Here is a 113,721-nt window from a genome sequence, read left to right as displayed (position 1 = left end):
GAACGAGGCCGCCTGGCGCCCGGAAGCGCAAACCCGCGCCGGGCTGCTGCGCATCTGGCAGGTAATGCAGGATTGCGTCGAAGCCGGTTGCCGGCATGAAGGCATTCTGCCGGGCGGGCTCAAGGTCAAGCGCCGGGCGCCGGCGTTGTACCGTCAGCTGAGCCGCCACCCGGAGGCCAGCCTGCGCGATGCCCTGTCGGTGCTCGACTGGGTCAACCTCTACGCCCTGGCGGTAAACGAGGAAAACGCCTATGGCGGACGTGTGGTCACCGCACCTACCAACGGCGCAGCGGGCATCGTCCCGGCAGTGCTGCACTACTACATGCGCTTCGTACCGGGTGCCAACGAGGACGGGGTGGTGAGGTTCCTGCTCACCGCCGCGGCCATCGGAATCCTGTACAAGGAAAACGCCTCCATCTCCGGCGCCGAAGTGGGCTGCCAGGGCGAGGTCGGCGTGGCCTGCTCGATGGCCGCCGGGGCGCTGTGCGAGGTGATGGGCGGCAGCGTGCAACAGGTGGAAAACGCTGCCGAAATCGGCATGGAACACAACCTGGGCCTGACCTGCGACCCGATCGGCGGGCTGGTCCAGGTGCCTTGCATCGAGCGCAACGCCATGGGCTCGGTAAAGGCGATCAACGCGGTGCGCATGGCCTTGCGCGGCGACGGGCAGCACTACGTGTCGCTCGACAAGGTGATCCGCACCATGCGCCAGACCGGCGCCGACATGAAAAGCAAATACAAAGAGACCGCCCGTGGCGGCCTGGCCGTCAACATCATCGAATGTTGACCCGACAACAACAGCAAGGAGTCACCGATGTCCGAAACACTGCTCAAGACCCCACTGCACGCCCTGCACCTGGAACTGGGTGCGCGCATGGTGCCGTTCGCCGGCTATGACATGCCCGTGCAGTACCCGCTGGGCGTGCTCAAGGAACACCTGCACACCCGCGAGCAGGCCGGCCTGTTCGATGTCTCGCACATGGGCCAGATCACCTTGCGCGGCAGCGATGCCGCCAAAGCCCTGGAAAGCCTGGTGCCGGTGGATATCATCGACCTGCCGGTGGGCATGCAGCGCTATGCCATGTTCACCAATGAGCAAGGTGGCATCCTCGACGACCTGATGGTCGCCAACCTGGGCGACGACACGCTGTTCCTGGTGGTCAACGCCGCCTGCAAGGACCAGGACCTGGCCCACCTGCAAGCGCACATCGGCAACCTTTGCGAGATTCAGCCACTGTTCGAGCAACGTGCCCTGCTCGCCCTGCAAGGCCCGGCAGCGGTCAAGGTACTGGAGCGCCTGGCCCCGGAAGTGGCCCACATGACCTTCATGCAGTTCCGCCGGGTGAAACTGCTGGGTGAAGACTGCTTCGTCAGCCGCTCGGGCTACACCGGCGAAGACGGCTACGAAATTTCGGTACCGGCACAGGCTGCCGAAGCGCTCGCCCGCCGCCTGCTGGCCGAGCCCGAAGTACAGCCGATCGGCCTGGGTGCGCGCGACTCGCTGCGCCTGGAAGCCGGCCTGTGCCTGTATGGCCATGACATGAACACCGAGACCACGCCGGTCGAAGCCAGCCTGCTGTGGGCCATTTCCAAGGTGCGCCGTGCCGATGGCACACGTGCCGCCGGTTTCCCGGGCGCCGAAGCCATCTTTGCCCAGCAGCGCAATGGCGTGGGGCGCAAACGTGTGGGCCTGTTGCCGCAGGAGCGTACGCCAGTGCGTGAAGGCGCGGATATTGTCGATGCAAACGATAAACCCGTAGGCAAAGTGTGCAGCGGCGGTTTTGGCCCGACACTCGGTGCACCTGTAGCAATGGGTTATATCGATAGTGAACATGCTGCAATCGACACCCCACTGTTCGCCGTGGTGCGAGGCAAGAAGGTTGCCTTGAAAGTCAGCAAAATGCCTTTCGTGGCACAACGTTACTACCGGGGCTGAAGCCGCTTTGTGAAGGTTGCGGGCAGGTTCGACATATTCGATTTCGAACCTGCCCAATAACTTTTGAACATGGCGCCAGGCCAGGCGCCATGCCGTTTCCGACAATTTTGTCGGTTACCGGCAAACGGCTGGTTTTCCATACGACCAAGGGCTTGTTTTTCGCTCGGGAGTTGGCGTAGAGTCACTGCACTGTGTTTGCATGGGTCGCAACAGTTCGTGACCTGGGCCAGTAGCCGCAATCTGCTACAACCCGTTTGACGTCTCTTACTTTCCTGCAACCCAGCCCAGTAATCTTTTGCATGTTTATTGCAAAAGAAACTGTCATCAAAATTCAAGCTTCATAGGAAATAAGACAATGGCTGAGCGTCAGAACGGTACCGTCAAGTGGTTCAATGACGAAAAAGGTTACGGCTTCATCACTCCAGAAAGCGGTCCGGATCTGTTCGTGCACTTCCGCGCTATCGAAGGTAACGGCTTCAAGAGCCTGAAAGAAGGCCAGAAGGTCACCTTCGAAGCAGTCCAGGGCCAGAAAGGCATGCAGGCTGACAAAGTTCAGGTCGCCGGCTGAGCCGAACCCGACTTCGAGAAAAGCCCCTGCCAAGTGCAGGGGCTTTTTTTTGCCCGTAGAATAGCGGCTTCGTCTTCTGGAGCCGTTCTGCATGTCCAAGCCTCTGCTCACACCCCAGGGTGATTTTCCGCCGGTCGGCCTGGGCCGGCGCCTGGCGGCGATGTTCTACGATTTCCTGCTGTGCACGGCGCTGCTTATCGTGACCGCCGGTGCCTACAAGATGATCCAGATGGCGATCATCGGCGAAGCTCGCATGCGTGAGCTGACCGAAGCTGGCGCGCTGGACGGCGACCCGCTGCTGTCGACGGTGCTTCTGTTCGCCTTGTTCGGCTTCTTTGCCAAGTTCTGGACCCACGGCGGGCAGACCCTGGGCATGCAGGTGTGGGGCGTGCGGGTACAGAACGCAGACGGCACGGCTATCAGCCTGTGGCAGGCACTGTTGCGCTTTGTGGTGTCGATCGCGTCGTGGCTGTGCCTGGGGCTGGGGTTCCTCTGGGTGCTGATCGACAAGCGCAAACGCGGCTGGCATGACATTTATTCGGAAAGCCAACTGGTGCGGGTGCCGAAGCAGAAGAAATGAGCTGAGACCTGTATTGCCTGCTCCCCCCTCTTCGCGGGCTCGCCCGCTCCCACAGGAACCTCACAAGCCTGGGGACCTGTGATGAACCTGTGGGAGCGGGCAAGCCCGCGAAGAAGCCAACACAGATGCCAGCAAAAAGCCGACCCTGAGGTCGGCTTTTTTTGCAGCTCAGGCCATCAACCGGCCCGGCGCAACAACCACACACCGGCCAGCGCACAGATGCCTGCCGGAATCACCACCGCCAACAGCGGCGGGAAGCCGAACACCTGGCTCGACGGCCCCAGCAGGTCCTGGGCGATGCGGAACACGAAGCCCACCAGCACACCGGTGAATACGCGCTGGCCCAGGGTCACCGAACGCAGCGGGCCGAAGATGAAGGAAATCGCCATCAGCACCAGCGCCGCGGTCACCATCGGCTGCAACACCTTGGTCCAGAACGCCAGCCAGTAACGGGCATTGTTCAGCCCCTGGTCTGACAGGTAGTGGATGTAGTCCCACAGCCCGGTGATGGACAGCGACTCCGGCGCCAGGATCACGGTATTGAGCAGTTGCGGCGTGAGCGAAACATCCCAGCGCTCTTGCGGCGTGTTCACCACTTCGGTGTGGTCGCCACGGAAGAAGGTGGTGCGCACGTCGGCGAGCAGCCAATGGTCATCCTGGTACTGCGCCCGGCGGGCAAAGCTCGAGGTGACGATCTTGCGCTCGCTGTCGAAGCGGTAGCGGGTCACCCCCAGCAGCAGGCCGTTGGGCTGCACGGCGTTGATGTGCACGAACTCCTCGCCCTGGCGGTGCCACATGCCACGCTTGGAGCTTTGCGCATCACCACCTCCCTGTGCCAGGGAACGGTCGGCCTGGGCCTTGTTCTCGGTCACCGGTGCCACGTATTCACCGATCAGCAGGCCGACCAGCATCAGCACCAGCATCGGCTTCATCACCGCCCAGACGATGCGGCCGATGGACACCCCGGCGGCGCGCATGATGGTCAGTTCGCTGCTGCTGGCCAGGCTGCCCAGGCCGATCAGGCAACCGATCAGGGCGGCCATCGGCAGCATTTCGTACAGGCGCCGTGGGGCGGTGAGCAAAACGAAGTTGCCCGCCTCCATCACCGTGTAGGTATCGCTGAGGTCGCTCATTTCATCAATGAAGGCGAACAGCGAGGCCAGGCCAAGGATGATCCCCAGTACGGCGAGAATGGCCAGCAGCACGCTCTGGCCGATGTAACGGTCGAGCTTACCCATGGGCCACCTCCGCACGACGGGCGGCGCGCTTGAGGCGCAGCGGTTCCCAGTACATCAGGCCCAGGCCGATCAGCAGGAACAGGCCGTGGACCCACCACATGCCCAGGGCGATCGGCAGTTTGCCCTTCTCGAGGGCGCCACGTACGGAAATCAGCATTGTCAGGTAGGCCATGTACAGAAGAATTGCCGGCAGCAGCTTGAGGAAGCGGCCCTGGCGCGGGTTGACCCGCGACAGCGGCACCGCCAGCAGGGTGACGACGAACACCAGGATCGGCAGCGACAGCCGCCATTGCAGCTCGGCGCGCTCACGCAGGCCCTTCTTGCCGATCAGCTCGGAGGTGGGGACGGCCTCGCGTTCGGTCACTTCCTCGCTGACCTCCGGCTTGGGCAGCAGCACGCCGTAAGTGTCGTACTTGATGGCGCGGTAGTCGGCCTGGCCCGGGTTGCCGTCGTAACGGTAGCCGTTTTCCAGTACCAGGTAGCGGTTGCCGTCGGCCTGAATTTCCTGGTGGCCTTTTTCAGCAACCAGCACCGACGGCGCACGGTCCTTGGTCTTGTCCTGGTTGAAGCGTTTCTCGGAGATGAACACGCCGGCCAGGTTGATGCGGTCGTCCGACAGCTCTTCGGTGTACGTCACCCGCGAACCGTCGCGCAGGGTCTGGAAGCGGCCTGGCACCAGGGTGTCGAACTCGGTCAGGGCATCCTGCTGGCTGATGATCTGCTGCACCTGGGCCACGCCCAGCGGCGCCAGGCTGAGGCTCAGCCAGGCCACCAGCAGGGCGACCAGCGCAGCCGGGGCCATGGTCAGGCCCAGCAGGCGTTGCTGGCTCATGCCGGTGGCCGACAGCACGGTCATCTCGCTTTCCAGGTACAGGCGCCCGTACGCCAGCAGAATGCCGAGGAACAGCCCCAGAGGCAGAATCAGCTGCAGGAAGCCCGGCAGGCGGAAGCCCATGATCAGGAACAGCACGCTCGGGTCGAGCACGCCCTGGGCAGCCTGGGCCAGGTACTTGATGAAGCGCCCACTCATGATGATCACCAGCAGCACGGCGCTGACGGCGCTCAAGGTCACCAGGACCTCGCGGGACAGATAACGAAAGACGATCAAACCAGACACTCCTGGGTTGTCAGGGCGGACTGCCAATCAGTGGCGCCAGACAATGACTTAGTACAGCCAAGACCAATGCCGGTTCGCCAAAGGCGAACCTCCATGTAAAGTGCGCGCATTATCCTGTGATTGACCGCCCCTGTCACTTCGCCGCGCATGAAGGCGCATAACGGGGTTGTCAGCACGCTTGCCGCAGGCTCAAACTGGCAGCTTTTCCGCCGGCGCGCGACGACGCGGCCAGGCCCGCCCAGAGCGCTGGAAGACACAGCGCCGACTGTATCGATCATTCGGGGATCCTGACATGGAACTGGTTGTAAAAAGCGTAGCTGCTGCATCCGTAAAAACCGCCACCCTGGTCCTCCCGGTAGGTGAAAACCGCAAGCTCGGCGCCGTGGCCAAGGCCGTGGACCAGGCCAGCGAAGGCGCCATCAGTGCCGTGCTCAAGCGTGGCGACCTGGCCGGCAAGCCGGGCCAGACCCTGCTGCTGCAGAGCCTCCCGGGCCTGAAGGCCGAGCGCGTATTGCTGGTGGGCAGCGGCAAGGACGAAGCCCTTGGCGACCGCGCCTGGCGCAAACTGGTTGCCAGCGTCGCCGGTGTGCTCAAGGGCCTGAACGGCGCTGATGCCGTGCTGGCACTGGACGACATCGCAGTCAGCAACCGCGACGCCCACTACGGCAAGTACCGCCTGCTGGCCGAAACCCTGCTCGATGGCGATTACGTGTTCGACCGCTTCAAGAGCCAGAAGGCCGAACCACGTACCCTGAAAAAGGTCACCCTGCTGGCCGACAAGGCCGGCCAGGCCGAGGTCGAACGTGCGCTCAAACACGCCAGCGCCATCGCCACCGGCATGGCCTTCACCCGCGACCTCGGCAACCTGCCGCCCAACCTGTGCCACCCAAGCTTCCTGGCCGAACAGGCCAAGGACCTGGGCAAGGCGCACAAGGCGCTGAAGGTCGAAGTACTGGACGAGAAGAAGATCAAGGACCTGGGCATGGGCGCGTTCTACGCCGTCGGCCAAGGCAGCGACCAGCCACCACGCCTGATCGTGCTCAACTACCAGGGCGGCAAGAAGACCGAGAAGCCGTTCGTGCTGGTGGGCAAGGGCATTACCTTCGACACCGGCGGCATCAGCCTCAAGCCTGGTGCCGGCATGGACGAAATGAAATACGACATGTGCGGTGCCGCCAGCGTGCTCGGCACCCTGCGTGCGGTGCTCGAACTGCAGTTGCCGGTCAACCTCGTGTGCCTGCTGGCCTGCGCCGAGAACATGCCAAGTGGCGGCGCCACCCGCCCGGGTGACATCGTCACCACCATGAGCGGGCAGACCGTGGAAATCCTCAACACCGACGCCGAAGGCCGCCTGGTGCTGTGCGACACCCTGACCTACGCCGAGCGTTTCAAGCCGCAGGCAGTCATCGACATCGCCACCCTGACCGGTGCCTGCATCGTCGCCCTGGGCAGCCACACCACCGGCCTGATGGGCAACAACGACGACCTGGTCGGCCAGTTGCTCGACGCTGGCAAGCGCGCCGACGACCGTGCCTGGCAGCTGCCGCTGTTCGATGAGTACCAGGAACAACTGGACAGCCCGTTCGCCGACATGGGCAACATTGGTGGGCCGAAGGCCGGCACCATCACCGCCGGCTGCTTCCTGTCGCGCTTTGCCAAGGCCTACGACTGGGCGCACATGGACATCGCCGGCACCGCCTGGGTCAGTGGTGGCAAGGACAAGGGCGCCACTGGCCGCCCTGTGCCCCTGCTGACCCAGTACCTGCTGGACCGCGCTGGCGCCTGACGCCGTGAAGCCGGTGGCGCCCCGCACGCCACCGGCCGGCGATACCACCATGAGCAAAGTCGATTTCTACATCCTGCCCACCGACTCGCTGTCGGCGCGGCTCGATTTCGCCTGCAAGCTGTGCGAAAAGGCCTGGCGCCTCGGCCACCGGGTCTACCTGCATTGCCAGGACGCCGAGCAGCGCGATGAGCTGGACCAACGCCTGTGGCGCTTCAAGGGCGAGGCCTTCGTGCCCCACGACCTCGCGGAGGTGCATGCCGACGCCAGCGTGGCACTGGGCCTGGCGGCCGACAGTGCAGGCAATCACCACGACCTGCTGATCAACCTGGGCGCCGGCGTACCGGGCTTTGTCGGCCAGTTCGAGCGGGTGGCCGAAATCGTCGTTGAGGAGCCTGGCATCCGCCAATCGGCCCGTGACCGATTCCGTTTCTACCGTGAACAGGGCTATGCTCTGCAAGACCACCGCTTACAGCGACTTTGACGACGATGGACAAGCCCTCCCCCCTGCCCGACTCCACCCATCTGCTCGATGACCTCGAGTCGATCCGCCAGCTGCTTGGCGACGCCGACCTGCAACCACCGCTGCTGACCGAGACGGTGGAGCAGATCCCGTTGCTGCTGGAAGAAGCGCCCGGCAACCCTGTGCCTGTGGCCGAACCGGTTGAGCCCGAGCCCGAAGACGACCCGCAGACCCGCCGCCAGGACACCCTGCTGCACCTGGAAAGCGAGCTGCGCGCGGCAGCGCAGATGATCATGCAGGACGTTATCAACGACTTTACCCCGCACATCGAGAACGAGATCAAGCGCCGGCTGGATGCGCGGATCGAGCGGTTGATCAAGCGTTCCGAGTAATACCGGGTATCAGCGGCGCCTGCTTCGCGGCACGCCCGCTCCCACAGGTTCGGTGCAAGCTTCGAGACTTGCACCGTACCTGTGGGAGCGGGCGTGCCCGCGAAGCAGGCGCCACGGCTCCGTCAGTTGTCAGCAGCTTGTCGCCTGCGGCCCCCAGCTTGGTTATACTTCCCGGCTTTCCCGAATAAATGCACAGGGTCCCGCCGCGCATGGATAAGACCTACCAGCCGCACGCCATCGAAACTTCCTGGTACAACACCTGGGAGTCCGAGAACTATTTCGCCCCACAAGGTGCAGGCGAGTCCTACACCATCATGATCCCGCCGCCTAACGTGACCGGCAGCCTGCACATGGGTCACGGGTTCAACAACGCGATCATGGACGCCCTGATCCGTTTCCGCCGCATGCAAGGCCGCGACACCCTGTGGCAGCCAGGTACCGACCACGCCGGCATCGCCACCCAGATGCTGGTCGAGCGCCAGCTCGAGGCCAAAGGCCAGAATCGCCACGACCTGGGCCGCGAAAAGTTTCTGGAAAAGGTCTGGGAATGGAAGGACCAGTCCGGCGGCAACATCAGCCGTCAGATCCGTCGCCTGGGCTCGTCGGTCGACTGGAGCCGCGAGCGCTTCACCATGGACGACGGCCTGTCCGAAGCGGTCAAGGAAGCCTTCGTGCGCCTGCACGAAGACGGCCTGATCTACCGCGGCAAGCGCCTGGTCAACTGGGACACCAAGCTGCACACGGCCATCTCCGACCTCGAAGTGGAAAACCACGACGAGAAGGGCCACCTGTGGAACCTGCGCTACCCGCTGGCCGACGGCGCGAAAACCGCCGAAGGCAAGGACTACCTGGTAGTCGCCACCACCCGTCCGGAAACCCTGCTGGGCGACGCTGCCGTGGCGGTCAACCCGAATGACGAGCGCTACCAGGCACTGATCGGCAAGTTCGTCGTATTGCCGCTGGTCGGCCGTCGCATCCCGATCATCGCCGACGACTACTGCGACCCCGAGTTCGGTACCGGCTGCGTGAAGATCACCCCGGCCCACGACTTCAACGACTACGAAGTCGGCAAGCGCCACAACCTGCCGCTGCTGAACATCTTCGACAAGAACGCCTTCGTGCTGGCCAGCGCCCAGGCTTTCAACCTCGACGGCAGCGTCAACGAGCAGGTCGACACCCGGTTGCCGGCCCAGTACGCCAACCTCGACCGCTTCGTCGCGCGCAAGCAGATCGTCGCCGACCTGGACGCCCAGGGCCTGCTGGTGAGCATCGACGACCACGCCCTGAAAGTGCCGAAAGGCGACCGTTCGGGTACCGTCATCGAGCCGTGGCTGACCGACCAGTGGTACGTTTCCACCAAGCCGCTGGCAGAACCTGCCATCGCCGCCGTGGAAGATGGCCGCATCCAGTTCGTGCCCAAACAGTACGAGAACATGTACTTCTCGTGGATGCGTGACATCCAGGACTGGTGCATCAGCCGCCAGCTGTGGTGGGGCCACCGCATCCCGGCTTGGTACGACGAGGCCGGCCAGGTCTATGTCGGCCGCAACGAGGAAGAGGTGCGCGCCAAGCATAACCTGGGCGCCGACGTGGTCCTGCGCCAGGACGACGACGTCCTCGACACCTGGTTCAGTTCGGGCCTGTGGACCTTCTCCACCCTGGGCTGGCCGGAGCAGACCGAGTTCCTCAAGAAGTTCCACTCCACTGACGTGCTGGTGACCGGCTTCGACATCATCTTCTTCTGGGTTGCGCGCATGATCATGCTGACCATGCACCTGATCAAGAACGAGGATGGCACCCCGCAGGTACCGTTCAAGACTGTGTACGTGCACGGCCTGGTCCGTGACGGCCAGGGCCAGAAGATGTCCAAGTCCAAGGGCAACGTACTGGACCCGCTGGACATCGTAGACGGCATCACCCTCGACGCCCTGCTGGAAAAACGCACCAGCGGCATGATGCAGCCCAAGCTGGCCGAAAAAATCGCCAAGCAGACCAAGGCCGAGTTCCCCGAAGGTATCGCCAGCTACGGCACCGACGCCCTGCGCTTCACCTTCTGCTCGCTGGCCTCCACCGGCCGTGACATCAAGTTCGACATGGGTCGCGTAGAAGGCTACCGCAACTTCTGCAACAAGATCTGGAACGCCGCCCGCTACGTGCTGGACAAGGGCGAGGACTGCGGCCAGAACGGCGAAGCCGTCGAGCTGTCGCTGGCCGACCGCTGGATCATCTCGCAGTTGCAGCGCACCGAAGCCGAAGTGACCCGCCAGCTGGAGCAGTTCCGCTTCGACCTGGCCAGCCAGGCACTGTACGAGTTCATCTGGAACCAGTACTGCGACTGGTACCTGGAGCTGTCCAAGCCGGTGCTGTGGGACGAGAACGCCCCTGTCGAGCGCGCCCGTGGCACCCGCCGCACCCTGGTGCGCGTGCTGGAAGTGGCGCTGCGCCTGGCGCACCCGTTCATGCCGTTCATCACCGAAGAAATCTGGCAGCGCATCGCGCCGCTGGCCGGCATCCACGGCAAGACCATCATGCTGCAGCCGTGGCCGGTTGCAAATGAAAGCCGCATCGACGCCGCCGCCGAAGGTGACATCGAGTGGCTCAAGGAGCTGATGGTCGGCCTGCGCAACATTCGCGCCGAGATGAACATCGGCCCGGGCAAGCCGCTGCCGCTGTTCCTGAAGAACGCCAACGCCGACGACCAGCGTCGCCTGCAGGAAAACGAAGCCCTGCTGAAGAAGCTGGCCAAGGTCGAATCGTTCACCGTACTGGGCGATGCCGACGAAGCGCCGCTGTCGGCCACCGCCCTGGTCGGTGACCTGCAAGTGCTGGTGCCGATGGCCGGCCTGATCGACAAGGATGCCGAGCTGGCGCGCCTGAACAAGGAAATCCAGCGCCTGCAAGGTGAAGTGGCGCGCGTGGGCGGCAAGCTGTCCAACGCCGCCTTCGTCGACAAGGCACCGCCTGCAGTGATCGAGAAGGAACGCGCCAAGCTGGCCGAGTCCGAACAGGCCCTGGCCAACTTCACCGAGCAGCATGCGCGGATTGCAGCGCTGTAACCAAAAGTGAAGCCATAGCGGGCTGCTTCGCAGCCCATCGCCGGCAAGCCAGCTCCCACAGGAAAGCGCTGTACCTGTGGGAGCTGGCTTGCCGGCGATGCTTTTCAGGACCCCATCATGACCGACAAACCCACCCTGCACCCGCGCAACCGCCACCAGGGCCGCTACGACTTCCCCAGCCTGATCAAGGCCCACCCTGACCTGGCGCGCTTCACCATCACCAACCCCCACGGCAAACCCAGCATCGACTTTGCCAACCCTGAGGCCGTGCGGGTGTTCAACCGTGCCCTGCTCAAGGCCCAGTACGGCATCCAGCACTGGGATATCCCCGCCGACTACCTATGCCCGCCGATTCCCGGCCGCGCCGACTACATCCACGTCGCCGCCGACCTGCTGGCCGACGACAATGCCGGCGAGGTTCCCAAGGGCGCCCAGGTGCGCGCACTGGACATCGGCGTGGGCGCCAACTGCATCTACCCGTTGCTGGGGTACACCGACTACCGCTGGCGCTTCCTCGGTTCGGACATCGACCCCGTGGCCCTGGCATCGGCCAAGGCCATCGTCCAGGCCAATGGCCTGGGCAAGGCCATCAGCCTGCGCCAGCAGGCCAACCGTGCGCACATCCTCAGCGGCCTGCTGCAGGAAGACGAACGCTTCGACCTGACCTTGTGCAACCCGCCCTTCCATGCCTCACGCGACGAAGCCACCCGTGGCAGCCAGCGCAAGTGGAAGAACCTGGGCAAGCAGGACCCCAAGCGCAAGCTGCCGGTGCTCAACTTCGGCGGTCAGAACAATGAACTGTGGTGCGAAGGCGGCGAGATCCGCTTTGTCACCCAACTGGTCAGCGAAAGCGTGCAGTACGCCGAGCAGGTCCTGTGGTTCACCAGCCTGGTGTCCAAGGCCAGCAACCTGCCGGGGATCGAGGCCGCGCTAAAGAAAGCGGGCGCCAAGGCCGTGCGCACCCGTGAAATGGGCCAGGGGCAGAAGCAAAGCCGCATGGTCGCCTGGAGCTACCACGACGACGCCGCGCGCCAGGCCTGGCACGCCGGGCGTAAAACCCAGGCATGAAAAAACCGCGCCCGGGCAAGCCGGGCGCGGTTTCGTCAAAGCTTCAACAATTACTTGTTGATGGCGTCGGTCAGCACTTTGGCTGGCACGAACTTGACGACTTTCTTGGCAGCGATTTCGATGGCAGCGCCAGTCGAAGGGTTGCGGCCGGTACGGGCAGGACGCTCGGTGACTTTCAGCTTGCCGATGCCTGGCAGAGTGATTTCAGCGCCGTTTTCCAGCTGGTCGGCGACGATCTGGGCCAGTTGCTCCAGAGCGTTCTTGGCGGTGGCTTTTGGCGCGGCGATCGATTCGGCGATGTCGGCAATCAGTTGGTCTTTGGTCAATGCCATGGTGGTGTTCCTTCCCTATCAAATTCGATGGTTATGCAGCGGACTACGACGTTATCGGGCCAGCCCCTGAAAGTGGAGGGCCGCGCCAATCGCGTATGTAGATACGCAAATCGACGTTTGGTTCGACACGACGACAGCACGCTGCCAGCAATGCGCCACACAAGGGGCGCAAGACCGCGCAAAGCTACCACAGGAGCGGATAAATATCCGCTGCGCACTTCGATTTAATGCAGGTTTTTCGGGGGTTTTAGCCGAAAACGCACAAATCTGAACAAAAAACGAACAACCGGCATTTCTGCCAACATCCGGCCACTGCATCACCTGGTGTCTAAGGTAAACTGCACGACTTTTGCAGCTCGCCGAGAATTCCATGCCAATCCGTCATTGCATCGTTCACCTGATCGACAAAAAGCCCGATGGCAGCCCCGCCGTGCTGCATGCCCGCGATTCCGAACTGGCCGCCTCCGACGCCATCGAAAACCTGCTGGCCGACCTCAATGACAGCTACAACGCCAAGCAAGGCAAGGCTTGGGGATTTTTCCACGGTGAGTCTGGCGCCTACCCGCTCAGTGGCTGGCTGAAGCAGTACCTGGACGAAGAAAAGGACTTTACCGCCTTCAGCCGCGTGGCCGTGGAGCACCTGCAGAAGCTGATGGAAGAATCCAACCTGTCGACCGGTGGCCACATCCTGTTTGCCCACTACCAGCAAGGCATGACCGAATACCTGGCGATCGCCCTGCTGCACCACAGCGAAGGCGTGGCGGTGAACGCCGAACTCGACGTGATGCCTTCGCGCCACCTCGACCTTGGGCAGCTGCACCTGGCGGCGCGCATCAACCTGTCGGAGTGGAAGAACAACCAGAACTCCAAACAGTACATTTCGTTCATCAAGGGCAAGAACGGCAAGAAAGTCTCGGACTACTTCCGTGACTTCATCGGCTGCCAGGAAGGCGTCGACGGCCCGGGCGAAACCCGCACCCTGCTCAAGGCCTTCAGCGACTTCGTCGAGAGCGAAGACCTGCCTGAAGAGTCCGCCCGCGAAAAAACCCAGACCCTGGTCGAGTACGCCACTACCCAGACCAAGCTGGGCGAGCCGGTCACACTTGAGGAGCTGTCCAGCCTGATCGACGAGGACCGGCCCAAGGCGTTCTACGACCACATTCGCAACAAGGACTACGGCCTGTCGCCGGAAATCCCCGCGGACAAGCGCACCCTCAACCAGTTCCGCCGTTTCACCGGGCGTGCCGAGGGGCTGTCGATCAGCTTCGAAGCGCACCTGCTGGGGGACAAGGTCGAATATGACGAAGAAGCAGGGACCTTGATCATCAAGGGCCTTCCGACCACCTTGGTGGATCAGCTGAAGCGGCGCAAGGACTGATGGCCCCGAGGCCTGCTGCGCCATAGGAAGCCACCAACGCCTCCTTCGCCGACTTGCGCAGCCGCTTCACCAGCCGCTCCTGGCGCAACGCCTCGCCCTTGTCCGGCCATTGCTCCACATACACCAGCGCCTTGGCCGGGCTGGTCTTGAAGTAGCGCGCGCCCTGCCCTTTCTGGTGCGCCAGGAAGCGCCGCTGCGGGTCATCGCTGATGCCGCAGTACAACGAACCATTGGCCGCCCGCACCAGGTAGACATACCAGGGCTTGCTGACAGCGCCTTCGTCGATTTCACTCACCCCGGGCCTGCTGGAACGCGCGCAACCCTTTGAATGCCTGCTGGCGTACCTTGTTCTGCACCAGCGGCGACCAGCCCAGCAGCACGCCTGGCATACCCAGCGCCTGCCGCGCCCAGCACCACATGTCGAAGTGGTCATCGTGCTGGCAGATCAGCCCGTCACGGATCACGAAACGCGCCTGGATATCGTTGACCACGGTGCGGCCGGTCTGGCTGAACAGGTAGGTCGCAACCCAGTGCGCTCCACCACTACGCTCGTCAGCGCGGACGCTGTCGAAGGTCAGGGTGAAGTCCTTGGCGCGAGTGGTGAGCATCCGCCACATGTCGCCTGCATCCTTGCCGCGCAGGGTGCCGAAGACCGGGTCGCTGAAGACGATATCGTCGCTGTAGCAGGCGACCATGGCCTCGGCGTCCAGGCGCTGGAATGCCTGGTAGAAGCGGGTGATCAGGTCGCGGTTGGCGTCGCTCATGGGGGCTGGTCCGTCCTGGGGGATGAAAGCAGCACGATAAGCTGCCACGACGCCTTACGCCAGTGCCGGCCTCTTCGCGGGCTCGCCCGCTCCCACAGGTACAGCGCAGCATTCAAGGTGTGCGCGATCCCTGTGGGAGCGGGCATGCCCGCGAAGAGGCCGCTACTGCCAACAGTCCTTCAGACCCTCTCGCTGCTCACCTGCACATGCAAAGCCCGCCCGGCCCCCAGGCCGAACACGATGGCACCTACACCCAACACGGCAAAAATCCACCCCACTGCCGCCCAGCCCCCGGTCAGGTCATGCACCAGCCCCACTGCAAATGGCCCCATCGACGCCAGCGTGTACCCCACCCCCTGCGCCATGCTCGACAGGTTCGCCGCCACATGGGCATCCTTCGAGCGCAGCACGATCAAGGTCAGCGCCAGGGCAAAGGTACCGCCCTGCCCCAGGCCCAGCACCACCGCCCAGCCCCACAGCCCGGAAAGCGGCGCATAAAGGCAACCGAACAGACCAGCCAGGGTAATCAGCATGACCAGCACGATCGCCAGCCGCTGGTCCTTGCCGCGAGTGGCCAGCCAGGGCGCACTGAGCGAACTGGCCAGCTGCACGATTACCGAACCCGACAGCACCAGCCCCGCTTCGGTCGGGCTCAGGCCGCGACCGATCAGGATCGATGGCAACCAGCCGAAGACAATGTAGGCCAGCGAAGACTGCAAGCCCATGTACAGGGTCACTTGCCAGGCCAGCGGATCACGCCAAAGCCCACGCACGCGGTAGGCCACCTTGTGCAGACCATGGCCCTGGCGGGCTTGCGGCAGCCATACCAACATGGCCAGCAGAGCCGGCAACACCCAGAAACCCAGCCCCAGCGCCCAGCTGTCGTCGAAATGCCGGGCCAGGGGTACCGTGGCACCCGCCGCCATGGCCGCGCCCAGGCACAACGCCATGGTGTACACGCCGGTGAGAGTGCCAGCGTGCTGCGGGAAGTCGCGCTTGACTATCCCCGGCAGCAATACACCAACAATACCGATACTGGCCCCCGCCATCAGGCTGCCGAGGAACACCCCGATAGCGCCAAAGGTACTGCGTAGCACAATGCCCAACGCCAGGGTGAGAAGAATACCGAGGATCACCCGCTCGCTGCCAAAGCGCCGCGCCAGCACCGGCGCCAAGGGGGCGAACAGGCCCAGGCACAGCACCGGCAGGGTGGTCAGCAAACCGGCCTGCGAGGCATTCAGCCCCAACCCGTCGGCTACCTGGCCCAGCACCGGCGCCATGCTCGACAGCGCCGGGCGCAGGTTCAGGGCCACCAGCACCAGGCCCAGCAGCAATAGCCAGGGCCGCCGCACGATCACGGGCTGCTGCTGGACCTGCTCGTCGTCAGCCTCGGCGTCGATCAGCAATTCATCGAGGTCCCGCTCGTTCGATGGAGTGTTACGGGTGATGGATTCAGGCATGGCCTTCTCGGAGTCAGGATTCGATAAGGGTACGGCTCAGGCGCTTGGCCCGCTCCGCATCTCGTTGCTCGATGGCGGCGAGGATCTGCCCATGCAGGTCGAACGTGGCCTGGCAGCGCGGTACGGTCGCCATGTTGCGCTGCAGCGCGGCAGCCACTACCCCGGAAAAGTACCGGTACAGTTCACTCAAGGCCGGGTTATGGGCGGCATCGACCAAGCGCTGGTGAAACACCAGGTCACAGGCCACATAAGCATCGATATCACCGTGAAAATGCCCGGCACTGTTGGCCAGGGCATCACGCAGCGCTTGCAGGTCGGCGTCGGTACGGCGCAGCGCTGCAAGGCCGATAGCCTCCGCTTCGAGGATGTGGCGGGTTTCACGGGCCTGCTCGGGCGTGCAACGGGACATCGCCTGCACCGCCTGCAGCGGGTCCTGGGCAGTGCGCAGGTAGCTGCCGTCGCCCTGGCGTATCTCTACCAGGCCACTGAACGCCAGCACGCGCATGGCCTCGCGTACGGTGTTGCGGCTGATGCCCAACTGCAGGGCCAGTTCCGGTTCGGTCGGCAGGCGCTGACCGACTTGCCAGTCGCCCAACTCGATGCGTTCGCGCATGCGCTCGACGGCCAGTTCGACCAGGGAGCGCTTGGTCAATTCGGTACTCATGCAACTCAACCAATCATCCGATGAATCTGGTCAGCATAATGTATACCGGCAATACAGCAAACACTTATGGTTTCTGGCGATGGTGCAATCCTTGTGGGAGCGGGCATGCCCGCGAAGCATCCAACGCGATGGATGGCACCGGCATTGCCGGTGTTCGCGGGCACGCCCGCTCCCACAAGGGCTACGTCACGGCAGCTTGCAATACCGTCAGTTCAACGCATCGAGCAGCGCCTGGTTCATCTCTGGCGTACCGATGGTGATGCGCAGGAACTGGGCAATGCGTGGCTGCTTGAAGTGGCGCACGATCACGCCCTGCTCACGCAGGCGTGCAGCCAGCTCACCGGCATCTTGTTGCGGATGGCGGGCGAAGATGAAGTTGGCCGCCGACGGCAGCACTTCGAAGCCCTTGGCCTGCAGCTGCTCGACCAACACCTCGCGGCTGTCGATCACCTTGCGGCAGGTTTCCTCGAAGTACTCGCGGTCCTCGAACGCCACCGCCGCGCCGATGATCGCGGCACGATCCAGCGGGTAGGAGTTGAAGCTGTTCTTGATCCGCTCCAGCGCCTCGATCAGGTCCGGGTGGCCCACCGCCAGGCCAACCCGCAGCCCGGCTAGCGAGCGCGACTTCGACAGGGTCTGGGTGACCAGCAGGTTGTCGTAGCGGTCCACCAGGCTGATCGCCGTTTCACCACCGAAATCGATGTAGGCCTCATCGACCACCACCACCGAATCACGGTTGGCCTGCAGCAGCTGCTCCACCGCCTGCAATGGCATCAGGCAGCCGGTCGGCGCGTTGGGGTTGGGGAAGATGATGCCGGCATTGGGCTTGTGGTAGTCCTCGATGCGGATCTGGAACTGCTCGTCCAGCGCCACCTGTTCGAAGGCGATCCCGTAGAGCCCACAGTACACCGGGTAGAAGCTGTAGCTGATGTCCGGGAACAGCAGCGGTGCGTCGTGCTGGAACAGGCCATGGAAGATGTGCGCCAGTACCTCGTCCGAACCGTTGCCGACGAACACTTGCGCCGGGGTCACGCCGTAGTACTCGGCCACCGCCTGCTTCAGCCGGTCACTGTTCGGGTCCGGGTACAGGCGCAGGTTGTCGTTCAGCTCGCCGCGCATGGCCTCCAGCGCCTTGGGCGACGGGCCGTAGGGGTTTTCGTTGGTGTTCAGCTTGACCAGGCGGGCCAGCTTGGGCTGCTCGCCCGGCACGTAAGGCACCAGGTCCTTGACGAAGGGGCTCCAGAATCGACTCATGCTCAGTTCCCCTTCTCTTGGGTCAGGATGCGGTATTCAGCGCTGCGGGCGTGGGCGGTCAGCGATTCGCCACGGGCCAGGACCGAGGCGGTGTGGCCCAGCTCGGACGCTCCCTGCTCGGAGCAGAAAATGATCGACGAACGCTTCTGGAAGTCATACACCCCCAGTGGCGACGAGAATCGCGCAGTGCCGGAAGTCGGCAACACGTGGTTGGGCCCTGCGCAGTAGTCGCCCAGCGCCTCGCTGGTGTGGCGGCCCATGAAGATCGCGCCAGCGTGGCGGATGTGCGGCAACCAGGCCTGCGGGTCGGCCACCGACAGTTCCAGGTGCTCCGGCGCGATGCGGTTGGCCACTTCCATGGCCTGCTGCATGTCACGCACCTGGATCAGCGCACCACGGCCATTGATCGACTTCTCGATGATCTCGGCGCGCTCCATGGTCGGCAGCAGCTTGTCGATGCTGGCGGCAACCCGGTCGAGGAAGGCGGCATCGGGGCTGACCAGGATGGCCTGGGCATCTTCGTCGTGCTCTGCCTGGGAGAACAGGTCCATGGCGATCCAGTCCGGGTCGGTCTGGCCGTCGCACACCACGAGGATTTCCGACGGCCCGGCAATCATGTCGATACCCACCTGGCCGAACACATGGCGCTTGGCGGTGGCGACGTAGATGTTGCCCGGGCCGACAATCTTGTCCACCTGCGGCACGCTTTCGGTACCGTAGGCCAGCGCGGCCACAGCCTGGGCGCCACCAACGGTGAACACACGGTCGACACCGGCGATGCAGGCAGCCGCCAGCACCAGCTCGTTGACCTCGCCACGCGGGGTCGGCACCACCATCACCACCTCGGCAACGCCGGCGACCTTGGCCGGGATGGCGTTCATCAGTACCGACGACGGGTACGACGCCTTGCCGCCCGGCACATACAGGCCGGCGCGGTCCAGCGGGGTGACCTTCTGGCCAAGCACGGTGCCGTCGGCTTCGGTGTACTGCCAGGAATCCTGCTTCTGCCGCTCGTGGTACATGCGCACACGGTTGGCGGCCTTTTCCAGGGCTTCGCGCTGGGCCGGGGTAATGCGGGTCAGGGCCAGCTCCAGGCGCTCGCGACCGAGGATCAGGTCACCAATCGACTTGGCATCGACGCCATCGAAACGCTGGGTGAATTCCACCAGTGCCGCATCGCCGCGCTCGCGCACGGCCTTGATGATGTCGAGCACCCGCTGGTTGACCGCGTCATCGGACACACTTTCCCAGCTCAGCAGATGATCCAGATGTCGGGCGAAATCCGGGTCAGCAGCGTTGAGACGGGCAATTGCAGTGGACACGGTCATGGCGAGGGCCTCGATTATTGGCGAATGCTCAGGCGCCCTAGGCTACCAGTCCATCCGCGCGGGCACCCGAGAAAAATGGCTATGACGCGGATAGACGGGCGCGACAGCGAAGGTCGCGCACAGAAGGTAGTAAGTCAGCCGCGGTGTCGCGATTCGACCGCTCCGCGCAGCGTGTCGATCAGGCTCTGGATACGGGCGTGCTGCATTTTCATGGAGGCCTTGTTGACCACCAGGCGCGAGCTGATCGTGGCGATCAGTTCCTGGGGTTCCAGGCCGTTGGCACGCAGGGTATTGCCGGTGTCGACCACGTCGATGATCTTGTCGGCGAGGTTGATCAGCGGTGCCAGTTCCATCGAGCCGTACAGCTTGATGATGTCGACCTGGCGGCCCTGTTCGGCGTAGTAGCGTTTGGCTACGTTGACGAACTTGGTCGCCACGCGCAGACGGCCCTTGGGCTCGGGTGCACCAACCACGCCAGCGGTCATCAGCTTGCAACGGGCAATCTGCAGGTCCAGGGGCTCGTACAGGCCCTGGCCGCCATACTCCATCAGCACATCCTTGCCGGCCACACCCAGGTCGGCGGCACCATGCTCGACATAGGTCGGCACATCGGTGGCACGCACGATCAGCAGGCGCACATCGTCCTGCGTGGTGGGGATGATCAGTTTGCGGCTCTTGTCCGGGTTCTCGGTCGGCACGATACCGGCCTCGGCCAGCAACGGCAGGGTATCGTCGAGAATACGGCCTTTGGAAAGCGCGATGGTCAACATTGGAACGTCGGTCCTTAAGCGGCTACTGCCGGCCGGGCGCAGAGCCCGACCGCATTCAATTCGTTAGGCCCATCCTGTGGGAGCGGGCCAGCCCGCGAACACCGGCAGAGCCGGTGCCATGAACCGCGGAGGCTTCTTCGCGGGCATGCCCGCTCCCACAGGATGTGCCAGGCAGATAACTAGCCCGGTACGCGACGGATCTTCGCGCCCAGCATCTGCAGTTTTTCTTCGATGCACTCGTAACCACGGTCGATGTGGTAGATGCGATCGATCAGGGTATCGCCTTCGGCTACCAGCGCCGACAGCACCAGGCTGGCGGAAGCTCGCAGGTCGGTGGCCATTACCGGGGCACCCTTCAGCGCCTTGACGCCAGTGACGATGGCAGTGTTGCCTTCGACCTGGATCTGCGCGCCCATGCGGTGCATTTCGTAGACGTGCATGAAACGGTTTTCGAAGATCGTCTCGATCACCGCGCCAGTACCTTCGGCAATGGCGTTGAGCGAGATGAACTGCGCCTGCATGTCAGTCGGGAACGCCGGGTAGGGAGCGGTACGCAGGTTGACGGCTTTCGGCCGCTTGCCGTGCATGTCCAGCTCGATCCAGTCTTCACCGGTGGTGATGTCGGCGCCGGCTTCCTTGAGTTTTTCCAGGACGGCTTCAAGGATGGTCGGGTCGGTGTCCTTGACCTTGACGCGGCCACCGGTCACGGCAGCGGCCACCAGGTAGGTCCCCGTCTCGATACGGTCCGGCATCACGCGGTAATGGGCCGAATGCAGGCGCTCGACGCCATCGATGGTGATGGTGTCGGTACCAGCGCCCTGGACCTTGCCGCCCATGGCATTGATGAAGTTGGCCAGATCGACCACTTCCGGCTCGCGCGCGGCGTTCTGCAGCACGCTGCGGCCCTTGGCCAGGGCAGCGGCCATCATGATGTTCTCGGTACCGGTCACGCTGACGGTGTCGAAGAAGAAGTGCGCACCGCGCAGGCCACCCTCAGGCGCCTTGGCCTTGATGTAGCCGGCTTCGACTTCGATCTTCGCGCCCATGGCCTCGAGGCCACGGATGTGCAGGTCGACCGGGCGCGAACCAATGGCGCAACCGCCAGGCAGGGCCACTTCGGCCTCACCGAAACGGGCAACCATCGGGCCCAGCACCAGGATCGAGGCGCGCATGGTCTTGACCAGCTCGTAAGGCGCGACCAGGGTCTTGATGGTGCGTGGATCGATCTCCACCGCCAGCTTTTCGTCGATCACAGGCTCGATGCCCATGCGCCCGAACAGCTCGATCATGGTGGTAATGTCGTGCAGGTGTGGCAGGTTGCCCACGGTGACCGGGCCGTCGGCCAGCAGGGTCGCCGCCAGAATCGGCAGGGCTGCGTTCTTCGCGCCCGAAATGCGGATTTCGCCATCAAGGCGAGCGCCGCCAGTAATAATCAGTTTGTCCATTGGAATCTCGCCGCCACGTTGGCTCAGGTGCGCTCAGCCCAGGCTGCGCTGCTGAAAAATTTCATGGTTACCGCATGGATGCTGCCATTGGCGATCCACGGATTCAGGTGAGCATAGATCGCCTGCTGGCGTTTGACCGGGCTCAGGCCAGCCAACTCGTCGCTGATCACGTTCAACTGGAAGTTGCAGCCTTCGCCTTCAACTTCGACCCGGGAACCCGGCAATTTCTCTTCAAGGAAGCTTTTAACTTCTACGGCCTGCATGCTCAACCTCAATCGGCGCCCGATGCGCACGGGTCGGCCATCATACAAAAAAGCCCCTCGCCTGCGAAGCCCAACGAGGGCTTCGCTGACCGAGGGGCCATCACAAGTGCGTAGCCATCATGTTGCCAGCACTTCATTGAGGTCATAAACCTCGGCAATTTCCCGCATGTCGTCGGGCATGCTGCGCACCAGGCACGCCTTGCCGGCGGCCTGGGCATCGCGCATGAAGGCCAGCAGCAACGACAGGCCGACACTGGTGGAGCGCTGCACTGCCGAGCAATCGAGTACCAACTGCGCCTCGCGACAGGCCGCGATCAGCGCCTTGCCCTGTTTGCGCAGGACCGGCCCGCTGCGGTAGTCCAGCTCGCCTGCCAGGCACAGCACGCCCGGCTCGGCCATGCTTACCCCGGCCTCACTCATTTGACGGTCTTCTCTGGCGAGTTGTCGGCGGCCTGCTTGGCCTTGGCCACTTCGCCGGCCCAGCCGTCAATGGTCTTGTCCAGGTCGTTGCCATTGCGCTGCATGGCGTCGGCGAACTGGTCGCGGAACAGCTTGCCGATGTTGATGCCGTTGACGATCACGTTACGTACTTTCCATTCACCACCCAGATTTTCCAGGGTGTACTGCACCGGGTACACGGCGCCATTGTTGCCGGTGACCTTCATGCCCACGGAGGCGCGCTTGCCGTCATCGGCCTTGGCCGGGTCTACGACGATACCCTGGTTGTTGTACTCCAGCAGCGCGTTGCCGTAGAACTGGAACAGGCTGCGCTTGAAGTTTTCCTGGAACCGCTGCATCTGCTCGGGCGTGGCCTTGCGCGAGTACTTGACGGTCATGATGCTCTTGGAAATACCGTCAGCGTCGACCACCGGCGCGAGGATCCGGTCGAGGGTGTCGTAGAACGCTTGCGGGTTGGACTTGTATTGTTCCTTGTTGGCCTTGAGCTCACCCAGCAGCTCGGTGGTAGTGCTCTGCACCACGTCGTGCGGCGACTGCGCGGCCAGTGCCATCAGGGGGAAGGCCGCCAACAGGACCAGCAGGCCACGTCGCAGGATGGAAATCATGGAAACTCCTTAATTAGCCGGTTGCGCTTCTTTAGGTTCCTTGCCAACGGAGTTGAGCAGGAACTTGCCAATCAGATCTTCCAGCACCAGCGCCGACTGGGTGTCGTGGATGGTCCCGCCGTCCTTGAGCACCTGGTCCTCACCGCCCACGCTGATGCCGATGTACTTCTCGCCAAGCAGCCCGGCGGTCAGGATCGAGGCAGTGGAGTCGGTCGGCAGGTTGTCCACCGACTTGTCCAGTAGCAGCGTCACCCGACCGGTGTAGGAATCACGGTCCAGATCGATGGCGGTAACCTTGCCGATAGTGACACCGGCCATGGTCACTTTAGCTCTGACCGTCAAACCGGCGATATTGTCGAAGTAGGCATAAACTTTATAGGAATCGCTGCTCGGGCTGGCCGACAGCCCGCTGACACGCAGGGCCAGCAGCAGCAGCGCCAGGATCCCGGCCAGGAGGAACAGGCCGACACCGATTTCCAGGGTGCGGTTTTGCATCAGAAATCTCCAAACATCAAGGCGGTCAGAATAAAGTCCAGACCCAGCACTGCCAATGAGGCATAGACCACGGTCTTGGTGGTGGCACGGCTGATCCCCTCTGAGGTGGGCTCACAGTCGTACCCCTGGAATACGGCGATCCAGGTCGTGACGAAGGCGAATACCAGGCTCTTGATGAGCCCGTTGAGCACGTCGTCGGTGAACGAAACACTGTTCTGCATGTTGGCCCAGAATGAGCCTTCGTAGACGCCCAGCCAGTCCACCGCCACCCACGAGCCGCCCCAGATGCCGACCACGCTGAAAATCAGCGCCAGCAACGGCAGCGAGATGAAACCGGCCCACAGCCGCGGTGCGACAATGTACTTGAGCGGGTCGACACCGATCATTTCCAGGCTCGACAACTGCTCGGTGGACTTCATGTTGCCAATTTCGGCGGTCAGCGCCGAACCGGCACGGCCGGCGAACAGCAACGCGGTCACCACCGGGCCGAGCTCTCGCAACAGGGTCAGGGCGACCATCTGCCCCACCGCCTGTTCCGAGCCGTACTTGGTCAGGATGCTGAAGCCCTGCAGCGCCAGCACCATGCCGATGAACACGCCGGAGACGACGATGATCGCCAGCGACAGCACGCCCACCGAGTACAGCTGCCTGGTCAGCAGCTGGAAGCCGCCACCGATGCCGCCGCGGCCGATCAACGCATGGAACAGGAACAGGCAGGATCGCCCCAGCACCGCCAGCACGTCGATTGCCGAGCGGCCCAGCAGGCGGACACGTTCGAGTAAGGATCTTCTGCGCATCAACGCGCTCCCAGCAGGTCGGCGCGGTAGTCAGGCGCAGGGAAGTGGAAAGGTACCGGGCCGTCCGGATCGCCCTTCATGAACTGGCGAATGCGCGGGTTGTCCGAGCCCATCAGTTCGTCAGGCGTCCCCTGGCCCAGCACCTGGCCGTCACCGACCACATAGATGTAGTCGGCAATGCTGGCGGTTTCCGCCAGATCATGGGAAACCACGATGCTGGTGATACCCAGGGCATCGTTGAGCAGGCGGATCAGGCGCACCAATACGCCCATGGCGATCGGGTCCTGGCCGACGAACGGTTCGTCGTACATGAGGATCTGCGGGTCCAGGGCAATCGCCCGGGCCAGCGCCACACGGCGTTTCATGCCACCGGACAGTTCGTCGGGCATCAGGTCGATGGCACCGCGCAGGCCAACGGCCTGCAGTTTCATCAGCACGATATCGCGGATCATTTCGTCCGACAGCTGGGTGTGCACACGCAGCGGGAACGCAACGTTCTCGAAAACATCGAGATCGGTGAACAGCGCGCCGCTCTGGAACAGCACCCCCATTTGCTTGCGGGCGTCGAACAGGTCACTGCGCGACAACGTCGGCAGGTTCTGCCCGGCAACCCAGACCTCACCGCTGGCAGGGCGCAGCTGCGCGCCCATCAGGCGAAGCAACGTGGTCTTGCCGCAACCCGATGGCCCCATGATACCGGTGACCTTGCCGCGCGGGATGCGAATGTCGACGTTGCTGAAAATGCTGCGCGAACCGCGTTTGAAGGTAACCCCCTTCAACTCGACCGCGTAGGCGCTATCCACACTCATCTAGACTCCTTGCTGGTGCAGCCTCGTCCTAATGGACGTCGGCCTTCTTCTGGAAGGCACAAGCGCCCCTGGCAGGCCGAATAGCGGCGAACTATAGCACCGCTGACAGCGCCGCCCCAAGGTCGGCTAACGAGTCGTTCAGCCCTGCGACAGGCTGGCGAGACATTCGCCACGGCAATCGAAAGCGTGAGGGTTTCTTTCATTGCAGCTATAATCGCCGCCTTTTCATCAGGCATTGCTTTTTCGACATGAGCCAATCCAGCGAGCTGATCCAATCCGCCCAACGCACCCTGCGCCTGGAACTCGAGGCCGTAGAGGCCCTGCTGGCGCGCATCGACGACAATTTCGTCAAGGCCTGCGAGCTGATCCTGGCCAGCAAGGGCCGGGTCGTCGTGGTCGGCATGGGCAAGTCCGGGCACATCGGCAACAAGATCGCCGCCACCCTGGCCAGCACCGGCACACCGGCGTTTTTCGTGCACCCGGCCGAAGCCAGCCATGGCGACATGGGCATGATCACCCGTGATGATGTCATCCTTGCCCTGTCGAACTCCGGCAGCACCGCCGAAATCGTCACCCTGCTGCCGCTGATCAAGCGCCTGGGCATCAAGCTGATCAGCCTGACCGGCAATCCGGACTCGCCGCTGGCCCAGGCTGCCGAGGTCAACCTCGACGCCCGCGTCGAGCAAGAGGCCTGCCCGCTGAACCTGGCCCCCACCTCCTCCACCACCGCATCGCTGGTGCTGGGCGACGCGCTGGCCATTGCCCTGCTCGAAGCCCGCGGTTTCACCGCCGAGGACTTTGCCTTCTCGCACCCGGGCGGTGCGCTGGGCCGCCGCCTGCTGCTCAAGGTGGAGAACGTGATGCATGCCGGCGACGAACTGCCTCAGGTACCCCGCGGCACCCTGCTCAAGGACGCACTCCTTGAAATGTCCCGCAAAGGCCTGGGCATGACGGTGATCGTCGAAGCCGACGGCAAGCTGGCCGGGATCTTCACCGACGGCGACCTGCGTCGCAGCCTGGACCGCAACATCGACGTCCACACCACCCTGATCGACCAGGTCATGACCGTGCATGGCAAGACGGCCCGCGCCGAAATGCTCGCGGCCGAGGCCCTGAAGATCATGGAAGACCACAAGATCGGCGCCCTGGTGGTGGTGGACCGCGAGGACCGCCCCACCGGCGCCCTGAACATGCACGACCTGCTGCGCGCCGGCGTAATGTAAAGGAGCGATGGAATGAACCAGGACCTCATGCAACGCGGCAAGCACATCAAGCTGGCAGTGTTCGACGTGGACGGCGTGCTCACCGACGGGCGCCTGTACTTCCTCGAGGACGGCAGCGAATTCAAGACCTTCAACACCCTCGACGGCCAGGGCATCAAGATGCTCATGGCCTCGGGCGTGACCACCGCAATCATCAGCGGGCGCAAGACCCCGGTGGTCGAGCGCCGGGCAAAGAACCTCGGCATTCCGCACCTTTACCAGGGCCGCGAGGACAAACTGGTGGTGCTCGACGGCCTGCTCGCCGAACTGGGCCTGAGCTATGCTCAAGTGGCCTACCTGGGCGACGACCTGCCCGACCTGCCGGTGATTCGCCGGGTCGCCTTGGGCATGGCGGTGGCCAACGCCGCGCCGTTCGTTCGCCAGCACGCCCACGGCGTGACCCAGGCACGGGGCGGCGAAGGCGCGGCCCGTGAATTCTGTGAACTGATCATGCAGGCCCAGGGCACCCTGGACGCTGCCAACGCCAACTACCTGTAAGGCTGCCCATGTTCAGCAAGAAAGCCCGCAACATTGCGCTGCTCGCGGTGATCGCTGCCCTGCTGGTGGCGATCGGCTACTGGAATGTCAGCCCGGAAAGCTTCCTCGACAAGCCGGTGACCCAGGTCGACGCAAGCGCCATCGACTACTACGCGGTCAACGCCCACAGCCTGCAGTTCCTGCCCGACGGCAAGCTGCAGTACGAAATGACCGCCGACAAGGTCGAACACCTCAAGGCCAGCGAAATCACCCTGCTGACCACGCCGGACCTGCACCTGTACCGCGGCACCGAATACCCGTGGCACGTGCAGAGCACCCGCGCCGAGGTCAACCCGGACGGCAGCGAAGTCGAACTGATCGACAACGTCCGGGTTGCCCGCACCGACGAAAAGCAGCGCGAAATGATCATTACCAGCTCACGCATGACCGTGTTCCCGCAGAAGCAATATGCGCAGACCGAGCAAGCCGTTAGAATCGACGGCGCCGGTGGCACAACTACGGGCAAAGGAATGAAAGCGTATTTGAAAGAAGGCAAGATGGACTTGCTCTCTAACGTAAGAGGACAGTATGAGGCTCGTTAAAACCCTCCCCCTTTTGCTCAGCCTGAGCGCAGCACTGGGAAGCGCGAGCGCCCTCGCCCTGCCGAACGACCGTGACCAGCCGATCCGCATCCAGGCCGACAACGCCCACCTGGACGACAAGCAGGGCGTGGCCACCTACACCGGCGACGTGATCATCACCCAGGGTTCGATGATGATCAAAGGCAACACCGTGACCATCACCCGCTCCGCCTCCGGCGACATCGACGTGGTGACCTCGGTGGGCAACCTGGCCTACTTCGAGCAGCAGCAGAGCGCGGCCAAGCCGGACAAGATGAAAGGCTGGGGCGTGACCATCCAGTACCAGTCGCAGAAGGACCTGGTGATCCTCACCGATCGCGCCAAGGTCGAGAACGAAGGCAACACCACCGAAGGCGAAAAGATCGTCTACAACACCCAGACCCAGGTGGCGACCGCCGGTCGTGGTGGCAACGTGACCTCGCCGCGTCAGCGTATCGACATGGTGATCCAGCCCAAGAAGAAGGCCGAGTAAATGGCAACCCTCAAAGCCCAGCACCTGGCCAAGAGCTACAAGGGGCGGCAAGTCGTGCGTGACGTCAGCCTGTCGATCGACAGCGGCCAGATCGTCGGCCTGCTCGGCCCCAACGGCGCCGGCAAGACCACCTGTTTCTACATGATCGTCGGCCTGGTCCAGGCCGAGCAGGGGCGCGTGCTGATCGACAACCTCGATGTCAGCCACCAGCCCATGCACGGGCGCGCCCGCGCCGGTATCGGCTACTTGCCGCAGGAAGCCTCGATCTTCCGCAAGCTGTCGGTGGCCGACAACATCATGGCCATCCTCGAGACCCGCAAGGACCTCGACCGCGACGGCCGGCGCAAAGAGCTGGAAAGCCTGCTGCAGGAGTTCCACATCAGCCACATTCGCGACAACCTCGGCATGAGCCTGTCCGGTGGTGAGCGCCGCCGCGTGGAAATTGCCCGTGCGCTGGCGACCGCACCCAAGTTCATCCTGCTGGACGAACCGTTTGCCGGTGTCGACCCGATCTCGGTCGGCGACATCAAGCAGATCATCCACCACCTCAAGGCCAAAGGTATCGGTGTACTGATCACCGACCACAACGTGCGTGAAACCCTGGATATCTGCGAAACCGCCTATATCGTCAATGATGGCCGGCTGATCGCCGAAGGCGACGCCGAAACCATCCTGGCCAACGACCTGGTCAAAGAAGTTTACCTGGGCCACGAGTTCCGGCTCTGAGCCCGGCACGCGCCTGGAGTACTGGCAAATCGCCCTGAAACCGGGGTTAAAGTTGTTACAGTACTCTAGGCAAACGCTACAATTTAAGGCATAAAACTTGCTTGATCTGGCGCCCCGGCGCCCTCGTGTAGTGGATGGCGCATGCGCGCCGGCGAACAAGGTATTAAGCCCCAGCCATGAAACCATCGCTCGTCCTAAAAATGGGCCAGCAACTGACGATGACACCGCAGTTGCAACAGGCCATCCGCCTGCTCCAGCTCTCCACCCTGGACCTCCAACAGGAAATCCAGGAAGCGCTGGAGTCGAACCCGATGCTCGAACGTCAGGAAGACGGCGACGACTTCGACAACAGCGACCCGATGGCCGACAACGCCGAGAACAAGCCGGCCGCCGAAGTCCAGGACAACAGCTTCCAGGAAAGCACCACCAGCGCCGACACCCTGGAAGACGGTGAATGGAGCGAGCGCATCCCCAACGAGCTGCCGGTCGACACCGCCTGGGAAGACATCTACCAGACCAGTGCCAGCAGCCTGCCGAGCAACGACGACGACGAGTGGGACTTCACCACCCGTACATCGGCCGGGGAAAGCCTGCAAAGCCACTTGCTGTGGCAATTGAACCTGGCCCCGATGTCCGACACCGACCGCCTGATCGCCGTCACCCTGATCGACAGCATCAACGGCCAGGGTTACCTGGAAGACACCCTCGAAGAAATCTGCGCCGGTTTCGACCCGGAGCTGGATATCGAGCTGGACGAGGTCGAAGCGGTGCTGCACCGCATTCAGCAGTTCGAGCCTGCCGGCATTGCTGCCCGCAACCTGGGCGAATGCCTGTTGCTGCAACTGCGCCAACTGCCCGCCAGCACCCCGTGGATGACCGAAGCCAAGCGCCTGGTCACCGATTTCATCGACTTGCTCGGCAGCCGTGACTACAGCCAGCTGATGCGGCGCATGAAAATCAAGGAAGACGAGCTGCGCCAGGTCATCGAGCTGGTACAAAGCCTCAACCCGCGCCCTGGTTCGCAGATCGAGTCCAGCGAGCCCGAGTACGTGGTGCCCGACGTCATCGTGCGCAAGGACAGCGACCGCTGGCTGGTGGAACTGAACCAGGAGGCCATCCCGCGCCTGCGCGTCAACCCGCAGTACGCCGGGTTCGTGCGCCGCGCCGACACCAGCGCCGACAACACCTTCATGCGCAACCAGCTGCAGGAAGCGCGCTGGTTCATCAAGAGCCTGCAAAGCCGCAACGAAACCCTGATGAAGGTGGCCACGCAGATCGTCGAGCACCAGCGCGGCTTCCTCGACCACGGTGACGAAGCGATGAAGCCGTTGGTGCTGCATGACATCGCCGAAGCGGTAGGTATGCACGAGTCGACCATTTCGCGAGTTACCACGCAGAAATACATGCACACGCCGCGTGGCATCTACGAACTGAAATACTTTTTCTCCAGCCACGTCAGCACCTCCGAAGGCGGAGAATGCTCGTCCACGGCGATCCGCGCGATCATCAAGAAACTGGTTGCGGCGGAAAATCAGAAAAAGCCATTGAGTGACAGCAAGATCGCTGGTTTACTGGAGGCACAAGGCATCCAGGTAGCCCGTCGCACCGTCGCCAAGTACCGCGAGTCCCTCGGCATCGCACCGTCGAGCGAACGCAAGCGACTGATGTAGCCCCTGAGATGTGCCACAGCGTTTGTGGGGCAGGTGCAAGACCTGCCTCTTTATGCACGGGCAACAAAGGAGAAGCTGTATGCAAGTCAATATCAGTGGACAGCATGTAGAAGTCACCCAGCCACTGCGCGATTATGTGCTTGAAAAGCTCGCTCGCGTGGAAAGTCACTTCGACAAGATCACCAACGTGCAGGTCATCATGAAAGTCGAGAAGCTGCAGCAGAAGGTCGAGGCGACCTTGCAGATTCCCGGCGGCGAAGTGGTTGCCAACGCCGAACACGAAGACATGTATGCAGCGATCGATGCCTTGGCCGACAAGCTCGACCGCCAACTGAAAAAACACAAGGAAAAACAGCAAAGCCTGCTGCAAGGTGCAGCTGCCCGCTGATCCCCCCCATCCATGATCCGACTTGAAACCATCCTGACCCCCGGCCGTTCCCTCGTGAACGTGCCGGGTGGCAGCAAGAAGCGCGCCCTGGAAAAGGTCGCCACCGTCATCGCCGAACAAGTGCCAGAACTGGAGATGCAGGATGTCTTCGAAAAACTGGTCGCCCGGGAAAAACTCGGTTCGACCGGTTTCGGCAATGGCATCGCCATTCCGCACTGCCGGCTTGAAGGATGTTCCGCTCCGGTCAGCGCCCTGCTGCACCTGGAAGCCCCTATCGACTACGACGCTATCGATGGCGCACCGGTGGACCTGCTGTTCGTCCTGCTGGTGCCAGAAGCCGCCACCGATGCCCATCTGGAATTGCTGCGCCAGATTGCCAGCATGCTCGATCGCAAGGAGGTTCGTGATCGCCTGCGTGCGGCCACCAGCAGCGAGGCCCTGTTCCAGGTTGTCCTGGACGTACAGAACGAGCACTGAACATGCGCCTGATCATCGTCAGCGGCCGGTCCGGCTCCGGCAAGAGCACCGCCCTCGATGTCCTGGAAGACAACGGTTTCTACTGCATTGACAACCTGCCCGCCGGGCTGCTGCCGCAGCTCGCAGAAAATGCGCTGATCAACACCGAATTACTGCAACCCAAGGTCGCCGTGTCGATCGACGCGCGCAACCTGCCCAGCCACCTCTCACGTTTTCCCGAGTTGCTCGAAGAAGCCCGCGCCCGGCATATCCAGTGCGACGTACTGTACCTGGATGCCGACGAAGACATGCTGCTCAAGCGCTTCTCGGAAACCCGCCGGCGCCACCCGCTGACCAACGCCAACCGGTCGCTGGCGGAAGCCATTCGTGTGGAAAGCGAACTGCTGGGGCCGATTGCCGACCTGGCCGACCTGAAGATCGACACCACCAGCCTGAACCTGTATCAGCTGCGGGATTCGATCAAGCTGCGCCTGCTCAACCAACCCGAGCCTGGCACTGCGTTCCTGGTCGAGTCATTCGGGTTCAAGCGCGGAATGCCGGTCGATGCCGACCTGGTGTTCGATGTGCGCTGCCTGCCCAACCCCTACTGGAAGCCCGAGCTGCGTGAGCACTCCGGCCTCGACCAACCGGTGATCGACTACCTGGCCGCACAGCCGGACGTCGAAGAAATGTTCAACGACATTTCCAGCTACCTGCTCAAGTGGCTGCCCCGCTTCGCCGCCAGCAACCGTGCCTACGTCACTATTGCCATTGGCTGCACCGGCGGCCACCACCGCTCGGTATATATCACCGAGCGCCTTGGCCAGTTGCTGCAGCAATCCCTGAAAAACGTCCAGGTCCGCCATCGCGACCTCTAGCCCAAGGATCCGCCCCACGATGCCCGCCCGTGAAATTACCATCATCAACAAGCTGGGTCTGCATGCCCGGGCGGCGGCCAAGTTCGTCGGCGTTGCCGGCCGCTTCCCCTGCCAGGTCAGGGTTGGCCGTGCGCCCGACAAGCTGGTGGATGGCAAGAGCATCATGGCGGTGATGATGCTGGCGGCCGGCAAAGGTACGCAGGTGCACCTGCATACCGAAGGCGAGCAGGACGAGGACGCCATGGCAGCGCTGGTCGAGCTGATCAACAATTATTTCGACGAAGGCGAATAAATTTCGCAGGCCCCTGTGGGAGCGGCTTTAGCCGCGAAGAATCCAGCGCGGTGCATGGCACCGGCTGCGCCGGTGTTCGCGGGCAAGCCCGCTCCCACAGGGTCCCCGCTAATGCCTGAGAGAGGCCTTGTGTCGCCAGAGGCAGTATCAGATACCGCCAGCGGTGAGTTTTTCCGGGTCAAGCAGCGCTTCCAGCTGATCACGCGAAAGGTCGGTGTGCTCCAGCGCCACATCGATGACCGGACGGCCCTGCTTGTAGGCACTCTTGGCGATCTCGGCCGCCTTTAGGTAGCCGATGATCGGGTTCAGCGCGGTGACCAGGATCGGGTTGCGGGCCAGGGCTTCCTTGAGTTTGCCTTCGTTGACCTTGAAGCTGGCGATGGCCTTGTCGGCCAGCAGGCGGCTGACATTGGCCATCAGCTCGATGCTCTCCAGCAGGTTGCGGGCGATCACCGGCAACATCACATTCAGCTCGAAGTTGCCGGACTGGCCAGCGATGGCGATGGTGGCGTCATTGCCGATCACCTGGGCGGCGACCATGGCGGTGGCCTCCGGAATCACCGGGTTGACCTTGCCGGGCATGATCGAAGAGCCCGGCTGCAGGCCTTGCAGTTCGATTTCGCCCAGTCCGGCCAGCGGGCCGGAGTTCATCCAGCGCAGGTCATTGGCGATCTTCATCAGCGCCACGGCGGCAGTCTTGAGCTGGCCTGACAGGGCCACGGCGGTGTCCTGCGAGCCGATCAGGGCGAACAGGTTTTGCCCGGGGGTGAACCTGACCTGCGTCAGGCCGCTGAGCTGGTGGGCGAAGCTGGCTGCGAACCGGGGGTGGGCGTTGATGCCGGTGCCCACGGCAGTGCCGCCCTGGGCCAGCGCCTGCAGGCTCGGCAGGGTCGCCTCGATGTGCGCCTTGGCGCCATTGATCTGCGCCGCCCAGCCATCCAGCACCTGGCTCATGCGCACTGGCATGGCGTCCATCAGGTGGGTACGGCCGGTCTTCACGTACTGATGCACCTGTGCCGACTTGGCCTCGATCACCTGTATCAGATGCACCAGGGCTGGCAGTAGTTGCTCGTGCAGGGCCAGGGCGGCGCTTACGTGGATGGTGGTCGGGATGATGTCGTTGCTGCTTTGGCCGCAGTTGACGTGGTCGTTGGCGTTTACAGCCTCACCCAGCACGCGGCTGGCCAATGTGGCGATCACCTCGTTGGCGTTCATGTTCGAACTGGTACCGGAGCCAGTCTGGAACACATCCACCGGGAAATGCTGGATGAAGTCACCCGCCAGCAATTGCTCGACTGCAATTACGATTGCCTGGCCTTGCGCGGTCGACAGCTGGTCCAGTTCGACGTTGGCCTTGGCTGCGGCAGCCTTGGCCAGCAGCAGTGCGCGAATGAACTGGGCCGGCATGCGCTGGCCGCTTATCGGGAAGTTGTCGACCGCGCGCTGGGTCTGGGCACCGTACAGGGCCTGGGCCGGCACCTGCAGTTCGCCCATGCTGTCACGCTCGATTCGGGTATCACTCATCATCAGATCCTTGCATCAGTTCATCGGGAGAAATCGACGGCAGCAGGCGGCAATTGGCCAACTGCAGGGCGTAGAACTGCCAGCGCTGGTCTTGCACCGCGCGGTCGAGGTTGCGCAGTTCCAGCAGCGGGCGCCAGGCCTGGTCCAGGCACAGACAGCGCCAATGCCAGGGCAGCATGCGGTCGCTGGCGGTATCCAGCAGCAGGCGGAAGGAGGTCAGCGCCACCGTCCATGGCGAGGTTTCGGTGCAGCACACCAGGTAGCGGCCTTCGGCCAGGTAATGCTCGATCAGGCGCGGCTCGTCGGGTTCGAGTGCGCAGCGGATTCGCCGGCTGAGCCAGCGCCAGTTTTCCAGGTAGGGCAGTTCGCGGAGGACGGATTTCATGAACATCATCGCCGGGTTACTGGATAATGATATTCATTATTAATTGATAGATAGAATCACTTCAAGTGCGAAGTGATGAAACAAAAACCCGGCGTGGGGGCCGGGTCTTCGGTTTTTTTAAAAAATTCTCTGTAGCCTGCGCCGGCCTCTTCGCGGGCTTGCCCGCTCCCACAGGTTTCAGGCTGATGCAGTACCTGTGGGAGCGGGCAAGCCCGCGAAGAGGCCGGCGCAGGCTGTGGATCAGCTACCTGCCACAGTCATCCGCTCGATCAGCACCGACCCGGTGTGAATGTTGCTGCGGGTCTCAAGATCGCTGCCAATCGCGACAATCTGCTGGAACATGTCCTTCATATTGCCGGCAATGGTCACTTCCTGCACCGCATGCTGGATCTCGCCATTTTCGACCCAGAACCCTGCCGCGCCACGGGAATAATCCCCGGTTACCATGTTCAGGCCATGCCCCATCAACTCGGTCACCAGCAGCCCGCGGCCCATGCGCCGGATCAGCGCCGCCTGGTCTTCGACACCATGGCTGACGAACAGGTTGTGCACGCCGCCGGCATTGGCCGTGCTTGGCAAGCCCAGCTTGCGCCCGGAATAGGTCCCCAGCAGGTACGACACCAGTTCGCCCTTGTCGACGAACGGCTTGGCATAGGTAGCCAGGCCATCGCCATCGAATGCGGCACTGCCCAGTGCCCGCGGTATGTGCGGGCGCTCGTCGAGGGTAAGCCAGGTGGGGAACAGGCGCTGGCCAATGGTGCCCTCCAGGAACGAGGACTTACGGTACAGGTTGCCGCCGGAGATGGCCGACAGGAAGCTGCCGAACAGCCCCCCGGCCAGCTCGGCCGAGAACAGCACCGGTACCTCGCAGGTCGGCACCGGCCGCGCCCCCAGGCGGCTGGCAGCACGCTGGGCAGCGCGTACGCCGATGCTACGCGGATCGGCCAGCAGGTTGCCCTGGCGGTTAACGTCGTACCAGTAGTCACGCTGCATCTGCCCGTCGCCTTCGGCGATCATCACGCAGCTCAGGCTGTGCCGGGTCGAGGCGTAGCCACCGATGAAACCATGGCTGTTGCCATACACGCGGCAGCCCTGGTGGGTATTGAGGGTGGTACCGTCGGCGTTGAGAATGCGCGGGTCAGCGTCGAACGCCGCCGCCTCGCAGGTCAGAGCCATCTCGATGGCCTTCTCGGGCTCGAGGTTCCAGTCGTGGTACAAGTCCAGGTCGGGGATCTCGCGGGCCATCAGCGCCGCGTCGGCCAGGCCGGAACATTCATCCTCGGAGGTATGTTTGGCAATCGCCAGGGCAGCGGCGACGGTTTCACGGATCGCGTCCGGGCCACTGGCCGAGGTGCTGGCCGAGCCTTTGCGCTGGCCGACATAGAGGGTGATGCCAAAGCCTTGGTCGCGATTGAACTCGACCGTTTCGACCTCACGCTGGCGTACCGTGGTGGACAGGCCCTGCTCCAGCGACACCGCCACTTCGCAGGCACTGGCCCCCTGGCGGCGCGCCTCGGCGATGATCGCCTCGACCTGCTCCTGCAATGCTGGCAGGTCCTTCGGACCTACGCTCTGGACTGCACTCATGGTTCTCTCCACTCAAATTCTGCGTTCGGCGAGGGTCATTCTACGACCGGGCCGGACAAGCGGCCCCCGACTGGTTATCATGGCGGCGATTTCTAGCGGACTGCCACCATGGTTGATTCAAACGACGACGCCTTCGACGGCGAAAAAAGCAAAACCCAGATCAAGCGCGAGCTGCATGCGCTGGTCGAACTCGGCGAGCGCCTTACCACGCTCAAGGCCGATACCCTGGCCCGCCTGCCGTTGACCGACGAGCTGCGCAAGGCGCTGGCCGAAGCCAGCAAGCACACCGCTCACGGAGCCCGCAAACGCCACATGTCGTTTGTCGGCAAGCTGATGCGCGTGCAGGACCTGGATGCGATCCAGGCCTTGCTCGAACAGATGGACAGCTCGACCCGCCAGTACAACGAGCGCTTCCACAGCCTGGAACGCTGGCGCGACCGGCTGATCGACGGTAACGACGAAGACCTCGAGCGCTTCGTCAATGAGTACCCCGACACCGATCGCCAGCAGCTGCGCTCGCTGGTGCGCCATGCCCAGCACGAGAAGGCGCGGAACAAGCCGCCTGCTGCCGCGCGCAAGGTGTTCAAGTACATCCGCGACCTCGACGAGCTGCAGCGCGGCTTGCGCTGATCGCCCTGGGGCCGCTGTGCGGCCCATTCGCAGCACAAGGCTGCTCCTACGGAAACACGCGATCCCTGTAGGAGCAGCCTTGTGCTGCGAATGGACCGCAAAGCGGTCCCCGAAGCCATCACGCCCCGGTACCGCCCACGGTAATCGCATCCAGCTTCAAGGTCGGCTGCCCGACCCCTACCGGCACCGACTGCCCGTCCTTGCCGCACGTCCCCACCCCGCTGTCCAGCGCCAGGTCGTTACCAACCATCGACACCCGGCTCATCGCCTCCGGACCATTGCCGATCAGGGTCGCGCCCTTCACCGGCGCGGTAATCCTGCCGTCTTCGATCAGGTAGGCCTCACTGGTCGAGAACACGAACTTGCCGCTGGTGATGTCCACCTGGCCACCGCCGAGGTTGGCGCAGTAGATGCCCTTCTTCACCGAAGCGATGATTTCCTGCGGGTCGCTTTCGCCGGCACGCATGTAGGTGTTTGTCATGCGTGGCATCGGCAGGTGCGCGTAGGACTCACGGCGGCCGTTGCCGGTCACCGCCATGCCCATCAGGCGCGCGTTCAGCTTGTCCTGCATGTAGCCCTTGAGCACACCGTTCTCGATCAGCGTGGTGCACTCGGTCGGGGTACCTTCATCGTCCACGCTCAGCGAACCCCGGCGGCCTTCGAGGGTGCCGTCATCGACGATGGTGCACAGGCTCGACGCCACCTTCTCGCCAATGCGGCCGCTGAACGCCGAACTGCCCTTGCGGTTGAAGTCACCTTCCAGGCCATGGCCGACAGCCTCGTGCAGCAGCACGCCCGACCAGCCCGAACCCAACACTACCGGCAGGGTACCGGCCGGCGCCGGAATCGCTTCCAGGTTCACCAGCGCCTGGCGCAACGCTTCGCGGGCATAGCCCATGACCCGTTCCTCGGTGAAGAAGCGGTAGTCGGTACGCCCGCCACCGCCCTGCCCGCCGCGCTCGCGACGGCCGTTCTGCTCGACGATGACGCTGACGTTGAAGCGCACCAGCGGGCGCACGTCGGCAGCCAGGCTGCCATCGGCCGCAGCGATCAGGATGCGCTCCCAGACCCCGGCCATGCTCACGCTGACCTGCTGGATACGCGGGTCCAGGGCGCGGGTGGCGGCGTCGACGCGCTTGAGCAGCTCGACCTTCTCGGCACGGCTGAGCACATCCAGCGGGTTGTCCGCCGAATAAAGAGCCGCCACGTCCTGGCTGCGGAAGGCCTGCACCTTGCCGTTCTGCCCGGCACGCGAGATCGAACGGGCAGCACGGGCGGCCGAGGTCAACGCTTCGAGGTTGATCGCGTTGCTGTAGGCAAAGCCGGTCTTTTCACCCGACTGGGCACGCACGCCCACGCCCTGGTCGAGATTGAAACTGCCCTCTTTGACGATGCCGTCTTCCAGCGCCCAGGTTTCCGAGATCTGGCCCTGGAAATACAGGTCGGCGGCGTCGATGCCGGGGCCGGCCAACTCACCCAGCACGCTCTGCAGGCTGTCCAGGGTCAAGCCGCCTGGGGCCAGGAGCTGCTCGCTGACGGTGGATAACATCTGGCTCATAGTCACTCCGAGGTGTGCGCAGGCCGCAACGCGCCCTGCGAGAAAAAGCGCCGGTGCGAAATTACCGGCATGCGCGCCCGGATGGACGCTTGTTCGTCAATGTCGCGCTCGGCGAGCAGTACCGCTTCACCTTGCGCCTGTTCCGCGACGATGCGCCCCCAGGGGTCGACGATCGCCGCATGGCCATGGGTTTCCCGTGGCCCCGGGTGAGTGCCGCCCTGTGCCGCAGCCAGCAGGTAGCACTGGGTCTCGATGGCCCGGGCGCGCACCAGCACTTCCCAGTGCGCCGCGCCCGTTACCGCAGTGAAGGCGGCCGGCGCAGTGATCAGTTCCGCGCCGGCGGCACGCAGTGCGCTGTACAGTTCGGGGAAGCGCAGGTCGTAGCACACGCTCAGCCCCAGCCGCCCTACCGGCGTATCGGCTACCACCACCTGGGCGCCATGGGCGTAGTCGTCAGACTCGCGGTAGCGGCCACGGTTGTCGGCAACGTCCACATCGAACAGGTGCAGCTTGTCATAGCGTGCCGCTATCTCACCGTGTTCGTCGACCAGCAGCGAGCAGGCATGGGCCTTGGCTTCGGGCTGGCCGACCGGCGGCAATGGCAAGGTACCGGCGACAATCCATAACCTGAGGTCGCGGGCGGTGCGTTTCAACCATGGCAGGATCGGCCCTTCGCCCAACGCTTCGGCGTGGCCGATGGCAGCGGCGTCCTTGCGGCCCATGGCGGCGAAGTTTTCCGGCAGCACGGCCAGCCGTGCACCGCCAAAGGCGGCCTGCTCCAGCAGGGCGCCGGCGCGCTGCAGGTTGGCCAGCACATCGTCCTGGCTGACCATCTGGATTACAGCTGCCTTCATGGGCACTCCTAGCGGGATTTTTCGAAAGGTTTCACAAATGTGATTCTAGGCTCTTTCACCGGCCCTTCGACACGGTAGTGCACGCTGGCGAAGCGCGACACACGGTCCCCGATGAGCCGGTCGACCAGGAACAGCGCCCCGCCCACGGCGGGAGCGCCGACAATCAGGGCCGCCAGCGGCAGGTTGTTGGTCACCGGCAGGCTCACCTGTAGATTGGCATCGACCCGGTCGCGTGCCAGGTCCAGGGTACCGTCCAGCTCGAAGTTGCTCGACGGGCCGGTCACTGTGATGGGCTCGCGGGTCACGTAGACACCGTCACTGGCCACCAGCAAGCCTTTGACCCGGTCATAGGCCAGGCCCTTGTCGAACAGGTCGGAGAAGTCCAGGCGCAAGCGCCGGCCGATGGAGTTGAAGTTCAGCAGGCCGAACACCCGCAGCGCCTGGGCACTACCTTCGACCTCGACGAACTGGCCGGTGCGCAGCGCTGCGTCCATGCTGCCCGAGAAGCGCTTGAGGCTCACCGAGGCCGGCGAACCCGGCCAGCGGCCATCCACATCCAGGCGGAAGTCGCGGCTGGTGGCAGTCGGGGCAAAGCCCCAGGCCTTGAGTACATCCGCCAGGTTCTTGCCGTCCAGGCGCCCCTTGTACCAACTGCTGGTGCTGCCCGGTTCGCCTTCCCAGCCGCCACCACCATCGATACGCAGGCCCTTGAAGTCAAGGTCGATGTCGCTGGCGGTCACGCCACGCGCGGTCGGCCGCAGCTTGAGCGACACACTGCCATACAGGTCGTCACCGCGATAGAGCTTGTCGATGCTCAGGTCCAGCGCCGGCACCTTGCGCGGGTCGAACGAGGCAAGCGGGTCCGGGCCTTCCTCGGCCTGCTTTTCAGCGGCGCTGGCGGCAGGCAGGCGCAAGGTCTGCATGCGCACGACCATGGGCGCACCCTTGGCATCCGGCACCCGGGCGTTGCCGATGACCTCCTTGCTGTCGAGGCGCAGATCCCAGGCCGGGCCACCACGCGCCAGGCGCACCACGGCCTGGTTCAGGTCCAGACCAAAGGCTTTCAGCTGGCCGATGCTCAGGTCGACACCTTGCAGGTTCTGCCGCGCGCTACCGCCCGGGTCGTCGCCGGCCAGGCGCGCCGCCTGCTCCTGCCAGGGCCCCAGGTCCAGCGTCTCCAGGCGCCCGCGCACTCGCAGGCCCTGGCCGGCAGGCACCTGGGCGTCACCGGCGCCCAGCAGCAACTCGCCACGGCCCTGGCCCAGCTTGTCGGCCGGTGCGGCGTACGCTAAGCGGGCAAGGTCGGTGTAGGCGACGTCGAAGCGCCGCTCCGGCCCCTGCAGGGTCATGCTGAAACGGGTGTCACGGGTATCGCCCGCCGTCTTGCCGAAGGGCGCCGGCAGGTCGATGGCCAAGCCCTTGAGGCTGGAATCGACACGTAGGCGGTTTTCCCGGCTACCCAGGCTGACCTGCAACCGGTACGGCAGGTCGCCGGAAGCCGGCAAGGCCTGCTTGAACTGCAGCCATTCGGTCAGCGCCTTGAGCGATACCCGGCCATTGGCGTTGATGCGGGTCTGCATCTGCCCTGGCTGGCCTTCGGCGGTAATTTGCGCCGTCACCGGCTTGCCGAAGGCCTGCAGGCTGATGCCCTTGCCGCTCAGGCCCTTGTCGAAATCGAAATTGAAGTCCCCCTTAAGGCGGCTCAACTCCAGGCTCGGCGGCGCAACTTTCAGCCGCGCATCATTGGTGGCAAAGTCCACCTGTACTTTCGGCCGCTGCCCCCGGGCCAGCGGAATGTCGAGCTTGACCTTGCCCTTGAGCGGCCCCTCGCCCTCCCACCCGGCGAAAATCTCGCCAGTGCCGATTGGCGCTTCCTTGAGAATCTTCAGGCCATCGCCCAGGCTGCCGTCGAAGTCGCCATCGAGGTACAGGTGGCTTTGCTGGCCCTCGTCGACATGCGGAATATCGACGCTCACGTCACTGACATTGGTGTCGAGCAGTACGCCACGTTGGGCCCTGATGCGCACGCCACTGTCCTCGATGAACACATCGCCATCCACGTGCTGCACTTGCGGCCAGCCCGGCTGGAAGTCCAGGGCGGCATCACGCACCTTGAAAAACAGGCTGATACTGCGGGCTTCTGGCGCGACGCCATGGTTCAGCGAGCCTTGGTACTGGAAGTAGCCTTCGTCCACCGTACCTTTGACAATCGCGCTGCGCAGCCATTCGTCGAGGGCCGGGCTGAGCACCTCGGGCAGGTACTTGGCGGTGTAGCGACCATCGCCTTCGGTCAGGCCGACGCGCAGGTCCATGTAGTCCTCGCGGCCCTCGTCGAACAACAGGCGGATGAGGAAGTCACCGGCAATCTTGCCCTCCTCGCCCAGTACCTTGAGGTAAGGCGCGACCAGGGTGAAACCTTCCTTGTCCAGGGCCCAGGTCAGGCGCGCATTGGCCTTCTGGTAGTGCCAGGGTTTGGCGAAGATCGGGTACAGGTGCAGCATGAACGCCTCGGTATCCAGGCGCAGTTCGCCATGACCAAGGTCACCGCTGATGCTGCCGCTGACATTACCGGCTGCCGGGGCATTGTGATAGGCATCGAAACCGACCTTCTCCAGGTTGGCCTCGAACTGCAGGCGCTTGTCCCCCTCGGCCTTGGGCCGGGCTTCAAGGCGCACATTGCGCAGCGCGCCGGTCACGTTCAGGCCATCGACCACGGCCATGACCTTGTCCGGCAGCGGCGCGAGGGCATCGATCACCGGGGTCAACGGCGTAAGGTCGAGGCGGTCGGCCTGCACTTGCCAGCTTTCCGCAGCTGCATCCTCGCCGGGGCGCTGCTGCAATTGCAGGTGCGACTCCCAACGGGTCTTGCCGATATCCATGGCCAGGGAGTCGACCACCACATCGAAGCCTTGCTCCCGGCGCTGGAACCAGGCGCCCAGGGCCAGGTTGTTCAGCCTGGCCGCCTTGCGCCCGGCATAGGCACCGTGCAGCTCCGGTGCATTGAGGCGTACGACGGCCTGCTGCAACTGCCCCTTGCTCCAGTCGACCCAGAACTCGCCGCCCGCCCGCAGGGCGTCGGCATGCCACTGACCCAGCAGGCGTGGCGGCAGCCACCGCGCCCAGTCACTCTGTGGCAGGCTCAGGTAGGCTTCGACCTGGCCGTCGCGCCAGGCATTGGCCGAGGCACGGCTGCGCAGGTTCAGCGACAGGGGTTGGCCATCGGGCAGGGTCGCGCGCAGGTCCAGGGCGTGGCGCGAAGCTCCGGCCTGCAGGCCGACGCTCACATAAGTCAGGGTCAACGGGTCACGCTGCCAGGGGTGCAGGGTGACCTGGCTGTCGAACACATCGATGCGGCCCAACTGGCGCAGGCGCTGCAACAACTCGGCGGGATCGAGCGGCGCATCGTCCTTCTTCGGCAGGCCTTCGAGGCTCCAGGCGCCCTGTTCGTTCTCGCGCAGGATCAGTTGCAGGCCGCCCAACTGAATGCGTGCCAGGCGCACTTCTCGGGTGGTGAGGCTGGCCCAGACATCAGGCACCACCTTGACGTCGTCCAGGCGCAGGGCCGCGGCCCCCTCGCCCAGTTGCAGGTCGCGCACCCGCAGCACCGGTGCCAGGCCGCTCCAGCGGCCTTCCAGGGCACCGATGTGTACGGGCAGGCCTAAAGCCTGCTCGGCCTTGCTCTGCACATCGGCGCGATACTCGGCCACCAGTGGCACCAGTTCGCGGCCAAGGCTGACATACAGCGCTACCAGTACCGCCAGCAGAGCGCAAATGCCCAACCCCCAGCGGGTCAAGGCGACAAGAACGCGGGTCAGACGTCCCATGGCCATTGCCCTCCAGGTCGTTTATCCATGATGGCCCGTCGTCCCGGTTTTTCCAGCCCGGGCCACCCGCGGCGCGTTTCAGTAGGCGTCAGAGCAGCACCACATCGTATTGTTCCTGCGAATACATCGACTCCACCTGGAAACGAATGGTTCGGCCGATGAAGGCTTCCAGTTCCGCTACGTTACCGGACTCTTCATCCAGCAGCCGGTCGACCACCTTCTGGTTGGCCAGCACGCGGTAGCCTTCGGCCTGGTAGGCACGGGCCTCACGCAGGATCTCGCGGAAGATTTCGTAACAGATTGTCTCGGGGGTTTTCAGCTTGCCACGGCCCTGACAGGCCAGGCAGGGCTCGCACAGCACCTGTTCCAGGCTTTCCCGCGTGCGCTTGCGAGTCATCTGCACCAGGCCCAGTTCGGTGATGCCGATGATGTTGGTCTTGGCGTGATCGCGCTCGAGCTGCTTTTCCAGGGTACGCAACACCTGGCGCTGGTGCTCTTCGTCTTCCATGTCGATGAAGTCGATGATGATGATGCCGCCGATGTTGCGCAGGCGCAGTTGCCGGGCGATGGCGGTGGCAGCCTCGAGATTGGTCTTGAAGATGGTCTCTTCGAGGTTGCGATGGCCGACGAAAGCGCCGGTGTTCACATCGATGGTGGTCATTGCTTCAGCCGGATCGACCACAAGGTAACCACCAGACTTGAGCGGTACCTTGCGCTCCAGCGCGCGCTGGATCTCGTCCTCGACGCCGTACAGGTCGAAGATCGGCCGTTCGCCCGGATAGTGCTCGAGGCGGTCGGCGATTTCCGGCATCAGTTCGCCAACGAACTGCGTGGTCTTCTGGAAGGTTTCCCGCGAGTCGATGCGGATCTTCTCGATCTTCGGGTTGACCAGGTCGCGCAGGGTACGCAGGGCCAGGCCCAGGTCCTCGTAGATGACCGTGGGCGCGCCGCAGGTCTTGATCTGGGTACCGATCTGTTCCCACAGGCGGCGCAGGTAGCGAATGTCCTGCAAGATCTCTTCGGCGCGGGCGCCTTCGGCCGCGGTGCGCAGGATGAAGCCGCCGGCGTCCTTGATGTTCTCGCTTTCCATGCAGTCGCTGACCACTTGCTTTAGGCGTTCGCGTTCGGCTTCGTCTTCGATCTTCAGGGAAATGCCGACATGGCTGCTGCGTGGCATGTACACCAGGTAGCGCGACGGGATCGACAGCTGGGTGGTCAGGCGCGCGCCCTTGCTGCCGATCGGGTCCTTGGTTACCTGTACCACCAGGGCCTGGCCTTCATGCACCAGGGCAGTGATGTTCTCTACTGCCGAGCCTTCACGCTGGGAAATTTCCGAGGCGTGGATGAACGCCGCGCGCTCCAGGCCGATGTCGACGAAGGCCGCCTGCATGCCCGGCAGCACGCGTACCACCTTGCCTTTGTAGATATTGCCGACGATGCCCCGGCGCTGGGTGCGCTCGACGTGCACTTCCTGCAGCACCCCGTTTTCCACCACCGCCACGCGCGATTCCATCGGGGTGATGTTGATCAGGATCTCTTCACTCATGGCAGGCTCTCGTCAAGGGTATTCGGTAATGATGGATCGCGTATGCAATGCTGGCTACCGCTGCTTTGTTACCTCTGGCATATGCGCGGGCAATTGCCAGCAGGCGATGCCAAACTGGCCAAGCAGGTCGGCCGTTTCACTGAGGGGCAAGCCGACAACCGCCGAGTAGCTGCCGGAAAGGCCGGTGACGAACACCGCGCCCAGACCCTGGATGGCATAGCCGCCGGCCTTGTCCGCCGGTTCGCCGCTGGCCCAGTAGCGTTGCGCTTCGTCGGCGCTGATCGCACGGAAGCGCACCTTGCTGGTAACGCACAGGCTTTGCACGCGTTGGCCGTCGCTAAGGGCGACTGCGGTCAGTACCTGGTGCTCACGCCCCGAAAGGTCGGCCAGCATGGCCAAAGCATCTTCGCGGTTATCCGGCTTGCCGAGAATACGACCATCGAACACCACGGCAGTGTCTGCGCCCAGCACCACAGCCGGGCCCTCTACGCTGGCCAGGCCGGCGGCAGCCTTGGCCCTGGCCAGGCGCTCGACGTAGGCCGTGGCGCTTTCATCGGGTAGCGGGGTTTCATCGATGGGGGCACTGACGACACTGAACGGCACACCGATCTGGGTCAGCAGTTCACGCCGACGGGGCGAGCCGGAGGCCAGGTAAAGTGGGTTCATGCAGACATCTCCCTGTCAGTCGCGGCGGCGCCGTCAGTTGATATGCAAGCGTCGACGCAGATCGCGCAAGGCGAAGCTGATCCACGGCCAGAGCAAGGCGCTGATCACCGCCGACCAGACCAACGCCAGGGTGGGCAGGCGGTTGCCGGTCAGCGCGCTGAGCCACAGCTGGATCAGCTGGGCGATACCGAAGATCACCAGGATCACCAGGCTTTGCTGCCACAGGGGGAACATGCGCAGGCGCTGCTGCAAGGACAGCACCAGGAAGGTGATGAGGGTGAGGATCAGCGCGTTCTGCCCCAGCAGGGTGCCGTACAGCACATCCTCGGCCAGGCCCAGCACGAACGCGGTGGTCATGCCGACCTTGTTCGGCACGGCGAGGGTCCAGAACGATACCAGCAAGGCCAGCCACATGGGCCGGAACACGTCCATGAACTGCGGCATGGGCGAAACGCTGAGCAGCAGGCCGATGGCGAAAGTCAGCCAGATGACCCAGCCGTTGTTGCGGCGTGATACAGCCATCATTGCCTCCGGGTGTGAGCGGGTGCGGCAGCCGGCGTAGCTGGTGCGGCCGCCGGGGCTGCAGGCTGAGCAGCCGGGGCCGCAGGTGTAGCCGGCGCGGTAGGCGCGGCAGGCGCCGGCGCACTGTGCTCGCCCGTCGCGGCCTGCTGGCCTGGAGTGGCGGCGCCCTTGCGGTCAGCCTCTTCCTGGGCGATGCCGGCATCGGTTGCACGCTGCTCCGGGGTACGTCGGTCACTGAACACCAGCAGCATGTAGCGGCTGCGGTTGAGCGCGGCGGTGGGGATGGCGCGAACGATGGCAAACGGCTGGCCGGAATCGTGAATCACTTCGTTGACCGTGGCCACCGGGTAGCCGGCCGGGAAACGTTGCCCCATGCCGGAACTGACCAGCAGGTCGCCTTCCTTGATGTCGGCGGTATCGGCCACATGGCGCAGTTCCAGGCGCTCCGGGTTGCCGGTGCCGCTGGCAATGGCGCGCAGGCCGTTGCGGTTGACCTGCACCGGGATGCTATGGGTGGTATCGGTCAGCAACAGTACCCGCGAGGTGTACGGCATCAGCTCGACCACCTGGCCCATCAGGCCACGGGCATCGAGCACCGGCTGGCCCAGAAACACGCCATCACGCTCGCCCTTGTTGATCAGGATGCGGTGGGTGAAGGGATTGGGGTCGACACCGATCAGCTCGGCCACTTCAACCTTTTCGTTGACCAGCGCCGAGGAGTTGAGCAACTCGCGCAGGCGCACGTTCTGCTCGGTCAGGGCCGCCAGCTTCTGCAGGCGCCCCTGCAGCAGCAGGGCTTCGGTCTTGAGCTTTTCGTTTTCGGCGATCAGTTCGGTGCGGCTGCCAAACTGGCCCGCCACACCTTGCCACGCACGCTGCGGCAGGTCGGTGATCCAGTACGACTCCATCAGTACCAGGCCCATCTGGCTGCGCACTGGTTTGAGCACGTCGAAGCGCGCGTCGACAACCATCAACGCGACCGACATCACCACCAGGACGAGCAGGCGAACGCCCAGCGAAGGGCCCTTGGAGAAAAGCGGTTTAATGGGCCGTTCCTCGTGGACGACTCAGGAGGTCATTGGACATGGGACAACGCACCAGCCTGGTTGCGGGTTGACGGATACGGCGCCCCGAACGGGCGCCAGCCCAGCACATACAGGTAGCACTGTGCGTACTACCTGTAAACCGGGCGCTCGTGAACAGCGAGCGGAATCACTCGCTGGAGAGCAGGTCCATCGCGTGCTTGTCCATCATCTCCAGGGCGCGACCGCCACCACGGGCGACACAGGTCAGCGGGTCTTCGGCAACGATCACCGGCAGACCGGTTTCCTGGGCCAGCAGCTTGTCCAGGTCACGCAACAGCGCGCCACCACCGGTCAGCACCAGGCCGCGTTCGGCGATGTCCGAGGCCAGCTCGGGCGGCGACTGCTCCAGGGCACTCTTGACCGCCTGGACGATGGTCGCCAGGGATTCCTGCAGCGCTTCGAGCACTTCGTTGGAGTTCAGGGTGAAGGCACGCGGTACGCCCTCGGCCAGGTTGCGGCCGCGCACGTCGACTTCGCGTACTTCGCCGCCCGGGTAGGCGGTACCGATTTCCTGCTTGATGCGCTCAGCGGTGGACTCGCCGATCAGGCTGCCGTAGTTGCGGCGCACGTAGGTAACGATGGCTTCGTCGAAGCGGTCGCCGCCAACGCGGACGGATTCGGCATAGACCACGCCGTTCAGGGAGATGAGCGCGATTTCAGTGGTACCACCACCGATATCGACAACCATCGAGCCGCGGGCTTCCTCGACCGGCAGGCCGGCACCGATGGCGGCGGCCATCGGTTCCTCGATCAGGAACACTTCACGGGCACCGGCACCCAGGGCCGACTCGCGGATGGCGCGGCGCTCGACCTGGGTCGACTTGCACGGCACGCAGATCAGCACGCGCGGGCTCGGCTGCAGGAAGCTGTTCTCGTGAACCTTGTTGATAAAATATTGCAACATTTTTTCGCAGACGCTGAAGTCGGCGATGACGCCGTCCTTCATCGGACGAATGGCAGCAATGTTGCCAGGCGTACGGCCCAGCATGCGCTTGGCTTCGGTACCGACGGCGACGACGCTTTTCTGGTTGCCATGGGTACGGATGGCAACAACCGAGGGCTCATTCAGGACGATACCGCGCTCACGCACGTAAATAAGGGTGTTGGCAGTACCCAGGTCGATGGACAGATCGCTGGAAAACATGCCACGCAGTTTCTTGAACATGGGAAAGTGACCCTGGGGAAAGCGTGGGTAAAAAAGTGCGGCAAACTCTAACAATGGCAGGGATTTTGGGCAAGGAGCCAATATGTTAAATTGGCTGTTTTTCCGAGCAAGCCAGCAGAATTTCGCGGCCGTTAGACCGCCAGAAAGCTGACATGTTCCTCACCACGGACCCGAATTCCGGTCTTTGTTTCCCCTGGAGATCCCCATGGCGCTTGAACGCTGCGATGTGGAAAAGATCGCCCATCTGGCCCGTCTGGGCCTGAATGATGGCGAACTGCCACGCATTACTGACGCACTGAACAGCATTCTCGGGCTGGTCGACCAGATGCAAGCGGTCGACACTACTGGCATCGAGCCACTGGCCCACCCCCTGGAGGCCAGCCAGCGCCTGCGTCCCGACCAGGTCACCGAAAGCAACCAGCGCGACGCCTACCAGGCCATCGCGCCGTCGACCGAAAGCGGTCTGTACCTGGTTCCCAAAGTCATCGAGTAAGGGATAGAGCCTGCCATGCATCAATTGACCCTGGCCGAGATCGCCCGCGGACTCGCCGACAAGTCGTTTTCCTCCGAAGAGCTGACCGGCGCCCTGCTGGCGCGCATCAAGCAGCTCGACCCACAGATCAACAGCTTCATCAGCGTCACCGAAGAGCTGGCCCTGGGCCAGGCGCGTGCCGCCGACGCCCGTCGCGCCGCTGGCGAAACCGGCGCGCTGCTGGGTGCCCCGATCGCCCACAAGGACCTGTTCTGCACCAACGGCGTACGCACCAGCTGCGGCTCGAAGATGCTCGACAACTTCAAGGCGCCGTACGACGCCACCGTGGTTGCCAAGCTGGCCGAAGCCGGCATGGTCACCCTGGGCAAGACCAACATGGACGAATTCGCCATGGGTTCGGCCAACGAATCCAGCTACTACGGCGCAGTGAAGAACCCATGGAACCTCGAGCACGTTCCGGGCGGCTCGTCGGGCGGTTCGGCCGCAGCAGTGGCTGCGCGCCTGCTGCCAGCCACCACCGGCACCGACACCGGCGGTTCGATCCGCCAACCGGCGGCACTGACCAACCTTACCGGCCTCAAGCCGACCTACGGCCGCGTGTCGCGCTGGGGCATGATCGCCTATGCCTCCAGCCTCGACCAGGGCGGCCCGCTGGCCCGCACTGCCGAAGACTGCGCCCTGCTGCTGCAAGGCATGGCCGGTTTCGACGCCAAGGACTCCACCAGCATCGAAGAGCCGGTGCCGGACTACAGCGCCAACCTGAATGCTTCGCTGCAGGGCCTGCGCATCGGCCTGCCGAAGGAGTATTTCGGTGCCGGCCTCGACCCACGCATCGCCGACCTGGTCCAGGCCAGCGTCAAGGAGCTGGAAAAGCTCGGTGCGGTGGTCAAGGAAATCAGCCTGCCGAACATGCAGCACGCCATCCCGGCCTACTACGTGATCGCCCCCGCTGAAGCCTCGTCCAACCTGTCGCGTTTCGACGGCGTGCGTTTCGGCTACCGCTGCGAAAACCCGAAAGACCTGACCGACCTGTACAAGCGTTCGCGTGGCGAAGGCTTCGGTGTCGAAGTGCAGCGCCGCATCATGGTCGGTACCTACGCCCTGTCGGCCGGCTACTACGACGCCTACTACGTGAAGGCGCAACAGATCCGCCGCCTGATCAAGAACGACTTCATGGCCGCTTTCAACGACGTCGACCTGATCCTCGGGCCGACCACGCCGAACCCGGCCTGGAAGCTCGGCGCCAAGAGCAGCGACCCGGTCGCCGCCTACCTGGAAGACGTCTACACCATCACCGCCAACCTGGCGGGCCTGCCGGGCCTGTCGATGCCGGCCGGCTTCGTCGATGGCCTGCCGGTCGGCGTGCAGCTGCTGGCGCCCTACTTCCAGGAGGGCCGCCTGCTCAACGTCGCGCACCGCTACCAGCAAGTGACCGACTGGCACACCCGCGCCCCCAACGGCTTCTGAGGAATTCACACATGCAATGGGAAGTTGTGATCGGGCTGGAAATCCACACTCAGCTCGCCACCCAGTCGAAGATCTTCTCCGGCAGCGCCACCACCTTCGGCTCCGAGCCGAACACCCAGGCCAGCCTGGTTGACCTGGGCATGCCCGGCGTACTGCCGGTACTGAACCAGGAAGCCGTACGCATGGCGTGCATGTTCGGCCTGGCCATCGATGCCGAGATCGGCAAGCGCAACGTGTTCGCGCGCAAGAACTACTTCTACCCGGACCTGCCCAAGGGCTATCAGATCAGCCAGATGGACCTGCCGATCGTCGGCAAGGGCCACCTGGACATCGCCCTGGAAGACGGCACCATCAAGCGCATCGGGGTTACCCGCGCACACCTGGAAGAGGACGCCGGCAAAAGCCTGCACGAAGACTTCAGCGGCTCCACCGGCATCGACCTGAACCGTGCCGGCACCCCGCTGCTGGAAATCGTCTCCGAGCCTGACATGCGCAGCGCCAAGGAAGCCGTGGCCTACGTCAAGGCGATCCACGCGCTGGTGCGTTATCTGGGCATCTGCGACGGCAACATGGCCGAAGGCTCGCTGCGTTGCGACTGCAACGTGTCGATACGCCCGAAAGGCCAGGCCGAGTTCGGCACCCGCTGCGAGATCAAGAACGTCAACTCGTTCCGCTTCATCGAGCGCGCGATCAACAGCGAGATCCAGCGCCAGATCGACCTGATCGAGGACGGCGGCAAGGTGGTACAGGAAACCCGCCTGTACGACCCGAACAAGGACGAGACCCGCTCCATGCGCAGCAAGGAGGAAGCCAACGACTACCGTTACTTCCCCGACCCCGACCTGCTGCCGGTGGTGATCGAGGACAGCTTCCTCGAAACCGTCCGCGCCGGCTTGCCGGAACTGCCGACGCAGAAGGTCGAGCGCTTCCAGAGCCAGTACGGCCTGTCGGCCTACGACGCCAACGTGCTGGCCTCCAGCCGCGAACAGGCAGACTACTTCGAGGAAGTGGTGAAGATCGGTGGCGACGCCAAACTCGCCGCCAACTGGGTCATGGTCGAACTGGGCAGCCTGCTGAACAAGCTGGGCATCGAGATAGACCAGGCACCGGTCAGCGCCGCTCACCTGGGCGGAATGCTGCTGCGTATCCGCGACAACACCATCAGCGGCAAGATCGCCAAGACTGTGTTCGAGGCCATGGCTGCCGGTGAAGGCGATGCCGACAGCATCATCGAAAGCAAGGGCCTGAAGCAGGTCACCGATACTGGTGCGATCGACAAGATGCTCGACGAAGTGCTGGCGGCCAACGCCGAGCAGGTCGAACAGTACCGCGCAGCCGACGAGGCCAAGCGCGGCAAGATGTTCGGCTTCTTCGTCGGCCAGGCGATGAAAGCCTCCAAAGGCAAGGCCAACCCGGGGCAAGTGAACCAATTGCTCAAGGCCAAGCTCGAAGGGTGATTTGAAAATGCGGCGAGGGCCCTGCCCTCGTTCGCGGGCTTGCCCGCTCCCACAGGTACTGCGCCGCTTTCACAGGCGGTGATATACCTGTGGGAGCGGGCAAGCCCGCGAATGGCTGCACTGGAGACCTCCTGACTTGCTAAAACGATCCCTGAGCACCCTCGCCCTCTTCACCCTGCTGGCCGGCTGCGCCAGCCAGGACGTCGACCCCGACGGCTACGACAAGACCGGCACTGCTTCCTATTACGGCGCTCGCCACCACGGCAAACGCACCGCCAGCGGCGAACCGTTCAACCAGCATGGCCTAACCGCCGCTCACCGCAGCCTGCCCTTCGGTACCCGGGTTCGGGTGACCAACCTGGCCAACCAGCGCAGCGTAGTGGTGCGCATCAACGACCGTGGCCCACATACCCGCGGCCGCCTGATCGACCTGTCACGTGCCGCCGCAGAAAAAATCGGCATGATCCGTAGCGGAACCGCGCGCGTGCGAGTACAAGGGCTTAGCGACTGACGCGACAGGAGTCCGACCATTTTCGACCTCGCCACCCTTCCCACCTTCAGCCTCCTGCAACTGGGTATCGCCCTGCTGTTGCTGGTCGGGGGTGCCGAACTGCTGGTGCGCGCAGCCCTGCGCCTGGCCCAGCGCCTGCACGTACGCCCGCTGATCATTGGCCTGAGCCTGGTGGCTTTCGGCAGCACTGCGCCACAAATGACCGTGAGTCTGCAGGCCGCTTACCAAGGCGCGCCGGATGTAGCGGTAGGCAGCGTAATCGGCAGCAATATCTTCAACGTACTGGTCATTCTCGGCCTGGCCGCATTGATCATCCCGCTGCGCGTGTCGCGGCAACTGGTGCGCCTGGACATTCCACTGATGATCGTCGCCAGCGGCCTGGTCTATGCGTTATCCGCCAATGGCCACCTGGGGCGGGTCGAAGGGGTGTTGCTGCTGATCGGCCTGGTCGGCTACCTGGCGATACTCTGGCACCAGTCGCGCCACTATGCACGCACCTACCCCGCGCCGACCGCCGTCACAAACGGCGCCGGGCGCTTCTGGTCGGGCACCCTGCTGCAGGTGCTGGCCGGCCTGGGCCTGCTGAGCCTGGCGGGCCATTTGTTGCTGGAGGCCGCCGTAGAGTTGGCCACCGACCTGGGTCTGTCCGAGCGCATCATCGGCCTGACCGTCGTTGCCATCTGCACCTCCCTGCCGGAACTGGCCGCCGCGCTGATCGCCGCCCTGCGGGGTGAACGGGAAATCGCCGTAGGCACAGTGATCGGCAGCAACCTGTTCAACCTGCTTGCCGTGCTGGGCCTGACCGCAGTGGTCACTCCCGAGCCGCTGTCGATCTCGCCCAATGCCCTGGCCTTCGACCTGCCGGTGATGCTCGGTGTTGCCGCGCTGAGCCTGCCGGTGTTTTATTCCGGCTATCGCATCACCCGCGCCGAAGGCCTGGTGTTCCTCTGCCTGTACCTGGCCTATGGTCTGCACGTGGCGGCGTTTACCATGGGCATGCCACTGGCCGGCCGCCTGGAGCGGTTGATGCTGTTCTATGTACTGCCGGTGCTCGCCATGGTGTTGCTGTACACCACAGTGCGCGCCTGGCGCCGCCAACACTAAGGAAAACAACATGGCTGATAACCAGAAGACCGGCGAACAGATTCGACGTCAGGTAATGGGCGATGCGTTCGTCGACCGCGCTTTGGGCAACGCCACCGACTTTACCCAGCCACTGCAGGACTTCGTCAACGAACATGCCTGGGGCAGCGTGTGGGCCCGCGACGGGCTACCGTTGAAAACCCGCAGCCTGATTACCCTGGCCACGCTGACGGCACTCAAGTGCCCGCAGGAACTCAAGGGGCATGTGCGCGGGGCATTGAACAATGGCTGTACAGTGGAAGAGATTCGCGAAGCGCTGCTGCATTGCGCGGTGTATGCGGGGGTGCCGGCGGCGATCGATGCTTTCCGTGCAGCGCAGGAAGTGATCGACAGCTATCAAGGCTGATTCAGCCTTTTTCAGGCCCGGCCTCTTCGCGGGTAAACCCGCTCCCACAGGTACCGCACAGCTTTCGGAGCCTGCGTAATCCTGTGGGAGCGGGTTTACCCGCGAAGAGGCCAGTACGGTGTTACCTACCTGGCCTGGCGAGCCTTCTTCATCTTGAAGGCCACCCACAGCACCAGGATCCACCCAGGAATCAGCATCACCGAGATGCGAATCGGCGGGGTCAGGTACATCACCACCAGGATCAGCACGATGAACGCCAGGCACAGGTAGTTGGTGACCGGGTGCCCCCAGCTCTTGTAGAACGGGGTAATCCCGGCCGCCAGCTTGGCCTTGCGGAACTTCAGGTGGGTAATGCTGATGCTCGCCCAGTTGATCACCAGCGCCGATACCGCCAGGGCCATCAGCAAACCAAAGGCCTCACCCGGCATCAGGTAGTTGATCAGCACGCACAGCCCGGTGGCGAAAGCCGACACGCCCAGGGCGGTCAGCGGTACGCCGCTACGGCTTACCTTCAGCAACTGACGCGGTGCGTCGCCCTGGCTGGCCAGGCCGAACAGCATGCGGCTGTTGGCGTACACGCAGCTGTTGTACACCGACAGTGCGGCCGTCAGCACCACGATATTGAGGATGGTCGCCACCAGGTCACTGTCCAGTTCGTGGAAAATCATCACGAACGGGCTGCCACCCTGCACCACCTTCTGCCACGGGTACAGCGACAGCAGCACTGCCAGGGCACCAATGTAGAAGATGAGGATGCGGTACACCACCTGGTTGGTGGCTTTGGGGATGCTCTGGCGCGGGTTGTCAGCCTCGGCGGCGGTTATACCCACCAGCTCCAGGCCGCCGAACGAGAACATGATCACTGCCAATGCCATCACCAGGCCGGTGACGCCGTTGGGGAAGAAGCCGCCATACTGCCAGAGGTTGGCCACGCTGGCGTCCGGGCCGCCATTGCCGCTGGCCAGCAACCAGGCGCCGAAGCCGATCATGCTGACGATGGCCACCACCTTGACCAGGGCGAACCAGAACTCCATCTCGCCGTAGACCTTCACCTGGGTCAGGTTGATCAGGTTGATCACCACGAAGAAGATCGCCGCCGTGGCCCACGTGGGGAAACCGGGCCACCAGTACTGCACATAGATACCCACCGCCGTCAGCTCGGCCATGCCGACCAGCACGTATACCACCCAGTAGTTCCAGCCCGAGACGAAGCCAGCGAACTCGCTCCAGTACTGGTGGGCGAAGTGGCTGAAGCTGCCGGCCACCGGCTCTTCCACCACCATTTCGCCTAGCTGGCGCATGATCAGGAAGGCCATCAGGCCGGCAATGGCATAGCCCAGCAGCACGGAGGGGCCGGCCAGCTGGATGGTCTGGGCGATGCCCAGGAACAACCCGGTACCAATGGCCCCGCCCAGCGCGATCAGCTGGATATGGCGATTCTTCAGCCCGCGCTGTAACCGCTCGGGCGTGCTCTGGTCTTGCATGAAGTGTCCTTTAGCTCAGTGAGGCTGTGTTTTTTGTGTTGTTTGCAGTCAAGGATCTAGATCCATCCGCCCCACTGCAAGATGAAAATACCAATGTTGGTGGTGATCGCCGCCATTAGCGTGGTAATCACGATGATCGACGCCGCCAGCTCATGGTTACCCTTGGCCGCCCGCGCCATGACGTAGCTGGCCGCTGCGGTCGGGCTGCCGATATACAGGAACAGGATGCCCAGCTCGGCCCCACGGAAGCCGCATAGCCAGGCGCCGAGGGTACCGAGCAGCGGTAGCCAGACCATCTTCGCCAGGCTGGCGTCGATGGCCAGCCGGCCACTGTCGCGCAGCGCCGCCATCGACAGCGTGCCGCCGATGCAGATCAGCGCCAGTGGCAGGGTCATCTGCGCCAGGTAGTCGCCCGAGGTCAGCAGCCAGTTGGGCAGCGGCACCTGGCCGTAGGCCATGGGCGTGGCCACCAGCACACTGATGATCAGCGGGTTGCTGAAAATGCTCTTGCAGATGCTCCACGGGTCGGACTTCAGGTCCGGGCTGTAAACCGCCAGCACAACCGCCGACAGCGAGTTGTACAGGAGGATGACCAGACCGGCGAGCACCGCACCCAGGGAAATACCGTAGTCGCCGTACAGGCTGGCGGCCAGGGCAAGGCCGATTACGCCGTTGTTGCCGCGAAATGCTCCCTGCGTATAGATGCCCCGGTCGGCCGCCGGGCAGCGCCAGATGGCCAGGCCCCAGGCAATGGCGAAACCGACCAGGGTGGCGACGATGAAATAGAGGAGGACCCCGGGCTTGACCGCCGTGGCCAGGTCAGCGTGGTAGATGCCGAGGAACAACAGCGCCGGCATGCACACGTTGAACACCAGCTGTGAGGCAACGCGGTTGAAATTGTCGTCGATCAGGCGGATACGTTTGAGCAGCACGCCCATGAACAGCATGGCGAAGACCGGTGCCGTGATGTTCAGTGTCTGGATAAGAAGGGCGAGCATGCGCAAGCGATCCTGGAGGGGTTGCCGTTAGGCGGCTAATGATACGCCAACGGCCGGGACTTGCGGGGATCGCGGGGTAATACAGAGAAATTTCTGTCAGTACCAGCCTCTTCGCGGGCTTGCCCGCTCCCACAGGTATTCCACAAGCCCAAGACCTGTGCAGTACCTGTGGGAGCGGGCGAGCCCGCGAAAGGGCCGGTACAAGCCCGGCAGGAATCAGCGCCGAACCGGGCGCTTCTGCAGTTTGCGCTGCAAGGTCCGCCGGTGCATGCCCAGCGCCCGCGCAGTGGCCGAGATGTTGCCCTCGTGCTCGTTCAGCACGCGCTGGATGTGCTCCCACTGCAGGCGGTCGACCGACATCGGGTTTTCCGGCACCAGGGTATCCAGGTCGGTGTGCTCCGACAGCAAGGCCGCCAGCACATCGTCGGCATCGGCCGGTTTGCACAGGTAGTTGCAGGCACCGCGCTTGACCGCCTCCACCGCGGTGGCGATGCTGGAGTAGCCGGTCAGGATCACCACGCGCATTTCCGGGTCCAGCTCCAGCAGCTTGGGCAATAGCACCAGCCCGGAGTCGCCGTCCATCTTCAGGTCCAGCGTGGCGTAGTCCGGCAGGTCCTGCTGGGCCAGGATCAACCCTTCCTCGGCAGAGCTGGCAGTGCTGACGCGGAAACCTCGGCGGCTCATGGCCCGGGCCATGACCCGGGTGAAGGTGGCATCGTCATCCACCAGCAGCAGGTGCGGCAGCTCTTCGCCTTCGACCTGGTTTTCTTCGCTCATCATTCATCTCCTCGCTTGCCATAGGGCAGGCGCAGTTCGGTCAGGGTGCCACCCTGTTCATGACTATAGAGTTTCACCGAACCGCCCGCACGGGTCACGCTGGCCTTGCTCAAGAACAGGCCCAGGCCGAAGCCTTTGCCTTTGGTGGTAATGAAAGGTTTGCCGATCGCTTCGGCGATGGCCGGCGGCACGCCGGGGCCATGGTCACGGATGCTGATGACAATGTCATGGGTGTCCCAGTCCAGACGCACTTCAAGCTCATCGGGGCAGGCATCGGCGGCATTGTTCAACAGGTTCAGCAGTGCCTGGGTCAGGTCCGGTGGCGGGGTCAGCCGCGGCACCTGGCCGTCGCGCAGGCGCTGGAAGCGGTAGCTGGCTTCCGGGCGCATCAGGTGCCAGCGGTTGAGCGCGTCGTCCAGCCAGGCCGTCACGTCCTGCTCCACCACGGCCAGCCGGCGGTTGGCTTCGGCGGCACGGACCAGCTGTTGCAGGGTTTCCTTGCACAGCTTCACCTGGTCCTGAAGGATCTGCAGGTCTTCCTGCAGCAGCGGGTCGGCGTGGTCCTGGCGCATTTCGTTCAGTAGCACGCTCATGGTCGCCAACGGCGTGCCCAGCTCATGGGCGGCGCCGGCTGCCTGGGTGGCCACGGCCAGCAGCTGCTCGTCGCGCAGGCTCTCTTCCCGCCGCTCGGAACGCAGCTGCTCCTGGCGGCGCAGCTCTTCGGCCATGCGCGCGGCAAAGAAGGTGATCACCGCGGCAGCCAGGGCAATGCTCAACCACATGCCATAGACCTGCATCTTGTCCCGCGCCATCGGCAGGCCTTCGAGCGGGTAGAACTGCACCAGCAACAGGCTGTAGGCGGTCAGGGCAATACCGGAAAGGATCAGCGAATAAAGCCATGGCAAGGTGACTGCGGCAATCGCCAGCGGCACCAGGTAATACGACACGAACGGGTTGGTCGAGCCGCCGGAGTAATACAGCAAGGCACTGTGAATCAGCAGGTCGCAGGCCAGTTGCAGGGCATACTCCAGCTCGGTAACCGGCAACGACAGGCGCAGGCGCAGGGCGGTGAAGGCACACAGCAGTGAAGACAAGGCCAAGGTGCCGGCCAGCGACAACCAGGGCAAGGGCAGCAGTTCGGTCCAGTAGGCGACACCCACGGAGCCGGCCTGGGCAGCCAGGACCAGAACCCGAATGACGGTCAGGCGCCAGAGGTTCTGGCGGGTAGCGGACAGCGGTTGTACGGCGGCGAGCATGAGCTCTCCTGATGAGTGCTCCAGAAAAATCGGCTGGAGTATACCGAAGCCGGGCGCCCTGCTGCAGCGATGCGGCAAAGCGCCACACTTTGTCACAGGTTGATGATGGCACTTTTGAACCCACTACACTGTTGCCGGTCTGATGGGCCATGCGTGGGATGGATGATCACAACCCACGCCTTATTTTGCCAAGGAGTACCACATGCAAATCCCACGTCGCGGCACCGCCCTGATCCTGTCCTGCGGCCTGCTCGCCAGCCTGCCGGCGCTGGCGGCCGATGAGCCACGTTACAACCAGGTCTCGCTGCGTGCCGAAGTCAGCAAGGAAGTGCCACGCGACCTGATGGTCGTGACCCTGTACAGCGAAGCGCAGAACACCGACCCGGGCAAGCTCGCCAAGCAGATCACCGAAACCATGAACAAGGCCGTGCAGCAGTCGCGCCAGGTCAAGGACGTGAAAATCAGCCAGGGCAGCCGCAACAGCTACCCGGTGTATGACAGCAAGGGCCAGAAAATTACCGGCTGGCGCGAACGCGCCGAACTGCGCCTGGAAAGTGCCAACTTCCCGGCCCTGTCGCAACTGACTGCCGACCTGCTGCAAGAGCTGAAGATGGGTGGCATGGACTTCTCCATCGCTCCTGCCACGCGCAAGGCCAGCGAGGATGCACTGCTCAAGGATGCAGTGGATGCGTTCAAGGCGCGCGCGCAACTGGCTACCGAGGCGCTGGGTGGCAAGGGTTACAAGGTGGTCAGCCTGAACCTCAACAGCAGCGGCTACCCACGCCCGTACCTGCGCAGTGCGCCGATGGCGATGAAGGCCATGGGGGCTGATGAAGCAGCGCCGGCGCCGGATATCGAGGCCGGGACCAGCGAAGTGAGCATGAATGCCGATGGCTTGATTGAAGTGCAGATGCCTTAACAGGTCCACTAAACACCTGCGGGAGCGGGCATGCCCGCGAAAAGAACACTGCGGCGGATGGCACGGGCTTCGCCCGTGTTCGCGGGCGAGCCCGCTCCCACAGGGATCGCGTCAAATTCCGGACTTTCAGTCATTTCCTACGCACCAAAAAGGCGCTTCCTACACTAACCCCCTCCTCGAAACATCCCGTAAAAAGCCATCATTTTGCCTGCGCAAACGTTTAACTTCGCTGAAAGTTATACCAATGCGACATTCATGTACGTGCGTACCACTTTTCTGGCGCCAATCATCCGCCTCCATATTGCATTGGCAATTTCCCTGCATAAGTATCCGCAGGTCGGCTCACGAGGCCGCCTCAATCGAAAAATGACAACAATGAGGCCATCATGCTCAAACACGCAGTCATTCCGTTCCTGCTAGGTGCAGGTTTGCTTTCCGGCGCACCGTCGGCCCTCGCTGCATCGAACCTGGTGTTCTGCTCCGAAGGCAGCCCGGCCGGCTTTGACCCGGGGCAATACACCACAGGAACTGACTTCGACGCCTCGGCCGAGACCGTATTCAACCGCCTGACCCAGTTCGAACGTGGCGGCACTGCAGTCATCCCCGGTCTGGCGACCAAGTGGGAAGTCTCCGATGACGGCAAGACCTACACCTTCCATCTACGCGAAGGGGTCAAGTTCCACACCACCGACTACTTCAAGCCCTCCCGCCCCTTCAACGCCGACGACGTGCTGTTCACCTTCAACCGCATGCTCGACAAGAACCACCCGTTCCGCCAGGCCTACCCCACCGAGTTCCCGTACTTCACCGACATGGGCATGGACAAGAACATCGCCAAGGTGGAGAAGCTCGACGAACACACGGTCAAGTTCACCCTCAATGAAGTCGACGCCGCGTTCATCCAGAACCTGGCCATGAGCTTCGCCTCGATCCAGTCCGCCGAATACGCCGACCAGTTGCTCAAGGATGGCAAGGCCGCCGACATCAACCAGAAGCCGATCGGCACCGGCCCGTTCGTGTTCAGCAAGTACCAGAAGGACGCGCAGATTCGTTTCAAGGGCAACAAGGACTACTGGCAACCCGATGACGTGAAGATCGACAACCTGATCTTCGCCATCACCACCGACGCCTCGGTGCGCATGCAGAAGCTGAAGAAGAACGAGTGCCAGGTCACCCTGTTCCCGCGTCCGGCCGATATCGAACCGCTGAAGAAAGACCCCAAACTGAAAATGCCTGACCAGGCCGGCTTCAACCTCGGCTACATCGCCTACAACGTGATGGACAAGGTCAAGGGCAGCAACGAGGCCAACCCGCTGGCCCAGCTGAAAGTGCGCCAGGCGCTGGACATGGCCGTGGACAAGAAAAAGTTCATCGAGTCGGTCTACCAGGGCGCCGGCCAGTTGGCCGTCAACGCCATGCCGCCAACCCAGTGGTCCTATGACGACAGCATCAAGGACGCGCCATTCGCCCCGGAAAAGGCCAGGCAGCTGCTCAAGGAAGCCGGCATCAAGGAAGGTACCGAAATCACCCTGTGGGCGATGCCCGTGCAACGCCCGTACAACCCCAATGCCAAGCTGATGGCCGAGATGCTGCAATCCGACTGGGCCAAGGTCGGCATCAAGGCGAAGATCGTCAGCTACGAATGGGGTGAATACATCAAACGCTCCAAGGGTGGCGAACAGGGCGCCATGCTGATTGGCTGGAGCGGTGACAACGGTGACCCGGACAACTGGCTGGGCACCCTGTACGGCTGCGATGCCATGAACGGCAACAACTTCTCCAAGTGGTGCTACAAGCCCTACGACGACCTGATCAAGCAAGCCAAGGCTACCCCGGACCAGGCCAAGCGCACCGAGCTGTACCAGCAGGCACAGCACATCCTCAAGGAGCAGGTGCCGATCACCCCGATCGCCCACTCCACGGTGTATCAGCCCATGAGCGCCAAGGTGAAGGATTTCAAGATCAGCCCGTTCGGCCTGAACTCCTTCTACGGCGTCAGCGTGGACAAATAGGCTAGCCAGGGCACCCGCCGAGCGGGTGCCCCGCCAACCTCCTACCCCTTCATGTCGTCCCGCCGCTACCCGCAGCGGGGTCGGCGAACTGTTGCCGCCATTCGTACCCCGAGGCGGCGCCAACAGCCGTAAAAGGATTTGCCATGCGCCATACCACCCGCCTTTCCGCCCTGCTGGCCCTGGGCCTGATCAGCCAATCACCGGCCCTGCTGGCCAACAACCTGGTGTTCTGCTCCGAAGGCAGCCCCGCCGGCTTCGACACCGCCCAGTACACCAGCGCCACCGACAACGACGCCGCCGAACCGATCTACAACCGCCTGGTCGAGTTCGAGCGCGGCGGCACTGCCGTGCACCCTGCCCTGGCAACCCGCTGGGAGGTGTCCGAGGATGGCCTGCGCTACACCTTCCATCTGCGCGAAGGGGTGAAATTCCACAGCAACAAGGCCTTTGCACCGAGCCGCGACTTCAACGCCGACGACGTGCTGTTCACCTTCAACCGCATGCTCGACAAGAACCACCCGTTCCGCCAGGCCTACCCGACCGAGTTCCCCTACTTCATCAGCATGGGCCTGGACAAGAACATCGCCCGTGTCGAGAAAACCGCCCCCATGACCGTGGTGTTCACCTTGAACAAGGTCGATGCCGCGTTCATCCAGAACCTGGCCATGAGCTTCGCGTCCATCCTGTCTGCTGAATACGCCGAACAACTGATGGCCAGCGGGCGCCCCAGCGACATCAACCAGCAGCCGATCGGCACCGGGCCGTTCGTGTTCCAGCGTTACCAAAAGGATTCGCAGATCCGCTACAAAGGCAACAAGGCGTATTGGGCTCCGCAGGAGGTGAAGATCGACAACCTGGTGTTCTCGATCAACGTCGACCCTTCGGTGCGTATCCAGAAGCTGCGCCGCAACGAATGCCAGGTCACCCTGCACCCGCGCCCCGCCGACCTGCCGGCGCTCAAGGCCGACAGCAAACTGCAGGTGCTGCAGCAGCCGGGCTTCAACCTTGGCTATATCGCCTACAACACCCAGCATCCACCGTTCGACCGCCTGGAGGTACGCCAGGCGATGGATATGGCGGTGAACAAGCAGGCGATCATCCAGGCTGTGTACCAGGACTCCGGGCAACTGGCAGTCAACGCCATGCCGCCGACCCAGTGGTCCTATGACGACAGCCTCAAGGACGCACCCTTCGACCCGGAAAAGGCCAAACAGCTATTGCAGCAGGCCGGGGTCAAGCCGGGCACCGAGATCACCCTGTGGGCCATGCCGGTGCAGCGCCCGTACAACCCCAACGCCAAGCTGATGGCGGAAATGCTCCAGGCCGACTGGAGCAAGCTCGGCTTCAAGGTGCGCATCGTCAGCTACGAATGGGGCGAGTACCTCAAGCGCATGAAAAGCGGCGAGCACGATATCGCCCTGATCGGCTGGACCGGGGACAACGGTGACCCGGACAACTGGCTGGGCACCCTCTACAACTGCGATGCCATCGGCAGCAACAACTACTCGCTGTGGTGCGACCCGCAATACGACAGCCTGGTCAAACAGGCCAAGCAGGTCACTGATCGCGCGCAGCGCACCGCCCTGTACCAGCAGGCCCAGCAGCGGCTCAAGCAACAGGTGCCGATTACCCCGGTGGCGCATTCCACGGTCAACCAACCGCTCAGCGTCAGGGTTTCCGAGTTCAAGGTCAGCCCGTTCGGGCGCAATGATTTTTCCGGTGTGAGTGTTGATTAAACGTTAGCCGGTACCGGCCTCTTCGCGGGCTTGCCCGCTCCCACAGGGATCTTCTCAGGTTCACGACACCTGTGGGAGCGGGCGCGCCCGCGAAGAGGCCGGAACAGCCGACACCACTTCCCGATTCCGCCCGGTCACCCCGGGCAACCCTGGCAACACCGCAGCAAGAAACCCGGCCCACAAGGCCGGCATAACTAGAAAAGAAAGGGAGCTTCAACCTTGAAAACGTTCACCTTGACCGCACTGGCCTTATCCATCAGTGCCTTATCCACCGTGGCCCAGGCCGACCCGCAAAGCCAGGACTACATCCCCATCACCCTCAAAGGCAGCAGCGAGCAGGAGCAGGCCAGCGGCTTCATCGACGGCCAGAGCCTGTCCGGTAGCACTCGCAACTGGTACGCCCGCGAACGCGCCGCACGCGCCCCGCTGTGGAGGTACTACAAGAGCGACGGCACCCGCCATCCCACCCACAGCCGCGAGAACTGGGTGCAGGGCACCATTCTCAACTACAGCTCCGGGTTCACCCAGGGCACCGTCGGTTTCGCCGTCGAAGCCGCCGGCTACAATGCCATCGCCCTGCAGCAGAGCCGCGAAGCTGTCGCCGGCCCCAACAACCGTACCCTGACCCACAGCGACGGCGACCCGATCGGCCAGTGGAGCAAGATGGGCCTGGCCAACGTCAAGGCCCGCGTGTCCAACACCACCCTCACCGTTGGCCGCCAATCGGTGGACACGCCGATGATCGCCTATATCGGCAACCGCGCCCTGCCGTCGAGCTTCCAGGGTGCATTCCTGCACAGCGCCGAATTCGACAACCTGAGCTTCGACCTGGGTACTTTCGACCGCGTCTCACCGCGTACCGAACAGAGCCTCAGCAAGTTCCGCAGCGAATACAGTGCCACTGGCGTGGAAACCGACCGTGCCAGCACCGCCGGCATCAACTACCAGCCGTTCAAGAGCCTGAGCACCAGCCTGTACGCCACCAAGGTCGACGACTTCTGGAACCAGTACTACTTCGGCGCCAACCACGTGCTCGGCGACAGTGCTGTACTCAGCCTGAGCACCGGCCTGAACTACTACAAGACCGTCGATGCCGGCAGCAAGAAGATGGGCGAGATCGACAACGACACCTACAGCCTGTCGCTCGGCCTGACCCACCAGGCCCACACCCTCAGCGCCTCCTGGCAGCAGGTCAACGGCAACGAGTACTTCGACTACCTGCACGAAACCAACGGCATCTACCTGGCCAACTCGCTGCTGTCGGACTTCAACGGCCCCAACGAGAAATCGCTGCAGATTTCCTATGTGCTGAACATGGCGCCGTACGGCGTACCGGGCCTGAAGTTCAACCTGTACAACGCCCGCGGCTGGGGCATCGACGGTACCCATTACCGCGGCACCGCCTACGACGTGAACGGCCTGGATGGCGAAACCCACTACGAGTGGGGCATCGGCACCAGCTACGCGGTACAGAGCGGGCCGCTGAAAGACACCAGCATCCGCGCCACCTATACCGCGCACCGCGCCAGCAAGGCCCAGGGCGATGGCAGCCTGGATGAGTTCCGGGTGGTTACCACCATTCCATTCAACATTCTCTGACCGCCGCCGCCACGGCCCGCATCGTTGCGGGCCGTGGCGGCTACGCTGGAATCAATGCACGCAGGGAGTTTCAACCCATGCAGAGAGCTTTCATGAAATCGCGGCCACTGCGCCTGGCCCTGGCAGCGCTGCTTCTGGGCGGCGCCTCGCAGCTGGCAGCCAAACCGCTGGTGGTGTGCACCGAAGCCAGCCCGGAAGGGTTCGATGTTGTCCAGTACACTACGGGGGTCACCTTCGATGCCACCTCCGAAGCGCTGTTCAACCGCCTGGTCGACTTCAAGCCTGGCACCACCGACGTCCAGCCGGCCCTGGCCGAACGCTGGGACATCTCACCGGACGGCCTGACCTACACCTTCCACCTGCGCCAAGGGGTGAAGTTCCACAAGACCGACTACTTCACGCCCACTCGCGAATTCAACGCCGATGACGTGCTGTGGAGCCTGCGCCGTCAGCTCGACCCGGCGCACCCGTGGCACGACAAGACCAGCGTCGGCTACCCGTACTTCGAAAGCATGTCCTTCAAAAGCCTGCTCAAGTCGGTGGACAAGACTGATGACCACACCGTGGTGATCACCCTCACCCGCCCGGAAGCACCGTTCCTGCGGGACATGGCCATGGGCTTCACCTCGATCTACTCCGCCGAATACGGCGACCAGTTGCTCAAGGCCGGCAAGACCGCCGAGCTGAACAGCAAGCCGATCGGCACCGGCCCGTTCATCTTCCAGCGTTACAACAAGGACGCACAGGTCCGCTTCAAACCCAACCCGGACTACTTCCGCGGCAAGCCCCCGGCCGACGCCCTGATATTCGCCATCGCCACCGACAGCAACGTGCGCCTGCAAAAGCTGCGCGCCAACGAATGCCAGGTCGCGCTGTACCCCAAACCGGAGGACGTGCCGACGATCAAGGCCGACCCTAAGCTCAAGGTCGCCGAGACCGAAGCGCTGGTCACCGGCTATATCGCCATGAACACCCAGCACAAGTACCTCAGCGATGTGCGCGTGCGCAAAGCCATCAACATGGCCTTCGACCGCCAGACACACGTCGACCAGCTGTTTGGCAAGGACAACGCGCTGGTGGGCGTGAACCCGTACCCGCCGACCATGCTCGGTTACAACACCACCAATCAGAACCCGCCTCGGGACCTGGCCAAGGCCCGAGCCCTGCTCAAGGAAGCTGGCGTACCGGAAGGTACCGTGATCACCCTGTTCACCCGCAACGGCGGCGGCATGACCAACCCCAACCCCCGCCTGTCCGCCGAGATGCTGCAGGCCGACCTGAAACAGGTCGGCCTGCAGCTGGATATCCGCGTGATGGAATGGGCCGAAATGCTGCGTCGTGCCAAGAACGGCGAAGCCGACCTGGTCTCCACCGGCTGGGCAGGCGACAACGGTGACCCGGACAACTTCCTCACCCCGCTGCTGAGCTGCGAGGCAGCCAAGAACGGCGAGAACTACGCCCGTTGGTGCAATCCGCAGTTCCAGGCACTCATCACGCGCGCACGGCAGATGACGGATGACAATGAGCGCCGATGGGTCTATGCCGAGGCTTTAAGGGTGTACGATGACGACCAACCCTGGATCAGCATGGCCCACCCGAAGGTGTTCACGGCCATGCGTGACAACGTGGAGGGCTACGTGATCAGCCCTCTGACCAACAACAACTTCGCCACCACCAAGGTGAAGTAGAACAACAACGACCGCCGGCACCCCACACGGGAACCGGCGGCACCACCGTAGCGGGCTGATCGCCCCACGGCCTGATGAGGTAACCCCGACAATGTTGAGCTTTATTGCCCGGCGCCTTGGCCTGTTGATACCGACCTTTTTCGGTATCACCTTGCTGACCTTCGCGCTCATACGCCTGATCCCCGGCGACCCGGTGGAAGTGATGATGGGCGAGCGCAGGGTCGACCCCGAAATGCATGCCCAGGCCATGGAGCGCCTTGGCCTGAACAAGCCGCTGCCGGTCCAGTACCTGGACTACGTCGGCAAGCTGGCCCAGGGTGACCTCGGTGAATCGCTGCGCACCCGCGAGAGCGTGTGGCACGAGTTCCTCACCCTGTTCCCGGCCACCCTCGAACTGGCCTTCGCCGCCCTGCTGTTCGCCGGCATCGTCGGCCTGCTGGCCGGGGTGATTGCCGCGCTCAAGCGCGGTTCGCTGTTCGACCATGGGGTAATGGGCATTTCCCTGGCCGGTTACTCGATGCCGATCTTCTGGTGGGGCCTGATCCTGATCATGTTCTTCTCGGTGAGCCTGGGCTGGACCCCGGTGTCCGGGCGCATCGACCTGCTCTATGACATCGAGCCGAAGACCGGTTTCATGCTCATCGACACCCTGCTCAGCGACGAGGAAGGCGCGTTCAAGGACGCGGTGATGCACCTGATCCTGCCGGCCATCGTGCTCGGCACCATCCCGCTGGCGGTGATCGCCCGCATGACCCGCTCGTCGATGCTCGAAGTGCTGCGCGAGGACTACATCCGCACCGCCCGCGCCAAAGGCCTGTCGCCAGCTCGCGTGGTGTTCGTGCACGGCCTGCGCAACGCGCTGATCCCGGTGCTGACCGTGTTCGGCCTGCAGGTCGGCACGCTGCTGGCCGGTGCAGTGCTGACCGAAACCATCTTTTCCTGGCCGGGCATCGGCAAGTGGCTGATCGAAGCCATCGGTGCCCGTGACTACCCCGTGGTCCAGAACGGCATCCTGTTGATCGCCTGCCTGGTAATCCTGGTCAACTTCGTCGTGGACATCCTCTACGGCCTGGCCAACCCACGCATCCGTCATCAGCGCTGAGGCCCTCGTCATGACTAGCCCGATTCCGAAATCCGTCACGCCGGCCAGCCCGGTGGACCAGAGCCTGCTCTACCCCTCACCGTACAAAGAATTCTGGCAAGCCTTCGCCCGCAACAAAGGCGCGGTGATGGGCCTGGCCTTCATGTGCCTGGTGGTGTTCTGCGCGCTGTTCGCGCCGTGGGTCGCCCCGCACGACCCTAGCGAGCAGTACCGCGAGTTCCTGCTGACCCCGCCGGTGTGGCTCGAAGGTGGCAGCTGGCAGTTCATTCTCGGCACCGACGAGCTGGGCCGCGACCTGCTTTCGCGGCTGATCCAGGGCGCGCGGCTGTCGCTGCTGATCGGCCTGTCGTCAGTGTTGATGTCGCTGATCCCTGGCATCCTGCTGGGCCTGCTGGCCGGTTTCTTCCCGCAACTGCTCGGCCCGTCGATCATGCGCCTGATGGACGTGATGCTGGCCCTGCCCTCGCTGCTGCTGGCAGTGGCCATCGTCGCCATCCTCGGCCCAGGCCTGATCAACACCGTGATCGCCATCGCCATCGTGTCGTTGCCATCCTACGTGCGCCTGACCCGCGCCGCCGTGATGGGCGAGCTGAACCGCGACTACGTCACCGCCGCCCGCCTGGCAGGTGCAGGGCTGCCACGGCTGATGTTCGTCACCGTGCTGCCCAACTGTATGGCACCGCTGATCGTGCAGGCCACCCTCAGCTTCTCTTCGGCCATCCTCGACGCCGCCGCGCTGGGCTTCCTCGGCCTTGGCGTGCAGCCGCCGACCCCGGAGTGGGGCACCATGCTGGCTTCGGCCCGCGACTACATCGAGCGCGCCTGGTGGGTAGTGAGCCTGCCCGGCCTGACCATTCTGCTCAGTGTGCTGGCAATCAACCTGATGGGCGACGGCCTGCGCGATGCGCTGGACCCGAAACTCAAGAACGCCGCCTGAGGAGAACGCCATGTCACTGTTGCAGATCAACAACCTTAACGTGCGCTTCGGCGACGCCAATGCGGTACCGGTGGTCGATGGCCTGGACCTGATGGTGGAGGCCGGCGAGATCCTGGCCATCGTCGGCGAATCCGGCTCGGGCAAGTCCGTGACCATGATGGCTCTGATGGGCCTGATCGATGCCCCGGGGCGCATCACTGCCGACGCACTCACCTTCGACGGCACCGACATGCTCAAGCTCAGCGGCCGCCAGCGCCGCAAGGTGGTGGGCAAGGACATCGCCATGGTCTTCCAGGACCCGATGACCGCGCTCAACCCCAGCTACACCGTGGGCTATCAGATCGAGGAAGTGCTGCGCCAGCACCTGGGCCTGAAGGGCAAGGCCGCACGCCAGCGTGCCCTGGAGCTGCTGAAAAAGGTCGAGATCCCGGCTGCCGAAAGCCGCCTGGACGCCTACCCGCACCAACTGTCCGGCGGCATGAGCCAGCGCGTGGCGATTGCCATGGCGATTGCCGGCGAGCCCAAGCTGCTGATTGCCGACGAGCCCACCACTGCGCTGGACGTGACCATCCAGGCGCAGATCATGGAGCTGCTGGTCAACCTGCAGAAGGAGCGCAACATGGCGCTCATCCTGATCACCCACGACCTCGCCGTGGTCGCCGAAACGGCCAGGCGGGTGTGCGTGATGTACGCCGGCCAGGCCGTGGAAGTGGGCCAGGTGCCGGAGCTGTTCGATGTGCCCGCCCACCCCTACAGCGAAGCGTTGCTGGCGGCGATCCCCGAGCACAGTATCGGTGCCGAACGCTTGGCCACCCTGCCCGGCATCGTCCCCGGCCGCTACGACCGCCCCGTGGGGTGCCTGCTGTCACCGCGCTGCCCGTACGTGCAGGACAACTGCCGGCGCCAGCGCCCGCCCCTCGATCCCCAGGCCCATGGCCTGGTGCGTTGCTTCTACCCGCTGAACCAGGAGGTGGCGTGATGGCCGTCGTTCTATCCGCCCGGGAGCTGACCCGGCATTACGAAGTCTCCCGCGGGCTGTTCAAGGGCCACGCCCTGGTCCGCGCGCTGAATGGCGTGTCGTTCGAACTGGAGGCCGGCAAGACCCTGGCCGTGGTCGGCGAGTCCGGCTGCGGCAAGTCCACCCTGGCCCGCGCCCTGACTCTGATCGAAGAGCCGTCGTCCGGTTCGCTGCAAATTGCCGGCACCGAAGTGAAAGGCGCCAGCAAGAGCGAGCGCAAGCAACTGCGCCGCGACGTACAGATGGTGTTCCAGAGCCCCTACGCCTCGCTCAACCCACGGCAGAAGATTGGTGACCAGCTGGCCGAGCCGCTGCTGATCAACACCTCGCTAAGCAAGGCCGAGCGGCGAGAAAAGGTGCAGAAGATGATGGAACAGGTCGGCCTGCGCCCCGAGCATTACCAGCGCTACCCGCACATGTTCTCCGGTGGCCAGCGCCAGCGTATCGCCCTGGCCCGGGCAATGATGCTGCAACCCAAGGTGCTGGTGGCGGACGAGCCGACCTCGGCGCTGGACGTGTCGATCCAGGCTCAGGTGCTGAACCTGTTCATGGACTTGCAGAAGGAGTTCAACACCGCCTATGTGTTCATCTCGCACAACCTGGCGGTGGTGCGGCATGTGGCCGATCAGGTGCTGGTGATGTATTTGGGGCGGCCGGCGGAGATGGGGCCGAAAGAAGATATTTACGAACGACCATTACACCCGTATACCCAGGCATTGCTATCGGCCACGCCGGCGATTCATCCGGACCCGTTGAAGCCGAAGATCCGTATTGCCGGGGAGTTGCCCAACCCGCTGAACCCGCCGGATGGGTGTGCGTTTCACAAGCGCTGCCCGTATGCGACCGAGCGGTGTGCCAAGGAAGTGCCGGCGCTCAGGCAGGTGAGTACGCGGCAAGTGGCTTGTCACTATGCCGAGCAGTTCCTCTAAATCGGCGTAACCTTCATCGCCGGCAAGCCAGCTCCCACAAGGATCTCCACAGGACCCAAGCCCTGTGCAGTACCTGTGGGAGCTGGCTTGCCGGCGATGGGCCGCAAAGCGGCCCCAAAATCTCAATGCATAAAGAACCAGATCAGGATAATCACCGGAATCGGCACCCCAATCATCCAAAGCAGTATCGAGCGCATGGCCTTTCTCCTTGTTCGATGGTGAACAGACCGGTGCACTCGCCATGCCATCCCTGTCAAAAAATCACTCTCAACCGAATCAACGGCTTACTGCCCAAGCCGCTTGGCAAAACCGTGCAATATGCCGGATCCGCCCCCTTGCAGCTGGGTGTTCTGCAATGCACTATCGGGCTCATGACCGCCACCACCCTCCCCGACGGCCCCGAGCAGACCTCGCTCACCGCCGACACCGTGCTGCGCTACCACCTGTGCTGGAAGCACCGCGACCTCGACGGCGTCATTGCGCTCTACCACCCTGACATGCAGTACCACGACTTCTTCCAGAACCGCGTGCTCGGCTACCAGGAGCTGCGCGACTACGTGCGCGCCTGCCTGCCCCATGAAGCCGGCGAGGACATCGTCCACATCGACCGCATCCGCGTCGATGGCTGTACCGCGTTCATTCAGTACCAGGTCACGGTGCAGGGTGGTGACGGGCTGGTGGCGTTCCAGTCCAGCGAGGCGATCACCGTCAAGGACGGCCTGATCTGGCAAGTAAACGAGTACGCCACGCTGGTCCGTCAGAACGGCAGCGGCCACCCCAGCAGCGGCCCGCGCCCAGCCACCAGCCGCCTTGGCCTGTCCCCCCGGCAACTGTCGACCATGGCCCAGGACCTGGAGCACTACTTCCAGCGCCAGCGCCCCTACCTGGACCCGGAGCTGGACCTGCAGCAGGTGGCAGACGCCAGCGGCTACAGCCGCAACCAGATCTCCTACCTGCTCAACCAGGTACTCGGGCGAAGCTTTTACCGCTACGTCAACCAGGCCCGCCTGCAGCACCTGATGGCCAGCCTCGATGATGACAGCGTCGAGGCCACGATCGACGAGTTGGCGTTCAATGCCGGTTTCAACTCGCTTTCAGCGTTCTACAAGTGCTTCCGCGAACACACCGGGCTCACCCCCAAGGCGTACCTGAAGCAAATTTCCCTGCGTGCACGCACGTAGGACAGCCGCCCGCCGACACCACTAGGATCGCCCACAGACCTTGACGGATGTGGAGCCGAACCCGATGCAACCCCTGCGCACGCTCAGCCTGTGGATGGACCAGCTTGACGAGCCGCTGTGCGCCCGCCCGGCCCTGCGCGAGGACCTGAACGCGGATGTGTGCATCATCGGCGCCGGCTACACCGGCCTGTGGACCGCCTACTACCTAAAGCGTCAGGCGCCGCAGCTGAACATCGCCGTGATCGACGCCAACATTGCCGGCTTCGGTGCTTCCGGGCGCAACGGCGGCTGGCTGATGGGCAACCTGCTCGGCGAAGACCGCCTGCTGGCCACCCTGTCGCCGCAACAGCGCCGCGCCAGCATCGACCTGCTGCATGGCATACCCGATGAAGTGCACAGCGTGCTGCAACGCGAAGGCATCGACTGCGACTACCGCAAAGGCGGCGTGCTGTACTGCGCCGCGCGCTACCCGGAACAGGAGCGCAGTCTGCGCGCCTACCTCGACGATCTTTATCGCCAAGGCATGACCGAGGACGACTACCGCTGGCTGCGCCCCGAACAGCTGGACGCCCAGCTGCGGGTCAGCAACGCCTATGGCGCCATCTACAGCCCGCACACCGCAACCATCCAACCCGCCAAGCTGGCGCGTGGCCTGGCCCGGGCGGTAGAAGCGCTGGGCGTACCCATCTACGAAAACACACCCGCCATCGACTGGCAGCCCGGTGAGGTGCGTACCCCATTGGCGCGCATTCGCTGCCAATGGATGGTACCCGTCGTGGAGGGCTACGCCGTCAGCCTGCCACCACTGGGCAAACATCAGCTGCCGGTACAGAGCCTGCTGGTGGCCACCGAACCCCTGCCGGAAGCCACCTGGGAACAGATCGGCCTGAACCGGGGCCAGGCCTTCAGCGAGAGCAGCCGCCAGGTCACCTACGGCCAGCGCACCGCCGACAACCGCCTGGTATTCGGCGCCCGTGGCGGCTACCGCTTCGGTGGCCGCCTGCGCGAAAACTTCACCCTCACTGAACAGGAAATCGAGCTGCGCCGCTACCTGTTCAGCGAACTGTTCCCGCAGCTGAAGCACGTGCGCATCACCCATTCCTGGGGCGGTAACCTGGGCATGGCGCGGCGCTTCCGCCCGCACATGCTCTGCGACCGCCAGCGTGGCATCGCCCTGGCCGGCGGCTACGGCGGTGAAGGTGTCGGCGCCACCAACCTGGGCGGGCGCACCCTGGCGGCGCTGATCCTCAACCAGCACAACGAGCTGACCGCGCAACCCTGGGTGCTCGACAACCGCCCGGTTGCGAGCCTTGCCAGCTGGCCGCCCGAGCCGTGCCGGTGGCTCGGCTACAACGCGATCATCCAGAGTTTCGTCCACGAGGACCGGACCCTTGCCAACCCCGCCAGTGCGCCTTGGAGGCGGCGCCTTGCCAGCAACCTTGCAGACTTCATGGAAGGCTTCATGCACTGACTTCCCTTTTCCCGACACAGGATTTACCGGTCATGAGCATCACCCATTTCAAGAACACCGAAAGTTCCGTGCTCGATAGCTCCAACCCCGTTGCAGTACCGCTCGGCGAGCCCGTGGCGGTGGCCTCGGTCACCTGCGTGGAACGCAGCGACGGCGTCGAAACCGGCATCTGGGAGTGCACCCCCGGGCGCTGGCGACGGCAGATCGTGCAGCAGGAGTTTTGCCATTTCATCAAGGGCAGTTGCAGCTTCACCCCCGACGGTGGCCAGCCCCTGTTCATAGAAGCCGGAGACGCATTGATGCTACCGGCCAACAGCACCGGCACCTGGGATATCCAGGAGACCGTGCGCAAGACCTACGTCCTTATTTTCTGATCCGCTGATCGCCTGCCTTCGATAACAACAGACAAAGCAAGGTAACCCCGACATGCGCACGCTCCTTCTCGCCCCCTTGATGCTGGCCGCCAGCGTGGCCGGCGCCGCCGAAACGGTGAAGATCTACAACTGGTCCAGCTACGTTGCCCCCGACACACTGAAAAACTTCCAGCAAGCCAGCGGTATCGTGCCCACCTACGACGTTTACGACAGCAACGAAACCCTCGACGGCAAGCTGATGACCGGCAACTCCGGCTACGACGTGGTGTTTCCGTCCAACCATTTCATGGCTCGGCAGATCCAGGGCAAGGCCCTGAAGCCGCTGGACAAGTCGCAGCTGCCCAACTGGCACAACCTCAACCCGGTGCTGATGAAGGCGCTGGAGGTGAACGACCCGGGCAACCAGTACGGCTTCCCGTACCTGTGGGGCAGCACTGGCATCGGCTACAACGTCGACAAGGTCAAGGCGGTGCTCGGCGACAACGCACCGGTGGACTCCTGGGACCTGATCTTCAAGCCCGAGTACATGAGCAAGCTGAAAAGCTGCGGCGTCGCCGTGCTGGACAACGGCCCCGAGCTGTTGCCCATCGCCCTGCACTACCTGGGCCTGCCGCACCACAGCCAGAACCCGGCCGACTACGACAAGGCCAAGGCGCTGCTGATGCAGGTGCGGCCGTACATCAGCTACTTCCACTCCTCGAAGTACACCGGTGACCTGGCCAACGGCGACATCTGCGTGGTGGTGGGCTTCTCGGGGGATGTGCTGCAGGCGAAGAACCGCGCCGAAGAGGCGAAGAACGGGGTGAAGGTGGGGTATTCGATCCCCAAGGAAGGTGCGCCGATGTGGTTCGACATGGTGGCCATGCCGGCCGATGCACCAGATGAGAAGGCCGGTTACGCCTACATGAACTACCTGCTGCAGCCAGAGGTGATGGCCAACATCAGCAACCATGTGCAGTACGCCAACGGCAACCTCAAGGCGGACGGGCTGGTGGAGCCGGCGATGAAGGGTAATACGATGATTTACCCGAGCGAGGACGTGATGGGCAAGCTGTATGCGCTGGAGGCGATGCCGGCGAAGATCGACCGTATTCGGACGCGGATCTGGACCAGTATCAAGGCAGGAAATTGAATCGGGGCCGCTTTGCGGCCCTTCGCGGGCACGCCCGCTCCCACAAGGATCGCGCAACCTTCAGGTGTTGTGATTCCCTGTGGGAGCGGGCGCGCCCGCGAAGGGCTGCAAAGCAGCCCCAATTCTGCGATCAGTGATGCTCGCGGGTAGCGCGGAACTTGATGTCCGGCCAGCGCTCTTCCATCAGCGACAGGTTGACGCGGGTCGGCGCCAGGTAGGTCAGGTGCCCGCCACCGTCGATGGCCAGGTTTTCCATGGCCTTGTTCTGGAATTCCTCGAGCTTCTTCTTGTCGTCACAACCGATCCAGCGGGCCGACCACACAGTGATCGGCTCGTACGCGCACTCGACCTTGTACTCTTCCTTCAGGCGGCTGGCGACCACGTCGAACTGCAGCACACCGACTGCACCGAGGATGATGTCGTTGCTGCGCTCAGGGAAGAACACCTGGGTAGCGCCCTCTTCGGCCAGCTGTTGCAGGCCCTGGCGCAACTGCTTGGATTTCAGCGGGTCCTTCAGGCGCACGCGGCGGAACAGCTCCGGGGCGAAGTGCGGGATACCGGTGAAGCCCAGCGCCTCGCCTTCGGTGAAGGTGTCGCCGATCTGGATGGTGCCGTGGTTGTGCAGGCCGATGATGTCGCCGGCATAGGCCTCTTCCAGCTGCTCGCGCTCGGAGGAGAAGAAGGTCAGCGCATCGCCGATACGCAGGTCCTTGTTGATCCGCACGTGGCGCATCTTCATGCCCTTTTCGTACTTGCCCGAGCAGATGCGCATGAAGGCGATGCGGTCGCGGTGTTTCGGGTCCATGTTCGCCTGGATCTTGAACACGAAACCGGTGAACTTCTCTTCCACAGGCTCGACGGTGCGCTCGTGGGCAACACGGCCCAGTGGGCGCGGCGCCCAGTCGACTACTGCGTCGAGCACGTGGTCGACACCGAAGTTGCCCAACGCGGTACCGAAGAACACCGGGGTCAGCTGACCGTTGATGAACTCTTCCTGGTTGAACTCGTGGCAGGCACCCTGCACCAGCTCCAGCTGTTCGACGAACGAGTCGTACTGGTCGCCCAGGTGAGCACGGGCCTCATCGGAATCCAGCTTCTGGATGATCTTGGCTTCGGTGCGCTCGTGGCCGTGGCCCGGGGTGTACACCACGATGTAGTCACCGGTCAGGTGGTACACGCCCTTGAAGTCGCGGTAGCAGCCGATCGGCCAGGTGATCGGCGCAGCCTTGATCTTCAGTACCGCTTCGATCTCGTCCAGCAGTTCGATCGGGTCGCGGATGTCGCGGTCGAGCTTGTTGATGAAGCTGACGATCGGTGTGTCGCGCAGGCGGCACACGTCCATCAGGGCGATGGTACGTGGCTCTACACCTTTACCGCCGTCGAGCACCATCAGCGCCGAGTCCACCGCGGTCAGGGTGCGGTAGGTGTCTTCCGAAAAGTCTTCGTGGCCTGGGGTGTCGAGCAGGTTGATCATGTGCTCGCGGTACGGGAACTGCATCACCGAGGTGGTGATGGAAATGCCGCGCTGCTTCTCCATTTCCATCCAGTCGGAGGTGGCGTGGCGGTCGGACTTGCGCGACTTCACGGTACCGGCGACGGCAATGGCCTTGCCCATCAGCAGCAGCTTCTCGGTGATGGTGGTCTTACCGGCGTCGGGGTGGGAAATGATTGCGAAAGTGCGGCGCTTCGCGACTTCGGCGGCCTGGTTGGTCATGGGAAATCGCCTGACTGGGGGATTTAAAAGGGGCGATATCATACCTGAAGTTGGGCCGGGACCAAAACCTGAGGAATGAGTGGTGCTGTGCCGGCCCCTTCGCGGGTAAACCCGCTCCCACAGGTGCGGTGCAGTCCCTGTGGGAGCGGGTTTACCCGCGAAAGGGCCGGCTCAGGCAAAGCCGATTCCACAGGCAATCGCTTTATCACGATAAATGGCCACAGGTCAGTTATTTCAACGCTTGTAGCGAATTAATACGCTGTTTTTTCTCGCCTTATTTCGATACACCCAGTGATTACCACTGGCCAAATGCCGCCCCAGATGGGAACCTTTACGCCCTCGGAGACGTCCACTCCCCCGCAACCCGCTTCGCTTGGGGACTGGTTTCATCAGCAATATCGGGCCCGACGGGGTTCGGCTCATGGCCTGATCGCAGCCTACGGGGTGCCTCACGCTGCTACTCGCGAACACACCACCCGCCGCCAGGAATGGCCGGCAACCAAGAAGTGTGCTCGCCGACTACACAAGGAGTCCGCCTGTGGCAAAACGCTACGGAAAAGGGCTGTTGGGATGGGCCACCGTGCTCGTCATCCTGGCCCTGCTGGTCCACTGGATCGGCATCGACACGATCGCGCGTTATCGCGACGATCTTGGGTTCTACCTGCAAGCGCACCTGGTACTGGTGCTGGCTTCGATGGCGGCGGCGCTGGCCGTGGGCATCCCCGCCGGCATTGCCTTGAGTCGACCGCACCGGGTCGACAAAGCCGAGCGCTTCATGCAGTTGTTCAACGTTGGCAACACCATCCCTCCCCTGGCCGTTCTGGCCATCGCCCTGAGTATCCTCGGCATCGGCGCCGGGCCCGCGATCTTCGCGCTGTTCCTCGCCTCCCTCCTGCCCATCGTGCGCAACACCTACGAGGGCCTGAAAAACGTCCCCGCCTCGCTCAAGGAAGCCGCCACCGGCATCGGCATGACCCCGCGTCAGCAACTGTGGCAGGTGGAACTGCCCAACGCCGTGCCGATCATCGTCGGCGGTGTGCGCGTGGCCCTGGCGCTGAACGTCGGCACCGCGCCACTGGCGTTCCTGATTGGCGCCAACAGCCTGGGCAGCCTGATCTTCCCCGGCATTGCCCTGAACAACCAGCCACAACTGCTGCTCGGCGCCGCCTGCACCGCGCTGCTGGCGCTGGTGCTCGACGCGGCGGTGAGTGCCTCCAGCAAACGCTGGCTGGAACGTGGCCTGGCTGGATAACAAGAGGGAACGCATGAACAAGAGAATCGCCTTGCTGCTGGGCGCGGCCCTGCTGTTCGCAGGATTTGCCCAGGCAGCGGAAAAACCGCTGATCCGCATCGGCGCGCGGGTGTTCACCGAACAGACCGTACTCGCCGAAATCACCGCGCAATACCTGCGCGCCAACGGCTTCGACGTGCGCGTCACCAGCGGCCTGGGCAGCAGCATCGCGCGCCAGGCCCAGGAAACCGGGCAGCTAGACCTGATGTGGGAATACACCGGTGTGTCACTGGTGTCGTACAACCATATCGATGAGCGCATGCCCAGTGCCGAGGCTACCTACGCCAAGGTCAAGGCACTGGACGCGAACAAGGGCCTGATCTGGCTGACCCCGTCGAAGTTCAGCAACACCTACGCGCTGGGCCTGCCCAGGCAGGTCGCCGAGGCTTATCCACAGATCAACTCGATCAGCGACCTCAACCAGGTGCTGCGCGACGAAAGCCGCCGCAACCACCTGGTGGCGCTGGACACCGAGTTCGCCAACCGCCCGGACGGGCTGGTCGGCCTGAAGGCGATGTACGACTTGCAGGTGGGCCGTGCCAACATCCGCCAGATGGATGCCGGCCTGGTCTACACCGCCATGCACAACAACCAGGTATTCGCCGGCCTGGTGTACACCACCGATGGCCGCCTGAACGCGTTCAACCTCAAGCTGCTGGAAGACGACAAGCACTACTTCCCGGACTACACCGCCGCCCCGGTGGTGCGCAAACAGGTACTGGACGCCAACCCGAAGCTGGCCAGCCTGCTCAAGCCACTGGCCGAGCAACTGGATGACGAAACCATGCGCCAGCTCAATGCCAAGGTCGATGTCGAGCACCAGAACCCGACGTCCGTGGCCGCCACCTTCCTGCGTGAGCACCCATTGAACAGCGAGGGCCAACCATGAGCCTGCTCGACACATTCGCCCACCTCGACTGGGCCCAGGTGCTGCAGCTGACCTGGCAGCACATCATGCTGGTCGGCGTCGCCGTCGGCCTGGCGATCATCGTCGGCGTGCCGCTGGGCATCCTGATGACCCGCTTCCCGGCAGTCGCCGGCCCCTTGCAGGCCAGCGCCACGGTGCTGCTGACCATTCCTTCCATCGCCCTGTTCGGCCTGCTGCTGCCGTTCTACTCCAGGTTCGGCCAAGGCCTCGGGCCGCTGCCGGCGATCACTGCGGTGTTCCTCTATTCACTTCTGCCGATCCTGCGCAACACCTACCTGGCCCTGACCAACGTCGAACCCGGCATCCGTGAAGCGGCGCGCGGCATCGGCATGACTTTCGGCCAGCGCCTGCGCATGGTCGAGCTGCCCATCGCCGTGCCGGTGATCCTCGCCGGCGTGCGCACCGCCGTGGTGATGAACATCGGCGTGATGACCATCGCCGCCACCATCGGTGCGGGCGGCCTTGGCGTACTCATCCTTACCTCCATCAGCCGCAGCGACATGTCGATGCTGCTGGTCGGCGCCGTGCTGGTCAGCCTGCTGGCGATCATCGCCGACCTGCTCCTGCAAACCCTGCAACGTGCCCTGACTCCAGAAGGACTGCGCCCATGATCGAACTGAAGAACCTCAGCAAAACCTTCAACGTCAACGGCAAGGACGTCAAAGCCGTCGATTCGGTAAGCCTCACCGTCAACGAAGGGGAAATCTGCGTGTTCCTCGGCCCCTCGGGCTGCGGCAAGAGCACTACCCTGAAAATGATCAACCGCCTGATCCCCCCCACTTCCGGCCAGGTGTTCATCAATGGCGAAGACACCACCGGGCTGGACGAAGTCACCCTGCGCCGGCACATCGGCTATGTGATCCAGCAGATCGGCCTGTTCCCCAACATGACCATCGAGGAGAACATCACCGTGGTGCCGCGCCTGCTCGGCTGGGACAAACAGAAGTGCCATGAACGCGCCCGCGAACTGATGCACATGATCAAGCTGGAGCCCAAGCAGTACCTGCAGCGTTACCCGCGCGAGCTGTCCGGTGGCCAGCAGCAGCGTATCGGCGTGATCCGAGCCTTGGCGGCGGAAGCGCCGGTGCTGCTGATGGACGAGCCGTTCGGCGCGGTCGACCCGATCAACCGCGAGATGATCCAGAATGAGTTCTTCGAGATGCAGCGGGCCTTGAACAAGACCGTGATCATGGTCAGCCACGACATCGACGAAGCGATCAAGCTGGGCGACAAGATCGCCATCTTCCGCGCCGGCAAGCTGTTGCAGCTGGACCATCCGGATACCCTGCTGGCGCACCCGGCAGACGAGTTCGTGAGCAACTTCGTCGGCCAGGACAGCACCCTCAAGCGGCTGCTGCTGGTGCGTGCGGAGGATGCGGCGGACAACGCGCCATCGGTGAGCCCGCAGACGCCGGTAAGCGATGCGCTGGAGCTGCTGGACGAGCACGACCGCCGCTACGTGGTGGTGACCGATGCGCAGAACAAGGCGCTGGGCTACGTGCGCCGGCGCGACATGCATCGCCAGCAAGGGACCTGTGGCGAATTCCTGCGGCCGTTCAATGCAACGGCTTCGCATGATGAGCATTTGCGCATCCTGCTGTCGCGGATGTACGAGTTCAACCGGGCGTGGCTGCCGGTGCTGGATGCCGAGCAGGTGTTTTTGGGCGAGGTGACGCAGGAGTCGATTGCGGCTTACCTGAGCTCGGGGCGCTCGCGGGGGGCCAAGACCAGCATCGTTTCGCCGGCCGAGGCGGTGATTTCCTGAACCGGCCTCTTCGCGGGTAAACCCGCTCCCACAGGGTCGGCGCAAGGCTAAAGACCTGCGCGATACCTGTGGGAGCGGGTTCACCCGCGAAGCAGGCGACGCGGTGTCAGAACCCTACACTGGCCTGCACATAGAACGTTCGCGGTTCGCCCACATAAATGCCGGCATTGTTGTCGCTGGAGCGGGTGAAGTACTGTTTGTCGAACAGGTTCTTCACCCCCGCCGCCAACTTCAGGTTGGACATTTCCGGTCCGAACTCATACCCGCCACGGGCATGCCAGGTCACGTACCCCGGAATATCGCCATACTGCCCATCGGCACTCGGCTCGGTGATGTAGTCGCCGTTGAAGCTGCCGTCGGCATTGATCCCGGTCCCCGGCGCGCGCTGTCTGGATTGGGCATAGGCATCCAGGTTCCAGGTCCAGCGATTGACTGCATAGCGCACCCCGGCAGTGGCCACCTGGCGTGAATAGAACGGCAGGTCGCGGCCCTTGAAGCCAGGAATGTCGCCTTCATAAGTAGCGCGGGTATAGGTGTAGCCACCGCTCACCGACAGCCCTGCCAGGCGCGGGTCCAGCCCGTCCAGGTCATAGCGCACCGAGGCCTCGATCCCCTGGTGCTTGGTCGCACCGAGGTTGGTCCAGCCCACATCGTTGCTGATGTACTGCAGTTCGTCATCGAAATCGATGTAGAACGCCGTCAGCTCACCGGCAAAGCCGCCATTGTCATAGCGGGTACCGATTTCGTAGGTCTTGGCCTTTTCCGGCTCCAGGCCATTGGCCGTGCTGTTGCCTGTACCACCCTGGCCCAGCTGGAAGTACTGCAGGCTGCCGAACGAGGTCTCGTAGTTGGCGAACACCTTCCACGCATCGGAAATGTGGTACATCACGCTCAGCGCCGGCAGCGGCTCGTTGCTGGTGATGCTGCGCTTCTTTTCCGGCACCGGCTGGCCGTTGGCACCGAGCACCGGGCGGTCGCGCCAGTCGGTGTTGATGTGCTCGAAGCGGATACCCGGGGTGATGGTCCAGTTACCCACATCAATCTTGTCGTCGATGTAGTAGGCGCTGGCCTCGGTACCACCGCTGCGGTCCTGGAACACATGGCCGTCGGAACCGGGGGCGGGCGTCGGCACGTTGTCGATCAGCGCCAGGCGGGTCGACTGCTCACGCATCGCTTCCTTCAGGTAGCGGTAGCCCACGCTGACTTCCTGGGTGGTCGGGCCGGCGAAGAAAATCCGCGACAGCCGTGGTTCGATGGCGAAGGTGTGGTAGTTGCGCGGGTACGAAGACAGGGTCTTCATGTCGCGCGAAGCAATAGCGCTGCCGCGGAAGCTGTCGGTGTAGTAGGTCAGCACTTCGAACTGGGTGGCGTCGTCGAGCTGGCGCTGCCACTTGAACGACACGTCCTTGCGCCGGCCGGCGAAGTAGTCGTAGTCACGCAGCGACTGGTACGGGTTGCTGTCGTACTGCGCCTGGGTCAGGCCGCCAGGCATGTCGGCACGGCCGTCGTAGTAGTGGAAGTTGAGCCAGAACTCGTCAACGTCGGTCGGCGCCCAGTGGGTCTTGAGGATGACGTCGTCGATGTCGTTGCCGTTGTTGCTTTCACGGTAACCGTTGCCATTCACCCCGGTGTACAGCAACGCCACGCCCATGCCGTTGTCCGCCGTACCACCGACGAAGGCCGACTCGGTGTGCTTCCAGCCGCCATGCTGTGAGGTTTCCAGGGTGGTGGACAGCTCGGCCGAAGCCTTCTCCGGGATCGCCCGGGTGACGAAGTTGATCACCCCGCCGACGTTCTGCGGGCCATAGCGCACGGAACCGGCGCCACGCACCACATCGATGCTGTCGAGGTTGCCCGAGGAAATCGGCGCCATCGACAGCTGCGGCTGGCCATAGGGTGCGAAGGCGGCCGGGATGCCGTCGATCAGCACCGTGGAGCGTGGCGACAGGCGTGAAGTCAGGCCGCGAACGCCCACGTTCAGCGACAGGTCGCTGCCGCCGGTGCCGTTGGAGTCCTGCACCTGTACGCCCGGGATACCACGCAGCACGTCGCGCACATTCATTGCGCCCTTCTCCACCATCGCCTCGCGGCGTACCACGGTGCGTGCGCCGGGGTGGTTCTGCACCACGCTCTGCTGGGCATCGCCCAGCCAGTCACCGACCACCTTGATGTCGGTAGGCGCCAGCTCCAGGCTGCCGCTGGTAAGGGTGGCATCGGCCTGGGCCGGCTTGAGCACCACGGTGCCCTGGGACATCTCGTAGGTCAGGCCACTGCCTTGCAGCAGTTGCTGCAGCGCGTGCTCGGGTGCCAGCTGGCCGGACACCGCCGGGGCCTGCTTGCCCGCTACCAGCTCGGGGCTGAAGAACAGCTGCAGGTTGGTCTGCTGGCCGAGCTGGTTCAACGCCGAAGCCAACGGTTGGGCCTGGATCTGGATGGTGCTGCCGGTCTCTGCGGCCTGGCTGTTGACGGTCACGGCGCTGACCGCCAGGGCCAGCGCCACGGCGCGGAAGCGTGGGAAGGGCTTGTTGTTGTTCACGTCGTCGAAACTTCCTGGAATACGGAATAAACGCCAACCGCATGCAAATGGAAATGCTTGGCAGTTGCAGCTGGCGGGGAAGACGAACGAGCGGAAAAAAACCTGAATCTATTTCGCGATTATTTCGCGCGAGCCATCTTCATGGGCCTTGATGGCCACCGGCAGGATGCTCGGCAAGGCGCGCAGCAGCGCGTCGGTGTCGTCGGTGCTGAAGGTGCTGGACAGCCGCAACTGCGCGACTTTGCCGGGGGCGATCCGCAGCGGCTGGCTGCGGTAGCGCGAAACTTCGGCAACCACCTCGGCCAGGGTGGCGTTGTCGAACACCAGCCTGCCTTGGCGCCAGGCCGTCAGGGCGCCGGTATTTACCCTATAGGGCACAGCCACCTGGCCTTGCGCATCTATATGCGAGCCTTGACCCGCCCTGAGTTGCGCCAGCGAGGCGCCCTTGCCCTGCACACGCACCGAGCCTTGCTCCACGGCCACGCGGGTGCTGGCCGGGTCCAGGCGGACGTCGAATCGGGTACCGGTTACGGTCACGCTACCCTGGGCAGTGTCGACCACGAACGGCCTGCCACTGTCATGCGCGACGGTAAACATCACCTCACCCGCCATCAGCCGGACATGCCGCTGGCCGGCGCTGAAAGCGACCTGCACGTGCGTGCTGCCGTTGAGTTCAAGGTGCGAGCCGTCCGGCAGGTCCACCTGCTGGCGTTCATTGAAGGCGGTCTGCACGTTGCCCTGGTGATTCAGTTGCTGGTAGTGCCAGCCACCCCAGCCCAGCCCCAACGCCAGTGCGGCCACACTGGCGGCCAAGGCCCGGCGCGCGAAGCGTCGACGTGGCAAATGGCGTACCGCGGCCGGCTGGCACAGCGCCTCCAGGCGCTGGCGGGGGATGGAGCCGGCGGCCTGCCACAGGCGGTCGAGCTGCTGATACTCTTCACGGTGCCGTTCATCGCTTTCCAGCCAGGCGTGCAGTTGCGCCTGCAGCACGGCATCGCGAGGCGCATCCTGCACGCGGGCGAACCATGCCGCCGCCTGCTCGCGGACGGAACCGTGCTGTTTCATCGAAAAGGTCTCCTGACTCATCAAGCCGACACATCCAGGTGCTCACGCAGATGCCGGAGCGTGCGGATCATATACTTTTCGACCATGTTCTTGCTCAACCCCATGCGCTCGGCGATCTCGGCCTGGGTCAGGCCTTCGAGCTTCTGCCAGATGAATACCTGCCGGCAATTGAGCGGCAGTTCGGCCAGCGCCCGCTCGACACTGTCGGCCAGCTCAAGCGCCTGCACGTAGGCCTCGGGGTCGCCACTGCCGGCCACGCCTTCGTCGAAGGCTTCCAGCTCCAGGACCTGACGACGGTCCTCGCGACGGAAACCGTCCACGGCAATGTTGCGTGCGGTCTGGTGCAGGTAGGCACGAGGCTGCTCGACCTGCTCGCGCGGGTTTTCCAGCACCCGGACAAAGGCATCGTGGGTGAGGTCCTCGGCCTGCTGTCGACTGCGCAACTTGCGCGTCCAGGTGCCGATCAGCTCATGGTAGTGGTCGAGGAAGCCTTTGGGTCCGGACACGGTCGGGGTCATCAGGGAGGCGGACAAGGGTGCGAATAGTAATGTTTCTCATCAAAACCGGCAATTCCGCCAGTCGGTAACAAAAAATTTATCGTCTTTTTTCATGCACGGCGGTGCAAGGAAATGTGGCCATAAATATGAACACCTGGGGCCCTTTCGCGGGCACGCCCGCTCCCACAGGAATCGCGCGATGCCTGTAGGAGCGGGCGTGCCCGCAAAGGGGCCAGCGCGGTCCATTCCACAATTTTTTACGCTTGAAACACTGTGGGGAACATCAGCCGGTCACACGAGTCGGTTATTCAAATGGCTGGTCGTCGATCCGCGTCGATCACGCCCGGATTGCCTGTTGATTCTGCATTCTTCACGCCCTAAAGTGCGCGCCGAACGTCCATGCTGGAAACGATCCATCCGGCTCAAGTACTGAGTAGGCGAACCAAAGTGGGGATACGGAGGGCGTTCAGTTTGCAGCCACTTAATCTTTCAGTTTGCCCATGGAGTCCCTGAGCATGTCGATCCAGGTCGAAGACTATTTCGCGCGTGACACTTTCCAGAAAATGAAGGCGTTCGCCGACAAGCAGGAAACCCCGTTCGTACTCATCGATACCCAGATGATCAGCCAGGCCTATGACGACCTGCGTGCCGGTTTCGAATTCGCCAAGGTGTACTACGCGGTCAAGGCCAACCCGGCCGTCGAGATCATCGACCTGCTCAAGGAAAAAGGTTCGAGCTTCGACATCGCCTCGATCTACGAGCTGGACAAGGTACTGGGCCGCGGCGTAACCGCCGACCGCATCAGCTACGGCAACACCATCAAGAAGTCCAAGGACATCCGCTACTTCTACGAGAAGGGCGTGCGCCTGTATGCCACCGACTCTGAAGCCGACCTGCGCAACATCGCCAAGGCCGCGCCGGGCTCGAAAGTGTACGTGCGTATCCTCACCGAAGGCTCGACCACTGCCGACTGGCCGCTGTCGCGCAAGTTCGGCTGCCAGACCGACATGGCCATGGACTTGCTGATCCTTGCCCGCGACCTGGGCCTGGTGCCTTACGGCATCTCCTTCCACGTGGGCTCGCAGCAGCGCGACATCAGCGTGTGGGACGCCGCCATCGCCAAGGTCAAGGTGATCTTCGAGCGCCTGAAGGAAGAAGACGGCATCGAGCTGAAGCTGATCAACATGGGTGGCGGCTTCCCGGCCAACTACATCACCCGGACCAACAGCCTGGAAACCTACGCCGAAGAGATCATCCGCTTCCTGAAGGAAGACTTCGGTGACGACCTGCCGGAAATCATCCTCGAGCCAGGCCGTTCGCTGATTGCCAACGCCGGTATCCTGGTCAGCGAAGTGGTACTGGTTGCACGCAAGTCGCGCACCGCCGTCGAGCGCTGGATCTACACCGACGTGGGCAAGTTCTCCGGCCTGATCGAAACCATGGACGAGTCCATCAAGTTCCCGATCTGGACCGAGAAGAAAGGCGAGACCGAAGAAGTGGTCATCGCCGGCCCGACCTGCGACAGCGCCGACATCATGTACGAGCACTACAAGTACGGCCTGCCACTGAACCTGGCCATCGGCGACCGCCTGTACTGGCTGTCGACCGGCGCCTACACCACCAGCTACAGCGCAGTGGAATTCAACGGCTTCCCGCCGCTGAAGGCCTACTACCTGTAATGCAAAACGGGGCCGCAAGGCCCCGTTTTCATCTGTGCTTTCCTGTACCGGCCTCTTCGCGGGCACGCCCGCTCCCACAGGTACAGCGCAAGCCTGCCGGGCAGTGATATCCCTGTGGGAGCTGGCTTGCCGGCGATAGGGCCGGCACAGGCAACCTCAGTTTCCTCGCCGTTCGATCTCGTCGGCATACCGCCCCGCAAAGGCCATCAACACCGGCCCCGCACCCTGCAAGGTCACCAGTGCCGCGCGCAGGAAATTCATGTTCCCCTCAACCCGTGCCCGCTCCAGCCAAGGCGCGGCTTCCGCCACCTGCCCACGCTCGACCAACACCAGCCCCAGGCTGAACATGCCACGAAAATCCCCCGCCTCGGCCGAACGCCGATACCAGCGCACCGCCCGAGCCGGGCTAGGCGCCGTGGCGATACCCTGCTCCAGGTAACGCCCATACAGGTTCATCGACTTGGCATGCCCCATGTGCGCGGCCTTCTCGTAACACATCAATGCCTGCGCCTGGTTGACGGGTAGCCCTCGCCCGGTGGCGAACAGGTTGCCCAGGTTGTAGAGCCCCCAGTCCAGCCCGGCATCGGCTGCCTGGGCATAGTGGATGGCGGCCTGCGAAAGGTCTGCGCTGCCGCCCCAGCCATGCTCCAGGCAACGCCCCAGCATGTTGTGCGCCATGGCACTGCCGCCCTGCGCGGCAATGCCGAACCAGCGCCGGGCTACGCTGGCGTCGGCTTCGATGCCACGCCCGTCGAGCAGAATCTGCCCCAACAGCAACTGCGCCTCGACCGCGCCCTGCCCCGCCGCCGCCAGGATCGCCTGGGCGGCCTTGCCAGGGCTTTCTTCCAGCATCGCCTGCAAACCGGCCACATCCACCACTTCTTCACGCCGCAACTGATAGGACATGGCTCAGACCTCGGCCCAGCGGCGCAGCAGGTTGTGGTAGGTGCCGGTCAGCTGCAGCAGTGATGGGTGGTCCGGCACATCGGCAGTCAATTGCTGGATGGCATTGTCCATCTCGAACAGCAACGCCCGCTGGCTGTCCTCGCGCACCAGGCTCTGGGTCCAGAAGAACGCGGCGTAACGCTGGCCACGGGTCACCGGGTTGACCTTGTGCAGGCTGGTGCCGGGGTACAGCACCAGGTCACCGGCAGCCAGCTTCACCTGCTGCACGCCATAGGTGTCCTGGATCACCAGTTCGCCGCCGTCGTAGCTGTCCGGCTCGCTGAGGAACAACGTGGAAGACAGGTCGGTGCGCACCCGCTCCGGGCTGCCCTTGGGCTGGCGCAAGGCGTTGTCGATGTGGAAGCCGAAATTGCCGCCTTCGCGGTAGCAGTTGATCAGCGGCGGGAACACCTTGTGCGGCAAGGCTGCGGACATGAAGCGCGGGTTCTGCCACAAGCGGTCGATCAACGCACTGCCGATCTCCTTGGCCAGCGGGTGACCTTCCGGCAACTGCAGGTTGTGCTTGGCCTTGGCCGACTGGTAGCCAGCCGTGATCTTGCCGTCAGCCCAGTCGGCCTGCTCCAGCGCCTCGCGGATACGGGCCAGTTCATCGGCATCGAACAGACCGGGGATGTGAAGCAGCATGGCGGCAGCACCGTTGGCAAATGTAAAGGCGCCAATGATATTGATTCCCTTTTGCGCTTCACAAGCCCCATTCGCCGCCTAAGACGTTTCAGCTTGATGAAACCGTAATGGCAAATTGTAAAGATTGTAAATTCTTCACGAATGGTAACGACTCTCAATTGTGAGTCACAATTGCTTACATTAACATCCGCGGCCTCTACACCTTGGGGAAGGTCCTAAGCAATGCGCCAGTCCGTACCATCTGCAGTGAGCTCACCACGCCTGATCGTGTCTGCCATCGGCATTGCCCTCAGCGCCTCGTCGGCCTACGCCGCCGACCCGGCCGCCAACAGCGCGATCACCCTCGACGCCACCAGCGTCAACGGCAAGGCTGAACAGGCCAGCACCGATTACAAAGTCGACAAGGCCTCCTCGCAGAAGTACACCGCGCCGCTGGTAGACACCCCCCGCTCGATCACCGTGATCCCGCAACAAGTGATCAAGGACACCAGTGCCCTGACCCTGCAGGACGCCCTGCGCACCGTGCCAGGCATCACCATGGGTGCCGGCGAAGGTGGCAACCCGTCCGGCGACCGCCCATTCATCCGTGGCTTCGACAGCCAGAGCTCGATGTACCTGGACGGTGTGCGCGATACCGGTTCGCAAACCCGCGAAATATTCGCCATCGAGTCGGTGGAAGTGGCCAAGGGCCCGAACTCCTCGATCGCTGGCCGTGGCGCTGCCGGTGGCACCATCAACATGGTCAGCAAGCGTGCGCACCTGGGCAACTCGCTCGACGGCGCCTGGACCTGGGGCAGCGATCAGACCCAGCGCTACACCCTGGATGGCAACTACCAGTTCAGCGACAGCGTCGCCGGCCGCCTGAACCTGATGACCCACAAAAGCAATGTCGCTGGCCGCGATGAGGTCAACTACGACCGCTGGGGCGTGGCACCTTCGCTGGTGTTCGGCCTGGGCACCGATACCCGCGTGAGCCTTGACTACTACCACGTGGAAAGCGACGACCTGCCGGATTCGGGTATTCCCTACAGCCTGCGCTCCGGCAGCTCGGCCGCTCGTACCTCGGCCAACCCGGACAAGCCGACCCACGGCGGCGGTAGCAGCAGCAACTACTACGGCCTGGTCGGCCGCGACTTCTCCAAGAGCCGTGCAGATATCTCGACCATCAGCATCGAGCACGACCTGAGCGACGCGCTGACCATCAAGAACACCCTGCGCCACGGCAATACGCTGCAGGACTACATCTACAGCCAGCCAGACGACAGCAAGGGCAACATCCTCAACGGTGAAGTCTGGCGTCGCCCGAACAACCGTGTCGCCAACACCCGTACGACCACCAACCAGACCGACCTGTATGGGGATTTCTACGTTGGCGGCATGAAGAACAGCTTCTCCACCGGTATCGAACTCAGCCGGGAAACCTCGGTGAAATCGGGCTATGACGTCACCGGTTTCGGCGCCGGCAACTGCTCCAGTGCAACAGGGCAGATTTCCGGTGTCTGCACCTCGTTCCCGAACCCCAACCCTCATGAAGAGTGGGATGGCACCATCAGCCGCACCGAAGCCGGCGCCGATACGGCTGGCAACACCCGCGCCATCTACTTCACCGACACGCTGGAGCTCGACCCGGCCTGGTTGCTGACCATGGGTCTGCGTTACGACCACTTCGACACCAAGGCCAAGACCAAAGTGGCCAACGGTTCGACCAGCTTCAAGACCCAGGACACCAGCGAGTTCGTCACTGGCCAACTGGGCCTGACCTGGAAACCTGCCGAGAACGGCAGCATCTATGTGTCCTATGCCACCTCCGCCACCCCGCCTGGCTACGCGCTCGGCGAAGGTTCCGACGGCAACGCGCTGGTCACGGCCACCACGACCAGCGAGCTGAAACCGGAACAAACCACCAACTACGAAATCGGTACCAAGTGGGATCTGCTCGACGAACGCCTGGCGTTGACCGCAGCCATTTTCCGCACCGAGAAGGAAGACGCCCGTGTACTGGTCGATAACAACACCTACCAGAACATCGGCAAGACCCGTGTCGATGGCCTGGAGCTGAGCGCCAGCGGCAAGCTGACCGACGCCTGGCAAGTGTTCGCCGGCTACACCTACCTGGATGCCAAGCTGGTCGACGGCGGCGCGCAGCGGGTCGGTACGGTGTTCATCGAGGGTTACAACGATGGCAATCAACTGCCTAACACACCGAACCACAGCCTGACCCTGTGGACCACCTACAACGTCACGCCGAAGCTGACCCTTGGTGGTGGTGCCTTCTACGTCGATGAAGTGTTCGGCAACACCACCAACAGCGTGATGGTCGACTCGTACTGGCGCTACGACGCCATGGCCAGCTACAAGCTGACCAAGCACGTCGACCTGCAACTGAACGTGCAGAACCTCACCAACGAGGTCTACTACGACAAGGCCTACAGCGGGCACTATGCCAACCAGGCCGCCGGGCGGACTGCGCTGTTGACCACCAGCTTCCACTTCTGATGTCGGGATGGGGTTGATCTGTTGAATGGGCTGCGCCTGTGCCGGCCCTTTCGCGGGCTCGCCCGCTCCCACAGGGCAGCATAGCCCTCAAGCCCTGTGGCGTACCTGTGGGAGCGGGCAAGCCCGCGAAGAGGCCAGTACAGGCGACCACTAACAGAAGCCCCCGCCCCGTTCATCCCCGTGAGCGGGGCGTTTGCGTATCAAGGCATAATGCACGCCGCGCAGTGTGCGGCAGAAACACAAGGTGATCATGTGGTGAAGAAGACGCTGTTCCAATTGCACTGGTTCTTTGGCATCACCGCTGGCCTGGTGCTGGCCTTGATGGGCATCACCGGGGCCTTGTACTCGTTTCAGGAAGAACTGCTGCGCGCGTTCAATGCCGATGTGCTCAAGGTAGAAGCGCGCGTCGAAGGCGTGCTACCGCCGGCCGAGCTGGTACGTCGGGTCGAGGCCCAGCAACACGACAAGGTGGCGATGCTGTGGGTCGATGTGCGCGAAGGCAACGCCGCACGGGTCGCCTTCACCCCGCCACCGGGCGAGCGCCGTGGCCAGATGCGCTATGCCGACCCGTACACCGGCGAACTCAAGGGCGAGGTGGCCGGGCAAGGCTTTTTCAACCTCATGCTCAACCTGCACCGCTTCCTGGCCATGGGCGACAGCGGCCGGCAGATCACCGGTGCCTGCACCCTGATGCTGGTGTTCTTCTGCCTCTCCGGCCTGTACCTGCGCTGGCCGCGCCGGGCGCTGGACTGGCGCACCTGGCTGACCTTCGACTGGGCCAGGAAAGGCCGTGCCTTCAACTGGGATCTGCACGCGGTGGCCGGCACCTGGTGTCTGCTGTTCTACCTGTTGTTCGCCCTGACCGGTCTGTTCTGGTCCTACGAGTGGTACCGCGAAGGCCTGAACAAGCTGCTGGCCGACACGCCGGCCGCAGGCCAACAGCAAAAGCGCGGCGAAGGCCGTGGCCGCCACGGGCCGCAGAAGGTCGACAAGAACGCCCCGCCGCTGGTGGTCGACTATGACGCAATCTGGGCCAACCTCAAGGACGCCGCCGGCCCGGGCCTGGCCATGTACAACCTGCGCCTGCCACCGACTGGTGGCCAGCCGGCCAACCTGTTCTACCTGCTGGACAACGCCGACCACCCGCGTGCCTTCAACACCCTGGTGCTGGACCCGGCCAGCGGCCAGGTGAAAAGACATGACCGCTACACCGACAAATCCTTCAAGGCCCAGCTGCTGCAGAGCGTCTACGCCCTGCATGTGGGCGAATACTTCGGCTTGCCGGGGCGCATCATCGTCACCCTCGCCAGCCTGACCATGCCGCTGTTCTTTGTCACCGGCTGGCTGCTGTACCTCGACCGCCGCCGCAAGAAGCGCCAGGTACGCGCCGCCCGTGGCAACGTTGCCCACAGCAACGGCAGTGGCGACAGCTGGCTGATCGGCTTCGCCAGCCAGAGCGGCCTTGCCGAACAACTGGCCTGGCAGAGCGCCGGGCAGTTGCAGGCAGCCGGCCTGCCGGTTCAGGTGCGCGCCCTGGCCGACCTGGGTGAAAACGACCTGCGTCAGGCCCGTCGTGCGCTGTTCGTGGTCAGCACCTTCGGCGACGGCGAAGCCCCCGACAGCGCCCGCGCGTTCGAGCGCAAAGTGCTGGGCCAGCCTTGGGCGCTGAACAACCTCAACTATGCCCTGCTCGCCCTCGGTGACCGCCAGTACCCGCACTTCTGCGGCTTTGCTCGCCGCCTGCAGGCATGGCTGGGCGAGCGAGGCGCCAGCAGTGCGTTCAGCCCGGTGGAAGTGGACAACGCTGACCAGGTCGCGCTGCAGCAGTGGCAGCAGGAACTGGCGCAACTGACCGGCGCCCAGCCGGTGGCCGCCTGGCAGCCGCCGCGTTTCGGCAACTGGTCACTGGTGCACCGCGAACTGCTCAACCCGGCCAGCCAGGGCCAGCCGGTGTACCTGCTCGGCCTGCGACCGCAAGAGCCCGCCAGCTGGGAAGCCGGCGACCTGGTGGAGATCCTGCCGCTCAACGGTCAGCCAAGAATCGATGCCTTCCTCGATGGCATGGCGCTGGACGCGGGGGCCAAGGTACAAGTGAATGGCCTGAGCGAAACCCTCGCCCAAGCCTTGGCCGGCCGTCAGTTGCCGAGCCGTCGCGATCACCTGATCGGCTTGCTGCCGCAAGCACTGGTCGATGCACTGGTGCCGATCGGCAGCCGCGAGTACTCGATCGCCTCGATCGCCAGCGATGGCGTACTGGAGCTGATCGTGCGCCAGGAACGCCACGCCGATGGCCACCTGGGTCTGGGTTCCGGCTGGCTGACCGAGTACCTGCCACTGAACGGTACGCTGAGCCTGCGCCTGCGGCGCAATAGCAGCTTCCACCTGCCGGAAAGCGCAGCTCCCATGATTCTGATCGGCAACGGCACCGGCCTGGCCGGCCTGCGCAGCCTGCTCCGGGCAAGGGTGAATGCTGGCGAGCAGCGTAACTGGCTGCTGTTCGGTGAACGTAACAGGGCACATGACCTGCTGTGTGGTGACGAGTTGCAAGGCTGGCTGGACAGCGGCGACCTGGCCCGGCTGGACCTGGCATTTTCGCGGGATCAGGCCGAGAAGGTGTATGTACAGGATGTGTTGCTGCAGCAGGCTGATGAGCTCAAGCGCTGGGTTGTGGATGGCGCCTGTGTGTATGTATGTGGCAGCCTGCAAGGGATGGCTGCGGGAGTGGATGCGGCGCTCAACGGTATCCTCGGGGAAGCCGCTGTGCAGCAGCTGATCGAGGATGGGCGGTATCGGCGGGATGTGTATTGATTACCGGTTGATGTAATCAGTGCTGGCCTCTTCGCGGGCTTGCCCGCTCCCACAGGGTGCTCACGGACTCGAAAGCTGTGCAGTACCTGTGGGAGCGGGCAAGCCCGCGAAGAGGCCGGTACAGGCTGTCAGTGCAGTTCGAAGGTATCAGCATCCAGGTTGGCCGGGAACTTGGCCCGGTAGGCCGCCAGCTCCGCAGCGCTCAAGACTGCGGTGAACACTCCGTCGGCCTCCCCCGCGCTGAGCAGGCTCTCGCCCTGGAAATCCAGCACCTGGCTGTCGCCGGAATAGGCAAAGCCCTTGCCGTCGGTGCCTACCCGGTTGACCGCCGCCACATAACACAGGTTCTCGATACCGCGCGCCGGCAACAGCCGGTTCCAGTGCTGGCGGCGCGCAGCCGGCCAGTTGGCGGTGTACAACAACAGGTCGGTGTCCTGGGCATCGCGGCTCCACACCGGGAAGCGCAGGTCGTAGCAGATCAACGGGCGAATCCGCCAGCCCTTGAGCTCGAACTGCACCTGGCGCTCGCCCGGGGTGTAGTGCTTGTGCTCGCCGGCCATGCGGAACAGGTGGCGCTTGTCGTAGTGCAGGATCTCGCCGTCGGGTCGCGCCCACAGCAGGCGGTTGCGGTGGCTGCCATCGGCGGCCTGGATGATCACGCTGCCGGTGATCACCGCCTTGTACTTCTTCGCCTGGGCTTTCAGCCACTTGTAGGTCGGGCCGTTCTCCGGCTCGCACAGGCTTTCCGACTGCATCGAAAAACCGGTGGTGAACATTTCCGGCAGAATTACCAGGTCCACCTCGCCTACCTGCTCCAGCAGCACCTCGAAGTGCGCAAAGTTGGCTTCGCGGTCATGCCAGGCCAAGGTAGTTTGCACCAAGGCGATTTTCAGGTTCGGCAGTTCGCTCAGATCGCGCATAGTCTTTCCGCTGCCTGACGCAGCGTCTCCTCTCGTTTGGCAAAGCACAGGCGGACCAGGCGTTGCTCAGGGATGGGTTGCTGGTAGAAAACCGACACCGGGATGGTCGCCACGCCGTGCTCACGAGTCAGCCACAGCGACATGTCGACATCGTTCAGGTCCGGGCGGATCTGCGAATAGTCCACCAGCTGGAAATAGGTACCCTCCGTGCGGGTGAAGCGGAACCGCGAGCCCTCCAGCAAGCCGCAGAACAGGTCACGTTTGGCCTGGTAGAACGCCGGCAGTTCATCGATATGCTCAGGGTGCTCGGCCATGAAATCGGCCAGGGCGCACTGCAGCGGCGTCACGCCGCAGAAGTTGACGTACTGGTGCACCTTGCGCAGCTCGGCGCTCAGCACCGGTGGGGCGATCACGTAGCCGGTCTTCCAGCCGGTGACGTGGTAGGTCTTGCCGAACGAGCTGACCACGAAGGCGCGCGGGTACAGCTGCGGGTGGGCCAGCACGCTGGCATGGCGCACACCGTCGTAGACCAGGTGTTCGTAAACCTCGTCGCTGACCAGGTAGATATCGCGGTCAGCGATAAGCCGGGCCAGCTGGTCGAGGTCTTCTCTGGTGATCAGTGCGCCGCTGGGGTTGTGCGGCGAATTGAGGATGACCATGCGCGTGCGCGGGCTGAGGGCATCGCTGAACTTCTGCCAGTCGATGCGGAAGTCACCGCCGCTCAGCTGTACATGCACGCAGCGGCCACCGGCCAGCTCCACGGACGGCTCATAGCTGTCGTAGCACGGGTCGAAAACGATAACCTCGTCACCGGCATGCACCACTGCCTGAATGGCGCAGAAGATCGCCTCGGTGGCGCCTGGGGTGATGGTCACTTCCTGGTCGGCATCCACCTGCACGCCATACAGCCGCGCGACCTTGGCTGCCACCTGCTGGCGCAGGGCCGGCAGGCCGGTCATCGGCGAATACTGGTTATGCCCGGCAGCCACATGCCGGCCCACTGCATCGAGCAGGGCCTGCGGGCCATTGAAGTCGGGGAAGCCTTGCGACAGGTTGAGCGCGCCGGTCTGCACGGCGAGCTGGGACATGGTGGTGAAGATGGTCGTGCCGACATTCGGCAGTTTGCTGCGGATCATGGAGCCCTCTTTCCTGGGGTGTATCCGGCACGGGGTGGAGTCCGAGCATAGCGGATCGAGCGGTCAGGAAAAAGGTTGAAACAATGGGGGATTGCTTTGGATCAAAGGGCCTCTTCGCGGGCTTGCCCGCTCCCACAGGTAACCCACAAACCTGTGGCTTGTGCAGTCCCTGTGGGAGCGGCAGTGCGGCGACCCGACAAGCCCGCGAAGAAGCTGATGCGGAATCAGCGCTTGTCGCGGCGCTTCTTCTCGGCCTTCTTGTGGTGCGACATCAGGCGGCGCTTCTTGTTGACCTGGCGGTCGGTGAGGGTGTTCTTCTTGCCCTCATACGGGTTCTCACCGCCCTTGTACTCGATGCGGATCGGCGTACCGACCAGCTTCAGCACGCGCCGGTAGGTGTTCTCAAGGTAACGCGAGTACGACTTCGGAATCTTGTCGGTCTGGTTGCCATGGATCACGATCAGCGGCGGGTTGGCACCACCGAGGTGGGCATAGCGCAGCTTGATGCGGCGGCCGTTGACCAGCGGCGGCTGGTGCTCGCTCACGGCATCTTCGAGGATCTGCGTCAGGCGGCTGGTCGGCCAGCGGGTGACCGCCGACTTGAACGCAGCCTGCACCGACTTGTACAGGTGGCCCACGCCAGTGCCGTGCAGTGCGGAGATGAAGTGGATGTCGGCGAAGTCGACGAAGAACAGCCGGCGTTCCAGCTCGGTCTTCACGTAGTCACGCTCGCCCGGCTCCATGCCGTCCCACTTGTTCAGCGCAATGACGATGGCGCGGCCGGCTTCCAGGGCGAAGCCCAGCAGGTTCAGGTCATGGTCCACCACACCTTCGCGGGCATCCATGACGAAGATCACCACGTTGGCGTCCTTGATCGCCTGCAGGGTCTTCACCACCGAGAACTTCTCGACTTCCTCGTGGATCTTGCCGCGCTTGCGCACGCCGGCGGTGTCGATGAAGGTGTACTTCTCGTCATCGCGCTCGAACGGGATGTAGATACTGTCGCGGGTGGTGCCCGGCTGGTCGTATACCACCACGCGCTCTTCGCCGAGCATGCGGTTGACCAGGGTCGACTTGCCGACGTTAGGGCGGCCGATGATGGCGATCTTGATGCCATCCTTCTCGCTCGGGCCGGGGATACGCACCGCTTCTTCGCCTTCGGCGACTTCGGCATCCAGCGCTTCCTCGACCTGGTCACGCGGGATGTGGCCAAGCACGGCTTCCATCAGCGCGTTGATGCCACGGCCCTGGGAACCAGCCACCGGAATGGCGTTGCCCATGCCCAGCGGCGAGAACTCGGCGCGGGCGACGTCGGCGTCGATGTTGTCGATCTTGTTGGCAACCAAGATCGCTTCCTTGTTCCGCTTGCGCAGATGCTCGGCGATCATCTGGTCGGCGGCGGTCATGCCGGCGCGGGCATCGACCAGGAACAGCACGTAGTCGGCTTCTTCGATGGCCATGAGCGACTGCTCGGCCATTTTTTCGTCCATGCCCACTTCGTCACCGGTGATACCGCCGGTGTCGATCAGGATGAAGGAGCGACCCTGCCAGCTGGCATCACCATACTGGCGGTCACGGGTCAGGCCCGACAGGTCACCGACGATGGCATCGCGGGTCTTGGTCAGGCGGTTGAACATGGTGGATTTGCCGACGTTCGGGCGGCCCACCAGGGCGATTACGGGAACCATTCGGCTCTCCACTCTTGAATTCTTGAAAATGCAAAGGCCGCTGCAAGGCAGCGGCCGGAGTTCGGGCGGCGCGTCCTGCGCCGCGGCTTGAAGCCCGCAAGGCTTCAAGCATAGCTTCAGCGGATGGTCAGTGCCTCGAGCTTGCCGCTGTTGCCGAAGACGTAGATGGTGTCGCCGACCACAAGTGGGCGGGCACGCAGACCATCACTGTCGATACGCTCACGGCCGACGAAGCGGCCATCGACCTGGCTCAGCAGGTGCAGGTAACCCTCGAAGTCACCCACCGCCACGTAGCTGGAGAACACCTCAGGCGCGGTCAGCTGGCGGCGAGCCATGGTGTCGTTGCTCCACAGGGCGCTGGACGAGCGCTCGTCGACGCTTTCGACAGTACCCGAAGCTTCGCTGACGTAGACGTTGCCGAAGCCCTGGGCGACACCCACATAGCTGGAGGCATCGCGCTGCCACAGCACGCGGCCGCTTTCCAGGTCCAGGCCCGCAACGCGGCCCTGGTAGGTGCTGACGTACAGGGTACCACCCGACAGCAGCAGGCCGCCGTCGATATCGACCACACGGTCCAGCTCGGAACGGCCCTGCGGAATCGCCACCCGGCTTTCCCACACCGGCACGCCGTTGTTGATGTCCACCGCCACCACCTTGCCGGTGGACAGGCCGGCGACGGCCAGGCGGTTGGTGGCGATCGGCGCGCCGGTACCACGCAGGGTCAGCACCGCCGGGGTGTTTTCGTAGATCCAGCGGCGGTCGCCAGTAGCGGCATCCAGGCCGATCAGGCGGTCGTCCTGGGTCTGCACCACCACCACGTCACCGTTGTTGGCGGGCGGGGCCAGCACTTCGCTGGTCACGCGGGAGCGCCAGCGCTCCTCACCGGTGCTGGAGTCCAGCGCGATGACTTCACCCTTGAGGGTGCCGATCATGACCAGGCCGTAGCCCACACCGACAGCGCCGGATACCGGTAGCTCGAGGTCCTTCTTCCACACCACGTCGCCGGTGATGCGGTCGAGGGCGAAGACTTCGCCGTTGACGTCGGAAGCGTAGATACGGTCGTTTTCGATGGCCGGTACCAGGGTGTTGTAGGTCTCGCCCTGGCCGTCACCGATCGAACGGCTCCACTGCTTCTTCAGCACCACTTCCTCGGTGAACTTGGTCAGCTCGGCCGGGGGCAGTTCCTTCTTGCTGTTGCTGCTGCAACCTGCGGCCAGTACGGCCAGGGTCAGCACTGCTGCATGTTTCCAACCGATCACTTACGCGTCCCCTTTGGCCAAGTCATCCAGCTTCAATTGCAGGCCACCGACCGCCGCCTCATCGGACAGCGCAGCCTTGGCTTTCTCGTAGGCGCTGTGCGCATCGTCGGCGCGGCCCAACTGCACCAGCAGGTCACCTTTCAACTCTTCGCGGCTGGCCAGGAAGGCTTTGTCGGCGTCGCCGTCGAGCAGCTTGAGGGCGTCCTCTGCCTTGTTCTGGGCGGCCAGAACACGTGCCAGGCGCTGACGCGAAATTTCGCCCAGGGTGGCATCGGCCGGCTTGTCCAGCACGCCCTTCAGCTCGGCAGCAGCGTCGTCGAGCTTGCCGCTCTCGACCGCGACCTTGGCCACGAACAGGCTGCCGTACTGGGCGTAGGCGGTACCGCCGAACTCGCTCTTGAGCTTGCCGGCCAGTTCCGCGACCTTGGTCGCGTCAGGCTGGCCAGTCGGCGTCAGGCTGGTTTCCAGCAAGGCCTGGTACAGCTGCGAGGCACCTTGCGACTGATTGTTCTGGTACTTGTGCCAGGTATTCCAGCCCAACACCACCACGCCAGCCAGCAGGGCGCCGGTCAGCAGCGGCTTGCCGTTGCGGTTCCACCAGTCCTTGACCCCTGCCAGTTCATCATCGGTACTCGACACCCCAATACTCCTTTTCGCCTATACGCTTGTTGAACCGCGTTACGCCTGCGCGATCGCGGTTTCCAGGTGCTCTGCCAGAGCATCCCAGGCAATGTTCTGTTGTTCGCCCTGACCACGCAGGGGCTTGAAGCCGATCTCTTGCCTGGCCAGCTCGTCATCACCGAGGATCAGGGCGAACAGCGCGCCGCTCTTGTCGGCTTTCTTGAACTGGCTCTTGAAGCTGCCACCACCGGCATTGACTGCCAGGCGCAGGCCCGGCAGGCGGTCGCGCAGGCCTTCGGACAGGCGCAGGCCGGCCAGCTCCGCCTGCTCGCCAAAGGCGCACAGGTAGACGTCGATCTGCCGGCTGATGGACTCGGGCACCTTGCCCAGGGTTTCCAGCAGCAGGATCAGGCGCTCAATGCCCATGGCGAAACCGACGCCCGGGGTCGGCTTGCCACCCATCTGCTCGACCAGGCCGTCGTAACGGCCGCCGGCGCAGACGGTGCCCTGGGCACCGAGCTTGTCGGTGACCCACTCGAACACGGTCTTGCTGTAGTAGTCCAGGCCACGCACCAGCTTGGTGTTGATCACGAACGGGATGCCGGCAGCGTCCAGGCGGGCCTTGAGGCCCTCGAAGTGCACACGCGACTCGTCGTCCAGGTAGTCTTCCAGCTTCGGCGCGCCGACCAGCACCGCCTGGGTGTTCTGGTCCTTGCTGTCGAGAATGCGCAGCGGGTTGCTTTTCAGGCGACGCTGGCTGTCTTCGTCCAGTTGCTCCAGGCGCGCCGAGAGGAACTCGACCAGCGCGTCACGGTAGCGCGCACGGGCTTCGCTGGTGCCCAGGCTGTTGAGTTCCAGCTTGACCGCATCCTGGATGCCCAGCAGGCCCCACAGGCGCCAGGTCAGCATGATCAGCTCGGCGTCGATGTCCGGGCCGTCCAGGTTGAACACTTCCACACCAATCTGGTGGAACTGCCGGTAGCGGCCCTTCTGCGGGCGCTCGTGGCGGAACATCTGGCCGCTGTACCACAGTTTCTGCACCTGGCCGTTGCCAGTGATGCCATGCTCGAGCACGGCACGCACGCAGGCGGCGGTGCCTTCGGGGCGCAGGGTCAGCGAATCGCCGTTACGGTCCTCGAAGGTGTACATCTCTTTCTCGACGATGTCGGTCACTTCACCGATGGAGCGCTTGAACAGCTCGGTGAATTCAACGATCGGCGTGCGGATCTGGCTGTACCCGTAGGTGTCCAGCAGGCCGGCCACGGTGCCTTCGAAGTAGCGCCACAGCGGCGACTGTTCCGGCAGGATGTCGTTCATGCCACGGATGGCTTGCAGCGATTTGCTCACGAAAAGTCCTTACGAATTCTGTGTGTCAGCCACGGACGATCAGCGCCGCGTCGGCTTCGGCCTTTTCGGCCGCTTTCTGGCGGATGAGCTTTTCCAGCTCGTCGACCAGGTTGTCGTTGGTCAGCTTCTGCGCCGGCTTGCCGTCGATGTAGATCAGGTTCGGCGTACCGCCCGTCAGGCCGACATGCGCTTCCTTGGCCTCACCCGGGCCGTTGACCACGCAACCGATCACCGCCACGTCCAACGGCACCAGCAGGTCTTCCAGGCGCCCTTCCAGCTCGTTCATGGTCTTGACCACATCGAAGTTCTGCCGCGAGCAGCTCGGGCAGGCGATGAAGTTGATGCCGCGCGAGCGCAGGTGCAGCGACTTGAGGATGTCGTAGCCGACTTTCACTTCTTCGACCGGGTCGGCCGCCAGCGAGATACGGATGGTATCGCCAATGCCTTCTGCCAGCAGCATACCGAGGCCGACTGCGGATTTCACTGTCCCCGAACGCAAGCCACCGGCTTCGGTGATGCCAAGGTGCAGCGGCTGCACGATCTGTTTGGCCAGCAGGCGGTAGGCTTCGACGGCCATGAACACATCGGAGGCCTTGACGCTGACCTTGAAGTCCTGGAAGTCCAGGCGGTCCAGGTGCTCGACGTGGCGCAGGGCCGACTCGACCAGCGCCGCCGGGGTCGGTTCGCCGTACTTCTTCTGCAGGTCCTTTTCCAGGGAGCCGGCGTTGACGCCGATACGGATCGGGATACCGCGGTCGCGGGCGGCATCGACCACCGCACGCACACGGTCTTCACGGCCGATGTTGCCCGGGTTGATACGCAGGCAGTCGACGCCCAGTTCGGCCACGCGCAGCGCGATCTTGTAGTCGAAGTGGATGTCGGCAACCAGCGGCACGCTGACCTGTTGCTTGATGCGGCCGAACGCCTCGGCGGCGTCCATGTCCGGTACCGACACGCGCACGATGTCCACGCCGGCATCGACCAGGCGCTGGATCTGCGCCACGGTGGCAGCCACATCGTTGGTGTCGGTGTTGGTCATGCTCTGCACCGCGATGGGGGCATCACCACCCACCGGCACATTGCCGACCCAGATTTTGCGGGATTCGCGACGTTTGATCGGAGATTCGCCGTGCATGACTTACTGTCCCAACTTCAGGCGAGCGGTCTCGCCACTGGTGAACGGGGCAACATCGACGGCCTGGCCGTTGTAGCTGACCTGGGCGCCACGGGCAAAGCCCAGGCGTACCGAGAACGGCGGCTTGCCGGTCAGCTCGAGGTTGTCCCCCTTGCGCTTGATGGCGCTGAACAGCACCTTGCCGTTGCCGTCGGTGACCTGGGTCCAGCAATCGGCCACGAACTGGATGGCCACCTTGGCGCTGCCGGCGGGCACTGCGGCCGGGGCAGCAGGCTCGGCGGCAGCGGCCACGGCCGCTACAGGCGTAGCGGGTGCAACTGTCGCCGGGGCCGGGGCAACCGGCGCGGGCGCGGTAGCAGGTACACTGGCGACCGGTGGCACAGGCGCCTGCTGGGCCGGTGCCGGCACTGCGGCAGCGGTAGCGGCAGGCGCCGGGCTCGCCGGTGCAGGTTCGGCGGCGGCAGGCTGTTCGGCAGCGCCCTGCTCCAGCGGCAGCGGTGCGCTCTCGGGCTGCTGGCCAGCGGAAACGGCCTGATCTTCAGGTTCATCGAGCGGGTGAATCTGGGTGGTACCGTCGGCGCTTTCGACTTCGACGTGCTCCAGGGCGATCTTGGCCAGCTCCTTGCCACGCAGGCTGCCCTGGTCCTGCCACCAGACGAAGCCACCGCCCACAACTGCCACCAGCAGCAGCAGGCTGACGCCACGCAGGATGTTGTGCGACAGGCGCACCGGCTCTTCGATACGGCCCAGCGAGTGCACGTCGCTGCCTTTGGCGTGGGTGCCGGTGTAACGGTCGAAGGCCTCCACCAGGGCAGCCTGGTCCAGGTCCATCAGCTTGGCATAGGCGCGGATATAACCACGGGCGAAGGTATGCCCCGGCAGCTTGTCGAAGGCGCCGGTTTCCACGTGGTTCAACGAACTGACAGTGAGGTTGAGCTTGCGGGCCACCTCGGCTTGTGACCAGTCCCGCTTCTCACGGGCCTGACGCAAAAGCTCACCGGGGTTCTGGCCAGGCGCTACTGCTACTTCGGGATGCGCGGCTTTCATCGTTGCTCCGACAGGTATTGCTGATATTCCGGCGTACCGGGATAAAGTCGTTGTAATTGCTGGCCCAGCTCGGCCAGTGTGCCCTGCTCGTCGAATACCCTGGCAAGGCGGCTGCCCAGCAGCAGGCTACGGGCATCGTGGTCACTCAACTGGCTGAAACGATCGTAGTAGTCCCGGGCCGGCACATAATGCCTGTTTTCGTAGGACAACTCAGCCATTTCCAGCAACGCTTTCGGTTGCCGCTGGTTGAGTTGCAAAGCTTTCAGCAGATACGCATGGGCCTGATCGCGGCGCTCGAGCTTAAGGGCGGTCAGGCCCAGGTTCTCGTACACGCGTGAGCGCTCAGGATACAGGGTATCGGCGCTGGCCAGGCGAAACATCTGTTCGGCCTCGACAAATCGCCCCTGAGCATAAAGGAAACTGCCGTAATTGTTGCGAATTCGCGTGCTGCCCGTGCGCGCCTGCAGCGCCTTGCGAAAGTGCGCTTCGGCCAGCGACGGCTCGCCTTCGGCCTGGAACACCAGCGCCAGGGCGGCGTGCGCATCGGCATCACCGCCATCCAGCGCCAAGGCCTTGCCCAGCGGCACCTTGGCCTGCCCGGTCAAACCCTGTTGCAAATAACCCAGCCCAAGCTGCACATAGGCCCGCCCCGCCTCGGCCCAGCCCTGGCGGCTGGCCAGGGGGTCTCCCGTGCCGCCCGACACGCAGCCGGCCAGCAGCGAAAGCGCAAGGATCGACAGCGCGGCGCGCAGGCTCATGGGCAAGGTCCCGGTCAGTGGCTGGCGGGGCTGTCTTGCAGCTCGGCGTCCGCGGACAGCTGGCGTACAGCGATGTAGCGCTCGCTGCGGCGGGTGCGGTCGTTGACCTGGCCGACCAGCTGGCCACAGGCAGCGTCGATGTCATCACCGCGGGTGGTGCGGGTGGTGACGTTGAAGCCACCGTGGTGCAACAGGTCCTGGAAGCGGCGGATGGCGTTGTTGCTCGGCCGCTCGTAGCCGGAGTGCGGGAACGGGTTGAACGGGATCAGGTTGATCTTGCATGGCACGTCGCGCAGCAGCTCGATCATCTGCGCAGCATGCTCAGGCTGATCGTTGACGTCCTTGAGCAGGGTGTACTCGATGGTCAGCACCCGTTTGCCACCCAGGGTGGACATATAGCCCATGCACGATTCCAGCAGCATCTTCAGCGGGTACTTCTTGTTGATCGGTACCAGCTTGTTGCGCAGTTCGTCGTTCGGTGCGTGCAGCGACAGGGCCAGCGACACATCGATGTGCTTGGCCAGCTCGTCGATCATCGGCACCACGCCCGAGGTGGACAGGGTGACGCGACGCTTGGAAATGCCATAGCCCAGATCTTCCATCATGATCTTCATGGCGGCGATGACATTGTCGAAATTCAGCAGGGGTTCGCCCATGCCCATCATGACCACGTTGGTAATGGCGCGGTCGATCTTGGCCGGAACGGTCCCGAAGGATTTGTTGGCAAGCCACACCTGGCCGATCACTTCGGCGGCGGTGAGGTTGCTGTTGAAGCCTTGCTTGCCGGTGGAGCAGAAGCTGCAGTCCAGGGCACAGCCGGCTTGCGACGACACGCACAGGGTGCCGCGATCGTCGGTGGGGATGTAGACGGTTTCGACGCAGCTGCCGGAGGCAACGCGGACCACCCACTTGCGGGTGCCGTCGGCGGAAATGTCTTCACTGACCACTTCCGGGCCCCGAATCTCGGCAACGGCCTCGAGCTTTTCGCGCAAGGCCTTGCCGACATTGGTCATGGCGGCGAAATCGTCGACGCCAAAGTGGTGAATCCATTTCATGACCTGACCGGCACGAAAACGCTTCTCTCCGATCGACTCGAAGAATTTTTCCATTTCCTGCAGGGTCAGGCCCAACAGGTTGATCTTGCCAGTCATGTCACTCATGGAATCACCCAAGACCTGCTTCGCTTAGCGAATGCGGTCGCACAGCTCGGTAGCGGAGAAGAAGTAAGCGATTTCGCGGGCAGCCGAAGCTTCCGAGTCGGAACCGTGAACAGCGTTCTCATCGATGGAAACGGCGAAGTCAGCACGGATGGTGCCGGCAGCAGCTTCTTTCGGGTTGGTGGCGCCCATCAGTTCGCGGTTGGCCAGAACGGCGTTTTCGCCTTCCAGAACCTGAACGATGACCGGGCCGGAAGTCATGAAGGCAACCAGGTCGGCGAAGAAGCCGCGCTCTTTGTGCTCGGCGTAGAAGCCTTCGGCTTCGGCTTTCGACAGTTGCTTCATTTTCGAAGCGACGACGCGCAGGCCGGCTTTCTCGAAGCGAGTGGTGATCTCGCCGATGACGTTCTTGGCAACGGCGTCAGGCTTGATGATGGAGAAAGTACGTTGAACAGCCATGGAAAACTCCAGAAAAATGAGTGTTGCGAAAAATTAAACCCGCGAATTATACGCGGGTTCCAGGGGATTGCCTAACCTGCAGGACGCGTTCAGTCGGCTTCTTCGATCCAGGCCGCCTGGATGGCCTCGAGCACTTTCTCACCGCCGCGTGACGGATCGTCGCTGAATTCTGGCAAGGCCAGCACCCAACGGTGCAGATCGACGAAATTCACATAACGAGGATCGACGTCCGGCTTGCTTTCTGCAAGCTGAATGGCGATCTCAAGTACATCAATCCATTTCAGGCTCATGGGGCAAACCTCAGTGCGGCGCTTCGGCGGCGTGGTTGAGCGAATACTTGGGGATCTCGATGACCAGGTCCTGGTCAGCGACGACCACCTGGCAGCCGAGGCGCGATTGAGCCTCCAGGCCCCAGGCCTTGTCCAGCATGTCCTCTTCCAGTTCGTCGGCTTCTTCGAGCGAGTCGAAACCCTTGCGCACGATGCAGTGGCAAGTGGTGCAGGCCTTGACGCCGCCGCAGGCGCTTTCCATCTCGATGTGATGGTCGTGGGCCAGTTCCAGGATGTTGGTCCCGGGTTCGACCTCCACGGTCAGGCCTTCGGGGCAGAACTTCTCGTGCGGCAGGAATGTCACCAGCGGCATCGGTTACTCCTCGATCTCATTCAGGTTGCGCCCGGCCAGTGCGGCTTTGACCGTCGAATCAAGGCGGCGGGCGGCAAATGCGTCGGTCACCTGCGACAGACGCTTGGTCTGTTGCTCGATGGCTGCGCCATCGGTGCCGGCCAACAAATCACGTAGTTCTTGCATCTGGAATTCGATGGCGTCGCGCTCGTCACTGCTGAGCAGACGCTCACCGTCGGCGTCCAGGGCGCCCTGTACCGCTTCGAGCAGGCGCTCGCCGTCCACCTGGTGCTCACGCAGCTGGCGGGCCTGCTTGTCGGAACCTGCGTGTTCGAAGGAGTCCTTGAGCATGCGGGCGATTTCGCCGTCGGTCAGGCCGTAGGACGGCTTGACCTGGATGCTGGCTTCCACGCCCGAACCCAGCTCGCGGGCAGCGACGCTGAGCAGGCCGTCGGCGTCGACCTGGAAGGTGACGCGGATTTTCGCCGCACCGGCGACCATGGCCGGGATGCCACGCAGCTCGAAGCGCGCCAGCGAGCGGCAGTCGCTGATCAACTCGCGCTCGCCCTGCAGCACGTGGATCATCATGGCCGTCTGGCCATCTTTATAGGTGGTGAACTCCTGGGCGCGGGCCACCGGGATGGTGGTGTTGCGCGGGATCACCTTCTCCATCAGCCCGCCCATGGTCTCAAGGCCAAGCGACAGCGGGATGACGTCCAGCAGCAGCAGTTCGCCACCTTCACGGCGGTTGCCGGCCAGGGTATCGGCCTGGATGGCGGCACCGATGGCCACCACCTGGTCGGGGTCGATCGAGGTCAGCGGGGTACGGCCGAACAGTGCACCGACGGCTTCACGAACACGCGGTACGCGGGTCGAACCACCGACCATGACCACGGCGCTGACTTCTTCCAGCTCGATACCGCTGTCACGCACGGCGCGGCGGCAGGCCTTGAGGCTACGGGCCACCATGGGCTCGATCATGGCTTCGAAGCCGGCGCGGCTCAGCTCGCCCTGCCAGGCGCCGTGGCTGACGCTGACCACGTCGGCGTCGGTCAGGGCTTCCTTGGCGGCGCAGGCGGTTTGCAACAGCGCACGCTGGGTGGCCGGGTCCAGGTCGGACGACAGCCCGGCCTGTTCGATGATCCAGCCGGCAATGGCATGGTCGAAGTCGTCACCACCCAGGGCAGTGTCGCCACCGGTGGCCAGCACTTCGAATACCCCGGCAGTCAGGCGCAGGATGGAAATGTCGAACGTACCGCCGCCCAGATCGTAGATGGCCACCACGCCTTCGGCGTTCTGGTCCAGGCCATAGGCCACGGCAGCGGCAGTCGGCTCGTTGAGCAGGCGCAGCACGTTCAGGCCGGCCAGGCGTGCAGCGTCCTTGGTGGCCTGGCGCTGGGCATCGTCGAAATAGGCCGGCACGGTGATCACTGCCCCCACCAGCTCACCACCGAGGGTGGCTTCGGCACGCTCGCGCAGCACCTTGAGGATATCGGCGGACACTTCCACCGGGCTTTTCGGCCCTTGCACGGTGTCGATGAACGGCATGTGCGATTCACCGCCAACGAAGCGGTACGGCAACTGCTCGCCCAGCTGCTTGACGTCGGCCAGGCCGCGCCCCATCAGGCGCTTGACCGAAAGCACGGTGTTCAGCGGGTCGCTGGAAGCGGCATCGCGTGCCGCCTGCCCCACTTCGTTGCGCCCTTCGAGGTAGCGCACCGCGGACGGCAGAATGACATTGCCCTGTGCGTCGGGCAGGGGCTCGCTACGGCCGCTGCGCAATGCGGCAACCAGGGAGTTGGTGGTACCCAGGTCGATCCCCACCGCCAGGCGGCGCTGGTGCGGCTGAGGGCTTTGACCGGGTTCGGCAATCTGCAGTAGGGCCATGCTTATCTGAATACCTTAGGTGCCATCACGGGCAGCACCGGGTTAATCGTCGAGGCGCTCTTCCAGTTGGCGCACTTCTTGGGCGAGCTTGTCGAGGAACTGCATGCGGCGCATCAGGCGTTCAGCCTTGTCGCGCTCGCCAGGGGCGTCCCAGCAGGCGGCAAAGTCCTCGTTCAGCGTGTCCTGGGCGACCTTCAGGCGCTTCTTGAACACGGCCACGCCATCGAGGTCGGCTTCGTCCTGCAGTTCTTCGAGCTCTTCGCGCCACTGCATCTGCTGCAACAGGAAGTCGGGGTCGTGGACCGTGACTTCCTGGGGCACTTCGTGGCCGCCGATGGCCAGCAGGTAGCGGGCACGACGCGGCGCACTGCGCAGGGTCTGGTAGGCGTCGTTGAGGGCTGCGGACTTTTCCAGCGCCACGCGTTGCTCACGCTCGGAGGCGTCGGCGAAGCGGTCGGGATGGACTTCGCGGGCCAGCTCGCGATAGCGAGTGGCCAGCTTGTCGAGATCCAGGCGGAAGCTTGGCTGGAGGTCAAACAATGCGAAATGACAAAGAGTACCCACAGCCAGCCTCAAACGTTGAAGCTTTCGCCGCAGCCACATTCACCGCGCACGTTAGGGTTGTTGAACTTGAAGCCTTCGTTCAACCCTTCCTTGACGAAGTCCAGTTCGGTGCCATCGAGGTAGACCAGGCTCTTGGGATCGATGATCACCTTGACGCCATGGTTCTCGAACACCTGGTCTTCGTCCGCCAGCTCGTCGACGAACTCCAGCACGTAGGCCAGGCCCGAGCAACCGGTGGTGCGCACGCCCAGGCGAATGCCTTCACCCTTGCCGCGCCCTTCCAGGGAACGCCGCACGTGGTTGGCGGCGGCTTCTGTCATGCTGATAGCCATCAGGACTCCTTACCTCGCAACAGGCGACTTAGATCAAGCCTTTCTTCTGCTTGTAATCGCGTACGGCTGCCTTGATGGCATCTTCGGCGAGAACCGAGCAGTGGATCTTGACCGGCGGCAACGCCAGTTCTTCGGCCAGCTGGGTGTTCTTGATGGTTTCGGCTTCGTCCAGGGTCTTGCCCTTCATCCACTCGGTGGCGAGGGAGCTGGAAGCAATGGCCGAACCGCAACCGTAGGTCTTGAACTTGGCGTCTTCGATCACGCCCTGCTCGTTGACCTTGATCTGCAGACGCATCACGTCACCGCAGGCCGGTGCGCCGACCATGCCGGTACCGACGTCCGGATCTTCGGCGTTCATCTTGCCGACGTTGCGCGGGTTTTCGTAGTGGTCGATGACCTTTTCACTGTATGCCATGGTGCAATTCCTTCCTCATCAGGGAGCCGCTCTTGCCGGCGACTGCTTAGTGGGCGGCCCACTCGATCTTGGAGATGTCAACGCCGTCTTTGTACATGTCCCACAGCGGCGACAGCTCACGCAGTTTGTTCACGGCCTCGCAGACTTTCTGCGCGGCGTAGTCGACTTCTTCTTCGGTGGTGAAGCGGCCGAAGGAGAAGCGGATCGAGCTGTGCGCCAGCTCGTCGTTGCGGCCCAGGGCGCGCAGTACGTAGGACGGTTCGAGCGACGCGGAGGTGCAGGCCGAACCGGACGATACGGCGATGTCCTTCAGCGACATCAGCAGCGATTCGCCTTCGACGTAGTTGAAGCTCAGGTTCAGGTTGTGGGGTACGCGGGCAGTCTTGCTGCCGTTGACGTACAGCTCTTCGAGGTCCGAGACCTGCTTGAAGAAGCGGTCGCTCAGGGCCTTGATGCGCACGTTTTCCGCGGCCATTTCCTGCTTGGCGATGGCAAAGGCTTCGCCCATGCCGACGATCTGGTGGGTCGGCAGGGTGCCCGAACGCATGCCGCGCTCATGGCCACCGCCGTGGATGATGGCTTCCAGACGTACACGCGGCTTGCGGCTGACGTACAGCGCGCCGATGCCTTTCGGGCCGTAGACCTTGTGCGCCGAGAACGACATCAGGTCGACCTTCAGCTTTTGCAGGTCGATTTCGACCTTGCCGGCCGACTGCGCGGCGTCAACGTGGAACAGCACGCCGCGCGAGCGGGTCAGTTCACCGATGGCGGCGATATCGTTGATCGAGCCGACTTCGTTGTTCACGTGCATCAGCGACACCAGGATGGTGTCGTCGCGCAGCGCCGCCTCGACCATGGCCGGGGTGACGATGCCGTCTTCGCCTGGCTCGAGGTAGGTGACCTCGAAGCCTTCACGCTCCAGCTGGCGAGCGGTGTCCAGGACCGCCTTGTGCTCGATCTTGGAGGTGATGATGTGCTTGCCCTTGGTCTGATAGAAGTGCGCGACGCCCTTGAGTGCGAGGTTGTCGGACTCGGTGGCACCGCTGGTCCAGACGATTTCGCGCGGATCGGCATTGATCAGCTCGGCAACCTGGCGGCGACCGTTCTCGACCGCTTCCTCGGCTTTCCAGCCAAAGACGTGGGAGCGGGAAGCCGGGTTACCGAAGTTCCCGTCGACCAGCAGGCAGTCGGCCATCTTCTGGGCCACACGTGGGTCGACCGGGGTGGTCGCGGAGTAATCGAGGTAGATCGGCAACTTCATTTGTCTCTCCTATCAGGCGGTGGCGTCGCTCGTCGTCCCAAGGGGATCAATCGACGGCGGACGTCTCAATCTTGTCCAGCTGGGCGGCTCGGCCTGCGACACGCCGCAGGTCCTGGCGCTGGGCGACTTCCTGCACCTCACGGCGCATGACGAGGTCAGCCAGGCTGATGCCGCTGAGGAATTCATGGATCTGCTGGCTGAGGTCGCACCACAGGTGGTGGGTCAGGCAGGTGTCACCGGCATGGCAGTCCCCGAGGCCCTGGCAGCGGGTGGCATCGACCGATTCGTTGACCGCATCGATGACCTGGGCCACCTGGATGGTTTCCATGCCCCGCGACAGTTGGTAACCACCGCCTGGACCACGCACGCTGGAGACCAGGCTGCTGCGGCGCAGCTTGGCGAACAGCTGTTCCAGATAAGAGAGGGAAATGCCCTGGCGCTCGGAAATGTCGGCCAAAGACACCGGCCCATGCTGCGCGTGCAACGCCAGGTCGAGCATGGCGGTCACGGCGTATCGGCCTTTGGTAGTCAGTCGCATGGCTATTGGGTACCACGGGAGTTTCGGGATGAGTGCGAGTATGCGATTCCCGAGCATTTAAGTCAACTATTAGACCTAGTGCTTTAGTCGGGTTTGCATCGGGGAGGCGGGCGCGATTGTAGCAGACAGGGGGCGTGAGCACACGCCCCGTATGTCACCACGCTTTCAGTACGGCGCAATCAATGCGACTGCGTGTCGCGCTGGGCCAACTCGGCCACTTCCTTGAAGTCATCTTCCGGCAGGGCTGGCAGCTCCTTGGCGCAATAATCGCTACCCATCCTGGTCAGTGCACCGCACATGCCCTCCAGCCGCTCGTCGACTGCCTGCAGGTGGTCGAGCATCTGGCCGATGGCACGGGCCACCGGGTCGGGCATGTCGCCACTGACGCCATAGGCATCAAAGCCGATTTTCTCGGCCATGGCCTTGCGCCTGGCCTCGAGCTCATTGTCTTCGCTCTTGACGATGATTCGCCCAGGGATTCCGACCGCCGTGGCGCCGGCCGGCACCGCCTTGGTCACCACCGCATTGGAGCCGATCTTGGCCCCGGCCCCGACGGTGAACGGCCCGAGCACCTTGGCCCCCGCCCCTACCACCACGCCGTTTTCCAGGGTGGGGTGACGCTTGCCTTTGTTCCAGCTGGTGCCGCCCAGGGTCACGCCCTGGTAAAGCGTGACATCGTCGCCGATCTCGGCGGTTTCGCCGATGACGATGCCCATGCCGTGGTCGATGAAGAAGCGCCGGCCAATGGTGGCGCCGGGGTGGATCTCGATGCCGGTCAGCCAGCGGCCGAAGTTCGACACCAGGCGGGCCAGCCACTTTAAATCACGCTTCCACAGGGCATTGCCCAGGCGGTGCAGCCAGATGGCGTGCATGCCCGGGTAGCAGGTGAGCACCTCGAAGGCGTTGCGCGCGGCAGGGTCACGGTGGAATACGCTTTGAATATCTTCACGCAGGCGTTCGAACATCTGTCAGTCCTTCCGTTTATGCGGCTCGCCCCGGACCACTTTCTGGGTCTCGGTTAGAATGCCGCGCAAAATGCTCATTTCCGAACGTTCAACCGCGACCCGCCCATACAGCCGGCGTAGGCGCGGCATCAGGTGCTTGGGCTTGTCGGGGTCAAGAAAGCCGATGCCGACCAGGGTTTTTTCCAGGTGGTCGTAGAACAGCTCCATTTCGTCCATGGTCGCCAGCTCGCTGGCGTCAACCTTCTCGACCTTGCCCGGCGCGGTGCCGGCGGCCAGCCAGGCCATGCGCACCTCGTAGGAGAGTACCTGGACAGCGGCGGCCAGGTTCAGCGAGCTGAAGTCGGGGTTGGAGGGAATGTGCACGTGGAAGTGACATCGCTGCAGTTCTTCGTTGGTCAGGCCGGCGTGTTCACGCCCGAACACCAGGGCGATTTCCTCGCCCCCGTTGGCATGCTCCACCGCCTTGGCCCCGCACTCGCGCGGGCCGATCAGCGGCCAGGGGATGCTCCGCTCACGGGCGCTGGTGCCCATCACCAGGTTGCAGCCGACCAGCGCCTGCTCGAGGCTGTCGACCACCTGGGCATTGGCCAGCACATCGTCGGCACCCGAGGCTCGGGCACTGGCATCCTCGGCGGGGAACGCTTTCGGCTGCACCAGCACCAGACGCGACAAGCCCATGTTTTTCATGGCTCGCGCAGCGCCGCCGATGTTGCCGGGGTGGCTGGTATTGACCAGAACAACACGAATATTTTGCAGCAAGGTGTTGTGCTCACAGATGCAGGAATCAGGGCCTTCGATCTTACAGAACCGACAGACGTAACGCCACGAAAGCAAATGTGACACTTCTGCCGCCAAAGTTTTCTGCTAGAATGATCGGCTTTCTTCTTTAACATCTCCAGGTGACCCGCCCATGCAGCCTATGCTGAATATCGCCCTGCGCGCCGCTCGCAGCGCCAGTGAACTGATTTTCCGCTCCATCGAACGCCTGGATAGCATCAAAGTCGATGAGAAAGAGGCCAAGGACTACGTTTCCGAAGTCGATCGCGCCGCCGAGCAGAGCATCGTCAACGCCCTGCGCAAGGCCTACCCGAACCACTCCATCCAGGGCGAGGAAACCGGCCTGCACGCGGGTAGCGGCGAAGAAGGCAAGGATTACCTGTGGATCATCGACCCGCTGGACGGCACCACCAACTTCCTGCGTGGCATCCCGCACTTCGCGGTCAGCATCGCCTGCAAATACCGTGGCCGCCTTGAGCACGCCGTGATCGTCGACCCGGTTCGCCAGGAAGAATTCACCGCCAGCCGTGGCCGTGGCGCCCAGCTCAACGGTCGCCGCCTGCGTGTCAGCTCGCGCACCAGCCTGGAAGGCGCCCTGCTGGGCACCGGCTTCCCGTTCCGCGACAGCCAGATGGCGGACCTGGACAACTACCTGGGCATGTTCCGCGCCCTGACTGGCCAGACCGCCGGCATCCGCCGCGCCGGCTCCGCCAGCCTGGACCTGGCCTACGTGGCTGCTGGCCGTTTCGACGCCTTCTGGGAGTCGGGCCTGTCCGAATGGGACATGGCGGCTGGCGTACTGCTGATTCAGGAAGCTGGCGGCCTGGTCAGCGACTTCAACGGTGGCCACGACTTCCTCGACAAGGGCCATATCGTTGCGGGCAACATCAAGTGCTTCAAGGCCGTGCTGACTGCCATCCAGCCGCACCTGCCAGAAAGCATGAAGCGCTAAGCGCGAATTGCAGATACGAAAAAAGCACCCAGCGGGGTGCTTTTTTTGTGCCTGTACCCCTATCCCAGGGCTTTCGGGATCCGTGTAGGAGCGGCCTTGTGTCGCGAAAGGGGTGCGAAGCAGCCCCGACAATCTCTGATATGCCACAGATCATGGGGGCGCTTCGCACCCCTTTCGCGACACAAGGCCGTTCCTACAAAGAGCAGACCGCGCCGGGCCTTACTGCCCGGCTTCGCTGAGAATCAGCTTGCCATTCTTGTCCACCGGAATGGTCGACCCGGGCTCGTGATCCATCTTCACCTGGCCCACCTTGTCGCCAATGGTGTACTTCACGTTGTAGCCCACCACTTTCTCACTGATGTCGTTGACTGTATTGCAGCGGGTTTGCGTGGTGGTGTAGGTGTCACGCTCCTGCATGCCTTCCTGCACCTTGTTACCGGCATAGCCACCACCGACCGCACCGGCCACGGTGGCGATCTTCTTGCCGCTACCACCACCGATCTGGTTGCCCAGCAGGCCACCGGCAATGGCGCCCACCACGGTACCGGCGATCTGGTGCTGGTCCTTGACCGGCGCCTGCCGCGTCACAGCGACATCCTTGCAGACCTCACGGGGAGTTTTTACCTGTTGTTTGATCGGTTGCACGTCGGTGACCTGCGCATATTCAGGCCCCTTGTTGACCAAGCTGTAGGTCGCGACAGCACCTCCGGCAGTCACACCGACAGCACCCAGTACCGCACCCACCAGCATTGATTTGTTCACATGAACCTCCTGATCATACCCGCGGGTCCGACCCGCCTTCTCCCAGCCTTGGAGCGAAAAAAAAGGCGCAAGTTCAACACTTGCGCCTTTTCGGCCGCCGGGCGGCATGCAGCATGCCTTATGGACGGTCGTCCACACCGTCGGTCTTGGCCGGCGGGATCAGGTCTTCACTGTTCAGGTTCAGCCAGATCAGCACCACGTTGGCGATGTAGATCGACGAGTAGGTACCGGCCATGACACCAATGAACAGGGCCAGCGAGAAGCCGAACAGGTTGTCGCCACCGAAGAACAGCAGCGCGGCAATGGCCAGCAAGGTCGAAACCGAGGTGGCGATGGTCCGCAACAGGGTCTGGGTGGTAGAAACGTTGATGTTCTCGATCAGCGAAGCCTTGCGCATGACGCGGAAGTTCTCGCGCACCCGGTCGAACACGACGATGGTGTCGTTCAGCGAGTAGCCGATGATCGCCAACACTGCCGCCAGCACGGTCAGGTCGAAGGTGATCTGGAAGAACGACAGGATACCCAGCGTCACCACCACGTCGTGGATCAGCGAGACGATCGCGCCCACCGCGAATTTCCACTGGAAGCGGAAGGCCAGGTAGATAAGGATGCCGCCCAGCGCCAGCAGCATACCCATGCCACCCTGGTCGCGCAGCTCTTCACCCACCTGCGGGCCAACGAACTCGACACGCTTGACCTTGGCAGGGTTGTCGCCGCCGGCCTTCTGCAGGGCTTCAGCTACCTTGTTGCCCAGTTGCGGGTCATCGCCCGGCATGCGCACCAGCAGGTCGGTGGTGGCGCCGAAGCTCTGCACCACCGCCTCGTGGAAGCCGGAGTTGACCAGCTCGGCACGCACCGCCTTGAGGTCGGCCGGGCGCTCGTAGGTCAGCTCGATCAGCGTACCACCGGTGAAGTCCAGGCCGAAGTTCAGGCCCTTCTGCCACCAGCTGAACAGCGCCAGCACGGTGAGGAGCACGGTAACGGCGAACGCAACATTGCGCACGCCCATGAAGTTGATGGTTTTCATCGCAGCTCCCTCAAACCCACAGCTTCTTGATGTCACGCCCGCCGCAGGTCAGGTTGACCATT

110 protein-coding genes (2 of these 110 running past the window's edge) are annotated in these 113,721 nt (G+C 63.5%); 48 read left to right on the top strand and 62 right to left on the bottom strand.

Features of this window, described 5'->3' with window-relative positions; translation table 11 throughout:
* From CAF70_RS08715 to CAF70_RS08700, 4 genes are all read left to right on the top strand, one after another.
* Positions 1-787: the 3' portion of an L-serine ammonia-lyase gene (locus CAF70_RS08715; protein ID WP_085624038.1), read on the top strand. The gene continues 590 nt to the left of window position 1, outside the view; only the last 787 of its 1,377 coding nucleotides appear in the window; its start codon lies off the left edge, out of view; the stop codon is at positions 785-787.
* 27 nt (positions 788-814) lie between these two features.
* Positions 815-1,936 carry a glycine cleavage system aminomethyltransferase GcvT gene (gene gcvT / locus CAF70_RS08710; RefSeq protein WP_085624036.1) on the top strand — a complete coding sequence of 374 codons (1,122 nt, stop codon included), beginning with the start codon at positions 815-817 and terminating at the stop codon, positions 1,934-1,936.
* A gap of 355 nt (positions 1,937-2,291) precedes the next feature.
* The gene (locus CAF70_RS08705; protein ID WP_003257941.1) at positions 2,292-2,504 is read left to right on the top strand and encodes a cold-shock protein; all 213 of its coding nucleotides are present in this window, start codon (positions 2,292-2,294) and stop codon (positions 2,502-2,504) included.
* Positions 2,505-2,595: 91 nt separating this feature from the next.
* Positions 2,596-3,084, top strand: a complete 489-nt coding sequence (locus CAF70_RS08700; RefSeq protein ID WP_085624034.1) for an RDD family protein — start codon at positions 2,596-2,598, stop codon at positions 3,082-3,084.
* 176 nt (positions 3,085-3,260) lie between these two features.
* Here CAF70_RS08700 and lptG read toward each other — a convergent pair whose 3' ends face one another.
* Both lptG and lptF read right to left on the bottom strand, forming a co-directional pair.
* The gene (gene lptG / locus CAF70_RS08695; protein ID WP_085624032.1) at positions 3,261-4,322 is read right to left on the bottom strand and encodes an LPS export ABC transporter permease LptG; all 1,062 of its coding nucleotides are present in this window, start codon (positions 4,320-4,322) and stop codon (positions 3,261-3,263) included.
* Positions 4,315-5,430 carry an LPS export ABC transporter permease LptF gene (gene lptF / locus CAF70_RS08690; protein ID WP_085624030.1) on the bottom strand — a complete coding sequence of 372 codons (1,116 nt, stop codon included), beginning with the start codon at positions 5,428-5,430 and terminating at the stop codon, positions 4,315-4,317. The genes lptG and lptF overlap by 8 nt, the downstream gene beginning before the upstream one ends.
* Positions 5,431-5,731: 301 nt before the next feature.
* Between lptF and CAF70_RS08680 the strand changes: the two genes are divergently transcribed.
* The 5 genes from CAF70_RS08680 to rlmF all read left to right on the top strand — a co-directional run bounded on the left by CAF70_RS08680 (position 5,732) and on the right by rlmF (position 12,201).
* Positions 5,732-7,225, top strand: coding sequence for a leucyl aminopeptidase (locus CAF70_RS08680; RefSeq protein ID WP_085624026.1), 1,494 nt, complete (start codon positions 5,732-5,734; stop codon positions 7,223-7,225).
* A 49-nt stretch (positions 7,226-7,274) separates the two neighbouring features.
* Positions 7,275-7,706 carry a DNA polymerase III subunit chi gene (locus CAF70_RS08675; protein WP_085624228.1) on the top strand — a complete coding sequence of 144 codons (432 nt, stop codon included), beginning with the start codon at positions 7,275-7,277 and terminating at the stop codon, positions 7,704-7,706.
* 5 nt (positions 7,707-7,711) lie between these two features.
* A complete protein-coding gene (locus CAF70_RS08670; protein WP_085624024.1) occupies positions 7,712-8,077 on the top strand; it encodes a DNA polymerase III subunit chi in 366 nt (121 codons plus the stop codon).
* Between the two features lie 209 nt (positions 8,078-8,286).
* Positions 8,287-11,133 (top strand): valine--tRNA ligase, encoded by a 2,847-nt coding sequence (locus CAF70_RS08665; RefSeq protein WP_085624022.1) that lies wholly within the window; start codon positions 8,287-8,289, stop codon positions 11,131-11,133.
* A gap of 117 nt (positions 11,134-11,250) precedes the next feature.
* Positions 11,251-12,201: a 23S rRNA (adenine(1618)-N(6))-methyltransferase RlmF gene (gene rlmF, locus CAF70_RS08660; protein ID WP_085624020.1), complete on the top strand. Its 951-nt coding sequence runs from the start codon at positions 11,251-11,253 to the stop codon at positions 12,199-12,201.
* 50 nt (positions 12,202-12,251) lie between these two features.
* On the opposite strand, the gene CAF70_RS08655 is transcribed toward rlmF, so the two are convergent.
* A complete protein-coding gene (locus CAF70_RS08655; RefSeq protein WP_085624018.1) occupies positions 12,252-12,533 on the bottom strand; it encodes an HU family DNA-binding protein in 282 nt (93 codons plus the stop codon).
* A 370-nt stretch (positions 12,534-12,903) separates the two neighbouring features.
* Here CAF70_RS08655 and yejK point away from each other — a divergent pair, with 370 nt between their 5' ends.
* Positions 12,904-13,911, top strand: coding sequence for a nucleoid-associated protein YejK (yejK, locus tag CAF70_RS08650; protein WP_085624016.1), 1,008 nt, complete (start codon positions 12,904-12,906; stop codon positions 13,909-13,911).
* Here yejK and CAF70_RS08645 read toward each other — a convergent pair.
* From CAF70_RS08645 to CAF70_RS08575, 14 genes are all read right to left on the bottom strand, one after another.
* The gene (locus tag CAF70_RS08645) at positions 13,859-14,206 is read right to left on the bottom strand and encodes a GIY-YIG nuclease family protein (protein WP_085624014.1); all 348 of its coding nucleotides are present in this window, start codon (positions 14,204-14,206) and stop codon (positions 13,859-13,861) included. The two genes, yejK and CAF70_RS08645, sit on opposite strands and share 53 nt — an antisense overlap.
* A complete protein-coding gene (locus CAF70_RS08640) occupies positions 14,199-14,675 on the bottom strand; it encodes a nuclear transport factor 2 family protein (protein ID WP_085624012.1) in 477 nt (158 codons plus the stop codon). Before CAF70_RS08640 ends, CAF70_RS08645 begins: the two co-directional genes overlap by 8 nt.
* A 179-nt stretch (positions 14,676-14,854) precedes the next feature.
* The gene (locus CAF70_RS08635) at positions 14,855-16,135 is read right to left on the bottom strand and encodes an MFS transporter (protein ID WP_085624010.1); all 1,281 of its coding nucleotides are present in this window, start codon (positions 16,133-16,135) and stop codon (positions 14,855-14,857) included.
* Between the two features lie 13 nt (positions 16,136-16,148).
* Positions 16,149-16,799, bottom strand: coding sequence for a FadR/GntR family transcriptional regulator (locus CAF70_RS08630; protein ID WP_085624008.1), 651 nt, complete (start codon positions 16,797-16,799; stop codon positions 16,149-16,151).
* 207 nt (positions 16,800-17,006) lie between these two features.
* Positions 17,007-18,053, bottom strand: a complete 1,047-nt coding sequence (gene hisC / locus CAF70_RS08625; protein ID WP_085624006.1) for a histidinol-phosphate transaminase — start codon at positions 18,051-18,053, stop codon at positions 17,007-17,009.
* Between the two features lie 2 nt (positions 18,054-18,055).
* Positions 18,056-19,381 carry a histidinol dehydrogenase gene (hisD, locus tag CAF70_RS08620; protein ID WP_085624004.1) on the bottom strand — a complete coding sequence of 442 codons (1,326 nt, stop codon included), beginning with the start codon at positions 19,379-19,381 and terminating at the stop codon, positions 18,056-18,058.
* A 134-nt stretch (positions 19,382-19,515) separates the two neighbouring features.
* Entirely contained in the window at positions 19,516-20,151 is a 636-nt protein-coding gene (gene hisG / locus CAF70_RS08615) for an ATP phosphoribosyltransferase (RefSeq protein ID WP_003257924.1), read from the bottom strand.
* A gap of 179 nt (positions 20,152-20,330) precedes the next feature.
* Complete coding sequence (gene murA / locus CAF70_RS08605; protein WP_085624002.1) at positions 20,331-21,596, bottom strand: UDP-N-acetylglucosamine 1-carboxyvinyltransferase; 1,266 nt, start codon at positions 21,594-21,596, stop codon at positions 20,331-20,333.
* Positions 21,597-21,619: 23 nt separating this feature from the next.
* Positions 21,620-21,859, bottom strand: a complete 240-nt coding sequence (locus tag CAF70_RS08600) for a BolA family protein (RefSeq protein WP_003255121.1) — start codon at positions 21,857-21,859, stop codon at positions 21,620-21,622.
* A gap of 117 nt (positions 21,860-21,976) precedes the next feature.
* Positions 21,977-22,279: a lipid asymmetry maintenance protein MlaB gene (locus tag CAF70_RS08595; RefSeq protein WP_085624000.1), complete on the bottom strand. Its 303-nt coding sequence runs from the start codon at positions 22,277-22,279 to the stop codon at positions 21,977-21,979.
* A complete protein-coding gene (locus tag CAF70_RS08590) occupies positions 22,276-22,923 on the bottom strand; it encodes a phospholipid-binding protein MlaC (RefSeq protein WP_085623998.1) in 648 nt (215 codons plus the stop codon). Before CAF70_RS08590 ends, CAF70_RS08595 begins: the two co-directional genes overlap by 4 nt.
* Before the next feature lie 9 nt (positions 22,924-22,932).
* Positions 22,933-23,418 carry an outer membrane lipid asymmetry maintenance protein MlaD gene (gene mlaD, locus CAF70_RS08585; protein ID WP_085623996.1) on the bottom strand — a complete coding sequence of 162 codons (486 nt, stop codon included), beginning with the start codon at positions 23,416-23,418 and terminating at the stop codon, positions 22,933-22,935.
* A complete protein-coding gene (gene mlaE / locus CAF70_RS08580) occupies positions 23,418-24,215 on the bottom strand; it encodes a lipid asymmetry maintenance ABC transporter permease subunit MlaE (protein WP_085623994.1) in 798 nt (265 codons plus the stop codon). The genes mlaD and mlaE overlap by 1 nt, the downstream gene beginning before the upstream one ends.
* Entirely contained in the window at positions 24,215-25,024 is an 810-nt protein-coding gene (locus CAF70_RS08575) for an ATP-binding cassette domain-containing protein (RefSeq protein ID WP_085623991.1), read from the bottom strand. The genes mlaE and CAF70_RS08575 overlap by 1 nt, the downstream gene beginning before the upstream one ends.
* 248 nt (positions 25,025-25,272) lie before the next feature.
* Between CAF70_RS08575 and CAF70_RS08570 the strand changes: the two genes are divergently transcribed.
* From CAF70_RS08570 to CAF70_RS08525, 10 genes are all read left to right on the top strand, one after another.
* Positions 25,273-26,247: an SIS domain-containing protein gene (locus CAF70_RS08570; protein WP_003257920.1), complete on the top strand. Its 975-nt coding sequence runs from the start codon at positions 25,273-25,275 to the stop codon at positions 26,245-26,247.
* 12 nt (positions 26,248-26,259) lie between these two features.
* A complete protein-coding gene (locus CAF70_RS08565; RefSeq protein WP_085623989.1) occupies positions 26,260-26,784 on the top strand; it encodes an HAD family hydrolase in 525 nt (174 codons plus the stop codon).
* Between the two features lie 8 nt (positions 26,785-26,792).
* Entirely contained in the window at positions 26,793-27,365 is a 573-nt protein-coding gene (gene lptC, locus CAF70_RS08560; protein WP_085623987.1) for an LPS export ABC transporter periplasmic protein LptC, read from the top strand.
* On the top strand, positions 27,352-27,876 hold the full coding sequence (lptA, locus tag CAF70_RS08555; RefSeq protein ID WP_063911362.1) for a lipopolysaccharide transport periplasmic protein LptA: 525 nt from the start codon (positions 27,352-27,354) through the stop codon (positions 27,874-27,876). Before lptC ends, lptA begins: the two co-directional genes overlap by 14 nt.
* A complete protein-coding gene (lptB, locus tag CAF70_RS08550; protein WP_003255132.1) occupies positions 27,877-28,602 on the top strand; it encodes an LPS export ABC transporter ATP-binding protein in 726 nt (241 codons plus the stop codon).
* Positions 28,603-28,778: 176 nt separating this feature from the next.
* Positions 28,779-30,272, top strand: coding sequence for an RNA polymerase factor sigma-54 (locus CAF70_RS08545; RefSeq protein WP_085623985.1), 1,494 nt, complete (start codon positions 28,779-28,781; stop codon positions 30,270-30,272).
* A 79-nt stretch (positions 30,273-30,351) separates the two neighbouring features.
* A complete protein-coding gene (hpf, locus tag CAF70_RS08540; protein WP_003255135.1) occupies positions 30,352-30,660 on the top strand; it encodes a ribosome hibernation-promoting factor, HPF/YfiA family in 309 nt (102 codons plus the stop codon).
* 12 nt (positions 30,661-30,672) lie between these two features.
* The gene (gene ptsN / locus CAF70_RS08535; RefSeq protein WP_015269060.1) at positions 30,673-31,137 is read left to right on the top strand and encodes a PTS IIA-like nitrogen regulatory protein PtsN; all 465 of its coding nucleotides are present in this window, start codon (positions 30,673-30,675) and stop codon (positions 31,135-31,137) included.
* A gap of 2 nt (positions 31,138-31,139) precedes the next feature.
* On the top strand, positions 31,140-31,994 hold the full coding sequence (gene rapZ, locus CAF70_RS08530; protein WP_085623983.1) for an RNase adapter RapZ: 855 nt from the start codon (positions 31,140-31,142) through the stop codon (positions 31,992-31,994).
* 19 nt (positions 31,995-32,013) lie between these two features.
* Positions 32,014-32,286: an HPr family phosphocarrier protein gene (locus CAF70_RS08525; protein ID WP_085623981.1), complete on the top strand. Its 273-nt coding sequence runs from the start codon at positions 32,014-32,016 to the stop codon at positions 32,284-32,286.
* A gap of 147 nt (positions 32,287-32,433) precedes the next feature.
* Here the strand turns inward: CAF70_RS08525 and CAF70_RS08520 are convergent, their stop codons facing one another.
* From CAF70_RS08520 to pmbA, 3 genes are all read right to left on the bottom strand, one after another.
* On the bottom strand, positions 32,434-33,810 hold the full coding sequence (locus tag CAF70_RS08520) for a lyase family protein (RefSeq protein WP_085623979.1): 1,377 nt from the start codon (positions 33,808-33,810) through the stop codon (positions 32,434-32,436).
* A complete protein-coding gene (locus CAF70_RS08515; protein ID WP_178076366.1) occupies positions 33,803-34,195 on the bottom strand; it encodes a FagA protein in 393 nt (130 codons plus the stop codon). The genes CAF70_RS08520 and CAF70_RS08515 overlap by 8 nt, the downstream gene beginning before the upstream one ends.
* A 240-nt stretch (positions 34,196-34,435) precedes the next feature.
* On the bottom strand, positions 34,436-35,782 hold the full coding sequence (pmbA, locus tag CAF70_RS08510; RefSeq protein ID WP_085623974.1) for a metalloprotease PmbA: 1,347 nt from the start codon (positions 35,780-35,782) through the stop codon (positions 34,436-34,438).
* Positions 35,783-35,890: 108 nt separating this feature from the next.
* Between pmbA and yjgA the strand changes: the two genes are divergently transcribed.
* The gene (gene yjgA, locus CAF70_RS08505) at positions 35,891-36,412 is read left to right on the top strand and encodes a ribosome biogenesis factor YjgA (RefSeq protein ID WP_085623972.1); all 522 of its coding nucleotides are present in this window, start codon (positions 35,891-35,893) and stop codon (positions 36,410-36,412) included.
* Positions 36,413-36,530: 118 nt separating this feature from the next.
* Here yjgA and tldD read toward each other — a convergent pair whose 3' ends face one another.
* The 8 genes from tldD to mreB form a co-directional block, all read right to left on the bottom strand.
* A complete protein-coding gene (gene tldD, locus CAF70_RS08500) occupies positions 36,531-37,970 on the bottom strand; it encodes a metalloprotease TldD (RefSeq protein ID WP_085623970.1) in 1,440 nt (479 codons plus the stop codon).
* 2 nt (positions 37,971-37,972) lie between these two features.
* Positions 37,973-38,824 carry a carbon-nitrogen hydrolase family protein gene (locus tag CAF70_RS08495; protein WP_085623968.1) on the bottom strand — a complete coding sequence of 284 codons (852 nt, stop codon included), beginning with the start codon at positions 38,822-38,824 and terminating at the stop codon, positions 37,973-37,975.
* A gap of 8 nt (positions 38,825-38,832) precedes the next feature.
* Complete coding sequence (locus CAF70_RS08490; protein WP_085623966.1) at positions 38,833-42,654, bottom strand: YhdP family protein; 3,822 nt, start codon at positions 42,652-42,654, stop codon at positions 38,833-38,835.
* Positions 42,655-42,736: 82 nt separating this feature from the next.
* Entirely contained in the window at positions 42,737-44,194 is a 1,458-nt protein-coding gene (gene rng / locus CAF70_RS08485) for a ribonuclease G (RefSeq protein WP_085623964.1), read from the bottom strand.
* A 54-nt stretch (positions 44,195-44,248) separates the two neighbouring features.
* Complete coding sequence (locus CAF70_RS08480; protein ID WP_085623962.1) at positions 44,249-44,860, bottom strand: nucleoside triphosphate pyrophosphatase; 612 nt, start codon at positions 44,858-44,860, stop codon at positions 44,249-44,251.
* Between the two features lie 33 nt (positions 44,861-44,893).
* Entirely contained in the window at positions 44,894-45,382 is a 489-nt protein-coding gene (gene mreD, locus CAF70_RS08475; RefSeq protein WP_085623960.1) for a rod shape-determining protein MreD, read from the bottom strand.
* Positions 45,382-46,368 carry a rod shape-determining protein MreC gene (gene mreC, locus CAF70_RS08470; protein WP_371915944.1) on the bottom strand — a complete coding sequence of 329 codons (987 nt, stop codon included), beginning with the start codon at positions 46,366-46,368 and terminating at the stop codon, positions 45,382-45,384. Before mreC ends, mreD begins: the two co-directional genes overlap by 1 nt.
* A gap of 226 nt (positions 46,369-46,594) precedes the next feature.
* On the bottom strand, positions 46,595-47,632 hold the full coding sequence (gene mreB / locus CAF70_RS08465; protein ID WP_003255163.1) for a rod shape-determining protein MreB: 1,038 nt from the start codon (positions 47,630-47,632) through the stop codon (positions 46,595-46,597).
* A gap of 205 nt (positions 47,633-47,837) precedes the next feature.
* Between mreB and gatC the strand changes: the two genes are divergently transcribed.
* The 6 genes from gatC to CAF70_RS08435 all read left to right on the top strand — a co-directional run bounded on the left by gatC (position 47,838) and on the right by CAF70_RS08435 (position 53,049).
* Positions 47,838-48,125 carry an Asp-tRNA(Asn)/Glu-tRNA(Gln) amidotransferase subunit GatC gene (gene gatC / locus CAF70_RS08460; protein WP_003255165.1) on the top strand — a complete coding sequence of 96 codons (288 nt, stop codon included), beginning with the start codon at positions 47,838-47,840 and terminating at the stop codon, positions 48,123-48,125.
* Positions 48,126-48,140: 15 nt separating this feature from the next.
* Positions 48,141-49,592: an Asp-tRNA(Asn)/Glu-tRNA(Gln) amidotransferase subunit GatA gene (gene gatA / locus CAF70_RS08455; RefSeq protein WP_085623956.1), complete on the top strand. Its 1,452-nt coding sequence runs from the start codon at positions 48,141-48,143 to the stop codon at positions 49,590-49,592.
* A gap of 11 nt (positions 49,593-49,603) precedes the next feature.
* The gene (gene gatB / locus CAF70_RS08450) at positions 49,604-51,049 is read left to right on the top strand and encodes an Asp-tRNA(Asn)/Glu-tRNA(Gln) amidotransferase subunit GatB (protein ID WP_085623954.1); all 1,446 of its coding nucleotides are present in this window, start codon (positions 49,604-49,606) and stop codon (positions 51,047-51,049) included.
* A 136-nt stretch (positions 51,050-51,185) separates the two neighbouring features.
* Positions 51,186-51,560 carry a septal ring lytic transglycosylase RlpA family protein gene (locus CAF70_RS08445; protein WP_085623952.1) on the top strand — a complete coding sequence of 125 codons (375 nt, stop codon included), beginning with the start codon at positions 51,186-51,188 and terminating at the stop codon, positions 51,558-51,560.
* 60 nt (positions 51,561-51,620) lie between these two features.
* Positions 51,621-52,664 (top strand): calcium/sodium antiporter, encoded by a 1,044-nt coding sequence (locus tag CAF70_RS08440; protein ID WP_085623950.1) that lies wholly within the window; start codon positions 51,621-51,623, stop codon positions 52,662-52,664.
* 10 nt (positions 52,665-52,674) lie between these two features.
* Positions 52,675-53,049 carry a carboxymuconolactone decarboxylase family protein gene (locus tag CAF70_RS08435; protein WP_085623947.1) on the top strand — a complete coding sequence of 125 codons (375 nt, stop codon included), beginning with the start codon at positions 52,675-52,677 and terminating at the stop codon, positions 53,047-53,049.
* Positions 53,050-53,174: 125 nt separating this feature from the next.
* Here CAF70_RS08435 and CAF70_RS08430 read toward each other — a convergent pair whose 3' ends face one another.
* The 4 genes from CAF70_RS08430 to CAF70_RS08415 form a co-directional block, all read right to left on the bottom strand.
* A complete protein-coding gene (locus CAF70_RS08430) occupies positions 53,175-54,533 on the bottom strand; it encodes an amino acid permease (protein WP_085623945.1) in 1,359 nt (452 codons plus the stop codon).
* Positions 54,534-54,589: 56 nt separating this feature from the next.
* Complete coding sequence (locus CAF70_RS08425; RefSeq protein ID WP_085623943.1) at positions 54,590-55,531, bottom strand: AEC family transporter; 942 nt, start codon at positions 55,529-55,531, stop codon at positions 54,590-54,592.
* 216 nt (positions 55,532-55,747) lie between these two features.
* Entirely contained in the window at positions 55,748-56,308 is a 561-nt protein-coding gene (locus CAF70_RS08420) for a response regulator transcription factor (RefSeq protein ID WP_025337806.1), read from the bottom strand.
* Positions 56,308-57,564 carry an ATP-binding protein gene (locus CAF70_RS08415; protein WP_085623940.1) on the bottom strand — a complete coding sequence of 419 codons (1,257 nt, stop codon included), beginning with the start codon at positions 57,562-57,564 and terminating at the stop codon, positions 56,308-56,310. The genes CAF70_RS08420 and CAF70_RS08415 overlap by 1 nt, the downstream gene beginning before the upstream one ends.
* 202 nt (positions 57,565-57,766) lie before the next feature.
* Here CAF70_RS08415 and CAF70_RS08410 point away from each other — a divergent pair, with 202 nt between their 5' ends.
* The 13 genes from CAF70_RS08410 (at position 57,767) to CAF70_RS08350 (ending at position 73,662) form a co-directional block, all read left to right on the top strand.
* Entirely contained in the window at positions 57,767-58,483 is a 717-nt protein-coding gene (locus tag CAF70_RS08410) for an SIMPL domain-containing protein (RefSeq protein ID WP_085623938.1), read from the top strand.
* Positions 58,484-58,869: 386 nt separating this feature from the next.
* The gene (locus CAF70_RS08405; protein ID WP_085623936.1) at positions 58,870-60,495 is read left to right on the top strand and encodes an ABC transporter substrate-binding protein; all 1,626 of its coding nucleotides are present in this window, start codon (positions 58,870-58,872) and stop codon (positions 60,493-60,495) included.
* Positions 60,496-60,638: 143 nt separating this feature from the next.
* Positions 60,639-62,231, top strand: coding sequence for an ABC transporter substrate-binding protein (locus CAF70_RS08400; RefSeq protein WP_085623934.1), 1,593 nt, complete (start codon positions 60,639-60,641; stop codon positions 62,229-62,231).
* Between the two features lie 219 nt (positions 62,232-62,450).
* Entirely contained in the window at positions 62,451-63,830 is a 1,380-nt protein-coding gene (locus CAF70_RS08395) for an OprD family porin (RefSeq protein WP_085623932.1), read from the top strand.
* A 77-nt stretch (positions 63,831-63,907) separates the two neighbouring features.
* Positions 63,908-65,518, top strand: coding sequence for an ABC transporter substrate-binding protein (locus CAF70_RS08390; RefSeq protein WP_178076365.1), 1,611 nt, complete (start codon positions 63,908-63,910; stop codon positions 65,516-65,518).
* 91 nt (positions 65,519-65,609) lie between these two features.
* The gene (locus CAF70_RS08385) at positions 65,610-66,620 is read left to right on the top strand and encodes an ABC transporter permease subunit (RefSeq protein WP_085623928.1); all 1,011 of its coding nucleotides are present in this window, start codon (positions 65,610-65,612) and stop codon (positions 66,618-66,620) included.
* Positions 66,621-66,630: 10 nt separating this feature from the next.
* Positions 66,631-67,557 carry an ABC transporter permease subunit gene (locus tag CAF70_RS08380; protein WP_085623926.1) on the top strand — a complete coding sequence of 309 codons (927 nt, stop codon included), beginning with the start codon at positions 66,631-66,633 and terminating at the stop codon, positions 67,555-67,557.
* A 10-nt stretch (positions 67,558-67,567) separates the two neighbouring features.
* Positions 67,568-68,536 carry an ABC transporter ATP-binding protein gene (locus tag CAF70_RS08375; RefSeq protein ID WP_085623925.1) on the top strand — a complete coding sequence of 323 codons (969 nt, stop codon included), beginning with the start codon at positions 67,568-67,570 and terminating at the stop codon, positions 68,534-68,536.
* The gene (locus CAF70_RS08370; RefSeq protein WP_024086321.1) at positions 68,536-69,504 is read left to right on the top strand and encodes a peptide ABC transporter ATP-binding protein; all 969 of its coding nucleotides are present in this window, start codon (positions 68,536-68,538) and stop codon (positions 69,502-69,504) included. The genes CAF70_RS08375 and CAF70_RS08370 overlap by 1 nt, the downstream gene beginning before the upstream one ends.
* A 371-nt stretch (positions 69,505-69,875) precedes the next feature.
* On the top strand, positions 69,876-70,685 hold the full coding sequence (locus CAF70_RS08365; RefSeq protein WP_085623922.1) for a nuclear transport factor 2 family protein: 810 nt from the start codon (positions 69,876-69,878) through the stop codon (positions 70,683-70,685).
* Between the two features lie 64 nt (positions 70,686-70,749).
* Positions 70,750-72,156 carry an FAD-binding oxidoreductase gene (locus tag CAF70_RS08360; RefSeq protein ID WP_085623920.1) on the top strand — a complete coding sequence of 469 codons (1,407 nt, stop codon included), beginning with the start codon at positions 70,750-70,752 and terminating at the stop codon, positions 72,154-72,156.
* Positions 72,157-72,188: 32 nt separating this feature from the next.
* Positions 72,189-72,530: a cupin domain-containing protein gene (locus CAF70_RS08355; protein ID WP_085623918.1), complete on the top strand. Its 342-nt coding sequence runs from the start codon at positions 72,189-72,191 to the stop codon at positions 72,528-72,530.
* 52 nt (positions 72,531-72,582) lie between these two features.
* A complete protein-coding gene (locus CAF70_RS08350) occupies positions 72,583-73,662 on the top strand; it encodes a polyamine ABC transporter substrate-binding protein (RefSeq protein ID WP_085623915.1) in 1,080 nt (359 codons plus the stop codon).
* Between the two features lie 130 nt (positions 73,663-73,792).
* On the opposite strand, the gene CAF70_RS08345 is transcribed toward CAF70_RS08350, so the two are convergent.
* A complete protein-coding gene (locus CAF70_RS08345; RefSeq protein WP_003257876.1) occupies positions 73,793-75,376 on the bottom strand; it encodes a peptide chain release factor 3 in 1,584 nt (527 codons plus the stop codon).
* 538 nt (positions 75,377-75,914) lie between these two features.
* On the opposite strand from CAF70_RS08345, the gene CAF70_RS08340 reads away from it, so the two are divergent.
* From CAF70_RS08340 to CAF70_RS08325, 4 genes are read left to right on the top strand one after another with little or no spacing between them, the layout of a single operon-like run.
* Positions 75,915-76,628, top strand: coding sequence for an ABC transporter permease (locus tag CAF70_RS08340; protein ID WP_085623913.1), 714 nt, complete (start codon positions 75,915-75,917; stop codon positions 76,626-76,628).
* Positions 76,629-76,641: 13 nt separating this feature from the next.
* Entirely contained in the window at positions 76,642-77,556 is a 915-nt protein-coding gene (locus CAF70_RS08335; protein ID WP_085623911.1) for a glycine betaine ABC transporter substrate-binding protein, read from the top strand.
* Positions 77,553-78,206 (top strand): ABC transporter permease, encoded by a 654-nt coding sequence (locus tag CAF70_RS08330; RefSeq protein ID WP_085623909.1) that lies wholly within the window; start codon positions 77,553-77,555, stop codon positions 78,204-78,206. The genes CAF70_RS08335 and CAF70_RS08330 overlap by 4 nt, the downstream gene beginning before the upstream one ends.
* Complete coding sequence (locus tag CAF70_RS08325; RefSeq protein WP_085623907.1) at positions 78,203-79,360, top strand: betaine/proline/choline family ABC transporter ATP-binding protein; 1,158 nt, start codon at positions 78,203-78,205, stop codon at positions 79,358-79,360. Before CAF70_RS08330 ends, CAF70_RS08325 begins: the two co-directional genes overlap by 4 nt.
* 106 nt (positions 79,361-79,466) lie before the next feature.
* Here CAF70_RS08325 and CAF70_RS08320 read toward each other — a convergent pair whose 3' ends face one another.
* The 3 genes from CAF70_RS08320 to CAF70_RS08310 form a co-directional block, all read right to left on the bottom strand.
* Positions 79,467-81,896 (bottom strand): TonB-dependent siderophore receptor, encoded by a 2,430-nt coding sequence (locus tag CAF70_RS08320; RefSeq protein ID WP_085623905.1) that lies wholly within the window; start codon positions 81,894-81,896, stop codon positions 79,467-79,469.
* Positions 81,897-82,004: 108 nt separating this feature from the next.
* Positions 82,005-82,961, bottom strand: a complete 957-nt coding sequence (locus CAF70_RS08315) for a FecR family protein (protein ID WP_085623903.1) — start codon at positions 82,959-82,961, stop codon at positions 82,005-82,007.
* A gap of 20 nt (positions 82,962-82,981) precedes the next feature.
* Positions 82,982-83,479, bottom strand: a complete 498-nt coding sequence (locus tag CAF70_RS08310; RefSeq protein ID WP_085624226.1) for a sigma-70 family RNA polymerase sigma factor — start codon at positions 83,477-83,479, stop codon at positions 82,982-82,984.
* A gap of 494 nt (positions 83,480-83,973) precedes the next feature.
* Here CAF70_RS08310 and CAF70_RS08305 point away from each other — a divergent pair, with 494 nt between their 5' ends.
* Positions 83,974-85,137, top strand: a complete 1,164-nt coding sequence (locus CAF70_RS08305) for a type III PLP-dependent enzyme (protein WP_043208127.1) — start codon at positions 83,974-83,976, stop codon at positions 85,135-85,137.
* A gap of 156 nt (positions 85,138-85,293) precedes the next feature.
* On the opposite strand, the gene CAF70_RS08300 is transcribed toward CAF70_RS08305, so the two are convergent.
* Positions 85,294-86,043 (bottom strand): tetratricopeptide repeat protein, encoded by a 750-nt coding sequence (locus CAF70_RS08300; RefSeq protein WP_085623901.1) that lies wholly within the window; start codon positions 86,041-86,043, stop codon positions 85,294-85,296.
* 3 nt (positions 86,044-86,046) lie between these two features.
* Positions 86,047-86,727 (bottom strand): Fe2+-dependent dioxygenase, encoded by a 681-nt coding sequence (locus tag CAF70_RS08295; RefSeq protein ID WP_085623899.1) that lies wholly within the window; start codon positions 86,725-86,727, stop codon positions 86,047-86,049.
* A gap of 222 nt (positions 86,728-86,949) precedes the next feature.
* Between CAF70_RS08295 and CAF70_RS08290 the strand changes: the two genes are divergently transcribed.
* Both CAF70_RS08290 and CAF70_RS08285 read left to right on the top strand, forming a co-directional pair.
* Positions 86,950-89,223: a TonB-dependent siderophore receptor gene (locus tag CAF70_RS08290; RefSeq protein ID WP_085623897.1), complete on the top strand. Its 2,274-nt coding sequence runs from the start codon at positions 86,950-86,952 to the stop codon at positions 89,221-89,223.
* 252 nt (positions 89,224-89,475) lie between these two features.
* Positions 89,476-92,031, top strand: a complete 2,556-nt coding sequence (locus CAF70_RS08285; RefSeq protein WP_085623895.1) for a sulfite reductase flavoprotein subunit alpha — start codon at positions 89,476-89,478, stop codon at positions 92,029-92,031.
* A gap of 128 nt (positions 92,032-92,159) precedes the next feature.
* Here CAF70_RS08285 and CAF70_RS08280 read toward each other — a convergent pair whose 3' ends face one another.
* The 21 genes from CAF70_RS08280 to trmJ all read right to left on the bottom strand — a co-directional run bounded on the left by CAF70_RS08280 (position 92,160) and on the right by trmJ (position 110,900).
* Positions 92,160-92,951, bottom strand: coding sequence for an amidohydrolase (locus tag CAF70_RS08280; protein WP_085623892.1), 792 nt, complete (start codon positions 92,949-92,951; stop codon positions 92,160-92,162).
* Positions 92,939-94,087, bottom strand: coding sequence for a pyridoxal phosphate-dependent aminotransferase (locus CAF70_RS08275; protein ID WP_085623890.1), 1,149 nt, complete (start codon positions 94,085-94,087; stop codon positions 92,939-92,941). Before CAF70_RS08275 ends, CAF70_RS08280 begins: the two co-directional genes overlap by 13 nt.
* Before the next feature lie 224 nt (positions 94,088-94,311).
* Entirely contained in the window at positions 94,312-95,775 is a 1,464-nt protein-coding gene (gene der, locus CAF70_RS08270) for a ribosome biogenesis GTPase Der (protein ID WP_085623888.1), read from the bottom strand.
* Between the two features lie 116 nt (positions 95,776-95,891).
* Positions 95,892-97,034, bottom strand: coding sequence for an outer membrane protein assembly factor BamB (gene bamB / locus CAF70_RS08265; RefSeq protein ID WP_085623886.1), 1,143 nt, complete (start codon positions 97,032-97,034; stop codon positions 95,892-95,894).
* Positions 97,035-97,673 (bottom strand): tetratricopeptide repeat protein, encoded by a 639-nt coding sequence (locus CAF70_RS08260; protein ID WP_085623884.1) that lies wholly within the window; start codon positions 97,671-97,673, stop codon positions 97,035-97,037.
* Positions 97,674-97,712: 39 nt separating this feature from the next.
* A complete protein-coding gene (gene hisS, locus CAF70_RS08255) occupies positions 97,713-99,002 on the bottom strand; it encodes a histidine--tRNA ligase (protein WP_085623882.1) in 1,290 nt (429 codons plus the stop codon).
* Positions 99,003-99,027: 25 nt separating this feature from the next.
* Complete coding sequence (ispG, locus tag CAF70_RS08250) at positions 99,028-100,137, bottom strand: flavodoxin-dependent (E)-4-hydroxy-3-methylbut-2-enyl-diphosphate synthase (RefSeq protein WP_003257869.1); 1,110 nt, start codon at positions 100,135-100,137, stop codon at positions 99,028-99,030.
* Positions 100,138-100,140: 3 nt separating this feature from the next.
* Positions 100,141-101,184, bottom strand: coding sequence for a RodZ domain-containing protein (locus tag CAF70_RS08245; protein ID WP_085623880.1), 1,044 nt, complete (start codon positions 101,182-101,184; stop codon positions 100,141-100,143).
* Positions 101,181-101,942 carry a type IV pilus biogenesis/stability protein PilW gene (pilW, locus tag CAF70_RS08240; RefSeq protein WP_085623878.1) on the bottom strand — a complete coding sequence of 254 codons (762 nt, stop codon included), beginning with the start codon at positions 101,940-101,942 and terminating at the stop codon, positions 101,181-101,183. Before pilW ends, CAF70_RS08245 begins: the two co-directional genes overlap by 4 nt.
* Positions 101,943-101,956: 14 nt before the next feature.
* A complete protein-coding gene (gene rlmN / locus CAF70_RS08235) occupies positions 101,957-103,102 on the bottom strand; it encodes a 23S rRNA (adenine(2503)-C(2))-methyltransferase RlmN (protein ID WP_046615810.1) in 1,146 nt (381 codons plus the stop codon).
* 24 nt (positions 103,103-103,126) lie between these two features.
* Complete coding sequence (gene ndk / locus CAF70_RS08230) at positions 103,127-103,558, bottom strand: nucleoside-diphosphate kinase (RefSeq protein ID WP_023382208.1); 432 nt, start codon at positions 103,556-103,558, stop codon at positions 103,127-103,129.
* Positions 103,559-103,647: 89 nt separating this feature from the next.
* Complete coding sequence (gene iscX, locus CAF70_RS08225; RefSeq protein ID WP_023382209.1) at positions 103,648-103,848, bottom strand: Fe-S cluster assembly protein IscX; 201 nt, start codon at positions 103,846-103,848, stop codon at positions 103,648-103,650.
* A 10-nt stretch (positions 103,849-103,858) separates the two neighbouring features.
* Positions 103,859-104,200 (bottom strand): ISC system 2Fe-2S type ferredoxin, encoded by a 342-nt coding sequence (gene fdx / locus CAF70_RS08220; protein WP_025337773.1) that lies wholly within the window; start codon positions 104,198-104,200, stop codon positions 103,859-103,861.
* 3 nt (positions 104,201-104,203) lie between these two features.
* The gene (gene hscA / locus CAF70_RS08215) at positions 104,204-106,066 is read right to left on the bottom strand and encodes a Fe-S protein assembly chaperone HscA (RefSeq protein WP_085623876.1); all 1,863 of its coding nucleotides are present in this window, start codon (positions 106,064-106,066) and stop codon (positions 104,204-104,206) included.
* A 42-nt stretch (positions 106,067-106,108) separates the two neighbouring features.
* Positions 106,109-106,630, bottom strand: a complete 522-nt coding sequence (gene hscB, locus CAF70_RS08210) for a co-chaperone HscB (RefSeq protein WP_085623874.1) — start codon at positions 106,628-106,630, stop codon at positions 106,109-106,111.
* Positions 106,631-106,638: 8 nt separating this feature from the next.
* Positions 106,639-106,962: an iron-sulfur cluster assembly protein IscA gene (gene iscA, locus CAF70_RS08205; protein ID WP_003257854.1), complete on the bottom strand. Its 324-nt coding sequence runs from the start codon at positions 106,960-106,962 to the stop codon at positions 106,639-106,641.
* 28 nt (positions 106,963-106,990) lie between these two features.
* A complete protein-coding gene (gene iscU, locus CAF70_RS08200) occupies positions 106,991-107,377 on the bottom strand; it encodes a Fe-S cluster assembly scaffold IscU (protein ID WP_003248539.1) in 387 nt (128 codons plus the stop codon).
* 46 nt (positions 107,378-107,423) lie between these two features.
* On the bottom strand, positions 107,424-108,638 hold the full coding sequence (locus tag CAF70_RS08195) for an IscS subfamily cysteine desulfurase (RefSeq protein WP_013971017.1): 1,215 nt from the start codon (positions 108,636-108,638) through the stop codon (positions 107,424-107,426).
* Between the two features lie 46 nt (positions 108,639-108,684).
* The gene (gene iscR / locus CAF70_RS08190) at positions 108,685-109,176 is read right to left on the bottom strand and encodes a Fe-S cluster assembly transcriptional regulator IscR (protein WP_051099959.1); all 492 of its coding nucleotides are present in this window, start codon (positions 109,174-109,176) and stop codon (positions 108,685-108,687) included.
* A 179-nt stretch (positions 109,177-109,355) separates the two neighbouring features.
* A complete protein-coding gene (gene cysE, locus CAF70_RS08185; RefSeq protein ID WP_085623871.1) occupies positions 109,356-110,141 on the bottom strand; it encodes a serine O-acetyltransferase in 786 nt (261 codons plus the stop codon).
* Positions 110,142-110,144: 3 nt separating this feature from the next.
* Positions 110,145-110,900: a tRNA (cytosine(32)/uridine(32)-2'-O)-methyltransferase TrmJ gene (trmJ, locus tag CAF70_RS08180; protein WP_085623869.1), complete on the bottom strand. Its 756-nt coding sequence runs from the start codon at positions 110,898-110,900 to the stop codon at positions 110,145-110,147.
* Between the two features lie 151 nt (positions 110,901-111,051).
* On the opposite strand from trmJ, the gene suhB reads away from it, so the two are divergent.
* Positions 111,052-111,870 carry an inositol-phosphate phosphatase gene (gene suhB, locus CAF70_RS08175; RefSeq protein WP_051099956.1) on the top strand — a complete coding sequence of 273 codons (819 nt, stop codon included), beginning with the start codon at positions 111,052-111,054 and terminating at the stop codon, positions 111,868-111,870.
* A gap of 219 nt (positions 111,871-112,089) precedes the next feature.
* Here suhB and CAF70_RS08170 read toward each other — a convergent pair whose 3' ends face one another.
* From CAF70_RS08170 to secD, 3 genes are all read right to left on the bottom strand, one after another.
* Positions 112,090-112,632 (bottom strand): glycine zipper 2TM domain-containing protein, encoded by a 543-nt coding sequence (locus CAF70_RS08170; protein ID WP_085623867.1) that lies wholly within the window; start codon positions 112,630-112,632, stop codon positions 112,090-112,092.
* A 118-nt stretch (positions 112,633-112,750) separates the two neighbouring features.
* Positions 112,751-113,659, bottom strand: coding sequence for a protein translocase subunit SecF (secF, locus tag CAF70_RS08165; protein ID WP_085623865.1), 909 nt, complete (start codon positions 113,657-113,659; stop codon positions 112,751-112,753).
* Between the two features lie 10 nt (positions 113,660-113,669).
* A protein-coding gene (secD, locus tag CAF70_RS08160) for a protein translocase subunit SecD (protein ID WP_085623863.1) crosses the window boundary here: on the bottom strand, positions 113,670-113,721 show its end. The gene runs 1,811 nt beyond the window's last position; 52 of the gene's 1,863 nt are visible here — the last part of the coding sequence; its start codon lies beyond the right edge, outside the window — the gene reads right to left on this strand; its stop codon occupies positions 113,670-113,672.

The organism is Pseudomonas sp. B19(2017) (genome assembly GCF_002113165.1).
GTDB lineage: Bacteria > Pseudomonadota > Gammaproteobacteria > Pseudomonadales > Pseudomonadaceae > Aquipseudomonas.
This window is presented reverse-complemented; position numbering and strand designations above follow the sequence as displayed.

What these genes read in the sequence shown, in the direction of transcription:
- gcvT (WP_085624036.1), top strand. Translation starts at nt 815, where the DNA reads ATGTCCGAAACACTGCTCAAGACCCCACTGCACGCCCTGCACCTGGAA.
- CAF70_RS08705 (WP_003257941.1), top strand. Translation starts at nt 2,292, where the DNA reads ATGGCTGAGCGTCAGAACGGTACCGTCAAGTGGTTCAATGACGAAAAA.
- CAF70_RS08700 (WP_085624034.1), top strand. Translation starts at nt 2,596, where the DNA reads ATGTCCAAGCCTCTGCTCACACCCCAGGGTGATTTTCCGCCGGTCGGC.
- lptG (WP_085624032.1), bottom strand. Translation starts at nt 4,322, where the DNA reads ATGGGTAAGCTCGACCGTTACATCGGCCAGAGCGTGCTGCTGGCCATT.
- CAF70_RS08680 (WP_085624026.1), top strand. Translation starts at nt 5,732, where the DNA reads ATGGAACTGGTTGTAAAAAGCGTAGCTGCTGCATCCGTAAAAACCGCC.
- CAF70_RS08675 (WP_085624228.1), top strand. Translation starts at nt 7,275, where the DNA reads ATGAGCAAAGTCGATTTCTACATCCTGCCCACCGACTCGCTGTCGGCG.
- CAF70_RS08670 (WP_085624024.1), top strand. Translation starts at nt 7,712, where the DNA reads ATGGACAAGCCCTCCCCCCTGCCCGACTCCACCCATCTGCTCGATGAC.
- CAF70_RS08665 (WP_085624022.1), top strand. Translation starts at nt 8,287, where the DNA reads ATGGATAAGACCTACCAGCCGCACGCCATCGAAACTTCCTGGTACAAC.
- rlmF (WP_085624020.1), top strand. Translation starts at nt 11,251, where the DNA reads ATGACCGACAAACCCACCCTGCACCCGCGCAACCGCCACCAGGGCCGC.
- CAF70_RS08655 (WP_085624018.1), bottom strand. Translation starts at nt 12,533, where the DNA reads ATGGCATTGACCAAAGACCAACTGATTGCCGACATCGCCGAATCGATC.
- yejK (WP_085624016.1), top strand. Translation starts at nt 12,904, where the DNA reads ATGCCAATCCGTCATTGCATCGTTCACCTGATCGACAAAAAGCCCGAT.
- CAF70_RS08640 (WP_085624012.1), bottom strand. Translation starts at nt 14,675, where the DNA reads ATGAGCGACGCCAACCGCGACCTGATCACCCGCTTCTACCAGGCATTC.
- CAF70_RS08635 (WP_085624010.1), bottom strand. Translation starts at nt 16,135, where the DNA reads ATGCCTGAATCCATCACCCGTAACACTCCATCGAACGAGCGGGACCTC.
- CAF70_RS08630 (WP_085624008.1), bottom strand. Translation starts at nt 16,799, where the DNA reads ATGAGTACCGAATTGACCAAGCGCTCCCTGGTCGAACTGGCCGTCGAG.
- hisC (WP_085624006.1), bottom strand. Translation starts at nt 18,053, where the DNA reads ATGAGTCGATTCTGGAGCCCCTTCGTCAAGGACCTGGTGCCTTACGTG.
- hisD (WP_085624004.1), bottom strand. Translation starts at nt 19,381, where the DNA reads ATGACCGTGTCCACTGCAATTGCCCGTCTCAACGCTGCTGACCCGGAT.
- hisG (WP_003257924.1), bottom strand. Translation starts at nt 20,151, where the DNA reads ATGTTGACCATCGCGCTTTCCAAAGGCCGTATTCTCGACGATACCCTG.
- murA (WP_085624002.1), bottom strand. Translation starts at nt 21,596, where the DNA reads ATGGACAAACTGATTATTACTGGCGGCGCTCGCCTTGATGGCGAAATC.
- CAF70_RS08600 (WP_003255121.1), bottom strand. Translation starts at nt 21,859, where the DNA reads ATGCAGGCCGTAGAAGTTAAAAGCTTCCTTGAAGAGAAATTGCCGGGT.
- CAF70_RS08595 (WP_085624000.1), bottom strand. Translation starts at nt 22,279, where the DNA reads ATGAGTGAGGCCGGGGTAAGCATGGCCGAGCCGGGCGTGCTGTGCCTG.
- CAF70_RS08590 (WP_085623998.1), bottom strand. Translation starts at nt 22,923, where the DNA reads ATGATTTCCATCCTGCGACGTGGCCTGCTGGTCCTGTTGGCGGCCTTC.
- mlaD (WP_085623996.1), bottom strand. Translation starts at nt 23,418, where the DNA reads ATGCAAAACCGCACCCTGGAAATCGGTGTCGGCCTGTTCCTCCTGGCC.
- mlaE (WP_085623994.1), bottom strand. Translation starts at nt 24,215, where the DNA reads ATGCGCAGAAGATCCTTACTCGAACGTGTCCGCCTGCTGGGCCGCTCG.
- CAF70_RS08575 (WP_085623991.1), bottom strand. Translation starts at nt 25,024, where the DNA reads ATGAGTGTGGATAGCGCCTACGCGGTCGAGTTGAAGGGGGTTACCTTC.
- CAF70_RS08570 (WP_003257920.1), top strand. Translation starts at nt 25,273, where the DNA reads ATGAGCCAATCCAGCGAGCTGATCCAATCCGCCCAACGCACCCTGCGC.
- CAF70_RS08565 (WP_085623989.1), top strand. Translation starts at nt 26,260, where the DNA reads ATGAACCAGGACCTCATGCAACGCGGCAAGCACATCAAGCTGGCAGTG.
- lptC (WP_085623987.1), top strand. Translation starts at nt 26,793, where the DNA reads ATGTTCAGCAAGAAAGCCCGCAACATTGCGCTGCTCGCGGTGATCGCT.
- lptA (WP_063911362.1), top strand. Translation starts at nt 27,352, where the DNA reads ATGAGGCTCGTTAAAACCCTCCCCCTTTTGCTCAGCCTGAGCGCAGCA.
- lptB (WP_003255132.1), top strand. Translation starts at nt 27,877, where the DNA reads ATGGCAACCCTCAAAGCCCAGCACCTGGCCAAGAGCTACAAGGGGCGG.
- CAF70_RS08545 (WP_085623985.1), top strand. Translation starts at nt 28,779, where the DNA reads ATGAAACCATCGCTCGTCCTAAAAATGGGCCAGCAACTGACGATGACA.
- hpf (WP_003255135.1), top strand. Translation starts at nt 30,352, where the DNA reads ATGCAAGTCAATATCAGTGGACAGCATGTAGAAGTCACCCAGCCACTG.
- ptsN (WP_015269060.1), top strand. Translation starts at nt 30,673, where the DNA reads ATGATCCGACTTGAAACCATCCTGACCCCCGGCCGTTCCCTCGTGAAC.
- rapZ (WP_085623983.1), top strand. Translation starts at nt 31,140, where the DNA reads ATGCGCCTGATCATCGTCAGCGGCCGGTCCGGCTCCGGCAAGAGCACC.
- CAF70_RS08525 (WP_085623981.1), top strand. Translation starts at nt 32,014, where the DNA reads ATGCCCGCCCGTGAAATTACCATCATCAACAAGCTGGGTCTGCATGCC.
- CAF70_RS08520 (WP_085623979.1), bottom strand. Translation starts at nt 33,810, where the DNA reads ATGAGTGATACCCGAATCGAGCGTGACAGCATGGGCGAACTGCAGGTG.
- CAF70_RS08515 (WP_178076366.1), bottom strand. Translation starts at nt 34,195, where the DNA reads ATGAAATCCGTCCTCCGCGAACTGCCCTACCTGGAAAACTGGCGCTGG.
- pmbA (WP_085623974.1), bottom strand. Translation starts at nt 35,782, where the DNA reads ATGAGTGCAGTCCAGAGCGTAGGTCCGAAGGACCTGCCAGCATTGCAG.
- yjgA (WP_085623972.1), top strand. Translation starts at nt 35,891, where the DNA reads ATGGTTGATTCAAACGACGACGCCTTCGACGGCGAAAAAAGCAAAACC.
- tldD (WP_085623970.1), bottom strand. Translation starts at nt 37,970, where the DNA reads ATGAGCCAGATGTTATCCACCGTCAGCGAGCAGCTCCTGGCCCCAGGC.
- CAF70_RS08495 (WP_085623968.1), bottom strand. Translation starts at nt 38,824, where the DNA reads ATGAAGGCAGCTGTAATCCAGATGGTCAGCCAGGACGATGTGCTGGCC.
- CAF70_RS08490 (WP_085623966.1), bottom strand. Translation starts at nt 42,654, where the DNA reads ATGGCCATGGGACGTCTGACCCGCGTTCTTGTCGCCTTGACCCGCTGG.
- rng (WP_085623964.1), bottom strand. Translation starts at nt 44,194, where the DNA reads ATGAGTGAAGAGATCCTGATCAACATCACCCCGATGGAATCGCGCGTG.
- CAF70_RS08480 (WP_085623962.1), bottom strand. Translation starts at nt 44,860, where the DNA reads ATGAACCCACTTTACCTGGCCTCCGGCTCGCCCCGTCGGCGTGAACTG.
- mreD (WP_085623960.1), bottom strand. Translation starts at nt 45,382, where the DNA reads ATGGCTGTATCACGCCGCAACAACGGCTGGGTCATCTGGCTGACTTTC.
- mreC (WP_371915944.1), bottom strand. Translation starts at nt 46,368, where the DNA reads ATGTCGGTCGCGTTGATGGTTGTCGACGCGCGCTTCGACGTGCTCAAA.
- mreB (WP_003255163.1), bottom strand. Translation starts at nt 47,632, where the DNA reads ATGTTCAAGAAACTGCGTGGCATGTTTTCCAGCGATCTGTCCATCGAC.
- gatC (WP_003255165.1), top strand. Translation starts at nt 47,838, where the DNA reads ATGGCGCTTGAACGCTGCGATGTGGAAAAGATCGCCCATCTGGCCCGT.
- gatA (WP_085623956.1), top strand. Translation starts at nt 48,141, where the DNA reads ATGCATCAATTGACCCTGGCCGAGATCGCCCGCGGACTCGCCGACAAG.
- gatB (WP_085623954.1), top strand. Translation starts at nt 49,604, where the DNA reads ATGCAATGGGAAGTTGTGATCGGGCTGGAAATCCACACTCAGCTCGCC.
- CAF70_RS08435 (WP_085623947.1), top strand. Translation starts at nt 52,675, where the DNA reads ATGGCTGATAACCAGAAGACCGGCGAACAGATTCGACGTCAGGTAATG.
- CAF70_RS08430 (WP_085623945.1), bottom strand. Translation starts at nt 54,533, where the DNA reads ATGCAAGACCAGAGCACGCCCGAGCGGTTACAGCGCGGGCTGAAGAAT.
- CAF70_RS08425 (WP_085623943.1), bottom strand. Translation starts at nt 55,531, where the DNA reads ATGCTCGCCCTTCTTATCCAGACACTGAACATCACGGCACCGGTCTTC.
- CAF70_RS08420 (WP_025337806.1), bottom strand. Translation starts at nt 56,308, where the DNA reads ATGAGCGAAGAAAACCAGGTCGAAGGCGAAGAGCTGCCGCACCTGCTG.
- CAF70_RS08415 (WP_085623940.1), bottom strand. Translation starts at nt 57,564, where the DNA reads ATGCTCGCCGCCGTACAACCGCTGTCCGCTACCCGCCAGAACCTCTGG.
- CAF70_RS08410 (WP_085623938.1), top strand. Translation starts at nt 57,767, where the DNA reads ATGCAAATCCCACGTCGCGGCACCGCCCTGATCCTGTCCTGCGGCCTG.
- CAF70_RS08405 (WP_085623936.1), top strand. Translation starts at nt 58,870, where the DNA reads ATGCTCAAACACGCAGTCATTCCGTTCCTGCTAGGTGCAGGTTTGCTT.
- CAF70_RS08400 (WP_085623934.1), top strand. Translation starts at nt 60,639, where the DNA reads ATGCGCCATACCACCCGCCTTTCCGCCCTGCTGGCCCTGGGCCTGATC.
- CAF70_RS08390 (WP_178076365.1), top strand. Translation starts at nt 63,908, where the DNA reads ATGCAGAGAGCTTTCATGAAATCGCGGCCACTGCGCCTGGCCCTGGCA.
- CAF70_RS08385 (WP_085623928.1), top strand. Translation starts at nt 65,610, where the DNA reads ATGTTGAGCTTTATTGCCCGGCGCCTTGGCCTGTTGATACCGACCTTT.
- CAF70_RS08380 (WP_085623926.1), top strand. Translation starts at nt 66,631, where the DNA reads ATGACTAGCCCGATTCCGAAATCCGTCACGCCGGCCAGCCCGGTGGAC.
- CAF70_RS08375 (WP_085623925.1), top strand. Translation starts at nt 67,568, where the DNA reads ATGTCACTGTTGCAGATCAACAACCTTAACGTGCGCTTCGGCGACGCC.
- CAF70_RS08370 (WP_024086321.1), top strand. Translation starts at nt 68,536, where the DNA reads ATGGCCGTCGTTCTATCCGCCCGGGAGCTGACCCGGCATTACGAAGTC.
- CAF70_RS08365 (WP_085623922.1), top strand. Translation starts at nt 69,876, where the DNA reads ATGACCGCCACCACCCTCCCCGACGGCCCCGAGCAGACCTCGCTCACC.
- CAF70_RS08360 (WP_085623920.1), top strand. Translation starts at nt 70,750, where the DNA reads ATGCAACCCCTGCGCACGCTCAGCCTGTGGATGGACCAGCTTGACGAG.
- CAF70_RS08355 (WP_085623918.1), top strand. Translation starts at nt 72,189, where the DNA reads ATGAGCATCACCCATTTCAAGAACACCGAAAGTTCCGTGCTCGATAGC.
- CAF70_RS08350 (WP_085623915.1), top strand. Translation starts at nt 72,583, where the DNA reads ATGCGCACGCTCCTTCTCGCCCCCTTGATGCTGGCCGCCAGCGTGGCC.
- CAF70_RS08345 (WP_003257876.1), bottom strand. Translation starts at nt 75,376, where the DNA reads ATGACCAACCAGGCCGCCGAAGTCGCGAAGCGCCGCACTTTCGCAATC.
- CAF70_RS08335 (WP_085623911.1), top strand. Translation starts at nt 76,642, where the DNA reads ATGAACAAGAGAATCGCCTTGCTGCTGGGCGCGGCCCTGCTGTTCGCA.
- CAF70_RS08330 (WP_085623909.1), top strand. Translation starts at nt 77,553, where the DNA reads ATGAGCCTGCTCGACACATTCGCCCACCTCGACTGGGCCCAGGTGCTG.
- CAF70_RS08325 (WP_085623907.1), top strand. Translation starts at nt 78,203, where the DNA reads ATGATCGAACTGAAGAACCTCAGCAAAACCTTCAACGTCAACGGCAAG.
- CAF70_RS08315 (WP_085623903.1), bottom strand. Translation starts at nt 82,961, where the DNA reads ATGAAACAGCACGGTTCCGTCCGCGAGCAGGCGGCGGCATGGTTCGCC.
- CAF70_RS08310 (WP_085624226.1), bottom strand. Translation starts at nt 83,479, where the DNA reads ATGACCCCGACCGTGTCCGGACCCAAAGGCTTCCTCGACCACTACCAT.
- CAF70_RS08305 (WP_043208127.1), top strand. Translation starts at nt 83,974, where the DNA reads ATGTCGATCCAGGTCGAAGACTATTTCGCGCGTGACACTTTCCAGAAA.
- CAF70_RS08300 (WP_085623901.1), bottom strand. Translation starts at nt 86,043, where the DNA reads ATGTCCTATCAGTTGCGGCGTGAAGAAGTGGTGGATGTGGCCGGTTTG.
- CAF70_RS08295 (WP_085623899.1), bottom strand. Translation starts at nt 86,727, where the DNA reads ATGCTGCTTCACATCCCCGGTCTGTTCGATGCCGATGAACTGGCCCGT.
- CAF70_RS08290 (WP_085623897.1), top strand. Translation starts at nt 86,950, where the DNA reads ATGCGCCAGTCCGTACCATCTGCAGTGAGCTCACCACGCCTGATCGTG.
- CAF70_RS08280 (WP_085623892.1), bottom strand. Translation starts at nt 92,951, where the DNA reads ATGCGCGATCTGAGCGAACTGCCGAACCTGAAAATCGCCTTGGTGCAA.
- CAF70_RS08275 (WP_085623890.1), bottom strand. Translation starts at nt 94,087, where the DNA reads ATGATCCGCAGCAAACTGCCGAATGTCGGCACGACCATCTTCACCACC.
- der (WP_085623888.1), bottom strand. Translation starts at nt 95,775, where the DNA reads ATGGTTCCCGTAATCGCCCTGGTGGGCCGCCCGAACGTCGGCAAATCC.
- ispG (WP_003257869.1), bottom strand. Translation starts at nt 100,137, where the DNA reads ATGCACGGCGAATCTCCGATCAAACGTCGCGAATCCCGCAAAATCTGG.
- CAF70_RS08245 (WP_085623880.1), bottom strand. Translation starts at nt 101,184, where the DNA reads ATGAAAGCCGCGCATCCCGAAGTAGCAGTAGCGCCTGGCCAGAACCCC.
- pilW (WP_085623878.1), bottom strand. Translation starts at nt 101,942, where the DNA reads ATGAGCCTGCGCGCCGCGCTGTCGATCCTTGCGCTTTCGCTGCTGGCC.
- rlmN (WP_046615810.1), bottom strand. Translation starts at nt 103,102, where the DNA reads ATGAGTGACATGACTGGCAAGATCAACCTGTTGGGCCTGACCCTGCAG.
- ndk (WP_023382208.1), bottom strand. Translation starts at nt 103,558, where the DNA reads ATGGCTGTTCAACGTACTTTCTCCATCATCAAGCCTGACGCCGTTGCC.
- iscX (WP_023382209.1), bottom strand. Translation starts at nt 103,848, where the DNA reads ATGAGCCTGAAATGGATTGATGTACTTGAGATCGCCATTCAGCTTGCA.
- fdx (WP_025337773.1), bottom strand. Translation starts at nt 104,200, where the DNA reads ATGCCGCTGGTGACATTCCTGCCGCACGAGAAGTTCTGCCCCGAAGGC.
- hscA (WP_085623876.1), bottom strand. Translation starts at nt 106,066, where the DNA reads ATGGCCCTACTGCAGATTGCCGAACCCGGTCAAAGCCCTCAGCCGCAC.
- iscA (WP_003257854.1), bottom strand. Translation starts at nt 106,962, where the DNA reads ATGGCTATCAGCATGACAGAAGCCGCCGCCAACCACGTGCGGCGTTCC.
- iscU (WP_003248539.1), bottom strand. Translation starts at nt 107,377, where the DNA reads ATGGCATACAGTGAAAAGGTCATCGACCACTACGAAAACCCGCGCAAC.
- CAF70_RS08195 (WP_013971017.1), bottom strand. Translation starts at nt 108,638, where the DNA reads ATGAAGTTGCCGATCTACCTCGATTACTCCGCGACCACCCCGGTCGAC.
- iscR (WP_051099959.1), bottom strand. Translation starts at nt 109,176, where the DNA reads ATGCGACTGACTACCAAAGGCCGATACGCCGTGACCGCCATGCTCGAC.
- cysE (WP_085623871.1), bottom strand. Translation starts at nt 110,141, where the DNA reads ATGTTCGAACGCCTGCGTGAAGATATTCAAAGCGTATTCCACCGTGAC.
- suhB (WP_051099956.1), top strand. Translation starts at nt 111,052, where the DNA reads ATGCAGCCTATGCTGAATATCGCCCTGCGCGCCGCTCGCAGCGCCAGT.
- secF (WP_085623865.1), bottom strand. Translation starts at nt 113,659, where the DNA reads ATGAAAACCATCAACTTCATGGGCGTGCGCAATGTTGCGTTCGCCGTT.